This window comes from Aliiglaciecola lipolytica, from assembly GCF_018860635.1.
GTDB classification, from domain to species: domain Bacteria; phylum Pseudomonadota; class Gammaproteobacteria; order Enterobacterales; family Alteromonadaceae; genus Aliiglaciecola; species Aliiglaciecola lipolytica_A.
The window spans coordinates 1-115,343 of the sequence record NZ_JAHKPT010000009.1; the positions used below are offsets into that span (position 1 = coordinate 1).

The window sequence follows — 115,343 nt, forward strand, 5'->3', positions numbered from 1 at the left end:
GATCCCTCAGGCTTTAGCCCATAGATTCATTTCATTCAGGTTAACCTAATTGCGCGGAGCTAAAGCACCCGCCTACAAGATAAGTGTTCCCCCTTACCCTTGTAGCATGGGCTTTAGCCCATGAATTCATTTCACTCAGGTTACCCTAATCGCGCAGGACTAAAGCACCCGCCAGCAACAAAAAGCTCAATTGACACTCATCTATATCCATGCGTAAATCTGACTATAGATTACCCATTTAACCTAAGATTATGATTAGAAAGCTCTTTCGTGTTTCACGATTTCTACATAAATGGGCAGGATTATTCCTTGCCGTACAAATTCTATTGTGGATTTTAGGTGGTGTAGTGATGAGTGTTATACCTTTGGAAAAGGTGCACGGAGATCATCTCGCAATCAAAAATCTAAACTATGAAATCGACAATACACAGTATGCTTTCTCCCTAGATACCCTTCGCCTTAGAATTTCCGACTCTATTCATAGAATTTCCTATACCCAAGTTTTAGGTGAGCCTTATTACGCAGTTCAGACGGCGTCTGGTGAGCAATTATTCCATGGCTTAACTGGCGATTTGATGGGTATTATCAATGCTGAAAAAGCGGCAACAATAGCAAAACAACATTATCTTGGAAGCGGCGAACTTATCGAGCAAAATTTGTTAGCTAAAGCTCCAATGGAAGCCTCTCGCAACAAAGGAAAAGTGTGGCAGCTAAAATTTGATGATACTTGGAATACCACATTGTATGTGTCTCCGTTAAGCGGAAAGTTAACGACTATTAGAAGTGATTTGTGGCGTATTTTTGATTTTTTTTGGATGTTGCATATTATGGATTATGACGAGCGAGAAAATTTTAATAACCCGTTATTAATCACATTTTCTATCTCCGCTTTATTGTTTACCGTTACTGGTATTATTTTACTATTTAAGAGTTTTAACTTGGCTGCGATTAGACGATTAAAACGTCGGTGATGGGTTATCCCCCTCCCCTTGTAGTATGGGCTTTAGCTCATGGATTTATTTCATTCAGGTTAAACTAATCGCGCGAGGCTAAAGCACCCGCTTACAAACGAATCTTGAACAATCGCGATTAAAATCGATCTGCGTGCAGAAAAGGCGCCATGGCTAGGGTTAGAGCCTGTGTATAATTGCCACCACGGGTTTCAAGCCCATTGGTTAACAATCCAATCGCACCGCCTTTTTGTTTGATGTTGCTGGTACCAAAAAGCTTGTCCATCAACGGACCGAGTTCCTCACCTTGTTGTAAATGGCTAAAAACAGACTCAGGTATTGGCAAGTTAGCGCTTCTACCCACTTGCAATTTAGATTGAGCCGAAACCACCACATAAGCAAAAGTAGCTGGACCGTATTCAAAATTGTCAACTCCCCCTTCCATCGCCGCGTAAAAATCAGCGTTAAAATGAGACTGACAAAACTTAACTCGGTTAACTGCTCCTTGGTAAGTTTCCTTTTCTGACATTGGTTGCTCAGAGACCAACGAAGGCGCATCAACCCCTCGACAATCAATCTGTTGCTGTGGAAAAACTCTAGCCAATGTATCTTTAAATGCGCTAATTTTCACCGGGTTTTTTGAGCCAACAATGGCTACTACTGTATTGTTTTCAAATTCCATTAACTACGCCTAATCGTTAATCTGAATGCAGGGCTTCTATTGGATTAAGTTTCGAGGCTTTTATCGCCGGAAATACACCAAATCCAACCCCCACAATCATGCAAATAGACAAGGATAAAACAATTGCAGTTAAAGACCAACTCACTGCCCACCCCGAATAAAAGCCGATAATCTCGGATAGTACTAAGCCAAAAAATACCCCTAAAAGTCCACCTAACACAGAAATAGTGAAGCTTTCGGCTAAAAACTGCTGCTTAATATCAATTTGGCGGGCACCAACTGCGCGCAATAAACCAATTTCAGTGGTTCTTTCCATTACATTGGCTAACATTATATTCATAATGCCGATTCCACCTACCAACAAAGAAATTCCGGCAACACAGGCCATGACAATATTGAATATTTCTTGGGTTTGTTTTTGCTGCTCTAATAAAGCTGCGGGGATAATCAGTTCATAATCCTGCACGCCACCGTGGCGCATTTTCATCAATTCAGCCACGGCTTTTGATGCCACAACAGGATCGGTCGTTTTTGCAATGCTAAGTTTTATGCTATCTAACTCGCTCGCTAAATTTTCACTTTTTAACTTTTGTTCTGCGGTGGCGATGGGGATAAAAATTCGATAGCGATCACCGCCAATTTTTACCCCCTGGAATTCATTTTTGTTACCCTGTGGAGGCGCTAAAACGCCTACCACATGTAACCAAATATGGTTAACTTTGACGTATTTCCCAAGTGCTTCTTGCTGCGGAAATAGTTCTTTAGCGGCATCAACTCCCAGAACAGCCACTTGCGCCAAGTTATCGTTATCATGTTGGTCCGTGAAGCGACCTGTGGTTAAGCGCATGTTAGCGTGTTTATAATAACTGCTAGATACGCCCAATAGCTGTGCCCCAGATTTTCCATAATCACTGTAAATATCATGAACTCTAATATTTTTGCTTGCACTATAATCATCGACGAAAGGCAAGGTGCTCATGGCAGCCTGAACATCTCCCATGGTTAATCCCATGCTTTCTTCACGAATCTCAACCAGTTCGTTCTTATTGTAATCTAAACCTTGCACTATGATATTGTTGACACCCATAGAATCAATTAGCTTGAGCGCTTCGTTTTCTGCACCTTCACCAATGTTTAGCATCGCAATAACCGCTCCGACACCGAAAATCATGCCTAAAAGTGTTAAAAAGGTTCTTAGTTTTTGCGCGGACAATTCGGCTATTGCATCCGCTATCAAGGTCCAATATCGAGTCATGATGAAAGCTCCGGTAAACTCAACGCAATCTCATCCCCCGCAACTAAACCGCTCTCAACTTCCACAAAATACAAATTCTTTTGTTTGGTAGTGATCTGACGCTGTTCAAAGCCTTGGGCCGTTTTTAGATACACAAAATTTCGTCCCTGTTGATGATGAATAGCTTGTAAAGGCACTAACAGTGAGGGCTTGGCCGGTTGTACTAAGATTGATGCTTTGAGCTTACGTCCGGGCTGCATTAGGCTAATATCTTGTTGAGTTAGTTCAACTACTAATTCGTAATAGGTGACAGGATTTCCTCTTTCAATGGAGCGAGGATAACCTGATACACTGGCCACTTTGCCATCAAAGGTTCGATCAGGGAACGCATCTAGAGACACTTTAACGTCAATGCCAGATTTTAAACTGATGGCGTCTTTGGCTAATACAAACACGCGGGCTTGCATGTTATCTAAATTAGGAATTTTGGCAATCGGACGCCCCGGAAACACCGTTTGACCAACAGAAGGTTTTTCCCCCATACGGTCTTTTTCGTAGGTAAGTAGTCCATCATTAGGGGCAAAAACTTGTAATTGCGATAACGCTTGTTGATGGCGTAGATATTTGATTTCATGGCCTTTTCGTTTTATTTCCAACACCCCAACATTACTCTTATTTTGCTCGTCGACACTGTCCTTTTTCCAGTCCAAAAAGTTATCTTTAGCACCTAAAAAATCACGATTTTGGAAGGAATCAATAATTTCCAATTTGGAATAAACACGTAAATCATCTATCGCAAATTTATCTGCGAATTCAAACTCATAGTCTACGAATTCTTGCTCGGAGAGGATGTCATTTTGTTGTTGAAAACGTTCGGCTTCGCTTTGAATGATATCCTGACTGAATAACGCCATGCGTAATTCTTCTTCTTTGCTATCCACCAGCAGTTGCTCTGCGTCAAAACGGGCAATAATATCGCCTTTTTTCACTTTAGTGTTTTCATCAGCAAGCCAAGACAACACCATTGGACGTCTGCCTGGAGAAACAATTTTTTGGGCATGCACAGCTTCGATTTCACCAAAACCATTGAGGGTAATATCAAAGGGTCTGGCGTTCACTTCGAAGGTGGGAATCTTTGTCACCTCCTCTTCACAGCCGGTTAAAATAAGCATTGAGAGGGCGATAAAATAGTATGACAGTCTGTTCATGTGCGTTCCTCACTAAGTAATTGCACATTGGCTTTCATGCCCGGTCGCATTTTATCTAGATCTAGCTTATCGAGCTTCACCCAAGCATCAAAGACTACCTTGAGGTTATGCTGAGAACGGTTTCGATAGGCTTGACCAAGCGAGGTGATGGTGCCGGCGTAGGGCTTTTCAGGGTGGGCATCTAACACCACTTTGACCTGCTGTCCTACTTTCACGACAGATGAATCCGATTCATCAAATTCGACTTTCACGGCCAATTTATCCAACGACGGTAACGTTACCAAAGGACGTCCCATAGAGACGGTATCACCAACAGCAGGTTTATTGTCATCGTTATCGACTTGATAAACCACTAACCCATCTTTGGGTGCCTTTACGACTAGTTTGTCTAGACTGTCTTGTATATTTTTGACTCTTAGCGCTAATTTTTTAATTCGCCCATTTTGTACTTCTCCATTAATGATCATGCGCTCTTTGTTTTGTGCTAGTTTTTGTATGGCCTGTTGATATAAAACTTTATTTATTTCATATTCTGAGACTTGCTTTAAGCGCTCAACTTCAGAACGTGATGCATCGGTAATTGCGACTTTACGCTCAGAGATTTCCATATTCATTTTTGCTTCAGCCATGGCTAATTCAAGGTCTTTCTCGGTCGCTTGTTCTTTGAGTTTACGTTTCTCAGACTCTTTAATTGCGGCGTCTAAATCACTTTGTTTACTAACGAGATCCTCCATGAGTTTATCGCCATCAAATTTAACCACTAAGTCACCTTTTTTGAGCAAGGTGTTTTCTGGCGCTAAATATTCAATTTTAAACTGCCACATCCGACTAACACTCGGTGGCCCTATAGGTGCATCGTGCAGCGAAACCAATTCAGCAGGCGCTACTATGGGTTCGTTTACTCGCTCTTTTTCGCTTATTGCAACGCTGACTTTTGAACAGCTTGTCACAGTGACAACGGCGAACAAGATTAAAAACAATAAAGAATACTGAATTTGCATGCTAATTATCTCCGCGGGTTAGCGGTGGAACATCCACACGCACACTCATACCTGGCAATAAGGTTAATTCAGGGGTATCAACAAATTGAAAAATCACCGGGTAGTAAACACTATTGCTCCACTGTACTTTCTTTTCTGTTTGTGTAGACAAGAAGGTCAGTTTACCTTTGAATTTTTTGCTCGGATAAGCATCCAACACTAACTCAACATTTTTGTTCGCTTTTAAACGTTCCACATCAATTTCATGCACCCAGCTTTCAATTTGGAAATTGTCAGTGGCTTGAACATCGATAATATTCCATGCCGCACGCACGTTAATTCCAGCCGCCATTTTTTCACCCGACCAAGGATGAATAGCGTAACTAATAGGACCTTTAAAATTGGCAGTAACACTCATTTTTTCCATTTGACTGCGTTGATAACGAATTTCATCTTCAATTAATCGTATCTGAATTCGTTGCTTTTCAACGCCCGTAAGCAAGGCTTGTTCGGCTAACTTTAGGTTTTCTTCCGCTTTAATCAGCTCCATTTGCGTACGTTGTAAGGTCAGCTCAAATTTACCTTTATCTAACTGACTAACTTGGGATTCAGGCACGTTAGCCTCAATTTTGGCTTGTTCCACCCGCATTTGGGCAATAGTCAACGCACCTTGCGCTTCTAGATACTCTTGTTCCAAGTCCATTGTTATTTGGGTTAATTCGAGCTGCTCAGTCTCTAAGGTCTCTTCATTGGCTTCTAACTGGCTTTGGATTAAGGAACCATCGAAAACAGCAATTAAGTCACCGGCTTCCACCATTTTGCCTTCTTCTTCTAACCATTGAATCTGAATGTTCCAACTGCGTCCCCGCGGCGCGGTGACAACTTGTTTTTTGGCTGAACTGATTTTACCTGTCAGCAGTAATGATTCACCTTTTGCCAGAACAGGATGACTAAATATACTCACAGCAAGCACGGCAATGAAAAAAACCAAATTAATGTTCATCAATGATCTTCCCATCTTTCATTCTGATAACCCGTTGCGCATAAGTCGCAATTTCTTCTTCATGGGTGACCATTACGATGGTTTGGCCTGCTTGATGCAATTCTGTTAGCAATGCCATAATTTCAACCGAGGTTTTGCTGTCTAAGTTTCCGGTAGGCTCATCAGCCAAGATCACTTTGGGTTGGTTAATGAGCGCTCGAGCGATCGCCACACGCTGCCGTTGTCCTCCCGACATTTCAAAAGGCTTATGATGTTTTCGGTGACTTATTCCCACCCTATCTATTAACCCTAACGCCCGTTGCATCGCTTCCTCTTCGCTGGTATCGGCATAGCGCAAGGGCAAAAGTACGTTACCTAATGCATCAAGTTTCGGTAATAGGTGAAAGGTTTGAAATATAAAACCAATATGGGTATTGCGGATGCCAGAGAGGGTATCATCGTCTAATTTGGCGACGTCTTGACCTGCTAGTAAGTACTGACCTTGATTAGGCGTATCTAAACACCCCAGCACATTCATTAAAGTCGATTTTCCTGATCCCGAACTGCCCATTACCGCAACAAATTCATTTTCATGTATGTTGAGTGTAACGCCATCTAAGGCAGTGACGATTTCCTCACCATTTTGAAACTGTTTTTTAATATCAATGAGTTGTAGCATTTTAGATATGGGTTCCTAATAATATGCGGATGACTAGACCAGTCACCCTAAATCAACGTAAAAATTGGCGTATTTTTACAATGATATTATGCAGATTTAACCGTTTATAATATAACTACTCGTCAACTGACGAGTTGCAATTCGGCGAACTGTCGGTACACACTGTTGCCTTGCATTAATTCATGATGGCTTCCAATTGCGACTACTTCACCTTTGTCCATAACCACTATTCTATCGGCATTCACCACTGTAGATAATCGATGGGCAATAATCAGCGTGGTTTTTCCATCCATTAATTTATCTAGAGCTTGCTTGACCAGTTGTTCGTTGGTGGCGTCCAACGCACTTGTGGCCTCGTCGAGCAATAAAATTGGTCGATCAGCCAATATCGCTCTGGCAATCGCAATTCGTTGTTTCTGTCCACCTGATAATCTAACACCTCTTTCACCTAAATCGGTAAAATATCCGTCTTGTAATTCACCAATAAATTTATCCGCCCTAGCCGCTTTTGCAGCTTCAATTACCTCATCCATAGTCGCATCTGGTCGACCATAACGGATATTTTCAAGAGCATTGGTTGCGAAAATAACCGATTCTTGAGGTACTAGTGCAAATTGTTTACGCAGATCATCCGGCGACAACATGTGGCAATGAAAACCATCAATTTGAATACTGCCACTAGTGATATCGTAAAACCTTAATAGCAGTTGAAACAAGGTCGATTTGCCGGCACCGCTAGGACCCACTAAGGCTATCCGCTCACCAGGTTCTATTTGTAAGTTAAGATGTTTAAGAACCGCTACTTGCTCAGCGCTAGGATAAGCGAAATTAACGTCTAGAATATCTAAGCGTCCTGAAATAACCTCGGGTAACAATTGAGGTTTCGCCGGTGCTTCAATAAGCGGTCGAGTATTGAGTAATTCCAATAAGCGCTCACTTGCCCCTGCCGCCTTTTGAATTTCACCAATCACTTCACTTATTGTAGCCACAGCCCCGCCGGCCATTACCGCATAAAACATAAATGCAGTAAGCTCGCCGGCGCTAACCCCAGCACTTAGCACCTCTTTAGCGCCTAACCAAGCAACAATGGTAATAGCAGTAATACTGATCCCCATTACCAATGAAATCATTAGCGCGCGATATTTTATTCGATGACTAGCAGCCAACATCACTGCCTCAATACGGTCAGCAAATAAACGACGGTCGATACCTTCATGGGTATAGGCTTGTACAGTTTGAATTTCGTGCAAACTTTCATCCACATATGCGCCCATATCGGCAACACGATCCTGACTATTTCGAGCGTAAATACGTACTCTTGCGCCTAAGAACTTAATCGGTAGGAGCACTAAGGGCACAGCAATCAAAACGTATAAAGTAAGTAAAGGACTGGTAATAAACATCAACAACATCGAGCCAATAAAGGTGATTGACGCTCGCAATGCCATGGATAGGCCCATACCCACCACAGTTTGCAACACTGTTGTATCTGCGGTGAACCGCGAAATCACTTCACCGGTTCGGGTTGATTCAAAAAAGCCTGGGGAGAGATTCAAAAGATGGAAATATACTTGTTTTCGAATATCGGCACTGACCCGTTCGCCTAGCCATATCATTAAATAAAACCGAAAAAACGCTGCTAAACTACCAAGCAAAGCAATCCCCAAAACCACAAACACCATTTGATTTAGTTTGTCACTGTTATTGGCCAAAAAGCCTTCATCAACGACGACTTTGACACCTTGACCAAGCATCAGCCAAGACACTGCGCCCACAATTAACGCTAGAATAGCTAACACAACTCTACGGCGATAAGGTTTGAGTTGACTAAAAATCCAACTGATTAACTGACGGGTTTGAATTTTTTCGGACGACATGTGTACTCATTGCAAATAGGTTTTGTTTATCCTACTTAAACTTACCTTACTTGTAATGATAATTCAGCTCAATGCACCTTAAAAACAGTGGAGTGTATTTTTGTTGATTACTTCACCTAACCACAAAGAGTTGTTTTTTATTTATGCTGGCTATCCCAAGTTTATTTTATCTTGTATTTGTTGTTTTAGCGCAGCGGGGTCTTCTACCGAAAGATACACTTTATTAAAAGGCTCATTGAGCATGCCCATCATCGAAAAATAACTTATTTCATGATTAAAAGTGAGTAATATATTAGCGGTTTTACCTCGCCCTAAAATTAGCGATTCGGTCAATTCTTGTTTATTCCAACACCCAGTATCGACGGTTTTTATGGTTAATAACGGAATAACCATGATAGACAAAAACGATGAATTCAATACTAAATTGTTGTCTAAAAAATACACCGAGTGGTAACGACTTATTCGATAGTTTGCACAGATAGAAATAATTGAATAGCTAATAAAAGAAGCCACAATTAGTGCAACCAATTCACTGATAGTGGCAATTAGCATATAGGTAAGACCAGCAACTAGCGTTAAACCGCATAACATACAAATAAAATGCAAAGGATAACGGGATAATAATTTCAAATGCGTCACTGGGCGCGGATGATTGCGAGACAAAAATGGTAGGCAGTAATACCAACTAGCGGGCTCATAGGAGAGCGTGATGGAGAGTTGTTGCTTTTTCTCATCATCATCACTGTTAATGCTGTTGATCATATGCACTCTTGGATCACCTTTGAGTTTTCGTGCCTTCCAGAGCGATTTGATCACGTGGGCGATTAAGAAAAATTCGATGGCCAGCAAAATACCAATAATCGGAATTCGTAACCACATAACAAATTCAAAATAATCAGCGATCTGTGCAGCAAAACTAAAACGTGCGATACCTGCACTTAGCGAAAAAATTAAGATCATCTTCCAAGGCTTTTGATTGCCTGCCTTGATAATTAATAACCAATACAGAATGGGTAGAAGTAGAAAATAAACTATTGCAAAACCAGCACTTAAAATTGTGTCAGTTTCGCTATTAAGTTGTTCAGGAAGAAAGTAAAAACCGGCGCTATAGCAAATAACAGCGATAATCAAAAAAGCGAGACGAGACTTTACAGCTTTGCGCACATCAGGTTCCTACAACGCAACGATTTGAATAGAACTCGATTCTACTTGAGAATAGTTATAATCACTATGGCTTACAGAGTTTGCGCTAAAAATGAAAATTAACAAAAAATGCCACACTCAGTACTGCAAACTAATGGGGGATTCAGATACGTTAAGAAAGGATTCAAATTGTTGATCTATTTCGCGTCTCTTACCGGATTTCTCAATAAATGCCAAAGCTTCGTTAAAACGATCAATATGTTGCTGTGCATCTTTGAACTGACGAGAGACAATATAAAAAAGTGGAACATTAGCCACAGGGATTTGCAGCACATTGACGTTAGAAAGTTTTGTAAAAAGTGTAGCGTTATTTTCACTTTGTAGATAACCATTGATAAACCCCAAATCACTCCAACCTTTTGCCACTTGCATCACGCATCCACCAGCCGTCGATGCGTTTTGGATTATCAGTTGATGCTTGTCAATTAATGCAACTTGTTCGCGGCTCAGACTGTAACCATGGGGCAAACATAAACGGGCTTTTTTTAATTCCGCTAACGACATTACATTCTTATTTTTATTTGTATATATTCTGACAGGAATCAAGTTAATAGGTTTGGAATAGATAAAAGTCTTTGCTCTTTGTTCGGTAAAAACATACGGAAAAGTCCCTTCATATTGCCCTTCAGCGGTCCATTTATAACCCCGCTGCCAAGGCAGAATCTCAATATCGACCTGTTTCCCCATTTGCTCAAATACTGCTTTTATTATTGATACTGACCAACCGTCATCGATTGCTTTAGGGTCAACATATGGGTAGTAATTAGATCCTGTGGTTAATTCAACTTTATTGTTTTGATGAGAAGATAAACTATTTTGCTGACCTATACTTAAACTTGAATAGGTTAATAAAGACATAGTTATTAAACTAACGACCATACATCTACCCATTCGCAAAATCCCTGCAGTTGTCAATAAACGAAACACTGTTTTAGTCAATGAAGTGAATGACTTAGAATATAATAGAATCGATAAAAATTGAAATATTAGAAATAAAATTCCCTAAAGAAATATGCGTATTTTGAGAATAATTAGCCTAAAGCGCCCACCTACAACCCATCCCTGTAGCATGGCCTTTAGGCCATGGATTTAGGCCACGGAAATAACCCATGAATTTTGCTGGCCTATCCAAGCGGGGCTAAAGCACCCGCCTACAACCCTTCCCTGTAGCATGGCCTTTAGGCCATGGATTTAGGTCACGGAGATAACCCATGAATTTAGCTGGCCTATCTAAGCGGGGCTAAAGCCCCCACCTACAACCCAACCCTGTAGCATGGCCTTTAGGCCATGGAATTAGCCCGTGGAATTAGCCCATGGATTTAGCTGGCCTATCTAAGCGGGGCTAAAGCGCCCGCCTACAGGACTAACACATTTCAACCGCGATAGCGGTAGCTTCACCACCACCAATACATAGCGAGGCAACACCTTTTTTTAGACCTTTGTTTTGTAAAGCATGTAGGAGGGTAACGATAAGTCGAGCACCAGACGCGCCAATTGGATGGCCTAAAGCACAAGCGCCGCCGTTAATATTTACTTTGTTGCTGTCTAAACCCAGTTTAGTAATGGCTAACATGGTCACCATGGCAAAAGCTTCGTTGATTTCAAACAAATCAACATCCTCTTTGTCCCAACCAGTTTTAGCAAACAATTTTTCCATTGCACCAACTGGGGCGACCGTAAAGTCTTCAGGTTTAATGGAGTTGGTTGAGTGACCTACAATTTTAGCTAAAGGCGTTAATCCAAGTTCTTGTGCTTTAGCTTCTTTCATAATCAATAATGCAGCAGCACCATCAGAGATCGAGCTAGAATTAGCTGCAGTTACAGTGCCGTCTTTTTTAAATGCAGGACGCAGTTTAGGAATTTTATCCGGCATTGCATTACCTGGTCCTTCATCTGTGTCTACAACCACTTCTCCTTTACGAGTTTTAATCGTTAGTGGAGTAATTTCATTTTTAAACGCGCCACTTTCTATTGCATTCGACGCTTTGGTTAGAGAAGACAGAGCAAAGTCATCCATTTGTTCACGGGTGATAGACTCTGCGTCAGCAGTATCTTGAGCGAAACACCCCATTGCCTTTCCATCATACGCATTTTCGAGACCATCCATCATCATGTGATCGATGACTTGGCCGTGTCCCATTCGATAACCGCCGCGGGCTTTAGGCAAAATGTAAGGTGCATTACTCATGCTTTCCATACCGCCGGCAATAACCACTTGCGCAGATCCGGCAGTGACAAGATCGTTTGCCAACATAACCGCTTTCATGCCAGAGCCACAGACTTTATTGATCGTCAACGCTCCAGTGCTTAATGGTAATCCAGCTTTTAATGTCGCTTGTCGAGCAGGCGCTTGACCTAAACCAGCAGGTAGTACACAACCCATGATGACTTCGTCGATGATATTTTTATCTACATCACCCAAAACAGCTTTAACCGCTGTGGCACCTAATTCGGTTGCATCTACGGCTGATAAACTACCCATAAAGCCGCCCATCGCGGTGCGTTTAGCAGATACAATAACAATAGAATCATTACTCATTTTTATAACCTCTTATGCTGAATTAGCAGCTCAAAACGTCCTGAGAACAAGACTTTTGATGTCTGCCAATTGTTTGCCTTCAAAATTGTAGAAGCAAACTAGAGCAATATTATGCAGAGATCAATGATCATTGTCATATTAGAGAGTATAACTTTGGTACTATTTCACTTACTGCAACACAGAGTAAATTTGCTGTCTTAATTGATATCTAGATATACTCATTGCTTGAAGAAAGGACCTATTGAGTTTAAGCAAAACTGGATATCGATGAAACAACATGATGCAACACCATTAACTGATTATATTGAATACTCTGTCGACGAGATGCAAAAACGCGCGCAAGACTTCTACGAAAATATCAAACGCCGTCATAGTGTTCGCCAATTTAGTGATCGTAGCGTACCGCAATCGATTATAGAAAATTGCATAAAAGCAGCAGGCACAGCACCAAGTGGTGCCAATCATCAACCTTGGCATTTTGTGGCAATACATTCATCCGAAGTAAAAAAACAAGTTAGAGAGCAAGCCGAGCAGCATGAGCAAGGATTTTATGCTGGACGTGCAGGTGAAGAATGGCTTGATGCTCTTAAACCTTTGGGAACGGATGCGCAAAAACCCTATTTAGAGCACGCTCCTTGGTTAATCGCCGTATTTAGTCAGAAAAAAGGCGGTGTGGTGACAGGAGAAAAACACACTAATTATTATGTTCATGAATCTGTAGGTATCGCGACAGGTATGTTAATTACCGCTTTGCATCATGCAGGCTTAGTTACCTTAACCCATACACCTAAACCCATGTCATTTTTATCAAAAATTTGCAACCGACCAGACGATGAGCGACCTTACATGTTATTAATAGCAGGTTACCCAGACACCGATGCCACTGTGCCTAAACATGCACAGAGCAAAAAAGCGTTATCAGAGATCTGCACATTTTTATAACGATGCAAATTCAAGTACCTATAAGGACTAACAGAATGAAAAAATTGATTATCGTGCTACTCGCAACAGTGAGTATATCCGCATGTAGTGACAATGAAGTGGGCGATGTATCTTTAGGTGTATTTACCACAAAAGACATTAAATTAGATGCCTTACAAGATCCCATCGTAACCGGAGTGACTTGTCATATTTCAAGTATCGAAGCTAATTTGGATTTATCGGATCCCTCCGATAGTTCAATTGCTTGCCGTCAAACCGGAGAGATTACCGCGCAGATGATTAATCAAATTGATAAGTCTGATTCCGGTGAAGTGGTGTTTAAAAAATCGAAAAGCATCTTTTTCAAAAATATGAAAGTGAGACGGATTTTTGACCCAAAATCACAAACCCTGATGTATCTTTCATATTCAACTAAAGAAACCTCTGGCAGTTATAAACACAGTTTGTCTACGGTGCCTTTGTGGGGCACCGCAGCCTATCCTAAAAAACTAACTGTTAACTAACAAACAAATATCAACGTTCAGTTAGTTAAGGTTATCCCCCCAATTATTGAATAGCTCAATGATTGGGGGGTCACGTCATTGAGCTTTTGTCTTAACTCAGTGAAATGCTAATTCATCATCACAGAAATTAAGGTTTTCACGCTCAATACAAACAGTACCCAAGCTAAGATTCGCCAAAAAATGCCAGCCTTAGTGTATGTTTTGTTGTCTGTTGACTTTTCAGCGACTTGTTCGGTTGTATGACTATTTGCTGATTTTGTACTTTGAGACTGGATGGTTTGTAAATTTACATGATTTTCGCTGCTCAAACGCAGTGGTTTCCCGTCTAAGCTTTTCACCTTCATCAAAATGTCGCTACCTTGGCAATACACAGACACTTCAATTTTGGGAATCCCCTTTGTAGCTGGCGAAATATCACTGATATCAAAGGAACCTAAGAACACAGATTTACTCAATTTGTTGCTATTTCCCCGGTATAGATTAAGAGAAATTAGCTGCTGATTATCTTCTGAGGTAGAAAAAGTCTGCGATACAGGATTAGCTAAATTAGTGCCTTTAGTTACCAGAGGAGTCAAGGTGCTTCCCAAGGTTTCTATACCAATATTTTGTTGGGCGATCCCGTTAGTAATCGCTGGACTATTCTTTTCTAGTACGATAACAACTGCACCATCTTCGGTAACTGTCGTTTCGGTAGTTCCCGTGTCTGATGGCTCTAAGCTGAGGAAGAGGCTACCACGCAGCCGCGTTTCCGCGCCGAATGGCAGTCCGATTCCATTTAAGCGAATAGCTTGTCCGTTTTTATAGCCCTCGGGGACTTTTAATTTAAACTGTCGATCAAGGGCGGTAAAAGGTATTTGATTGCCGGCGATGAGTTGATCCTCAGACACCCTAATAGAGGCATGCAAATCTTGCCCTTGAATAGTAAATACCGAGTGAGGCTGGATCGCTATTACGATATATAAATCACCAGCGGTTCCAGCAAAGCTGGTCACATTGCCTTCACCCTTTAAACGAATGCGATCGGCGGTCATCACGCCTTGCGGAATTTTGACTCGCAATGCTTGATTCTGGGCGACTAAGCCTTTTCCTTTACAGACCGAACAAGAGGAGTTAACAGCTCCTTTGGCAACACAGGTTTGGCAAGATACGATTTTACTGAAATTGATATCTACGGTATTTTCCTGAACGGAATCTTCCAACGTGTACGCTAAAGTATGATTAATATCTTTGCCAGCAAGATCGCCGGCACCTTCATCACCTTGAGCTGTGTGCTTAGTTGAACGTCGTTTTGGGTCGTCCTGACCAGCGATTTCAAGCTTCCAGCCATTACGCGTCGCCTCTGCCACTACGTATTTACGCACGGCCGATTCGTCGGCGCCTAAGCTGATGCCTTTACTAACCAGCATCGCCATTTCTGTCTCACTAACCACACCATCAGAACCAGCTAATTCAAGCATATCATCCAATAATGAAAGCGGGTTTTGCTGCTGTGCCGCTTCACTTCCATCAATTTCAACACTGGCTAACAAACGCGCCTTAACTTCTAACATTGTTTGCGGACGTTCTAAGGGCTTAAATTTCAAACAGTCATCAATTAGGGTTAACAACTGAGTTGAATAGCCTAAATCGGTAAAACTGGTTGCAGATTTCAACGGATCTTCTCGGCCACTCACTATGGCCAATATGCGACTTTCAGCTTTGATACCTGCGGTACCCGAAACGATACGATACATTAGTGCACCAAAAGCATGAATATCCACTGTGGGCTTAGCTTCACCAGTGCCTTCAATCTGCTCCATAGGTGCATAAAAGTCTGAGTAAGGAGCTTGCGACTGAGATGCCAACGCAAAATTCTGTTTGGCCGCGCCAAAATCAATTAACACAGGTGAACCATCGGAACGACGGATAAACACATTCGCAGGTTTAATGTCGCGATGTAATACACCTTGCTGATGTACGTAAGCTAAACCATCGGCCATAGGTAATAAAAAATGCAGCAATTGCTCTTGTGAATACCGTTGACCTTGGGCTTCCAAACTGGTGATCAATTCATCTAGCGCTAACCCGTCTTCAAAATCCATCACCAAATAAGCAGTCCCATTGGCGGTAAACAGATCTCGACAACGCACAACATTTTGGTGCCGCAGCTTCACTAATGTGCGACCCTCTTCCATAAATCGACGCAAACAATCACTGTACACATCTTGTTTCAAAGTCCCATGGGGCACCACTGTTGTGCCCTGCCGACTTGCAAGTTCTACCGGTAAAAACTCTTTAATGACCACTTCTTCATTTAAATGGGCATGATGAGCTTTATACACCACGCCAAACCCACCTTGGCCAAGTACCGACTCAATAACATAGTGATTTAACGGGGTGCCTTGAGGCAGCGCTAAAATATTCTCATCCATCAATTATTACACCTTAACGTTCCGTTCTTCATTATATATTCCTGTTCGCGCAATCGTACTCTCGATAAAATCCCTCTGCCGCTTAAGGCATCTTTTGCGGAGGGATTTCCAGCTCGCGCCGCTTTTTTATGCCATTCCACGGCTTTATTGTAGCTAGCACTCATTTTACTGGAACATGCAAAAGGCAAGGACTCTTTAATCACCACCATTTGGCGCAGCAAAGCATGCTGTGCTTTGTACACAACGCCAAAACCACCCTGTCCCAACACAGATTCAATCACATAATGATTAAGCTCTGTCCCTGTAGGTAAAGCAAATACATGATCAGTCATTTAGCTATAAACAGCCCTTGGAATTATTACTATTTTTAATATTCAACATAATGGCTTTACCAAGTATATCCCTTGTCGGTTAACCTTTTTTGGGAATCCTCGTGGCCTTGCTTGGCTGCTTTTTTATACCATTCGATAGCCGTCGATAACGAGGTATTTACACCGCGACCAAACTCATAACTAAGACCTAAATCGTATTGTCCCCATTGATTGCCTTGTTCAGCTGCCTTGCGATACCAATAAACAGCATCGGTATTTGATACCGGGACGCCATCCCCTCTTTCGTATTGCAAACCTAAACTAACTTGTGCGCTGGCATTCCCTAGGTCTGCTGCTTTTCGATACCATTTAATCGCCTCAGTATGGGATTGTGTCACGCCTTTACCATCTCGATACAGATTACCTAAGTTATGCAGTGCGGGTGAGTGATCATGCTCCGCTGATTTACGCAACCAATAGAGTGCATTGGAGTAAGATTGCTTCACTCCATCCCCATCTCTGTATAATATTCCAAGGTTATTCTGTCCGTATTTACTGCCTAAATTAGCGGCTTTTGCGTACCATTTTGCAGCTTCAGTTAAAGACTTACTAACGCCATAGCCGTTTTCGTACATATAACCTAAGTTATTCGCAGAATTTGCGTGATCTTGGTCGGCCGAACGTTTATACCAATACACAGATTGCTCGTACGAAACAGGAATATCAGAGTCATTACCAGTACGATAATTGTTACCTAAATCAAATTGCTTCTCAGCATCTGCGGGGTTCAATCCTTCATTTGTCAATTTCCGTAAAGCTGCTTCAGCCAAAGATCGATAAATTCCAGATGGGTATGTGTTTAGATATCCATCATAATCCATCGCTGTATTAGCTTCTTTAGCCTTGTTCCAAGCGGTTTTATCGGCCGATTCGCTTTGACGTTGTTTCGCCACTCTTTCAAATTGGTCAATACGATTTTGAGCAGATGTGCGGTAGCGTCCTTCAGTTTGCACATCAAGATAATGTTGATAGGAGGAACGGGAGTTTAGTTTTACCGCTGCCGACCATGCTTGATCGTCCTCTTCCTTTTTATGCTGTTCGGCTTGTTGTTTTGCTAATATTTCAGCTTGCTGCTGTCTTTGATTATCGAGCTCACGTTGTTTTTGCTTTAAATAACGCTCTTGTTTAGCTAATTCTTGCTGCTTTTCTTCATAGAGTGAATAGCCATAGAAACTGCCACCTGAAACCAGAGCAAGTACAATAATCAAAGCCAACCATTTTAATCCTCCGGAAGATTCCACTTTTTCGTTGGCTGGCCAAACAGGATCTGCTGTTGGAGTCGGCTTAGGGGGAGCGGGTGCAGGCGGCGGAGGTGTTGGCGACGGCGTGGGAATTGGAGTAGCAGACGGTTGTTCCGTTGCTGTTTGCTCAACCCCGTTGGCAAATCGCCAACCGTGTTGCGTCGCTTTAGAGACTACATATTGTTGCGCCTCGACAGGATCAATGGTCAACATAACAGCCTTATCCAAGATCAGTTTCATTTCCGCTTCACTGATCTCACCATCGCTACCTGCAAGCGCAATTAAATCATCTAATTTTGCAAGCAAATTCAAAGGCTGGGCGCTATCGTCTTCGCTGTTATTAGCGCTTTTCAGTAATCGGTCTTTCACTTCTTGCATAGTTTGCGGACGATCATTTGCCCTAAACTGCAGACAATCATCTACAAGTTTGAGCAATGATTGACTAAACTCGCCTTTTTGCAGCTCAATCGCCGGAATTAAAGGATCGGGTTTTCCCATGGCAAACGCTAAAGTTCGACTTTCTGCTTTAGTTCCCTTTTCACCTGTTACAATACGATAAATCAAGGCGCCAAACGCATGGATGTCGATAGTAGGTTTGGCCTCACCACCGCCTTCAATTTGCTCCATAGGCGCATAAAATTCTGTGTATGGGGCTTGCGATTGCGAAGCTAAAGCAAAGTTTTGTTTGGCTGCACCGAAATCGATAAGAACTGGTGAACCGTCACTACGACGGATAAAAATGTTAGCAGGCTTAATATCGCGATGCAGCACACCTTGACTATGGATATAAGCCAGCCCATCAGCCAAGGGCAGCAAAAAATGCATCAATTGTTCTTGCGAATAATGCTGACCTTGGGACTCTAAGCTACTAATAAGTTCATCTAGCGCTAAACCATCTTCAAAGTCCATAACGAGATAAGCTGTACCATTGGACGTAAACAAATCACGGCAACGTACAACATTAGGATGGCGCAGTTTTACCAAAGTACGCCCCTCTTCCATGAAACGTCTTAAGCAATCTCCATATACATCTTGTTTCGAAGTGCCATGGGGCGTCACAGTTTCCCCTTGGCGACTAGCTAGCTCAACAGGCAGAAATTCTTTAATCACAACTTGCTCGTTTAAATGGGCGTGGTGAGCTTTATACACCACACCAAATCCACCTTGACCAAGCACTGATTCAATAACGTAGTGATTAATTTCAGTTCCGATAGGTAGCGCTAGTATATTTTCCATTTCAACACTCTTTTTCTAATTATTATTGCATTCACAACTAATTATTTCTGCCGCGTTACCAAGTTAGATTTCTGTTTTCTAACTCTTTTTGGGCTTTTTCATACCCTTGTTTGGCCGATAATCGATACCATTTTATCGCTTCAGATTCGGATTGAGGGACAGCATCACCATTTTCATACATGATCGCCACATTGTACTGCCCGACTCTGTTATTTTGATCCGCTGCCAATCGATAATATTTTAACGCTTCAGAATAAGATTGGGTTACACCATGGCCTTTGTAATATTGGTAACCATAGCTAACGTATGCAGAAGCTAATTCTTTTTCGACCGCTTTTTTGAACCATTTGTTAGCTTCTTGATGTGACTGAGTTACCCCAATACCATCTCTATACATTGCCCCTAAAATATTTGCCCCATAGGCATTCCCAAGCTCAGCACTTTTACGGAAAAACTTTACTGCTTCAGAATAAGACTGCTCAACACCTTGGCCTAACTTATACAGAAGCCCAGCATTATTCATCGCCCCAGTTTCGCCCTGATCCGCAGCTTTTTTATACCAGTATAATGCTTGTTCGTAAGACTGTTGGCGACCATCTTTACCGTAATCAAAGTTATAACCTAGGATAAATTGTTCATTAGAATCAGTAGGGTTCAATCCTTGCTTGGTTAATTCAGCTAAGGCATCTAATGCTTCTTGTCGATGGATTCGAATGGACCCTTTATCTAAATAACCTTGATAATGTAATGCAGAGTTGCCTTTTTTCGCTATCGCCCAGTCAGCTTCATCGCTTTTGATTCGAGCTTGCTGCTGTTCCTGTATGATTTTCAATTCGGCAATGGCGCTATTTGCGGCATTGCGATATTGACCAAATTGCTGGGTATCAAGATAGACCTGATAAGCCGCTGCGGTGTTGCTTGATTTCGCTTTGGCCCAAGCATTTTCATCTTCTGCCTTAAGCTTTAATGCAAGGCTTTCTTTTTGTTGTTGGTAGGACGCTGCTAATCGATTTCGTTCTTGTTCCTGTTGATAATCCACAATCGCTGGCAGAGCTACTAAAATGCCTACAAATACAAGACTCGCTAGAAGCTTGGCTTTAAAAGAGGATGTTTTTTTAGCTTTATTCTGCTCCTCTTGAAGAGCAACTTTGTTGGTTTTTTCAGGCTTTTTCTTGAACGGAGGCTCCGGCTTATCAGCGCTGCTTGTTGACGGTCTGCTGTCCTTCTCAGGAGCATTAGTCGTGCTATCGTCTATTTTCCAATGATTTGCTGCGGCTTTGGTTAATATATAACCTTTAGCTGCTTCGGCATCAATATTCAGTGTTTTAGCTTTACTCAGAATTAATCGCATTGCACTTTCCGAGATAATGCCATCACTACCGGCCATATCGATTAAATCATTGAGTAAATGAAACGGCTGAGGAGCAGGATCCGAGATAACCTCAATAAATGGCTCAGCAATAAGCTGTAACCTTTGTTTTACCTCAGCCATTGTCTGAGGCCGATCTTCGGCCTTAAACTTTAAACAATCATCAATCAGGGTTAGAAAAGATTCAGAATAATCCGCTTTGGCCAAACTCGCGGCTGGGGCAAGAGGATCATCTTTGCCTATCACCATGGCCAGCGCACGACTCTCGGCCTTAACCCCAACAGTGCCGGTTACGATACGATACATAAGTGCACCAAACGCATAAATATCAATGGTTGCTTTGGCTTCTCCACCACCTTCAATTTGTTCCATTGGCGCATAAAACTCAGTATAAGGAGCCTGTGATTGAGATGCTAAAGCGAAATTCTGTTTTGCCGCGCCAAAGTCAATAAGTACAGGTAAACCTGTGCTGCGACGAATGAAAATATTAGCGGGCTTAATATCACGATGTAATACTCCTTGGCTGTGGATGTATGCTAATCCATCAGCTAGAGGTATTAAAAAATGCATCAACTGTTGTTCGGAATAATGCTGTCCTTGGGACTCTAGGCTACTAATAAGTTCATCTAAGGCTAAACCATCTTCGAAATCCATCACCAAGTAAGCCGTACCGTTGGCGGTGAAAAGATCTCTACAACGGACAACATTTTTATGCTTAAGTCGAACTAAGGTGGCGCCTTCTCGCATAAAACGATTTAAGCAATCAGCATACAGGTCATATTTAGAAGAACTATGGGGAGACACAGTTTGACCTTGACGACTCGCTAACTCGACCGGTAAAAACTCTTTAATTACCGCTTCATCATCTAGGTGAGCATGATGCGTTTTGTACACCACACCAAAACCGCCTTGGCCTAAAACAGATTCAATAATGTAATGATTTAGCTTTGTACCTTGCGGCAATGCTAATATATTTTCATCCACTATGTTTCCCCCCTAATGCCTTAACTTATCGATAATTTAAAAAATGACTAGAGCCTAATTTTGCCGTCATCCTGCTCAACACCCACTGCAATTTTGAAATCAGCTAAATACAACACTGCACCATTTACAAGTTCTTGCTCTGAAAACTTTTCCAGCTGTTCAGCCTGGTTGTTGTTTTTCAAAAATGATCCGTAAGAAGAATCTAAATCTTGAAAACACCATGTATCATTTTTAAAGGTAAATTTGCCATGAGTCCCTGAAACCGAGTCATGGGGAATAACCAGCTGACAAGCAGTATCTCGGCCAATTGTAACTCCCTCATCTGACATTTTTTCACTGTGAATTTGAAACCGACCTTTGTCGGTTTGCAAGGTTAAAGTGGACGAGATATTCGCAGTTTGTTTAGCGTTTTTGGCCGCCGATTGTTTGCTATCAGTAATATGACACGGCAAATCAGCAAGCAGAATTTCATCACCTATATTTAGCCGTACCGCTTGATGTTTAGTCACTTTTTCAGCGTTTACGAAGGTCCCGTAAGTTGAGCCTAAATCCTCTACATACAAGAACTTGTCGTGCAAAAACAAACGTATATGAAAACTAGAAACAGAAGGATACTGAATAGAAATAGTTGCCGAATCAGAACGGCCAACGGTGATTCCTTTGCCACACAAGGCTGCATTCGACAACGAGTAATATTTGTCATCAACCAATAAAAACCCATAATTACCGGTTAGCTCAGCATTCAATTTGCCAGCTTTTCCAGACTGACCTTTATCGCCGTTAGTGTCTAAATTTAGATTATAGGGAGCGAATTCCGAATTGTCCGCTTTACCTGGGCGAGATTTTTTGAGCATAAAAAACAAAACAACGAACAATAAAAATAAGCAAAGGACAGTTAACAACAGCACTTGGTTACTTATTTCGGCAGTAGACTCTGGCTTTGTATCCGGTTTTGGAATTGCATCGGGTTTAGGATCTGGCTTAGGGTCAGGTTTAGGATCTGGCTTGGGAGCAGGTTTAGGATCTGGTTTAGGCGGTGGCTCGTTTTTAGTCCAACGACCTTTTACACCAATGGCGTCAAATGCCATGTGCACTGCTGTTCTTTCTTCACTGTATTTGCCAAAAATAATTTCAGCCGATTTAGCAAAGGCATAACGAGCATCTTGAAAATCCGAGGTTTGCGTTAAGATTTTTGTGGCACCATACTGCCAAATTAACAACGCTTTTTTCATCCCGATTTTAGGAACGTTGTCGCCCCCCAAACGCCGATGAACTCCCCCTTCGGCGAGCAAATAAAAAGCATGGTTAATAATAGATGAATTAATATGAACGCCACCGTAATCCTTGCTGCCAGTGTAGCGTTCACTGAAATGATCAGGCATATCTTGAATTCGGGTTGGGTAGCTGAAATCACGTATTACTTGGTTACCTAGCCTTAACTTCCAATCAGAAGAGGCTGGTGAGTTTAACCGCTTGTTCTGCCAACTGACGAAACCTACGCCAATAGCGTCACCAATAGCTTCGTTTAATGCGCCCGACTCTTGCTGATAAATCAGCCCTGCCCCATAAGCCACAATACCGTGGGTGAGTTCGTGCATGATAACTTCAGGATTTTGTAATAAGGGAGCATGTATCTGCATTAAACCAAGTGAGTCACTCAGTTCAGTCCAAAATGCGTTAGTGGTATTGTTACCAGCACAACTCAGACTTTCTTCATAAAATTTATTACCAACAAAAGCCAAAACTTGCACATTGTCATGTCTATCGATGCCAGAATGGCCAAACAGAGTTGTTAAATAGGAATTAGCATCATCTAGCATAGCGGCTAATTTTCGCTCACTGGTAGAACTTGCCATAGACTGGGATTCAGCTGGCGGATAAGCCTGAATGTAGCCACTATCAGCCATTATCAATAGTTCAACTATGGTCGTTGGGCGGTCATAACCAACCACAGCGCACATTTCATCGACATCAATCAAACCATAACTAAAATCAAGGCGATTGGGGATTTCTTTAAGTACAGAACCGTTACTAGAAATAACCAAAGTATATAAATAGTCCAATTGATTTTTTTTGAATTTGCCACGCACTACGGCTGCTGCGAGCAGTTCTTTGGCAACTTTGAAATATACAGGTTCAACCTCAGGTTGGTCTTGGTATTCAATTTTTAACTCAGCTAAAGTGGCCGTTACCGTTTGTTGTAAACTCGCCATACTTGGCGCAGCGGGTGCAGGCAAATCAGTCGTCATTAAGTGAGCACTAACAGGTTGCCCTTGTGACAAAACCAATACTGACTGATGGGTAAATACATCAATATTATTTAGTTTCTGTTGAATCCGATAGATGCTGTAGCCGTTATCTTCTTGGGTACTTTGCAGTATTTGTATTTGCGCAGCATCAGACATCCCTAAAAGCGCTTTATTCTCACTCACCCAGCCATTCAGATCTTGCTCTGACTGAATAGGCGTATCAACAGGCTCAAATGAGGTTTCTAGACGAGGGGCTTGCAGCGCTGTGGCACTTCCCCTCCCAGTTTCTTCAAACTGCTGAGCCGCAATATTAGTGAAGCTAATGAAAACAGCGATTAAGGCAAAGTATTTCACCACTTATGATCCTTAACGACTAACATGTTTAGGTACTAGGCGCAGTGATTCACAGCTAGCATCAAGCAAAAATAAATCAAACGTTTGCCCAGTCTCTTGCAGGATAATGTCGGTTAACCAAAAATAGCCTGAACTGGCAGGGTCAATATAAAGTACGGCGTCAGATTTACCTTTTTCAATTGTTTTTGCTTGTTGACTTTGAGCACTTTGATATTGCTTAAAACAGGTTGCAAAATCATGGCTTGGAGAGTCTGGCACTTGTGATAAATTACTGACTTTGCCAGAAATCACCTCAATCCCTGAACTGGTTTTTTGGTAACGCAATAAAGCGCCATACACTGGTGTATCTTTGACCTTTAATTGAACTGTGATAATTTCAGTATATTGATCTTTCATCATATCCGTTTTGCTTAATTTACTGCCCTTTGACAAACTACCATCTTGGGTTAAACGATCTTCAAGTTTAGCAATGGGATCTTCACCAGCAGCAATGTCTAATTCTAAACTTGGCGCTGAATCTAAATTGGCGTTCAAATCTGCAGGCCCAGATACATTGCCTTGCTCATCAGAACTAGCCACTACCGCTACATCAACATTTTTCACATAATTTTTTACAGCCGAAGATGGTGGTGATTGCTCCATCGAATCAACACTTTTGTCAACCTCACTCACCGACTCTTCAACAGCTTGTTTCGCATCATCAATGGAGTCAGTTACCTCATTGGCGACCTGTGAACCAACTTGATCAAGGGATTTTTCAACATCCTCAAGCACTTGTTCAGCTTGGTTTTCAATTTCCTCTGTTTCTAAGTCGCTCGCAATCTTAGCATCACTATCAGTGCCTACTTCCTTGAGCATATCTTCATGCACTTGCGCATCATTAGGCGAAGGCTCAAACTCATCTTCGGTTAATATTTGCGGCTCATCGGTGCAACATGGTTCGATGGAGGTACGGTAGGTAAAGTAAAGCAACACTAACAACATTAAGGCCACAAGCGCCAAAGCGATCACTTTCCAATTAACGACTGTCTTTATCTCGTTTTCACTAGGCGTGACTGTCTTATTCGTCACTGACGTCGGTGCGGTGTTGGAAACTGAAGTTTGTTGTTGTATCTGTGCCGCTGTCGCTGCCTCAACCTTGTTTTCAGATGTCAGCACAGCGGTGCTTTTATCCAATTCACACAATACAACGGTGGTATTATCTTGACTAGGCTTAACTTGCAATGTGTCATCCATGCGGTTAGCGAATATGTAATCTCTATTGTCATTTTTGACTAACTCTAAGATTTCATCATTGTCGAAGATTTCCCAGAAACCGTCAGTACACAATACAAAGTACTCACCGTCATTTAGCTGCCAGTGAGTGATTTCACAATGGGCACTGTCACTACCATCAAGACAGTTCAAAAGTTGGGTTTGGCTTGGGTGTGTGGCTAATTCATCTTCGCGTATTTCACCCATCAAGAACTTTGCATAAGCAAGGGAATGATCTTTGGTTTGTTTTACTTTGCCATTTTGATCAAATTGGTAAATTCGCGAATCACCAGCATGGGCAGTGACTAATTCTCCATTGAATTGCAATAATGCTGTTAGCGTAGCAGCGGTTGAAATACCTTGCTCACAGGTTTGTTTAATCGCTGCATTACACTGCTCTGCAAAAGCATTTAGAAAATCTTCAGCATGCATAAAATTATCGCGAGTTTGCCAGAACTCGCCACTTTTATTAGCGATAATTTCAGCTGCCAACTCGCCTTGCTTAGTGCCTCCCACGCCGTCCGCTACAACGATGAATATATCGTTATTCTGGTCACTCAAATGATAAGCATATCGGTCTTGATTGTAATCTCTGCCCGCTTGTTCAGATTTTTCAAAAATAATACGGTTATTAGACATTTATAATTCCCTTCCACGCGCTCTTATAATGGCAACGCTGCTTTAAATTCACTGATATCCTGATACCGGTGTTCAGGTTGCAGTTGAGTGGCATAAAATAATGCATTAGCAACAGTATCGCCGCAGCTATGAGACACCTGTTCCAACAACATTAAAATAGGGTCGCTACCATCGCTGTTTGATTGCGTATATCGGTCAAACGCTTTAATCGGCCGTTGCCCTGTTAAAAGTTCAATTATCATCACCCCTAAAGCGTGGATATCAGTCCAAGGACCTATAGGGAAAACATTATATTCTTGTTCCAATGCAGCATACGACTGAGTATTTTGGGCTTGTTGACTCACGTAGCCACCCGCTACTTTTACCGCCCCAAAATCGATTAAAATAGGATGCAGCACTGCACCTGAACGTAGAAACACGTTACTGGCTTTAACGTCTCTGTGTACTAAGTTTTGTTGGTGTAAATAATCCAGCCCTGCTAATACGCCAGGTAATACTGCACTAATTTGTTGCCACGAAAACGGCTGGTTATGAATTTCAACTTGTTGCACATAACTTTCCCATAAGGTATTACCGATCTCTTGATGCATAACCATATAGGCAGTACCCGCTTCGTAAAAACAATCGTATACATAAACAATGTTATCGTGATCTAAGGTGAGTAAAGTTTCACATTCATTTTTGAACTGCTGCAATGCTGTTTCATAAACTTGGGTCAAATCCGCCATGAAGGGTTTGACCATGCCGTCAACACGGTGAGCAATTTGATTCGGCAAATACTCTTTAATAACCACTCGATATTCAAGGGAAGCATGTTGGGCAAGATAAACAACACCGAAGCCGCCGCTACCCAGCACCTTTTCAATAACATATCGATGTATTCGATCGCCGGGTTGAAGTTCTCGTTCCACAATACTGTTCTTAACTTACTTGGGCATGAGCGCAATTAACAACGCTGCGGTTAACGACCCGTTGGAAATATCTAAATAATTACCCAAGCCAGCTTTTGCCAATCCTTGATAAAATTCTTTTTCGTGTTTTTCATCGCCAGAGTAACGCACAGATACGCTGTATTTTTCATTGGCGAAGCGTTGAACTTTGGTCATTAATGGTCGAGCTTCACCAGAGTGCGCTTCATCATCAGTAATGATAAAAATCACTCTACGTTGCGCCTCTGATCGCCATTTGGTGTCCAGCGCAGCTTCAAATCCTGCGTAAACCGATTCACCATTATCACCAGGGTTGAATCCTCTACCAATACCCAAGTTAAGATTGACTTGTTCTAAATAAGATTTTAAAACGGCGATATCTTTGGTGAGGGTAAGAGGGAATTCAGACACAGGCCGATCAAAGTTTTTATCTCCAAAGGCAACGATGCGCATGGCCGCTGAGTCAGATAACATTTCGATAATCCGTGCAATATTGCCAATTTCAGCACGTAAACCATTGATTTCTTGCCCCATACTGCCAGTCACATCTAATACCACCACTAAATCAAGGGTTTGCATTTTTTGGAACCCCGATGGCGTGGGTTTAGGCACTGGAACTGGATCAGGTTTTGGCACACTAGGCGGTGGACACACCTTCATTTCTGGACACGTTTGCGGCGCAGGTGCGGGAATTTTCGATACATTGCCAAAAAAAGGAAGTGAAATGACAGCGAGTAAAATAAACGCGCCCATTCCTGAAGCAAACAAATCTAAAGCTGACATGCTAAAGATATTGATTTCCCTACTTTTGAGCTTCATCTGTCGATTTCCCTTTTGATTACATCACCGGCAATGACTAACATTGCCGGTTAGGCAAATTTAAAGCACTGTGACTTTAAACGATATAGTGCTTAAGCGAAGAACCATGTCATTGCTCAATTCCATCGGTTGACCTGGGATAAGCTGGACTTCATTTAACCAACTGCCGTTTTGACTTCCCATATCTTCCACATAGATTTTATTTTCGTGCAATCGAATCATTAGATGCTTTCTGGAAATCTCGCTCTCTCCCAAAACATAATCTACTTGAGCACTTTCACGACCTATGATTTGACCTTCACTTTGCGCTAATGCTTTACCATTTATTTTAATTCTTACGGTGTCACCTTTGGTAGTCGAACCATCTAATAAGATATCGTTGAAGGACTTCTCCATTGCTGCGATTTTACCCGCTAGATTATCTTTTTCCTGAGCAAGGCCACTGGCTTCTTTAACTTTATTTTGAAGTTCGTCTGTTTGCGCTTGCATCGCTTCTTTTCGCTTACGCATAAGAATGACGAACAGCAACAACATAACCAATAGCAAAACGCCACCACCTAATAAAATGTAGGTTTTTTGCTGTTCAGACTTAGCCTGCTTTTGCGCTTCTAATTCGGCGGCTTGCTCTGCTTTGGCCTTAGCTTCTTCGAGCGCTAAACGTTCCTCTTCCGCTTTTTTGATAGCGTCTTCGGTTTTCTTTTGTTTTTCTAAATTTTCTGCAGCAATTTTAGCGGCTTCATCTTTCGCTTCTTGCAACAACCTGTCAGCTTCTTCTTTGGCTTCTTGCGCTTTCTTTTGAGCTTCTTCTAATTTGGTTTTCGCAGCCAAATCTGCATCTTCTTTGGCCTTTTTAGCAAGTTCAGCGAGTTTGCTTGCCTCTTCAGCGTCTTTTGCGGCTTGTTCTGCTTTGGCTTTTGCTTGCTCTACATCCGAAAGACAGACTTCATCAGCAACGCTAAAGGTAATATTATTTTCACTTAGAAAAGACTTTAGTGTTTGTGTAGATAATGCATAAGCGATGTTTTCTGGCGCTTTCATACCCGCAAAAATGGCCGTTTCAAAAACACTTACACCTACCAATTGTTTACAGTTATTCAGTAAAGGCGCTGCCCACTGTCCTTCTTGGTAGAGCGCAGTGTGAACATAAATATCGCCTTCGGAGAGATCTTTTACAGGCTCTAATCGCTGAACGATGGAAGGGGTTTCTTCAGAGTCGGTTTTTAAGATCAATTGTTCACCGACAGTTTGTGCCTCTTTTGCTAACAAAACAGGGTCACCAGTTACATTGCTTGCGGACAAAACCGCAAGGCGCTTGTCTTCGTCTTGGACTATCACTGTAGCCAGTATTTTAGCTGCTGGTGTCACTGAGTTATCGACAATAAAAAGTGATTTAGCACCATCTATCACCTCTGCATCAGTGACAAACTGGTTATCATTCACTTTAGTCGCTATCGCCGTTTGGGTTTTACCGTTTTTACGCTCAATTTGAACTTGATAAGCGTACGTTTCCGCCGTGGCGGAAAATATCGTCGAACTAAAAACCAGTGCCAGTAGTGCTATCAATCTAGGTGACAAAAACATGCCGATTTCCTTACGTCTATTATTCTGTTAATTCTTCCGAGTCAGTTTCCTGAGAAACTTTTAATACCATTACCGTTGCATTATCTTGATAATCTTGATCAAGACTATCCACATATCCCACAATATGTTCCGCCAATATTTGCGGATCAGATTGATTAAATCGATGACACATAGTGGCAATATCCTGTTCAGGAATACTCTCTATCCCATCACTGGCTAAAAGCACAATGTCGCCGACTTGCAGTTCAATGCTATTGATGTCCACCATGTCGACGTCATAACCCATCACCGCAGAAGTTAATTGATTGCGCTGGGGATGAACGGCAACGTCTTCGGCGGTCATCACGCCTTCTTCAACCAACTGCATTAATTCAGATTTTTTTGAATGGTCTTGATTTATGCGTTGCAGGGAATTGCCTCGACACAGCCATAAAGGGCTATCTCCAACACTCAGATAATCCAAATGTTCGCCTGTAAATGCCGCCGCGATTAGCGTCCCGCCCATGCCGTTGCATTCAGGATTTTCGATGATATATTCAGCTAAATGTTGATTTGTGGCGTTTAAACTTAGTTGCAAACGCGCGTCCATGTGCTCTTCTTCACTACTGCAAAAAGCGTCATTAAAGGCTCGTAAAATTTCCTGACTGGCAACTTCACCATGAACCGCACCGCCCATACCATCAGATAAAACAGTTAATGCAAACCCGTTGGGCCAAACCAATTTGGTAACACCATCTTGCTGATAGTCTCGCTTTCCGACGGTTTGAGCCCATCCTACGGAGATTTGTAGCATCATTATTCCCAATTAAAATTTTGGTCGCAAAACGCTACAAACCTTAAGGTCGTGGCGCCGACTTTTAATAGGCTTCCTGTCTGCAATACAGTCTGGCCTGCGACAATTTGTCCATTCACTCGATTCAAGCTCGAGCCATTACCGGGAGCCACTATAAACTCGCGATTTTCATCGTCATATATAACTAATAACTGCTGTTTAGAAGTAATAGAAGTGTCACCAAAGTTTAACGTAATGCGCTCAGTGGGTGAGCGAGATATGGCACTTTGGCCTGGGCCTACGACCACACTTTTACCTTTACCTGGACCATCAACCACTACCAACCAGCCGCATACAAAAGATTCAGCACTGGCCTGCGAAGCATTGCCACCGACACTTGCCCCTGCGCTGGCTCCCCCAAAGTTAATTGAGGTTTTAGGTTCCTCTACCACAGGTCTAGAAGCCGCTTGTTGTCCGCCTGGCGGAATAGCGTTTTCCGGCGAATTTCCAGCGGCGTTATCTTCCCCTGGCATATTAGGTGGTCGTGTAGGCGGTTCAGGTGGAACCGCCACTCCGCCTGGACGCATCGCAGGACCAGAGGATTTCATATGATTAAATAAATCGACATTGGGCGGTTGTGTCGCCCCTTCTTTTGGCTTACTGGCTTGGCCACCAAACTGACCTTGCGGCGGTTTAGTGCCGCCATCAGGTCCCGATTGGGTTGGTTTATTATCATTTTTAACAAAGCTTGATTCGATTTCGATTGGTTTCCCATCTGGACCACGTCTAAAGCTCATGGTTTTCACTCCTTAATTTTAATCTGCCGCGATTAAGCGGTTTACTAATCTGTCTAAACAATACTGGCCAACCAGATTTAACGCTTTTTCTTCTCGTCCTTGGGCCAGATGCATAAAAAATACTAACGCCGCAGACATAATTAGCGCTAATAATGTTGTATTGAAAGCTACGCCAAGCTTAATAGTGATGACGGCAACCCACCCTTTGATCGCATCAGAATCGGATAATGGTGGCATATCACCCGCACTGGACAATGCCATTGCGATACCTATCACGGTGCCAATAAAGCCTAATGTAGGAATAAGCCAAACTAAGTAACGCACCATGGTGTACTTTAAATCGACTTCGTGTTGCATTAACTCCAAAGAGGAATTCATAAGATTGTTAGCTTGTTCAGTGCTGCGGGAAAGTTGAAACTGTAAAATAATTCGTTTAATTAAGCGTTGCAGGTAAAAACGACTGCCAAGGTTATCAGCTTTAATAGCTTGATATATTGGACCTAAGTCTTTGGGTCGATAAAGAGCATCTTCATCATCACTGATTAAACCGCGGTTTATTTGATTTATTTCTTGGGTTGCCCTTTGCCAGCGTACCCAAATCTCGCCAGCACAAACAAAGAAAAACACCCACATTACATTCTGAATAGTAAAGGGATAAGAAGGACCACTGCGGTCAAAAAGAATATCAGCTAAGCGCATTTCTGTGCTGATTTCCGGCTGCTTATCGGTCAGTACAAAGCCGATAATAATGATTACTAAAGCAATGAAAGACATTGCCAGTAACACAACCAGACGATAGTAAGATTCTTCTTTCTCCAAACTGGTCATATACCACGGCTCCTGCTCTTAATTTGATATGCGATCATGATTTCCATTATGCGAAGTTTCGTCTCACCAACCACGATATAATCGTTGGCGCTTAACGTCACTGCGTCAAATTGAAGCCATTGACTCCCTTCCCAATAAAATGATCCATATGATGAGCCACAATCTCTGACTTCAATAAAGTCTAGACTATTGATTCTTAGTTGTAAGTGGTTACGAGAAACACTGGGATCATTAATATGAACGTCATTTGTTTGCGCGCAACGACCCACACTTATGACAGTGTCACTAGTAAACATACGAAAAATGCTGCATTTTTAAGCAATGAATATTGGGTTCCGAATTTAATACTAGCGGTAGTTGAAAAGTCGAACAAGCTTTAATTTTAAGGAAAACAACATTTAGTGATAGAAAGATGATTTAACTTATTTTCCTTATAAGACAAAGATATAAGAATTTAAGACAGCATAATATGAGGTTGGGAAAGAATTTTACGCTTAACATTAAGAGGTTAATTTGCGAGTTCAAGCAAACTAATTCTGGGCATAATTTAGATTAACCAGATGCCGATGAATTAGTCTGCCGTTCTGCCTTCCCACGAAATCCAGATAGAAAGGTAGCGATAATCACACTGACCAAGGAAATGTAAAAAGCAGTCGATAAAGTGTTCATTAAGGCAGGTGTTTGCTCAGCAACAATTTTATTATCCCCGAGATAATAGTGAACTAACAAATTAACCGAACTCATTCCCAAAAGGTTACCTATTGTTCGAGCAAGATTCAAAGATGCGGAGGCAACGCCTAACTCTCTATCTTGCACAGCGCCCATAATGGCATTGTTGTTGGGTGAGGAAAACAAACCGAAACCAATGCCAATTAATAATAAAGAACCTCCAATATAAGTTGTCCCCGTAGCCGTTGTCATTTGTGAAAGCACCAAAAAACCACAAGCGACTATTGCACATCCTATAGTCGCTAAAAATCGAGGTTGGATTTTGTCGGACAGTCGACCAGACATTGGCGCTAATATAGCCATTGCGAATGCTTGTAATAACAATATTTGACCGGCTTCTGCTGGACCGTAGCCTTGCACGACTTGTAAATACAGGCTCAGCAAAAACGCCAATGGAAAATTACTGCCGTACATCAATAATGACGTCGTCAGCGACATTGAGAAAACCCTGCTCTCTCGAAACATTTGAACGCGAATTAACGGTGTATGGTGTCGACTCTGGTGATAAACAAAAAAGATCATAGTGATGACCGACAAAATCAACAATAAAAAGCCATACAGTTTTGGAACAGAGCTAAAGCCGAAAACTAAAGAAGCTGAAGACACCGCAAAAATGAAACTTCCGCGCCAATCAAATGAAGCGACTTCGTCATTTTTCCACTCTCCTTTCAAGCCCCACTTAATTAACAACAACAAAAACAGGATTAACGGAACTTGAAATAAAAATACAGCCCGCCAACTCCAAATCTCGGTAAGCAAGCCGCCAATAGCTGGTGCTAGGGTTAGGCCAATATAAACACAGGCAGCGGCCAAACCAAGGGCCGCTCCGCGTTTATGAGAAGGGGTAACAGAGGTGAGAATCGCGACCCCAGTGCCAAAAATCATCGCCGAAGCAGCACCTTGAGCAAAGCGCCAAAATAACACCCATTCAATTTGTTGCCCCAGGGCGCACATTAGCGAAGTAAAGGCATTCAATGCTAAGCCAATGGTATAAATTCGCTTCCTACCGTAATTATCTGCCAACTTGCCAAACGGCAGCATAAAAACCACGCTGCTGAGTAGGAATAGGGTTGGCAACCAACTCACCATCTTAGCGTTTGCGTGCAAATCGGCGGCTAAATTGGGGATAGCGACATTCACAGATGCCATTCCTAATGGACCAATAAAAGAACCGAGACATACAACAATAAGGGCGACAGTGGTTACCGGAAGCTTTTTCAAAAAAGTAAAATACCTGCTAATAAAAATTGTAAAAAGATCATACTGATCAACCGTGAGTTGTACAGTGATTCTAAGATCCAATTGATATAATGCCTTAGTTTACAATATAGCCACGGCAATCTTCAGCATCTATTTAATTTCAATGTTAAAGAATTGCTCTGTGCACTATTTATCTAAACAACCAATATACGATGTCTAACGACATTCCCAGCCTGAGAATAAATGACGATAACAAGTTATCGGTTGTTGGCGCGGCCTTCTAATTGCAATATCATTGTCTGCAATACTTTTACAATTCGCTTTCGAATTACCGACCAGATGTAGAGATAAATTTCTTATGGACTATAACCATGAACATAAAGCAGACCGAATTGGTTGGATTAGGGCCGTTGTTTTAGGCGCAAATGATGGCATAGTCTCCACCGCAAGTTTGATCGTCGGCATAGCAGCTTCGCAAGTTGCACCAGAGCATTTGTTTATTGTCGGCTTGGCAGCGCTAGTGGCGGGGGCAATGTCTATGGCTGCAGGCGAATTTGTATCTGTGAGTTCACAAACGGATATTGAACATGCAGAAATTTCATTAGAGCAAAAACACATTGATAGAAACTGGGCAGCTGAAGAACAAGAATTGGCTAACATCTATATAGAACGTGGTTTAGAAGATGATTTGGCTATGCAAGTTGCCAAGCAACTCATGGCTAAAGACGCCATTGGAAGTCATGTTAGGGATGAGCTAGGGATTACCGAACAGTCTCAAGGTAACCCTTTTCAAGCCGCTTTGTTCTCGGCATTGTCTTTTACTGCCGGAGCGCTTTTACCACTAGTGACAGTGCTACTGGTGAGTGGTCCTTTGTTAATCCCTTCGATAGTGATTGTGTCGTTATTGTCTTTGGTATTGTTAGGCAGTTTGTCAGCTAATATTGGTGGAGCTTCCATATTAAAAGGTTCACTACGGGTATTAATCTGGGGTTCGTTAGCCATGGCTGTGTCTATTGGTGTTGGTTACGTCTTCCAAGTATCAGGATAATAACTATCAAACGAAACCGAGATAGTACTTGAGTAAAAAAACCATAAAACGCTATTGATTTGAAAATACGCGTGGCTAATTAAAACATATACAGCATGTTTAAATCGCAAAAGGTATTAAATGAAACAAGTCATATTAGTGGTATTTATTTGTGTGTTGATAAACGCCTGTTCAAATAATAGTTGGCGTACTGCAAGCAGAGAGTCTGCTGGAATTGCTCCGAACCCACAGCTCAATAAGAATGCCGTAATAGAAGTTTACGCAGCAGACGCATATAGCTGGAGAGGCTGGTTTGCGGTACATACTTGGATTGCCATTAAACCAGAAAATGCAGCAGATTATACGGTTTATGAAGTGGTGGGATGGCGTGTCAAAAGTGGGCTTCCTGCATTGCGAGAATACCAAACGCCTACCCCAGATCGATTTTGGTATGGAGCAAAACCGGAAAAGTTACTGTCAATTCAAGGTGAAAAGGCCAGTGCCTTGATCCCCCAAGTTTCTGCTGCTGTTAGCCGCTATCCTTGGGCAAATGAATACACGGTTTTTCCAGGTCCAAATAGTAACACCTTTCCTGCATGGGTTGCTTTGCAAGTACCTGAATTGGAACTGACCATGCCATTTAACGCCATTGGCAGTGGGTATGCTGATTAATCAACTAAATGGAAGGATTGTATTATACCTGTTCGCTGAGCATACTGGGTTGCATATATAGTTGAACAATTTCTAACAATGCCTGTCGAGAAAAGGGTTTTCCAAGATGGGCGGTAAAACCAATTTCTTTATAATAAGCCACTTCTTCAGCAAACACATTAGCAGTTAAAGCAATAACTGGTAAATCAACCCACTTTTCATTTTGACGCAAAATTTTGAGCGCGCTACAGCCGTCTAAAACCGGCATCTGCACATCCATTAAAACTAAATCAAAATCTTCTTCAAGCAATATGTCTAGTGATTCTTGACCGTTGTTTGCTACTGTCACCTGAGCCTCACTTTGCTCTAGAATACTTTTAGCAACTTCTTGATTAATCGCATTGTCTTCCACCAATAAAATACGTTTGTTGGCGAGGTTTTGTTTGAAGTTAGGTCTAGCAATATTGACCCGTCGTTCTTTCGCTAAAGGCAATTGCAACATAAAACTGAATTCGGTCCCCTTAGCTATCTCACTTCTTACGATTATGCTAGAGCCCATGGCTTCAACTAATTGTTTAACAATGGAAAGCCCTAGTCCTGTACCACCGTATTTCCTTGTGATGCTCTCATCCACTTGTGTAAACTTATTAAACAACTTGGGAATAGACTTGGTTTCAATTCCAACACCAGTATCAGTTACTAATATTTTCACTTTAGCTTGATCGTCACTGGTTACTATCTTGACTAACACATCAACTTTACCAATATGTGTAAACTTCACAGCATTAGAACTCAGGTTCATTAATATCTGCATGACACGAGTAGGATCGCCCATAAGGGTAACATTCTGTTTGCCTAATATTTGTGTATTAAACTTGATATTTTTTGATGTTGCCTGACTCGAAAATAAGTTCTCGACTTGCAATAGAATGTCTTCAAAACAAAAGTGATGATTTTCTAATTTAAAGTGGCCAGCTTCAATTTTAGATAAATCAAGTACGTCATTAACGATTTGTAACAACAGTTTTGCAGAAAAATTTGCACGGGATAAATATTCCGTTTGTTGTTTGTTCAAATCCGTATGTAAACACAAATCCAACAACCCTAAAACACCATTGATTGGGGTGCGAATTTCGTGTGACATATTAGCTAAAAATTGCGACTTAGTTTTGCTTGCCTTCTCAGCGATTTCCCTGGCCCGTTCAGCTTTAAGCTCTAAATTTTTACTTTCCGTAATATCATGGTAGGAAGTGAGTACCCCAATTAGGTCTTGTTTTTTAGACTGAAGCGCTAAATGAGTCACTTCTTTAAACTTGAATTTATTACCTCTACTGACTTCTTTTTCTTGGTACTGGATACTTTTTTCATTACCATAGATAATTCGTCTATCTAAATTTACGAGCTTTTTGGCTTGTTTTTCATCTGCGATATCAAAGTCTGTTTTTCCTTTCAATTGATTAATATGTTCAATCTTTGAGTCTTCCAAAAACGCTTGATTTGCTCCTAGATATCTTAGTTGTTTATCCTTCCATGATATGCCGTAAGGTAGGTGATTTATGACGGTTTGAAAGATAGCCTCTGAACGTTCAATTTTACTACTTTGAGAATCAATAGTGATCTGCTTATCTAGCAGCAAAGACTGTAAATAATGTAAAAAGTGTTGGATCAAAAACAACGTAATACTAATAATAAATGCATAAGTCAGTAATGATGTAACCCACGCAGAAACACTTAAACCGTAAACGCTTTGTTCTACACTAAACTCAAAAGCGTTTAGCCAAACCAGTTCCATATAATAAAATAACACCAAGCCGCCAGAAATTGCGATTGCGACAGCGGCTCCCATACTTAACATCAAACTACTAAAAATAGCGGCGGCAAAAATAAGATATATGCCGTTGCCTGACAAACCAAATGTATGGATCCCTACCACCCCCATAATAAAAAACAGGGACGTAATCAAACCAGCTTTAATAGTGTTTGAGAAGCGATGACGAAACAGATAAAAAGCCACTAACACACAGGTGCTGACAATATGAACCCACATAGCGGGGAGAAAACCAATTGTGGGAATGCGAGATAAGGAACCGGCCAAGGCAACGCCAGCGAAACCAATAGTAGCCACCAACACAGTATTTGTTAGTTTCTCGCGAATGTGTTCAAGCGAATTTTCTTGAGATTCTAAAGGCATGTAGATTCGTTAGTTTTTATAATAATGGGATAAAACCGTGTTGAATCGAATAAATCATTAAAACCCTGTCTGCAACTAAAGTGTATTAGACTTTTGTATAATAGCAAATAAGTCACTCCCTATCAGAAGTTCTTAATTGCTTGGAGGTAGGGATGTATAGCGCGGCGCAGTTAGAAGGGGGAACCTCACTCATACAACGAGGTCATAATTTATTATGAAGTTCCCTTCCCTGTCTTAACTCAAGATATTTATACATTCACCAGACACAAAGCGTACCCAACACTATAAGCAACCAATAAATGTACGATATATTTACTGTAGCTGACGAACGTTAGCTCTTTTACTCGACTCATGGCTACTATCCCTGCGGCGGAACCAATCACCAACATTGATCCTCCCACACCTACGGCATAAGTAAGCGATAACCATTGAATATTGGTTAATTCAGGCTGGGCTTTAAGTAAGGCTGCGGTCAAGGGCACGTTATCTAAAAAGGCTGATAAAATTCCAACCAAATAATTCGAATAATCAGGGTCCAACATAAAGTAGATATTTGTCATCCAGACTAACACGCCAATTTCTTTGAGCGACCCGACTATCAATAATATTCCTAGAAAGAACATTAAAGTATCAAACTGAATTTTGCGCACGTAGTCCAATAAATGAATTTCGTACTTAAATTTATTCACCATACCACCGATCATAAACATCACCGATAAGCCTAATAAAAAGGTCAAAACAGGGGGTATCGCAAACAGTAAATTAAATAGCATGGTGCAACATATAGTGCCAAAAAATAATCCGGCAATAACAAAGTCTAGCGACTTAAATTTTTCACTGCCGATAGTTGCTTCAACTCGGCGGTTTTTACCAAAACTCATCAGTAATGCAAGCACAACCACACCTGATATAGCAGGTAAAATCAAACCTAATAGTTCGACAATAGATACGTGTTTTTCACTGAATATCATCAGAGTTGTGACATCTCCGGTAATCAGTACCACTCCACCAGAATTCACCGCAAATATAATTAACACACAGAGTTTTACTTTTTCTGGCACTTCCAACTTAAACGCCAGAATAATGCTAATCGACACTAAGGTAGCGGTGATGTTGTCGCACAGCATGGATAAAACCAATGCAAAAAGTGCCACTAATAAGGTCAGCTTTCTTAATGACAATTCACCTGGCAATAGTCGATTAACCATAGCACCAATCAGGCCCCTGGCATTTAAATACGCAACAAAGGTCATGGTAGCCATTAAAAACAGCCACAATTTTGCTATCTCTAATAAATTCTCATTTAATGCACTTTCTATTTCAGCTTGGCCTGAACCATGGCCTCGAATGAACAACAAGCACCACACTAAACATCCTAAAAACAGGGTGGTTTTTGCTTTATTGATGTGAGTAATTTCTTCAAAAACGATGGTCAGTAAAGCCAAAATAGCCAAACCGATAATGGTGATTTCAAACATATCGAACATGATGTGCGTTCCAGAATACTAAAAGTAGAAAATGGATCCCGTTGCAGGACACAAATTTGAGGTCAGAATTATAGCCTAAAAAACGTTATTCCTGCCATATAAAGGTGCAACTGGTTTTTATTTTTTTGTGAAATTTTCAGCAATCAAGTCAACAAGAAAGATGATTTTGCTGTTTGAGAGCTGGCGGTAATCAAAATACGGGCACACAATTAAGCGTCTGTGCAGATCAATTGCAAATTCTGGATTAATCCATTCAAGGGTGTTGGGTAGGCTCAACGATTTAGCGTAAGTCCGACCCATTACAATGTGTAACTTATTGGTTTGTTGAAATTTGGGAGGTGAAAACCAGAGTGCGGTTTTGCTGCGGGACTGCAACAGTTCCTGATCACGATATTGCTGCCAGCTAGCATAAGCATCATTGAATTCAAAACATTTATTCGGTAAAGCGTATAGCAACTTAGCATACACGTTAAACACCTTGCGCCAACCGTTACCACAGGCTTGACCCAGGGCATAAATCTCGCCTTTTTTAAGGGGATAAACTGCTCGCTGATTATGTTCAAAACCAAAGGTTGGGCGATTCTGAATGTACACGTTAACATCCGCGTTTTCATCACCCAACCCGTTAATTTCGTTAAAATCTTTGTTTGTCATGAGACCTAATAGTGAAGCTAATAATCCAAGTAGATAGGGATGATTCTACTTCAATAATATAAAAGATAAATTAATTTCACCCGCTAACGATAATGATTCGTAATAGCATTTGCATCTTTTCACGAACAATGGGATACTTAAACAATCTTGTAGTAGGAGAATTATCTTTGCGAAATCTGGTTAAAGAGCAAGTGACCCACGTTCATCATTGGAACGACAGTTTATTTACGTTTAAAACAACCCGTCAGAAATCCTTAACCTTTGAAAACGGACAATTCATCATGATTGGCTTAGAGGTAGAAGGTAAACCCTTGATGCGCGCATATAGTATTGCCAGTGCAAATTATGAAGATGAGTTAGAGTTTTTCAGTATTAAAGTACCTGACGGTGCACTGACATCTAAACTGCAAATGATACAAACTGGTGACGAAGTAATGTTAAGTACAAGACCCACAGGCACCTTAGTCAGTGGTTATTTGATGCCTGGCAAACACCTTTATTTGCTCTGTACAGGCACAGGATTAGCGCCTTTTATGAGTATTATTCGAGATCCAGACATTTACGAACAATTTGATAAAATCATTTTGGTCCATGGTGTGCGCGAAGTTTCCGAGTTGGCCTATCAAACTGAAATTGAATATGACTTACCTAACAACCCGTATTTTGGTGATTTAGTGAAGCAAAAGTTACTTTACTACCCTACTGTTACCCGCGAAAAGTACCAATACAACAGTTTGAAAACTGAAGATGGGCTCAAACCACATCAGGGCAGAATTACCGATTTATTAGCGACCAATGAACTCACCCAAAACCTAAATATGCCTAACGTCAACCCAGACAATGATCGATTCATGATGTGCGGTAATGATGCTATGTTGCAGGACTTAATGCAGATGTTAAATCAACAAGGTTTTACAAAAGCCACGTCCCGCAAGCAAGGTCATTATGTTATTGAGCAAGCGTTTATTGAAAAATAAGCCTTGTTATTTTTACTTTCATGGGATCGCAAGACAATACAAGTAACCACCAGCACTAGACTTTTCTTGTCGTGCTGGCTTTTTACTATGATTCATTTTTGGTAAGTTTCATAGGATCAAGTAATTCGCTTAATTTGGCTCTTGGAATATCGGTATTTTCCGCTGCTACATCAATGATCGGCCGTTTTTCTTTGTATGCTTGCTTCGCTATTTCAGCGGCTTTTGAGTAGCCGATAATAGGGTTTAAAGCTGTGACTAAAATCGGGTTTTTGTGTAATGGCTTTTCTAGGTTCTCGTGATTCACTTCGAAATCACGAATCGCATTATCGGCCAGAGACATTGCCGCATTGGATAATAACTCTATGCTAGACAACAGATTTAGCGCAATCATAGGCAACATTACATTCAATTCAAAATTCCCTGATTGACCTCCAACCGTTATTGCTGCGTCATTGCCTATTACCTGTGCAGATACCATGGCAACAGCTTCAGGTATAACCGGATTGACTTTACCTGGCATAATTGAAGAGCCAGGTTGCAATGCAGGTAACGCAATCTCGCCAAGCCCAGCTAAAGGTCCGGAGTTCATCCAGCGTAAATCGTTAGCAATTTTCATAAAAGTAACGGCTATAGATTTGCTTAAACCCGACAAACTCACGGCGGTATCTTGAGCAGCTATACCAGCAAAAAAATTGTCTGTTTTAACAAAGGAAATTCCCGTATCTTGGCTTAAAATTTTCGAAAATTCGTCGGCGAAACCGGAATGGGAATTGATTCCAGTACCAACCGCAGTGCCACCTAGCACAAGGGATTGAATAGCATTTTGTAGACTATTTAAATGGCTAATTTGTTGCCTAATCTGCGCTGACCAAGCAGACATGCTCTGGTCCATTCGAATTGGCATCGCATCCATCAAATGGGTACGGCCTGTTTTACAATAACCGCTTAATGTTGCCGACTTTTCATCTATGCTTTTAGCTAAATGAATTAAAGAAGGTTTTAACTTTTTGTGAATCGCCAAAGAAGCGCTGACATGGATACAAGTAGGGATCACATCATTGCTGCTTTGACCAAAGTTAACGTGATCATTGGGATGAATCCGCAGGTCAGATTGCTTCGACGCTAGGTTGGCAATAACTTCATTGGCATTCATGTTAGTGCTGGTGCCTGATCCAGTTTGATACACATCAACAGGAAAATGCAGCATAAGATTGTTGTCTTTTAATAAGGTAGCGCATGCTTGCTTAATTGCATCCGCAGTCTCCTGCTCGATACCTTTAAGATTCGCGTTTGCAGTTGCTGCAGCTGATTTTATTTGGATAAGTGAGCGGATAAATGCTTCAGGCATAGGAGTGTGACTTATCTTAAAGTTATTAACCGCTCTTTGAGTTTGCGCGCCGTACAGGGCATTTTGAGGAACTTCAAGCTCGCCCATGCTATCTTTTTCGATTCGAAACTTAGTCATCTTAATCCCCTACTTCTATAAAAAATACGTTCCTAACAAAGACAGTTCATACTTGAAGTGTCGCGTTTGCGCTTTTTGTTGTTCATTATGATCATATCGCTCCACTTTATTCAGTGGTTGATAAATATTATCTAAACACAAATAACGCCATTGAAAACTTATATTAGTATCACAAATTGTATCTAATAAGGTGCGAAGAACCCGATTTAAAATAGCTCTCTTTATTGTATCATTTTGTTCATCTTCTAAACGCTGGTTGGCCATATCTAAATATTGATAAAGTGCATGAGGGTTATTCGGTTGTAAACCATGGCGAATGGTTAACTCAAGCGATCCGAATGCTAATGTTTGATTCACAGAGCCCCCTAAACAATGAAATTTCAATGTAACAACCCAAATGATAATAATTCCCATTATCATTATGCTATGAGTACTTGTCAACCTTGTTAAACGGTATGGTCAATTCAACCTGCAAAAGGATGTTTTGATACATGAGCGAATTAATCAGTAAATTAGAAAACTAAAAAAGCCCAAATGCTATTGATAATGATTTTCATTTGATATATTGTAGCTCTGCCTGGAATCGTTAAGTTTCACTGGTCCTGGCTTAACGCTACCACACGGGTAGGCATTTTCTCCAAGGTGCCTACCCACCTCCCTATAGCTCGTGAGCGCTATGAACTGCGCGGTCAGAACAGTTGAAACAGTTTGTTAGCGTCCAAATCGAATTAGCTGAATATTCCGAGAAAATCACGCCATTGTTTTACACGTTTATTTTTGAAAATAGATGGCCAAGCAAATATATCAATAAACGATGTAGAAGGTTTTAGAAGGCAATGCATGGAATCGGCTTAGTCAGAGGTGTAAATTGTGAGCAACCAAGCCTGTAGATTAAGCAATGTGTTCAGAGCATGAAGTTACAAAGCGCTCAGCCTTTTAATAATAAGTAGATAGACACACCTTTAACAATACATGCGACGATTGCGCTCGATTTCACGTAGGTATTGATGTTTTTCGAATATCAATGGTGCTAATCCAGAGTAGTTCCAGTATCCCCCTTTGTCGGCTTTATTTTTATCATCTCGATAGGGATTCACCCAGCGATGCCAGATAACATATTCCTGACCAACGTCCTGCTGACAAAAAATATCAACGGTTAAGAACCAGCACATAGGTTCTCCACATGTACAGACATAAGGCACCGCACTATCGGCGGAATCTAAATGATTGATTCCCAGCCCCGGTTGATAAGTACCAGCAATGCGCCCAGCAAAAGGTTTTTCAAAGTCAGTGATGGTTTCTAAATAAGAGTTACCATCAACAAGTAGATCAAAACTCGGGCTTCCGTAATCATTACCGAAATAAGCCAAACCAAAGGTATTTACTATTGCCATCGTTCTACACTGCTGAAAAGAGTAAACCGATTAAATACGCATTTAGAAACGAGGTCAAATCGCAGTCGACATAACCTTTTTAATCCATACTGGCCGGCTTTAATTTAGCTTTTCTCGTCAGCATTCTCGTCAACATTTTTGGTAAATTTTATGTCAGGGATATTATTAAACTTAGTGAACTACTCTTGCATTTATGGTTTAGATGGTTTGAATTTGTCAGCTAAAGTTTGATTGCCTTGACTTGCAGCAATGTCGCTTAAACTACGACTATTGCTATCCTTTAAGTCCACATTAGCACCTTGTGCTATGAGTTCTTCAATAATCTCTTGTCGGTCAAATAAGGTAGCAAACATCAATGCTGTTTGACCATTTTGATTGGCTTGATCAACTTCACAGTCCAGCCCCATCAAAGATTTAGCAATGCGAAAATTGCCCTTGAATATAGCGCCCATTAACGCAGTATTTCCTTTAATGTCTTCTTGGCATGGATTGATATCCTCTACACTGAGTAAATAGTTAACGGTTTCAGTTTGGCCATTGTAGGCAGATAAAATCAATGCAGTATAACCTTTTTCGTTAGCGATATTGACTGATAGACCGGCATTGTAAAAGGTCGATAGTAATTCAATATCACCGTTTCTAGCAGCATCAAAATAAAGCTTTTTAAGTTGACTGCTTCGTTCACTTTTATGGGCAAATGATGGATTAGACCCGAATACAACAAGCATAATCAAACAGACATGAATCAAGGTTTTCATAACTCTTTCCTTCAAAAGCCACTGCCTGGTTTAACAGGCAGTGGCGGGTTTTATGCAGCGAATCAATTAAAACAACTTGCTTAATTTAAGGGCAATCTTCTCACCTTCAGCAGCCAAGGCTTGTTGCTCGGCCATTAGCGCTTTAGCTCTGGCTTTCACTTTACTCAAGTTAGTACCTGAACGTTTCGCGATAGCGGTGCCGTAATCTTTATCTGCGTTGTACATAAATGCACTGATATTGATTCGAACTAGCTCTTTATCAGATGTTGCTAATGCGCCGCCTAATACTTCAATAAGCCTTGCTTGTTCGTCTTTAGTAAATGAACGATACAAATCACCAGCTTGTCTAAAGTTTAATTGCTTGTAAAAAGGTATTTGTTGATAGCTTCCTAACAAAGGCATGGTTGAATACTTGTATTTTGTATCTTCTGCTAAATCAATGTACTCACTTGGCTGATAATTAACCTCACGCTGGGTATTGGTAGGACGCAATTTACCGTGTTGCATGTGGTTGTTTATAGCCACATTTTTAGGTGCGTTAATCGGAATACGGTAAGAGTTCACGCCTAAACGGTAACGCTGGGTATCTGCATAGGCAAACACTCTACCTTGTAATAATCTATCTTCTGATGGCTCAATTCCAGGAATTACATTACTTGGTGCAAAAGCAGCTTGCTCAGTTTCTTCAAAAAAGTTATCAGGCACTCTATTTAGCACCATTCTGCCAACTTTACGCAGCGGCAATTTGTCTTCAGGCCAAATTTTAGTGGCATCAAGAGGGTTAAAGTCAAAGTTGTTGACATCTTTTGGCGACAATACTTGAATATATAGGTCCCAAGTAGCCGTTTCACCTTTTTCACCAATACGTGTATAAACATCTGTGGTATGAGGCTGCATATCTTGACCTTGTACGGTCGAAGCTTCTTTGTAAGTGAAGTTCTTTACACCTTGGTTGGTTTTCCAAGTAAATTTCACATAGTTCATTTCACCTTTAGCATTCACAAATTTATACGCATGAACACTAGAGCCGTCCATATTTAGGTAACTTTTTGGTGTGCCGTAGTCAGAAAACAACATGGTGAGCATTTGGGTTGATTCTGGTACATGAGAAAAGAAATCGAACACTCTTGATGCTTTTTGCACATTGTCATAGGGCGATGGTTTTAAACTGTGAACCATATCTGGAAACTTAATCGCATCGCGAATAAAGAAGATCGGGAAGTTGTTACCGACTAAATCCCAGTTACCTTGTTCTGTGTAAAATTTCACTGCGAATCCACGAGGATCGCGCAATGTTTCAGGAGATTGATGACCGTGAATTACCGCCGAAAAACGCGTAAATACTTCAGTATTTTTACCTTTTTCTTGAAATGGGGCAGCCATGGTTATGTCAGATAAATCGGCGTAATTTTCGTAGTAACCATGAATACCAGTACCACGTGCATGCACTACTCTTTCAGGAACACGCTCTCTATCAAAGGCTGCCAACTTTTCAATTAGGTGACTGTCTTGGAGTAATACGCCGCCCCAAGGTCCAGCTGTTTGAGAGTTTTGGTTGTCACCGATAGGCGCACCGTTTTGTCTTGTCATGGTTGTTTCAGCAAGCGCGCTAACCGATAACAAGATCAAACTTGATAGGGTTATTAATTTTTTCATTTTCATTTTACATCCTATTTATCTACAACATGGGAAGCCCCAATAGAGTGCTAGGATAAAAACTCGGTGAAAATTAGTACATTTGATAAAAACGAAGTCTAGATTCTATTTTTTAGAACCAAGCTTGAATGGCATCAATAACGTTATACTGCCCATCAACTATTAGTATTTTTCGCCATTTATCGAAGGTGGTACATGGGTGAGAAATGCCAACAGCAACCATATCTCCGGGCGCTAAACTGTCATCAATAGGTACCTTTAAAAAACAATGTTGATCATTAATTCGGGTTATTTGGTAATTTGTGTGATCAATAGGGGTTATCTTCGAAGATAATTTCGATTTGGCATACAAGGGTTTTGGCAATCCTTTGTCATAGGAAAAATCTCGTTTGCCTGCACCTAAAATAACGACTCCGGGTTCTGGTTGAGACAACACATAACACCAAACTTCAATTGCCGACTCAGAAGCAGGCAAAGTCAGTTGCGCGCTGCCTAACCTGTCATCAATAGCCATGGAGGCCTTTTCGTAGACGCCAGAGTCACTGAATAAGTAACACCCACTTCTAAGCACAATTTTTGCGTCATACTCGTGTTGCAAACGGGCAAATGTTAGCGCACACATATCGTAGTATTCAGAACCACCAATACTGATAATCAACGACTGCGCAGGCACTATGGTTTGCTGTTCTATAAATGCACAGATGGTGCTATCAAGTAAGCTCAAAAAGTCCTGAACGCTACTCTGTTTTTGCTCATCAGAGCCCTCAAAAACGGCTTCATACGCGCTGAAGCCGGCAATTTCCCATTGATTAGTGTAAATGGCCTCGATTAACGTTTTAGCCGTAGCGGCTTCTCGTACGCCGCACCGTCCACCATAAGCCCCTAATTCGATTAGTAATTTTAGCCGACCACGGTTTTTTATATTCGCCGCTTTTAACAATTCGAAAGCATCTAAAGAATCGATAAAAAGGTACATAATTAAATCAGGGTATTCTGCCAGTAGTAACTCAACCTCTTTGATATTTGCTCGGCCAACTAACTGATTGGCAAATATTATATGTTTGGCCCCCATCTGTGCAGCTAACCTTGAATTGGTCACGTTTGCCACCGTTAAACCCCATACACCATCGGCTAACTGCTCAAAAATCAACTCAGGACTCATGGTCGTTTTGATATGTGGAGCAAGCAACAAATCGTTGCGCTCAAGCCATTGATTCATCCGCAGACTATTTTGTAGCAACGCATGTTTTTTAATTATTGCACAAGGCAGAGGCAAATCTTCTTGCAGAATATTCCAGCCTGCATTGGCTATTTGTTCACGACTAAACTGTTGTGCGTGAAAAGGTATTCCCTTAAATAGCGGTTTCGGTTGGTAAGAGTCCATTAGCGTCCTTTGAATTTCAACGTTACTAAATGAATGTTAAGGGTGAGTAATTATTCTATGTTTAAGCTCTATAGATGTTAATCAAGGTCAGTTCAACTGGGAATTTAATAATTCAAATACAGCATCTGCCCCTTGAGGTTGATGGAATAGATACCCTTGGTATAGATCGCAGCCCATATTTTGCAGGGTGTTAAATTGAGAATAGGTTTCTACCCCTTCGGCAACCGTCATCAAATTTAGGCTTTTGGCTAAATTAATAATGGTAGCGCAAATCTCTGCGTCTTCGGTTTTAGAGTCACACTCATGGACAAAAGAGCGGTCTATTTTCAGAATATCTAGCGGCAATTTTTTGAGGTAGCTTAGGGAAGAATATCCTGTGCCAAAATCGTCAATGGAGACTTTAATGTGAAGGCCTTTTAATTCCTTCAAAATGGCGATGCAACTCTGTATATCTTGAATCAAGATACCTTCAGTAATTTCAAATTCGAGCAGTTCACCGGGTATTGAAAACTGCTTTAGCAGTTGTTTAATGTGACGAATAAAATCCTCAGCAACTAATTGGCGACCTGAGATATTGATCGCAACAGGCACCACATTCGAATTATGGTCGAGCCAATAACGCAGTTGTTCAAGGACTTTAGTCATCATAATTTCACCAATTTGCACAATCAAATTACTTTGTTCGGCAATCGGGATAAATTCGTTCGGGGATATTTCATCCGAACCTTTTTGCTGCCATCGAATCAAGGCTTCTAATGATAATATCTCACCATCTGCTTTAACTTTCGGCTGATAAACAACACTGAATTCATCTTGTTCGATGGCTTGTCCAATTTTTCTTTCAAAGCTCATCTCTTGTTGTGCTTTTTGTCCCATTTTTTCAGTGTACAACTTGAAATTATCACGGCCATAAAATTTTGCGTTGTACATGGCAATATCCGCTCTTTGGATTAATTCCTCAGTGCCTAGCTCGCCGTTGGTAGATACTGCAACACCAACACTAGTGGCAATTTGATAGTTTTTACCATTCAAGGTAATGGGTTCTCGCATGATAGACAGAATTCGCTGCGCTTTTTCAGTGATTAATTGTTGATTCAGCTCCCCGGTCATAACCACGATAAATTCGTCACCACCAAGGCGCGCAATAATATCTTCCTCACGACAAATTTCTTTTAAGCGATTGGCCACCTGACACAATAGGTAGTCACCGGCTTTGTGCCCCAAGGTATCGTTAATCTTTTTAAATTTATCCAAATCTAAAAAGAATAGCGCAATAACCCCCATGTGTTTTTTCGCTTTTGCCACTTGGTAATTTAATTCAGTGATCAAATGGGTGCGATTAGATAAATGGGTTAACGGGTCGTGATATGCCAAAAAATTTAATCTAGCTTGAATTTTTTGTTGTTTGGTGACGTCTCTTATATGCAGAGTAAATTCATTAATAAGACTATTATTTAATTTACTACTTGTAATAGTCACTTCAGCGGGAAACGTTTGCCCTGCGGCACGCTTTAACTCTATTTCACTGCGCCGGTTAAGTACTAAGCCATTCGCTGAGACAAACTGCAGTTTTAAGCTCTCACTAAACTCCACTATATCTTTATCTAGCGCAAAACTATTAATAAAACTTTGCCCCATGACTTCGGCTTTCAAGCAGCCAAATGTTCTCTCTGCTGCAGGGTTAAACTCAATAATGTTTCCCTGCCAGTCAATAGAGACAATACAATCCATTGATGAATCTAGAATGGCACTCTTACGCCTTTCACTTATTTTAAACTGATTTATTGCCTTTTCACGCTGGGTCATCTCTTTTGACACTTTACTGATGACTTCGTTATATTTGCGCGCTATTTGACCTACTTCAGTAAATGGCTCTTCTTTTACTTGAAGGGTGAAATCGCCTTTATTTTGATGATTTTGCATATCATCCAGCAAGTCTATTAATTCAGTGGAAGCTTTATGTTCACTGATATTCAGGCCACTAAGTTCATGTTCTCTGGTTACTCTTAATGGCGATATTTTATTCAAAATTAAGAGTATGAAATAACAGCTTAAAAAACTAAATAAGCCAATCACCACTACCCCCAAAAGTTGAATTGTGAGCTGCGACATAAATGATAAGCCAGTACCTAACTTAGCTTGTTCGCCAAAAAAGGCGACCGCCAGAGTTCCCCAAATGCCGGCAAATAGGTGAGTAGGAATAACGTTTAAGGCATCATCAACTTTAAGCAAGTCCATTAATTTAGAACCGTAATGCACGACTATACCTGCTACAACACCTATTATTGCGGCGTCCACAGGTGCTACCGCATGACAACTCGCCGTTATCGCGACTAAACCGGCAATAATGCCATTTAAGCTCGCCCCCATATCCACATATTTTTTGGTTCGCAAATGAATAAATGTGGCTGTTAACCCACCCCACATAGCAGCAAGACAGGTGTTCAGAATGATATAAGGAACTTGCTCATCAAATTTCAAAGTACTGCCGCCATTGAACCCAAACCATCCAAACCAAATAAGTAAGGTTCCCATGGCAGCCAAAGGTAAATTGCTACCTGAAGGAAATTTGCTATTTGCTTTAAACCTGTCGATTCTTGGCCCAACAATTAAGACGCTGGCCAAAGCGACCCACCCACCTACCGAATGCACCACCGTTGAGCCAGCAAAATCCACAAATCCCAAAGATTCAAGCCAGCCTCGATTATCAGGATTGTATACACCAGCCCAAGCCCAATGCCCTACAAAGGGGTAAATTAGCCCGCTTAAAATCAACGTGATATACATATAGCTGGAAAACCGAGCGCGCTCAGCAATAGCACCAGAAGTTAAAGTCGCTGCGGTGCTACAGAACATCATTTGAAATAAGAAGAAGGTGATTTGAAAAGAAGTATTCCCCTCGCCAAAAGCAAAGTCGCCAGTTCCAGCCCATCCCCCTAGACTTGGACCAAACATAATACCAAAGCCAAACAACCAAAAAATACTAGCGGATACAATGAAGTCACCAATATTTTTTGCAGCGACATTTATACTATTTTTGCTGCGCGTTCTGCCGCTTTCTAGACACAAAAATCCTGCTTGCATTAAAAACACAAACATCGCTGACAAGAGCAGCCAAAAATTATCAGACAACCGATGACCCTAAAAGTAGTATATTTCAGTTAGTAAACGGTCGCTTTTGCAAGAACTATTCCCGCTATATTCCCTTAGCAAAGTCCCATTTAATGCGGTTAAACTGCAATACACCACCAAAACTGTGCAACCAGTGTTCAAGTTTTGTGCATTACATCCAAATTAGTGCGCAACAAGATGCGAGAGAATTTCACGTATTTTAAGATTATCGAAAACTAACTGAACAGGTAATTTTTGAAAACTGCCAAGTTAGCCAATACTGTCACTTTTTGACGTAGACCGCATTGGCGAGTTTTTCAGCGACAATCTCTCTAAAAAATTGCCCAAGTTCGCGAAAGAATACTCGACCTGGCGCGGTATTTCGCCAAATCAAATGTTGCACACGAGTAATTGGCGTGTCTAACAACTCACACACATGAAGTTCATTTGGACGATGTAATTCAGAGTGCACATATAGCCCAGGTAAAAAAGCGACACCCACTCCCATCACGACCATTTGTCTGAGCGTATCTAAACTTGTGCCCTCGTAATCCCGATACATCTGTGCACCAATTTGAGCACAAATAGTTTGAACTTGATGATGGAAGTGATGGTGACCTTCTAACGTCAGCACCTTTTCACCTTGCACATCAGAGGGTTTTACAAACTCTTGACCTGCCAAAGGATGATCTCCAGGCATGACCAACTTTAGCGGTTCTGTAAATAGCTCAGAAACGATGAATTGCGTGGATTCATGAGTTGACGGTGATATAATTAGGTCGTATTGGCCGTTAAGTAAACCTTCTTCCAACTGTTGCGGAAACTCTTCTCGCACGTAGAATTTTAATTGACTAAAACGCCGATGTAATTCAGGCAATACAAATGGTAACAAATAGGGTCCCAACGTAGGCGGAACGCCCAAGCGATAGGTAGTTGAGGCTCCATCAATGAGTTCACGTGCAGTGTCGTTAAAACGTTGACCTGCGCGTAAAACCTCTTCTGCAAGCGCAAGTAAAGTATTCCCCTGAGGGGTCAGTAAAGTGCCGCTTCGATTGCGTTCAAATAAACTCAAGTTCATGTTTTTTTCAAGGGTTTGAACTTGTGTGGTTAAAGTAGGTTGACTGATTCCCAACGATTGTGCAGCGCGTCGAAAACTCAAACTTTTGGCGACTGCCACAAAGTATTTTAGTTGATTTATGGAGGGATATTTATTGTCTGTAGTCATTTTGTAACCTGTTGGTATTAATGAGTTCTCATGGAGTTCTCTTAGAGATCACTGATAGCAAAAAGCTATCGCGACAACAAGTATACTTCTATCTGTCTATCAGGTAAAACTAAAAACGTTGTTCAATTCGTAACAAGTATTTTTAAACATTTTATAGGAGTGACTTTCATGGACCACGTAATTTCTGGTGTTGCTAAATTTCAAAAAGAAGTCTTTCCTGATAAGAAAGCAACTTTTAAAAAGTTAGCGAATGGGCAAAACCCTGAAGTATTATTTATTACCTGCGCCGATTCGCGCATTGATCCAAATCTATTAACTCAAACTGAACCTGGTGAACTTTTCATTTGTCGTAATGCGGGCAACATTGTCCCTCCTCACAGCAATGTCACCGGCGGAATAACCGCATCCATTGAATTTGCAGTAGCAGCGTTAGGTGTTTCACATATTATCGTCTGTGGACACTCTGATTGTGGCGCAATGAAAGGTGCTTTGTACCCTGAAAAACTTGATGGATTACCCCACGTAAAAGAATGGTTATCCCATAGTCGCTGTGCGTCGGAAATAGTCAAAGAAAAATATGGCAGCCTATGTATGGACCATTTGGAAAAGTTAACTGAAGAGAATGTAGTACAACAATTACAACATCTTCGTACTCACCCATCTGTTGCGGCCAAGTTAGCCACCGGTCAAGTGAAACTGCACGGCTGGGTTTACAATATCGAAAGCGGTCAAGTCCTTAGTTATGATCCACAAAGCGCTAAGTTTACACCATTGGGCCAGACACAAACCGAAGCCAAATTGTCTATAGCGTAAAGACATACAGGGTACTTATATGAAACTAGATTTATCCAATTTGAAGGGTGATATTACCGGCGGTCTTACCGCTGGTATTGTTGCTCTTCCACTAGCTTTAGCCTTAGGTGTCGCCTCAGGTTTAGGGCCAATGGCAGGCCTTTATGGTGCTATTGCCTTAGGCTTTTTTGCCGCCCTGTTTGGTGGAACACCTTCACAAATATCAGGTCCAACGGGTCCGATGGTAGTAGTGTTAGCGGGTCTTTTTGCCAGTTTATCTGGTGATGCTGCGTTAATTTTTACGGCTGTTATGTTAGCTGGCCTTTTCCAAATTGTGTTTGGTTTATTAGGGGTCGGTCAATACATTCGATTGGTTCCCTACCCGGTAATTTCTGGTTTTATGACTGGAATTGGCGCAATTATTATTATTCTCCAGCTCGGTCGACTGTTGGGGCATGAGCCTCCAAGCGGGACTATTGGTGCATTAAGCTATATTCCGACAGCTTTGGCAGACATTAACATTGCCACTTTGATATTAGGTATAGGTACCTTACTCATCGCTTACAAATGGCCGCCAACTTTAGGTAAATACATACCTGGACCATTAGCGGCACTGGTAATTGGAACGCTAGCAAGCTTTGCTTTTTCCAACGTACCAGCACTAGGTAATATCCCTACCGGACTACCGAGTTTGCATCTGCCGGTTTACGAACAAAGCCAATTCTTTCTAATCTTAGAAGCCGCTTTCATACTTGCTATTTTGGGGGCCATAGACAGCTTGTTAACCTCTTTGGTGGCTGACAACATGACTCGTACTCGCCATGACAGTAAAAAAGAACTTATTGGTCAAGGTATAGGTAATACGGTTGCTGGCTTAATTGGTGGTATTGCTGGTGCTGGCGCAACAATGCGTACTGTTGTAAATATCAGAACCGGTGGTAAAACCCGAATCTCTGGGATGGTTCACTCCCTTGTATTACTTGCTGTAGTGCTAGGATTAAGCCCACTTGCCGCGAGTATCCCCCATGCAGTTTTAGCTGGGTTATTGGTGAAAGTAGGTCTGGATATTATTGATTGGAGTTACCTAAAACGAGCTCATAATGGTCCTCGTTGGGACTTTGCATTGATGATTCTTGTATTGGGCCTAACTGTATTTGTTGACCTTGTCACAGCTGTGGGTGTGGGTGTTGTATTGGCGGCATTGGCATTTGTTCGTCAAATCGCTCAAATACAGATCGAAGATTTAAAGAAAATCCCCGACACGCTGAACGACCCTAAAGAAAATGCGCTACTTAAACAAGCTGACGGTAGAGTAAGTATCTTTAGTTTCGGCGGACCGCTTAGCTTTGGTGCTGCGGCCGATGTTGGACACCATGTGCGTGACAAAGTAAAACCAGGTTCACAGGTATTAATCATGGACTTTACCCGAGTCCCCACAGTTGATGTATCCGCGGGGATGGCAGTTGAAACGGTTGCCACCGATGCTAAAAGTGCTGGTAGAAAGTTGATTATTTGTGGTGCTAATGATGCGATTAAAAAGGTGTTGAAAGGAATTAATGCCGCGCAAACAGACGTTGAGTCTTTTGATAATTTGCTGGGCGCATTGGAATATGCAGTCGAAATTATTAATAAAGACGCCAACTCACCTAAAGCGTTATCTAATTCTACAAAGTTAGCAGGAGCTCAATAGGCTGACAGCAGGATAATTAGACTTAACCTTAAAGGTAAATAATAGAAAAGCGCTGCATCCTTTGGATCCAGCGCTTTTTTTGTTTATCCGTATACCAGAAATTTAGCGGTAAGTTGAGCAACGTTAGCCTTAACTTTTTCGCTCATGCTAGCGTCTTCAGGATTATCTAATAAATCACATATCCAATTTGCCAAATCGGTTACGTGCTCAACTTTAAACCCTCTAGAGGTCACTGCCGGCGTACCAATGCGAATTCCACTGGTCACAAAAGGTGATTGTGGATCATTGGGCACGGTATTTTTGTTAACGGTAATGTTCACCGAACCAAGCAACGCGTCAGCTTCTTTTCCTGTCATTCCTCGGGCAATTAAATCCACTAAAAATAAATGATTGTCAGTGCCACCAGAAACCACACCATAACCACGTTTTAAGAAAACATCAGCCATCGCCCGCGCATTATCAATCACTTGTTGTTGGTAAGTCGTAAATTCAGGGGCTAATGCTTCTTTGAACGCCACAGCTTTTGCGGCAATTACGTGCATTAATGGGCCACCTTGAATACCGGGGAAAATTAAAGAGTTAAACTTCTTTTCCAGTTCAGGGTTTGACTTACACACTATTAAGCCACCACGGGGGCCACGAAGGGTTTTATGAGTAGTAGTAGTAACTACGTCTGCGATTGGCACAGGATTAGGATACAGACCCGCTGCAACCAAACCTGCCACATGGGCCATGTCTACAAACAAGTAGGCACCAACGCTTTGTGCGATATCTTTGAATTTCTGCCAGTCAACCACACGGGAATAAGCAGAAAATCCTGCAACAATCATTTTAGGTTGATGCTCTTGCGCCAATTCAGCCACTTGTTGATAGTCAATTTCACCGCTGTCAGTATTTAAACCATATTGGATCGCGTTATATAACTTTCCAGAAAAATTCGGTTTTGCACCGTGGGTCAAATGACCACCGTGATCCAGACTTAAACCTAAAATTGTATCGCCGGGCTTAAGTAGTGCCATGTAAACAGCGGCATTTGCTTGCGAACCAGAATGCGGTTGTACATTCGCGTAGTCTGCTGCAAATAGTTGTTTAGCACGCTCGATTGCTAACGTTTCCGCTTTGTCGGCAAATTCACATCCACCGTAATAACGTTTGCCAGGATAGCCTTCAGCATATTTATTGGTTAACACGCTACCTTGTGCTTCCATCACCGCTTTACTTGTATAGTTTTCTGAAGCTATCAATTCGATATGCGCTTCTTGTCGTTTTTCTTCATCTTCGATTACATCGAAAATCTCAGAGTCTACAGCTTTTAACGGGTTATTTAGTTGCATCATTATATGTCCATTGCCTTTCCAGAAACTCTATGCTAGAACTACACAGGCAATAAATAAAATTAATAATAAATATGAGCTCATAAGATTTTAATATGGCTTTAATAAGGCATAAACTAAAAAATGCCACCCCACTTTACAGGAGTGAAGCCATGAAAAATTTATCTATCGATTTTCTACGTTCATTTGTGACTATTGCGCAAACAGGCAGCTATACCATGTGCGCAGAGCGGCTTAAACGCACGCAACCTGCTATCAGTTTGCAGATAAAAAAACTTGAAGAAGTTGTTGGTGAAAAACTTTTTTTGCGTGAAGGGAATCGACTTACCCTAACGTTAGCCGGCAGTAAGCTATTAGAATTTGGCATGAAAATACTTATGCTAAATGATCAGGCAATGGCCGAATTTGGTAAACCTCAAGTCAGCGGAAACATCAAATTGGGAATTCCAAGTGAGTTCTCCACAACTTTGATGCCTAAGATAATTCGCCGATTTACCCACACTTACCCGGAAGTCTCCTTAGAAGTGCATTGTGCGCTAAGCAAAGACTTGGTTTGTGAGCCCCTTAAAAGTCAATTTGATCTAATATTATCCCTACAGGAACAACCCGATCCTGATCAGGAAGGTTTTATCATTACCGATCAGTTAGTTTGGGTGGGCAGCCAAAGATACGTTAATAAAGTGCCAAATAAACTTCCGCTTATTGCAGCCCCCGCCCCTTGCATTTATCGCAAACGGGCAACGAATGTTTTAGGCAAGTGCAAAAAACAGTGGCAAATTGTGTATACCATCTCCGATTTAAACGGTATTCAGGCGGCAATTAACGAAGATTTAGGCATCACTGTATTAGCAAGAAGCACAGTGCCACCCGGCCTTTTTGTGTTGCCACCGCAAGCCGATTTACCTGATTTAGGTTACATTGGCGTATGCTTGTTGAATCCACAGAAAGTGCGTTCCGAAGCCATTGAGTTACTGGCCAAAGATATGGTTGCACAACTGGCGATTTAAACAAACTGAGTATTTAGCTTGATGAAAGTTGATGATGATCGCAGATTAAAAGTAATTATCTAAAAAAACAGCACCTCAAGGTAAACCTTGGGTGCTGGAAATTGCTCTAGGGAGCACACACACGAACACAAATTGCTATTATTATTTATCTACCACACTTTCATATCAGACCTAACTAGGGTTTAGCTTTAACTGTTGGATATTTCACACCAAGCTGGTCCATATAAGTTTCATATTTATCCGCATCATAGTAATAAGCCCGCATTTTCGCTCGATAACGCTGCATAATCTCCTCGTTTAGCTGAGTTTGCGGTTTGTCATCTTTGCGCAATAGCGACTGGTATTTAACCTCTTTCGTTTGTACATCGGTAAAGTAGTCAGACACCTCTTTCATTAACTGCGGATCAGTAAATAGATCGATCATGGTCATCCCGTGGGCTTTCGCTCCCGCAATAATACCTTTATGAGCGATTGGCGTAGCCATCGACACGGCATTAGACCAATGATGACCTGGCAAATTAGGAATATTAGATGGATACAACATAAAGATTGTAGGTACACTCCAAGAGACATCACCTACATCATCAGATGGGCCACCGGTCGGTACTCTGGGTTTGATGGGCTCGCGAATCGGCATTATGTTGTTAGGCAACCCCACAGCATCGGCACCAATTTCAATCTGTACCGCTTTTGCTAAGGTAATGTCATCGGCAGACCATTGAGGCATGCCAACTGCTTTAATATTCTCATAAGCACGCAGTGCCATAGGTTTATTAAAATGACCTGGCCAAGCCGTTCCCATAACAACTGAATCCCAGCTGGTGTCAGTCATTTTTGCAGCACCCTCGGCTATCTGATCACCCACTTCCCACAATGCTTTTATGTGGTCATAATCCATTTCACGAAAATAGTACCAAGCTGAGGCTTTAGAAGGCACGACATTAGGCTGGTCTCCGCCATCTACCGTAATCCCATGAATTCGTTGTGCCAAACGTAAATGTTCTCGACGGTAATTCATACCAACACTCATCAGCTCTACTGCATCCAAAGCGCTTTTACCTCGCCAAGGAGCACTTGCGCTATGGGCCGATTCACCGTAAAAATTGTACTTAATAGATACCAAGCCAGACATGCCGACTTCACCATAAAAAGTTCCAAAACCACTGCCTACATGGGAGTAAAGCACCGCATCGACATCATCAAAATAACCGTCACGCACATAATAAGCTTTGGTAGCAAGTTGCTCTTCAGCGACCCCTGGCCAAAGCATAATAGTGCCTTCGATTGCATGTTCAGTCATATAATCTTTCAGCGCCAATGCAGCAATGATATTCACTACTTGGCCTGAATTATGGCCTTCACCATGACCAGGCGCCCCATCAACAATAGGTGCATGGTAAGCAACACCCGGCTTCTGAGAGCCTTTTGGGATGCCATCTAAATCAGTCCCCAAAGCAATGACCGGCTTCCCTGAACCCCACTTTGCTATCCATGCAGTAGGAATATCAGAAATGCCCGTTTCAACGGTAAAACCTTGTTCGCTTAGAAACTGAGTAAGGTAAGCCGAGGTTTCCACCTCTTGAAAACCCAACTCGCCAAAGGAATATAGCGTGTCATTCATAACTTGCGCTAACTTCCCTTGGCTATCGATTTTAGCCACAATTTGATCTTTAGCCGCTTGACGCTCGCTGTCACTTAAACTCGCCGCCGTACTTTGACTGATTCCAGCAATTAAAATTGCCATCACACTCAAGGTTGTCGGTGTTTTGCGGTTCAGAAATTTTGAGATAAAGCGACTTTTCATTATTTTTTCACCATTGGGTATTCAATACCTAATTGCTCTAGGTAAGTGTCATACTTTTCAGGATCGTAATAAAAAGGTCTCATCTGTTCACGAAACTCGCTCATGATCTCTTTATTCAAATGAATTTGCGGCACATCGGTATCACGTAAGAATGATTGATACTTAGTATCTTTGGTTTGTACATTATCGAAATAATCTTTCACTTCAGCCATTAACGCAGGGTCGGTGAATAAATCGATCATGGTCATTGCATGGGCTTTTGCTCCGGCAACTATGCCTTTGTGAGCAATAGGCGTTGCCATTGCTACCGCATTTGACCAATGATGTCCGGGCAAATTAGGAATGTTCGATGGATATGACAACCACATTGAAGGGGTTACCCAAGATATGTCACCCATATCATCAGAACCACCACCGGTCATAGTTTTAGGATCAGGTGGCGCAACGATTGGCATAACGTCTGACGGTAAACCAGTTTCTGGCGCGCCAATCTCTTTTTGCAGTGATTTGGCAAGGGTAATATCAGCTTCAGACCATTCAGGCATACCCACTTTTTGGATATTCTCAAACGCTCGCATTGCCATAGGTTTATTGTAATGACCTGGCCATGCTGTGCCCATCACCGTAGAATCCCACGTGGTGTTAGTCATCAACGCTGCGCCTTGGGCAATCTTATCACCCACTTCCCAAAGTGCTTTCACATGTGGATAGTCTAATTCTCTAAAATAGTACCAAGAAGTTGCTTTAGAAGGCACTACGTTTGGTTGATCGCCACCGTCTACAACAACAGAATGGGTGCGCTGTGCGATGCGTAGATGTTCTCGACGATAGTTAATACCAACGCTCATCAGCTCAACAGCATCTAATGCACTTCTGCCGCGCCAAGGCGCTCCAGCACTGTGGGCAGATTCGCCATAAAAATTGTATTGAATTGACACCATACCTGAGAAAAATGGATTGCCATAGAAGGTACCAAAACGGTTTCCAACGTGAGAGTAAAGAACCGCATCTACATCGTCGAAATAACCTTCACGCACATAATAGGCTTTAGTGGCAAGCTGCTCTTCAGCTACCCCAGGCCACAGCATAATAGTGCCTTCTATATTGTTTTCAGACATGTATTCTTTTAATGCCATGGCGGCAAGAATATTAACGACTTGGCCGGAATTGTGCCCCTCGCCATGGCCGGGTGCGCCTTTGACGATAGGATCATGATAAGCCACACCGGGTTTTTGTGATGCTTTAGGAATGCCATCCAAATCTGTCCCTAATGCAATAACGGGCTTACCAGACCCCCAGGTCGCGACCCATGCTGTTGGAATACCAGCAATACCCTTTTCTATTTTAAAACCTTGTTCAGCTAAGTGATTAGTGAGATAAGCGGATGTTTCAAACTCTTGAAAACCAAGTTCCCCGAATGAAAAAATCATGTCGTTCATGACTTGCGCAAGTTTTGCGTTTTTATCGACTGCAGCGACAACCTGCTCTTTTGCTGCTTCGCGCTGTGCTTCGGTGAAAGTGGTGGCGAATGCGCCTTGTGAAAAAATTAAGCCAAGCAATACTATGCCTGTCTTTTTGGTGAAATTCTTTGTACTGAAATTTAACATGTTGATGTGCTCCGAGACCTTTGCTAATAGTGATTAATGAAGATCACTACTGTTCGAACAAAATTTTCATTGGCAGCGTTACCACTGCCAATGAATGACTTGTTTTACGGCTTTTTAACGGTAGGATATTCGATACCTAATTGTTCGAGATAGGTATCGTATTTGTCAGGATCGTAGTAGTACTTTTCCAGTTCAGATTTGTACGTCGCCATAATTTCTTTGTTTAAATGAATGGCGGGCTTATCTTCTGGACGTAACAAAGGAGTATATTTGTCTTCTTTGGTCTGCACATTTTTATAGTAGTCCCACGCCTCATCCATCAATGCACTGTTAGTCAACAAATCGAATAAGTTTAGGGCTTGAGCTTTTGCCCCAGCCACTATTCCTTTATGCGCGATTGGGGTTGCCATAGCGACTGAGTTAGACCAGTTATGACCCGGCAAATTAGGGATGTTAGCTGGATAACGCAAGGTTATTGTTGGTACTTGCCAAGAAATATCACCAATGTCATCTGAGCCACCGCCTGTAAGTTTGGCAGGATCGGGTGGGTCTAATAACGGATTGAGTTCGGTTTTCAGACCTTCTGGCGCAACGCCAATTTCAGACTGTAAAGCTTTAGCCAGAGCAATATCATCAGCAGACCAATCAGGCATTCCCACCATTTTGATATTTTCGTAAGCATCTTCAGCTATGGCTTTGTTCATATGCTGTGGCCAGGCTGAACCTAACACAGTAGATGACCAAGAGGTATTACTCATAAGAGAAGCCCCTTCCGCCATTTTGTCACCAATCTCCCACAAGGATTTTATATGTGGAAAATCTGTCTCTCTAAAGAAGTACCAAATACTTGCTTTAGAGGGCACAACATTGGGTTGGTCACCACCGTCAACGATAATAGAATGTATACGTTGTGATAAACGTAAGTGCTCACGACGATAGTTCACCCCAACACTCATTAATTCTACAGCATCCAATGCACTGCGACCGCGCCAAGGAGAGCCAGCACTGTGCGCTGATTCACCAAAGAAGTCATATTGCACTGACACTAGACCGTTTCCACGACCGGCACCCCAACTCGTGCTGAAACTATTAGATACATGTGAAAACAATACTGCGTCAACATCTTTAAAGTAGCCGTCACGGACGTAATAAGCTTTAGTCCCTAACTGCTCTTCAGCCACACCAGGCCAAATTTTAATGGTGCCGTCGATGTCATTTTTTTCCATATACTCCTTCACCGTTAACGCCGCAAGGATGTTAACGACCTGGCCTGAGTTATGGCCTTCACCATGGCCAGGAGCACCTTCAATAATAGGATCGTGATAAGCCACCCCAGGCTTCTGAGAAGCCTTAGGAATGCCATCAATATCTGAACCTAGAGCGATGACAGGTCCGCCATCTCCCCAGGTTGCCATCCAAGCAGTTGGAATACCGGAAATACCGCGTTCGATAGTAAATCCATTGTCTTCCAATATTTTGGTCAGGTAAGCAGAGGTTTCAAATTCTTGAAACCCTAGCTCTCCGAAACTGAAGATCATGTCGTTCATGACCTGCGCTTGTTTAGCTTTAGCACCTACTGCATCAATCAGTGTCATTTTTGCTTCCATACGCTCAACCTGAGACATATCTTCGAAAGCAGCGGCAGACCCAACAATAGACGCCATGGTTAAACCAATTACGGTGTTTAAAACTGTGCGTTTAAACATGCTTTTGTCCTTTTTGATTAACTTTTTGTTCATTACATTTCGACTCTAAAGCCAACTTTGAACTGACGACCCAATACGTCATATAAACCACGGTTTGTTTCTAAATAACCTGGGCGGTTTTCTGAACCTTGGAAAGCGGGGTAAGCTACATCGGCAGGATCAGTATCAAACATGTTGCGAATCGATAGATAAAATTCAGCTTCTGCGTCATTACTAAAGGTAACGGTTTTAGCTGCATATAAATCAAAGTAAACTTCGCCATCAACGCTGTTGTCGTTGATAGTATAGTTTGGCGCGATACTCTCAGGGCAACTTGAAGTACATTCAATGTACGCATTACTCAATACGCCATCACTCACACCACGAGCAGTAAGATCAAAGGTCATATCTTCCAATGTGTAAGTAACTGATGCGCGGTATTTCCAATCAGGAGTGCTTGAAGCATTTGAACCAGCGGAATCAATCGCAGTTACGCCGTTATCAGTTATATTTTCTAGGTAGTTAGTGGCTAAGAAACGCAGTTTGACACTACCTGGGGCATCTGAGGACAAATCACCTAAATCAAAAGAATAGGTTAAGTCATAATCGATACCGCGAGCGGTCATAACGTTTAGGTTGTCGTATAAAAGGTTGATCGTTTGTAGTGTTCCTGATTCATCATAAATCATGTTGTCACAGTATTTTTGCACACCAAACTCAACACAGTATTCAGCCGTTGAATCAGCCGTTACGAAGCTGATAATACCGTCAATTTCCACATCATAATAATCAATTGCGGCAGAGAAGTTTTCTAAGAAACTAGGACGCAAAATCACCCCAACTCCCCAAGAATCAGCTTCTTCTGGCTTAACATCTGGGTTACCTTGAAGATTCTGGATCATAGGTACAGAAGCACCATCGATAGTGACAGAGTTACTACGGGCAGTACCTGCAGCGTATAACTCACTCAAGTTGGGCGCACGAATATCGCGAGACTTGGTTAAACGTATAGTTGCATCTTCAATTGGTTGATAGGTTAAACCTGCTTTCCAGGTGGTTACGCCACCAGAGGTACTATAATCGGTATAACGAACTGCACCGTTAAAATCCAAATCATCGGTAATTGGAACTAATGTTTCAACATAGGCTTCAACAACATCGTAATCGCCTTGAGTGACTTTATAGTTACCGTATTTCCAGCCAGTTTGATACTGTTCTTCAACATAACCATCCATTTCTTCTTTACGGTACTCAGCACCAAAAGCGACAGAGATTGGGCCTGCCCATCCCTCAAAGTCACCAGTACTAAAGTTAATCGCAGCAACATTTTGAATAAACTCTTGCTCACGACGAGGGCGACCTAAAACATAATCTAATGCTTCGTCACTCGCTACACCAACACCAAAGCGGTTCAATGGCACGCAACCATCGCTTGGATCAGTCAAGGTAGAACGACAAACAATTTCGCCAGTAGCAGAATCTACAACAGCATCTGTGGCTTGAGTTAAGCGCGCAGAATTGTAGGTTGGAGTCATGTGCTCATCAGTGTTGGTTTTACCGTATTGATAATAGGCATCCCAACTAAAGTATTTGCCGCCCATTTCAAATTCACCGTCGGCACCTAAAACGATTCGAGTGGTGTCACGTAAGTTGTTAGCACCCGATGCTGGCATATCAACGTTACTGGTATTTAAGCTGAAACTTTCTAGCCCTTGGTCGGCCATTTGACTTGCGACAGCACCTGGTAAAAATGCGTTGTCAGCATAAATAGTAACGCCTTTAGACGTGGGGTTAATGTAGTAAGCTAAACCTTCATATTCAGCATAAGAACCTTGCAGATAAACCTCAGTTTCACCCAGCATATAGCTTAAGCGGCCAAACAAGTTTTTACGCTCTTCATCGGCAGCTAAAGAATTGGTTCCGACCATACCTGAAGAAGTATATTGCCAATCACCGCCTTGCATCCACTGACCAGATACGTCACCGTAAGCCAATTGATTAACAGCGCCATCGACACCAAAATAAGTACCCGCAAGTGGGCCATCGGCAATTAAACCACCGGGGGTATAGTTAGAAATACCGATGTTTTCATCTACTAAGTAAAACGGAGCGCCTTCGCTAGTATCAGGATTGATCATCCCAACATAACCTCTTTCAGCCCAGTCGCGGGTGGTGTAATGAATACCGTTAGCAGAGAAATACTCACCACTTAATAACAAGTGCCCTGCCCCATCAGCTAATTCAGTACCGTAAGTCAGAACCACTTTACCGTTTTCACGATCTCCGTAAGTGGTTTCGCCGTACTCTACTTGAGATTTAAAACCTGTGTATTCTTTATCTAGAATAAAGTTCACAACCCCACTAATTGCATCAGAACCATAAACAGATGACGCACCACCGGTTACTACTTCAACATTTTTGATTAGGGATTGAGGGAATGTATTAGTATCAACTTCACCTGTTGATGCAGAAACAACGTTACGCTGACCGTCGAATAGTACCAAGGTACGACCCACACCTAAGGCTCTTAAGTTCAATGCGGCGATACCCGAAGCACCGTTACTCAGTGATCCTGAAGAAGTAGACGCCGTGCTACTACCAGTAACAGAAGGTAAAGTATTGACAAATTCCGCCACACTTCCTGGAGCGTAAGCATTAATGTCATCTTGGGTCATTATGGTCACTGGTGCCGGCGTATCATAACCGTCCCTTGCTACCCGTGATCCTGTAATTTGTATCGATTCCAACTTGGAATCCTCACTCAAACTGTCGTATTCACTAGCTGCTTCCTGAGCAAGAGCGGTGTTCACTGCCAACATGCTAGAAATCAATGTAGCCAGATAGGTGACTCTATGCGTTTTTGATTTAATGGGGCTTTTCATGTGTTCTTCTCCTGTACAAAGGATGTAATAGTTGTTTTTATTTGCTGATTTTTTTGCGACTCAAAACATAAATGCATTTTCACGTCGTTACAGTTGCGATGAGTTAAAAGCACAAGTCATACCTAAAACCTTGATTTAAAAAATTATTATTGAATTAATTTTGGGGAAGCTAAAAATTAAGTGAAAATGCACGTAAAAAAACCTAGTGATTACAAACACTTGCAAAACATAAAAACATCTTATTTACAGGCTGTAACATATAAGAAAATCTTATTAGAAATCTCCAGGTCAGATAAGAAAAATTAATATTTTTAAATTTTGATTAAAATAACTTATGCAAAAATAAACTTCATTTATGCAAATTTCGAACTCGCACTATTTCGATGCAATTAAATAGAATTACGGGTATTAATTAGGCATTTGCGGACTTTTCTACCCAATATCAAATTATAATCATCCTAATTTATGACATTTAATATGATGAATTTTTCTAAAAATGGTTTATTAGTAACAAAAAGCAATAAACAACTCACCATCCTAGATTCACTCCAAAACTAAACAAAATGCGCAGTAGAGCTAGTTTTAGGCGAGCTGATATGATTAATAACGCACCAAAAAGTGAATAGCTATTCGGCACCAATTGGGGTTGCACCAATTTGGAATATGTAACATTTAGCGAATTGAACAGTTGCCATTCAAATTTGAAATTGATTACCAACAGACTCGCCCATTCGATTTTCAATGTTGTTGGCATCAAGCATGATCACAAAGGTTGCTGGATGAATTGACTTTTTGCTATTCAAATAAATTCCCAGACAGTGATTCCTTGCCGATTTGCTAGATATCGTTAGTTAAAACAAGCAAAACATCTTTTTATCTATTTGAATGTTTTTTTTCTTCGATCCGTAACAAAACAATTTACAACGTAAAGTTTCTGTAAAGACGCCTCTTTGCGCTGAACTAAATGAAATTAAAATCAGTCCGAATCGCCATTGTGAGAAACATGACAGCTTTGATCAGTACCTCACTTTTCCTAACAATAATTAAAGTGGAGATTCCATGAAGTTCAGTAGTACACCCCTTAAATTAACGAATTACCCTTGGGTATGTTTGGGTTTAATGTTATTCGTTTTAGCAGGCTGTGGCAGTGACGACGAAAGTTCCGGTTACATTAAATTCTATAATGCATCGACTAATGCACCTGGGGTTTACCTCACTGTGGATGAAGATTTAGACAATGATGATGACGATGAAGTAGAGCTTACTTATAGCGCCGTAGAATTTGCTGAGGTAAGCGCAAACAATGAGTTGGACACTGGAAGCTACTACGTTGAATTAGCTTGGCAAGATGAGGAAAGTAGTGATCGAAGCGATCTGGAAATGGTCTATCAGGAGCAATTAAGTATCAATTCTGACAGCATCACTTTTCTTGCCATGACTGGTGATATTAGAGATCCCGAGGTGCTGAAGTTTGATATTGCGGTAGTCGATGACGATGATGACGACGACGATGACTTGTTTAACCTTAGGTTCTTAAATCTGCACCCTGACTACCAATATGTTGACGTATATATGTCTGCAGATAATGAAACTTTTAACGAAGCGGTATTTGTGACTAGCAGCAGTTATACCGAGTTGTCTGAAAATATAAAAATGGATCAAGATCAATATATTTTCTACATCACCGAAGCTGGCAGTGACGAGGTTATCTATACCTCTACGGATCAGTCGTATACCACCGTGAGCCAGTATGTCATTGTATTACGAGAAAATGTTGGGGTTGGCTCTTCACCTTTTGCTATCGATAGCATTGGCACCAACGGCGTGACCCTATTAAATGATGTGGACTCAGAAGCCTCCTTTGGATTTTATAACGGTGTTGATGAATCCGATTATTTACCTAACTATCGTGGATACATGAATATTGATGTCAAATTAAATGATGATTCAGAGGTATTGATAGAAGGTTTAGCCACTGGGGAATTCAGTACTTCAACAACCACTGCAAATGGCGATTACGGATTTGATGTATTGGACACTTATACCGAAGACACCTTTATTAGTGATGCCTTGTTAAGCCTTGAAGAAAATGCTGACAGTACTATCTTCATTTATAGCAAAGTTGATCCTATTGATGATGACGAAGATGATGACATCGATGAAAATAGTGATGGTGTTGTAGACGGTTACGAAGCCACCATAAAATCACTCACAATTACCAAAAGCAACAGCTCAAGTATCTATAGTCATGGTATCAAAGTGGTTAACTTGTCTGATTCTGATGACTTTAGCCGTGTGACTTTTTACTTTGTATTGAGCGACGAAATAATATCAACGGCTGAAAGTAAATTATCAGTTTTAGAAACCAGCAGTGGTTCAGTTTCATTGCTCAATAATACCTACGATATTTTCGCCATTGCCACTATAGACGGTACCGACGTCATAATGGACAGCTTAACGATGACATTAGATGAAGACAGTGTTGAGCAATTTCTGATATTCGCAGAAAATGAGTCTATGCCCTCAGGTTATGAGATGACCTTAGTTAACCAAAAATCTGACGAGTAATCTGACAACTCCTCGCAAGTAAAATTACCGTAATTCCTTTATAAGTGCAGGCACAATTTAATTGTGCCTGCCATAAGAGATGCGTGAAATCTGCATGTGAGCGTAGCTAAAAAGCAGTAAACAGGAAATTCAATGAAAACAATCCGACTTGTACTAGCGCTGTCTTGCTCCTTATTATTGGGTTTTAAGGTCTATGGGGCGCAATACAAAGTAGTAGAATTACCAGTAGCCGAATTAGGAGAGAATTCGTCTCCCACGGACATTAACAGTATTGGTGAGGTCACCGTCAATCTCGTGACTAAATATAATCCACCGATAGACATATCGCTACTCGACTTCGATTCATTGTCTAGTTATTTGACAGACGTAGAATCAGCAAAAGTAGGTGATTTCAATGATGATGACTACGCATTTCTATATAGCTATATTCAATCTTTCGCTGAGAACCAGTTATACCAACAAATTTCCACACAAAACGGCTTTATAGCCACCGAGTCAGACAGTCAAGAGTTACACGGATTTGACAGTGTTGATTCCTCCACTGATGACTATAGCAATAGTACCTTTGTCGATCTGCAAGGGATTAACGACTTTGGTTATGCCGTAGGATACGGTTTTGACGGATTTTACACCCTCGATTATATCAATGAAGATATTGACGATGTTACCTATGTACTAAATGACTTTTATGTCAGAGGTTTTGCCTATATTGATGGCGATACAGTTGCCCTGCCTCCTCCTGACACCACGGCTGGCGGTCTAAGTTACGCCTTCGACATAAATGATAGTAACCAAGTTGTTGGCTATGGAACCACTGAGTTGGTATCAGATGAGTTTGCGCAAAGTGTAGAAGACTGTGCAGATGATGAAGTACGTGCTGATGTGCCAGAAGAATCCTGTTTACGCAGCTTGAGCATTGAACTGAACAGCAGCGTCACCACAATATCACAACGCCGAGGAATTATATGGCAAGTAGATGAACGCGGGAGCGTAACTGACACTTATGTTTTACCCATGCTAATCGAACCCGATAGCAGTGATGAAACCGTATATAGCAGCACAGCGGTAGCAATCAATGATTATGGGGTTGCCGTGGGAGAATCCCCTGATTACTACTTAGATACCACAACCCTTATTACATCGGCGGCTATTTATATAGATGATGAAGTCACTACAATTAACCAAGATGAGAGCGTTTATTCCAGTTCTGCTACGGCAATTAATAATGACAACATAGTGGTAGGTTATGCTTCAAAGTTAGTTCAAGGCAGTTTAGTCAATAAGTTTTTTGTTCACGATGTGGATGCTGACGTCACCGAATACCCAGATGATTTTTATACGACTGCCAATAGCTATGCTACTGATATCAATAATCAAAATATGATTATCGGATACGGAGATTCGGAACTCACCACTTCGGGTACAAGTCGTACCGGCGCTTTTCTATACGATTATCGAAATGACCTTTTCAATGAGATAAATACTTTGCTTGAATGTAATAGCGAGTACAACATCGTAGAAGTTCACGGCATCAACGATGACAATACCATTGTTGCCACAGCCACAGTAACAGAGGCGAGTCGCAATCTATCTGGCGAGATTATCTATGATGATTATGGCGCTGAAATTGAAACCACCCATTATGTGGCGGTAAAATTAGAACCAATTTCAGGCGGCTCTATAGATAATTGTGATGCACTAGAAGCGGAAGTTGAGCGCCAAGGCGGCAGTTTATTCTGGTTATTAATCATTACTCCATTGGCAATAATTAGATTATTTCGTACAAAACAACTGTAAAACTTACCCTAGCCTGCAGGCTTAAATCCCTAAGCAGCAGGCTCTTTATAACCGTCAACAATCTGTTATTACTTGCGCAAAATCAACTCATCGTTAACAACATTAAAAGTGCTAACCAAGCTCCCAGTGCTAATTTATCCAGACCTGTGAGCTTCCCACCTCATTTCTCTTTAACTTTTTAATTACATCTTTTACTTTTTTTAATCTCGCCTTAGTGTTTTAAGTTGTTCGCTAGATAGGTACTGATTTACCTGTTACTTTCCATAGTTAAGCGGTAACTAAAAGAATTATAAAAATATGAATAATATCGACCTAACAGAAGACTCGTTAAACAAAGCACCTATTGCTGACAAATTATCGGTAGTAGAGAAAGTTGGATACAGCCTAGGTGACTTAGCTGCCAATCTGATATTTCAAACTTTTGTTACCTTTATTGCTTTTTTCTATACCGACGTTTACAAAATTCCAGCACAAACAGCAACCATGATCATTTTCACTGGCGGCATGATTGGCGCATTTTTCAGTCCGGTTATGGGAATTATTGCCGATAGAACCCAAACCCGCTGGGGCCGTTATCGACCTTGGATATTATGGACATCCATCCCTTTTGGAACCTTAGCCTTATTGGCTTTTACAACTCCTGACTTTGCGCCCGAAGGTAAGGTGTTATATGCGTTTATTACCTACATCGCCTTAGTACTAGTCTATTCCGCTAATAACTTGCCTTATTCTGCACTAAGTGGCGTCATTACTGGCAACATGAAACAGCGCAATAGTATGTCAGCTTATCGCTTTGTTGCAGTTATGATCGCGCAATTTATTATTCAGGTTTTGTTACTGCCTTTAGTACTTATTCTTGGTGATGGTGACAAAGCGGTGGGATTTGAAAATACCATGATGATATTTTCAATTGTGGGAATCGTGTTTTTCCTCATCACCTTTATCACCACAAAAGAAAGGGTCATCACCAAAGTCGAACAAAAATCATCGATAAAACAAGACATTGTTGATCTATTAAAAAACAAACCTTGGGTGATTATGTTGATACTCACTATTCTTGTTTTTATTACCCTTGCCCTTAAAGGCGGCATGTATATCTATTATTTCCAAAATTATGTTGACGAAGCCCACCTTGCTCAATTTCACCAGAATATCGGTTTTAACAATCTCATTGCAGGGCTAAACAGCTTATTAACCAATGCCGGATTGGCTGAGTTCCAATGGCCTAAGGACACGGCAATATCAGGCAACAGTATTTTTAACGCCTGTGGCATCATTTTTATGATAATTGGAATTGGTTTTTCTAAGCCACTAGCAGACAGATTTGGCAAACGCGATGTATTTGGTTGTGCATTGTTTTTATCCACGTTGTTCGTGCTGTTTTTCTATTTTTACTCGCCAGAATCTATCGCCTTGATGTTTGGCTCGCAAATTTTTCATGGTTTTTTCTACGGCATTACCACCCCAATTTTATGGGCAATGATTGCCGATGTGGCCGATTACTCTGAATGGAAAAATAATCGTCGAGCTACGGCAATTGTCTTTTCAGCTATGTTATTTGGTCTCAAGGCTGGGCTGGCAATAGGCGGTTCGTTAGTGGCAGGCATCTTGGCCTATTATCACTACAACGCAGACTTGGTGGTACAAGCTCCAGACACAATTAATGGAATTAAAACTGCAGTGAGTATCTATGCCGCCATACCTTTCTTACTCGGCTGTGGATGCCTATTTTTCTATGAGATAAACAAGAAGATGGAACAGCGTATCGAAGCTGATCTCAAACTATCCCGAGGCTAGTCAAATAGCCGGTTCGGGGTCATTCAACATACAATCGAAAACGAATATGTATCGCTATTTGGAGCCTTCATGAGCAACCACAATGAGCAGCCTCTCAGTCCACTCGAAATTGAATTGAGTGACGCGCAGAGCAAACAGCAACAAGATTTGGCTCGCGCACAATCTTTACAGCCGAAACACCGACCATTAGTAGAGCATATTTATACCGCAGATCCTTCTGCCCATGTATTCGATGGTAAAATTTATATCTATCCCTCCCACGACATTCAAACCGACGCTGAGATAAATGATAACGGTGAACAATTTGCTATGCGGGACTACCATGTATTGTCGTTAGATAGGGATACCTTTGAGGCGACAGATCATGGTGTTGCCTTGAGTGTTGAGGATGTGCCTTGGGCTCAAATGCAAATGTGGGCACCTGATGCAACCAGAAAAAATGGGCGCTATTATTTTTATTTTCCGGCTCGTGCGTACGACGGTATTTTTCGTATTGGTGTTGCCGTTAGTGACAGTCCAACAGGCCCTTTCACGGCGCAAGATAATTACATTGAAGGCACATACAGTATCGACCCTGCGGTGTTTGCAGATGACGATGGTAGTTACTATTTGTATTGGGGAGGAATTTGGGGAGGACAACTACAAAACTGGCGAGATGGTCAATTCCATCCAAGGGATATCTACCCTGCCGATGATCAACCTGCTTACGCTCCGTTAGTCGCCAAATTATCTGACGACATGTTATCCCTTGCTGAATCGCCCAAGGATATACTTATTTATGATGAAAACGGCAAACTACTGCGCGCAGGCGATAACCAACGACGTTTTTTTGAAGCATCATGGTTACACAAACATAATCAGCAGTATTACTTTTCTTATTCAACAGGCGACACCCATAAAATAGTTTATGCCACCGGAAAGAGCCCTTACGGCCCATTTACTTATCAAGGGGTCATTCTCAACCCTGTATTGGGTTGGACCAATCATCACTCCATAGTGCAATACAACAACAAGTGGTTTTTGTTTTATCATGACAGTACCTTATCAGGCGGCCAAACCCATTTACGCTGTGTAAAAATGTCAGAATTAATACACGATAGTGAAGGTAAAATTCTACCATTACAGGCCTATGAATAAACCTCTCAACAACAAAACAGTCGGCTATCGCAAGTAAATAATGTTGATTCGAATATACAAACGAAACGGCGTATGAGTTCCACCTTGTCGCCACATTTTGTGTAAAATCGGCAATAAATACATTCAACAACGAAAAAGCCAGAACATGTTTAAACATTGCCCTCAATGTAAAAGTACCGAGATTAGTTTTGTAAGTCAGCGATACTGGAAATGTGCCAACTGTGACTTTGTTTATTTTCATAACACCGCCGGTGGCGTTGGCGCAATTATAAGTTGCCACAACGAGTTACTTTTTACAGTTCGTGCTAAGCATCCCTGTAAAGGAAAACTCGATCTACCGGGTGGTTTTGTGGATTTCCATGAAACTTTAGAACAAGCATTAAGTAGAGAATTAATGGAGGAGTTAAATGTATCTATTGCTCCGTCACAGTGGCAGTATTTATGCTCTTTTCCGAATCAATATCTTTATAAAAATATCAATTACAACACCATAGATAGCGCGTTTGTTTGTGAGCTAAACGAAAAACCGAAGATACACTTAGAAAAAACTGAAATACTGGAAGCTAAATGGATAGCAATAGAAGATGTTGATGTCAGTGCAATCGCATTCCCATCGTTAGCCAATGCTGTTGCTAAATTTATAAGTGCAAGCTAAAAGCGTATTTTTTCCTGTCTCATGAGCTCATAAATTCTAAATCAAACATGGATTTATGAGCTTCAATGTAACTTAGGAACTCGGCGAGCTTATTGGGTTTGTTAAAACCTTGTCGATAAACCATATAAATGGGTAAACTGGGACTTACCCATGCAGGCAAAACCTGCCGTAATTCACCAGACTTAATCCCATCACGAACTAAAAACCAAGGCAACTGAGCAATCCCTAAGTGATTTTTCACACAGTTTAAAACCGCTACAAAATCAGCACATTGAAATGCCACAGGAACGGATGCATATTCAGTTTTTTCACCATTTTGCAGTGTCCATGTGTTTTGTGTTGGTTCAAAAAATTGAACACTTCTACACGACGTTAAGTCTTTAACGGTTTTGATTGCATGGTGTTTAAGATAATTAGGCGAGGCTACTAATACTCTATTTGCTTTACCGATTTGCCGTTGAATCAGGTTTTCATCTTGATTCTTGCCCATCCGAAATGCCAAATCTAAGCCTTCCTTAAATAAATTTTCATATTCGTAAGAAAGTTTAAGGCTTAGGCTAACTTGAGGCCAATCTTTCAAAAAGTTAGGAAAAAGACTATTGCTTAATACCCTTCCCAAAGCCGGAGGTGCAGCTAAACTTAGCTTTCCTGACACACTACTATTCAGTGTTTTGATATCATTTAACAGATGATTTGAGTCTTCTAACAGCACCAGAGCGCGGCTATAAAGAATTTTCCCAGTTTCAGATAAACGCACAACGCGAGAAGAGCGCTCAAACACTTTACTGCCCAACTCCCCTTCGAGTTTAGCAATATCCTTACTCAACTTAGACTTGGTTACGTTAAGTATATTAGCCGCTTCGGTGTAACTCAGCGTTTCCGCAGTTACCACAAAATGTCGTAACAGTTTTAAATCGATTACCTGATTATTCGTCATTTAGATATCTTCAAAGCTTAATCAACTGATTTAGGAATTTTATTTTCGAAGATTTTACAACATTGTTTCCATATTGGAAACTCAGAGTTTCTTTTCAATGGATTGTCACTTCTTAATAAATCCATAAAATAGCCTCATCGATGCCGTTTACTGGGCAATAACCACTTAAATGCGAGGAATTAAAATGATTAAAGCGTATGCAGCTAATGCCGCTGGAGACAAATTAGAAAAGTTTGAATACGATCCAGGTCCTTTGAAGCACGATGACGTGGATATTACCGTTGAGTCTTGCGGTATCTGCCACAGTGACCTAAGCATGTTAGACAATGAGTGGGGCTTTACCCAATATCCTTTCGTTCCTGGACACGAAGTTGTTGGAATTATTAACGCTGTAGGTGAAAACGTTAGCTCATTGAAAGTAGGTCAACGGGTTGGTCTAGGTTGGCAATCAGGTTATTGCAATACTTGCAGAACCTGTCAGTCTGGCGACCATAACCTATGTTCATCGGCTGAACTGACATTAGGTGGTCGACATGGCGGATTTGCTGATCGTGTGCGCGCTCAAGCAAGTGCAGTTGTGGCGCTGCCAGATAATATTAATCCAAAAAGCGCCGGGCCATTGTTTTGTGGTGGCATCACGGTATTTAATCCTTTATTACAATTCGATATCAAACCAACAGACAAAGTTGCGGTGATAGGCATTGGTGGACTGGGTCATTTAGCTTTGCAATTTCTGAATGCTTGGGGATGCGAAGTGACAGCCTTTACTCGCAATACTAAAGAACAAGACGAGCTAATAAAACTGGGCGCACACAAAGTGCTCAATAGCAGTTCACAAAAAGAGTTAAAAGCAGCAGCAGGCAGCTTTGACTTAATTATATCGACGGTAAATGTAAAACTTGACTGGAATGCTTATGTGGCAACGCTAGCGCCAAAGGGTCGTTTGCATTTTGTTGGAGCGACAACAGAACCACTAGATTTAAGCTTGTTCCCATTAATGGCCGGTCAGCGCTCAGTATCTTCATCGCCAGTTGGAAGCCCAGCGACAATCAAAACGATGTTAGATTTTGCAGCCCTGCATAAAGTTGAGCCAATAACTGAATATTTCCCATTCGACCAAGTCAATGAGGCCCTTGACAGATTACGCAATGGTAAACCTCATTACCGCATCGTATTGCAGCACTAATAGCAACCTTGATACCTTGGGTTAATCTACCGCCACGACAAAGTTGTGGTGGTAGATTGCTCAATATTCTAAATAAACACGCATTACTCAATTAATTAGTTTGCGCTAATTTACTGGCTTGTATTGCCAGCCCCTCACAGACTGAATTAAAAGCATCCCCTTCCATCACGGGCAGGTGAGGTAACATCACTTCTTGCAGTTCTTTTCTGACAATCGGTGACAAACTCATACCGCCTGTAATAAACAACATTTCAGGGGGCTCACTGCTATTGTCTAAACACTGAGTGACTAAACGTTTCACTCTGCGCATCCAAGTTTGCATCGAGCGATTCAAGTCAGTCAGAGTAATATTAACATCGTAATCTGGCTCAATGTAATGCAGTGGCAGAGTCACTTCATCTTTAGAAGATAGCAATTCTTTTGCTAAACGCGAGGAGTTGACAAGTCTAGCTGACAATTTTTGTTCTTGTACTATCAACAACCTTTCCAACAATCTCGGATCTTTGGTAATAGACATGGTTTGTGCGATTTCTAACCCATAATCTTCAGAGAAAAACCGATTAAGTTTCGCAATGTCATCAACCGCGCACATATCAGAAAAGTAAGTAGGTGGAATCGGTAAACCATTTTGCGTTAATAGCTCCTGACCCATAGTCGGTGCAATAGATTTCACAATCAGGTTTTTGTCACATTCCATCCCCCCTAAGCGGGTTCCTGTTACAGCCAATACATCTTGCTGACGATCTAAGTTTGCACGTTTTTCAGGGGATAATTTAATGCAACACACATCGGTCGTCCCACCGCCAATATCCACCACCAGCACATTGGTTGGTTTATCTAGGGTTCGTTCAATTTGATATGCCGCGGCAATGGGCTCTTCGAGAAATTCAACTTGATTAAAGCCTGCTTTTTGCGCCGCTTGGGTCATAATTTCAATGGCTTGATTGTTTCCAGCGTCGCCTCGAGTACCGTGAAACTTAACAGGTCTTCCAATAACCGCTGTATCCACAGAAGTTTGTAATTGTTTTTCAGCACTTAGGCGAAAGAATTCCAATTGTTTCGCTATAATGCCGACGAATGCTTGCTGCTGACCGGCAATCAAGGTGGCTCCCAAAAAGTTCTTGGGTGAATAAATAAGACGCCCCTTTTCCGGCATTTTTAAATAACGTTTAAAACCCTCTTCACCGAATGCGAATTTGCCTGTTTCAACGAGTTGCTGTAAGGATAAATCTTGCACGGTCATGTCTTTTAGCAACAGCTGAATAGCTTTGCGTTGCAAGGCTGGCAGGTTGTGTAATTCACCTCGCAAGTCGTCTATTTTTTCACTGTAAATTCGCTGTTCTCTTGGATCGACAGCCTCGTAATAACCTTGCTTGGCTTTTTCAATCTGGTCATTTACCGCACGTTTAATTTGCGCGACTTTTGCTTCAATAATTCCAATGGGTGGCAAGGGTAAATCGTCTTCATAATAAATAAAGACTGAGGATCGAATCTTATTAGCTGCATCAAGATCAGGGTCAAGTTTGATAAATTGGTGTTTCTTACCATCAAAAAAAACTACCTCGGAATTTGAGGTGCCATAATCTATACCAATCGCTGCCATTTGAGTCCAACACTAGTGAAAAATAAAGTCGCGGATTGTAATGTAAAATGCGTTATTGTTCATCTATTGTTTGTCACTTAAACGTTATCCAAATACAGAGATTTATTTAACCCCCTTCAACAAAGGTGACCTTATGGCGCTCACCAATGTCTGGCATTTTGTACAGATCATCAGGCATGGTTTTTACGCGATCGTTAATTTCCTGAAAGAACGAATGGGAATGACTGGGAGATTCAAACGTAATGAGCAACCCTTCTTCATCTGATAAACCAGTAAATCCATGCACGTGATTAGCCGGAACCAAGGCATAGTCACCAGGATTCATTCGCGTGATTGTGTCACCTAAACGCAGTTCAACTCGCCCTTGTAAAACATAGAAGCTTTCGTCCCAAGGATGTGAATGAGGAGGCGCGCCTAGCCCTTTAGGGACGGTATTGAGCATACTGGAGTAACGGCCGTTAGTTTCTTCAGCGGTGCATAAAAACTTTAGTCTCATCCCTAGAACAGCTAACCAGTTTTCGTCACTCGCATGTTTAATTATAGATCTCGACTCCATCTGATATGCTCCTATTCTAGATATTAGCCAGTATAAACTTTAATCAGTATAAATATTAGACAGATGTCAGTACCTATGTCAAGATTACATTATAAATGACAAACCACTTAGATCCGATGACGACTTTGCAGCAAAAAAAAATGGAATTTACCCGTAACCTAATCTTGGACGCGGCATGTGAATTAACACATGAACTAGATGTTGATGAAATTAGTTTTAAGAAAGTTGCTCAACATGCAAATATTTCTGAGCGCACAATATTTAGATACTTTGAGAGTCGAGATACTTTTTTAAATGAACTCACAGCACTGCTTTATCAGCAATTGGCGTTGCCCATGTTGCCAACAACAATAAATCAGCTGCCCGACTACATTTCGCATTTTTATACTAAACTGGACAGCCAACCTAGACAGGTTCTGGTTTTGTTAAAAGGTGAGATTTTTCAACGTATTTTGTCAACCACGGCAAAACAACGACTGACTGAATTAACCCAGCTGCTAACTGAAGCTTATCCCCATGCTGCGGAACAAGAAATTGTCAGGACTGCCGCCAATATTCGCTATAACTTAAGCGCATCTAGCTGGCGTTATTATCGCGTGTATTTTGAATTTGATCTAAAGACTTGTATTGAATGTACGCAGATGCTGGTTGCTCAATCCCTCCAGCATCTGCATAAAGTGAACCTTGATACTAATTAGATTTAATCAATATAAGTTCTTGTTGCACAGGAATTAAATACTCAGCTCCGTCTTTGGTAATTTGTACCATTTCCTCAACCGATATGGTTTTAGGTTGACCATCGTCTAATGACCAGCTATAAAATCCATCAAAAGCAAAGGTCATGCCTTCAGCTAAGGTTCGTAAAGAAGCGGGTCGCACGCTGACAGCCCTTGAACCACCCAGGTTAGGTCCAGTGTCGTGGGCAACATATCCCACTGGATGCCCGGTACTCCACATCAATGGTATAGAACCGGTGGCTTCCATCACTTTGCGCTGTGCGGTATCTACATCAATCCCTCTAACACCAGGTTTCATTGCAGTAAACGCGGCATTTTGTCCTTGTTTAGCATTTTTCCAATAGCGTTGTATATCAGCTGGCGCAGCACTTTCACCGTCTTTTAATACATAAGCAAAGCGTTGAATGTCAGTTACCCAGCGATCGTAAACACGAATACCAAAATCAGTTTGAATCACATCTCCAGGCTGAATAATTTTGTCGGTTGGGTGGGAGTGTCCACGATCTGAACCTGAATTGATATTCGGATTTTGCGCTGCCGCCCAACCGTCTGTTACACCCGCTTCTCGCATTTTCATTTTAAGAAAACGAGCAACATCGGCATCGGTGGTGACCCCAGGTATAACTTGCTGATAAGCCTCAACCTGCCATTGCGCAGTCAACACTGCAGCCTTGCGCATAATATCAATTTCCGCTGGTAGCTTGATGGACAACCATTGATAAATGACCTCTTCAGCTGAGGTTAAACGTTGCGTAAACTTCGCGCCTAAAGCTTTGGTTAATTGTTGATACTGGGTGAAACTTATTCCATCGGCTTGAGCATTTTTAGTCGACATATTAATTGCGATATTGGCAAAGTTCTTTTCGATAATAAAATTCGCAGCGGTTTGAATGGCCGATCCACTTCGTTCCACTGAAACCACTTCATCCAATAAATTGACATCTTTGAGGGCGGTAGATTCACCCGCCGGCGAGAACGCCATTGAATGGAATTGATTCTTGTGGTTATAGAATAAAAACACTGCAGTTTGACCCGCATTCTCACAACCCACATGGTCAGCCAGCGGGTCATTGTTATTCTCTCGACAAATCACCAACCAAGCATCAACCTCTGCTTTTGCCAGTGCTGATGGCAGCAATGTGGCAATTCGCTGTTTACGGATCTCTGGCCACGGAGATGGGTCTGAAAATTGAGCAAATGCAAAAAACGGCAACCACAATACAAATAACACACTAATTAATTTCACTTTTTTATTATTCCTTTTGGTTCAATTAGTTGTGACAAAATTAACCTGCAGAAGCATAAATATAATGACTGAACTATGCAACCAGCATCACGTGTATTGGAAATTTTCAAACAAGAGTAGATCCTCTGTGTCATTTGTCAGCTAAGGTTGCTTGATTATCATTAACTAACCCTGCCTGTTGCAAAGACTCCGCGAGTAAATCAATAAATGCAGGGACATCAAAATACGAGGTATGTATTAACTCCTGCCAATTGATACTATCACTCAATTCGGTGCGAATATCTGGTGTGGCATCGGCATTTTCAGACATGCCTAACACTAAGCGCACTTTATGTAGGGTTTTAATCGCATTTTTCTCGCTGTGCTGACGTAACGGATCTGCAATTGAATCACCAAGAAAATCACACTTGTGCTCAAATTCAGGAGGGTGCGAACTGATTGCATGGACATCTTCTTTCAATAAATCATCACCCCATGCGCGTTTTTGAATGGATGCCCACACAACTTTATTCAGTAGAAAAGCCAGTGGTCGACCAAACAAATGCGCGAATAAACTTAATAATTTGGTAAGAACCCAGGTTAACGGTATCCAAATAAGTAAAATTTCAAATGCAATTGAAAAAGTAATACCGCCAATACTAAAACCTTCAGAGCCATCCTCAGATGTGAGAAAATAATTGAGCATGTCACCGCTATTAAAAGCCAAATCAAAAGCAAAGATCAAACCAATCAAAATAACTAACCCAAATTGAAAGCTGGCAACAACGGGGAGTAGAAATGTACTTGGAATAATCGGTGCACTTATATTTTGCACGTTACTAAGTGCGCTAATCGCTTCGTCTTCTTTATGCCACAATCCACACCACAAATTACTGTACAGCGCTTCTACTCGTTTCTTCTGTTTTTTCGTAAACCAACTTTTTCTCCGACGTTCATATAACCACAGGCAAGCATAAGTAATCACTCCATAAAGTGTCATTGCATGACCTAGCGTTACTATATTTTGGTTAACTTCAGTTTTAAATAACGCCATAAGCATGATCCAGAACCCCAACACCAAAGACACAATACCCGTTGTGTAAATAGTTAATCCTATGCTTCTAAGGCGTTGAAATAGAAACGTATTTGGTCTGTAATCTAGAAAAGGAGTGCCAACGGTACACCACACTTTAAGCCGTTTAAAAGGGGTTTTATTGTCAACTGATTTCAACAAGGCATTATAAATAACCGAGCCCCCATGACTATGTCCAATTAGATAGTAATCTTGCTCAGCTTCGTCATAGGATGCTAACTGTTTTGCTAGTGCAGAGCCTGCATCTCGCCTTTTATCTTCGCTGTTAGGACCATTTTCCCATTGAAACGGTACTATTTCGACTTGATTAGGATCCAGGTCTAGTCGTTTTTGTAATTCGTCCATAAACACACTGCCAAGTTGCCACCACTTATCTCCTGAGCTAGTGATATCGCCCGCTCCAGTGCCATGGACAGTTACGAGCTTAATAGGTATGTGGTTGTGAAGTAACTCTCCACCGCTCTCTTTTGGGTTGTTTTTATTAAACACAAATCCATCCTTAATTCACTTCCATTAGCGACGACTAGCCACGAGGCTCATGCCAAATTGTATTATTTTCACTCTAAAACTAGCAGCTTTATACAAATTAGTCAGCTATATCCTCTGGGAATAGAGCCCCCTCCTTATCAAGACACCCATGTTAATGTCAGCGTCCGTTATTGAGACACCCATAGCAATTACATAGACACCCACGCTAACCAGAAATTTTACCCTCGTTTGACCTTGTCTATGTCAGTATGCGGTTTCGAAACAAATAACATTGATAAAAATTTGCCATATTTGCAGAATTATTGAAGTATTTACCTTAAGCAGATATGGCAAAGATATATCCTGTAGGATTGGTAATGGCAAAAAATAAAAGTAATTTGTCGGTATTATTGATAGAAGACAATTTAGCTATTGCGAAACAGGTTGCTGGCTTTTTAGAGGCGCAAAACTGGATTATTGATTGTGCTACCCTTGGCAAACAAGGGTTAGATTTAGCCCTGCAACATCACTTTGATTTAATTGTGTTGGATCTCAATCTTCCAGATATAGATGGTCTGGTTGTTTGCGATGAAATAAAACGCACAGCTGACCGAAACATTCCCATTTTAATGTTAACTGCCCGCGATGCATTCGAAGATAAAGCGAAAGGATTTGGTATTGGCGCTGATGATTATTTAACAAAACCTTTTGATTTAAGAGAACTCGTCCTTCGTTGTGAGGCATTGGCGCGAAGGCCTCAACTACATGGTGAAACTTTGCTGCAAAAAGGCATGTTGAGCATTGATAGTAGAGCCCATAAAGCCACCTTTAACAATTTAGAATTAACCACTACAGGTATTGGCTTTCGTATTTTACAAAAGTTAGTTGAGGAATACCCTTACCCCGTGAGTCGTTCCGAATTAATTCGTCATTTATGGGGCGATGAACCTCCTGAGAGCAATGCCTTAAAATCGCATATTTACGGCTTACGAAAATCCTTTGAAAAAGTCACAGACAAGCCGGTATTATGCACTATAAGCAATATAGGTTACCAATTGCAGGCTTTAGATGATTAAATTTAAATCTCTGAAACTACAGTTGTTTTGTGCATTTGGTGGATTGAGTTTAATCATTTGTCTTTTTTTTATTCGACTCAGTTTTTTATTTGCCGATATTATTCAACAGAACAGTGCAGAGACTATTTTGCGTAATGAAGGTCTGCATATCGCTTCCATCTACCAACAGTACAAGACTATCCCAGACACGAGTGTTAACTATATTTCAATATACTCCGACCTAAGTCAGCTTCCGCCAGAGATCCAACAGCAATTCGACCAAAATCAAGGGGTCAATAAAATTCACTATCAATCCAACGATAGCTTTCTGTTATCTCAGCCCTTGGCTAACAATGCCCAGGTGTTTTTATTACTTAATCGAACACAGTTAGAATCTGCCTCCCATATGTCGAGCGTCATGCCACTATTTTTGTTTAGCATTTCAATCGGCGTTAGTGTTTTAACCCTCCTCAGTTCTTGGTATCTGGCGACATTGATTTCCCGTCCTGTACAATCTCTTACCAACAGCGTAATCGCCCACAGATCAACTCAAGATTGTGAAATCCAAGGAAAAGAACGAGAAGATGAAATTGGCCATCTTGCAGTAGCATTTTCTGAAACCTTTGAACAGTTGCAAAGAGCACTAAAACGAGAACAAGATTTCACACGTGACGTAAGCCATGAATTACGAACCCCAATAACACTGATTAAAAACACATTGGAGCTGAGTAAAACATCGCCTTTAGATAAAGAAGAAGTTTTAATTTTAGAACAAGCTAGCAATGAATTAAAACAAACAGTAGAAGTTTTATTAGCGTTAGCCAGAGAAAAAAACCTTGAATTCAAGTCCCTAGCAATTTTACCCATTGTTGAAAAAACCGTGCTAGCTATCTACCGTATTTATCCGCACATCGGTTTTCAAGTCAATATTGCTATTCCTCCTTCTATGAAAGTCACTGGAAACCACTATTTAATTTCTCTCCTTTGCCAAAATCTAGTCAATAATGGTTTCTATCACGGCTATAAAGGCGGCATGAAAATTAGTGCAGAAGGCAACAAATTAATTTTTGAAAACGAGTTGAGTGAAATAGACGAAAGACCCTATTATCAAGGGTTAGGTCACGGCCAATATTTAGTTAATCGAATCGCCAATGTGATGGGCTGGGATTTATCCATAGAGCAGTTTGATGATTCATATCGAGTGACAGTTATCCCTCACTAATTGCCACAGGTTGATTTTGTTTAAACAGTAAAAGGCTTAAACATACAAACCAAACAACCTGTAGGGCACCAAAAAGTGCGCCGACTATACTTAAACTCGGTATCAAGGTTAATAAACCAAAGGCGGCAGTAATATAACCTAAACCATGAATTACCCTAGAGAAACGCCGTTGCTCAATGAGGGTTAAAGTCATGACTAACATCCAGATCCCGCCTACCCACTCTACGCCTTCACCTAAACCCATTTGAATGGCGTAAATATCTTGCCATATTTCCGAAATTTCCCCTTTAGCGGGTAACCAAGCATTGAATAAAAACTCAATAGAAAGGATTGCAATTAAACCGCTGGCAAAAATATATGAAGACCAAATATAGCTGACTAACATCGTTAGTTTATGCATTTTTGAATGTTCTAGTGTGCCTCTAGCCGTGATCTGCATGCTCAATAATAAAATGGCCACCGCGAAAACAATATATACAATAAAATACCAAAATTGCATTAACATTGGGTGCTCGGTAAACACCTGCAGACGCTGAGAAGGTCCGTCATTGAAGTCAGGCACCCACACCAATATTAGAGTCAATCCAAAGATAAATGATAGTGCGCAGGTTAAAGACGCAATTGCCGCTAAATTAATTTGAGTTTTCACTCGTCAGTTTCCACAATGCTGAGTTTATGATCATTATTGATGAAGCGAGAATATAGCACAAATAACCATCGGCCAAGTCTTGGGTAAGGTTAGTGGCTTACTAAAAAGTAATTCAAAATGTGTTTAAATTTACATATTCATTGATTACACAATTAGGCTTTTTATTGTTATCTGCTATATGACTGGTGAATGCCTGTTTCAGTTATTATCAAATTTTGTTAGCTTGATTTTTTAGGTGCTGCAGTGGCACCGGCCAAAATACCGCCATCCACTGTCAATTCGATACCAGTCACATACTTAGCCTCATCAGACGCTAGGTAAAGTACCGCATAAGCAACGTCTTCCGGCGTGCCCATGGTTTGCAATGGAATATCTTGTGCGACCATATCTATAGCGGCCTTGCGCTGCTCTCCTTCGCCTAGCATTGCATTCCACATGGGGGTTAATATTGCCCCAGGATGTACCGAATTACAGCGAATAGGGTAACCTTGTTGCGCACAATACAGGGCAACTGTTTTACTATGGTTTCTCACTGCAGCTTTACTACTGGCATAGGCCGCTGCGCCAGGAATGCCAACCATGCCAGAACGAGAAGAAATATTCACAATACTCGCTGACTTGGCATTTTTTAACATGGCAATGGCATATTTGCAGCCCAAACTAACACCGTCTAAATTGGTTTTATGCACACTGTGCCAAGCCGCTAGCTCAAAATGTTCCGGATCCTGAGGCGTGGAGGTCTCTGTAAACCCAGTGACTCCCGCATTATTGACAACAATATCAAGACATTCATGCTTTTGTAAAAGTAAAGCTGTAGTCTCTTTCCATTGGGTCTCCTCACCAACATCCAGAGATAAGTATTCCGCGTTGGTGCCAAGCATCTCAGCCGCCTTTCGGCCGATATCATCCTCAATATCGGCAATATAGACCCTAGCGCCAGCGTCGACGAAAGCCTGAGCAGTGGCTAATCCAATACCTTGGGCTCCTCCGGTTATCAGGGCAACTTTATCTTTTAGTCGACTCATATCTTTTCCTTAATCACGCTTACATGTGGGAAGAATAACCTAAAATATGTTGACTGACATAGGAAATACAATCTCGGTTTCTAACACACATCTGTCTGCTTCCGGGGGTTGCATTGAGTTCAATCCATTGCTGTTCTGAAATCTGTGTCGCTGGTATTTGATTGATACTGATAATTTCATCCCCGGCTTGTAATCCAGAAACTTCAGCGGGAAGTCCTGCTGTGACATAGCGTACTACGAAATTTCCGTTTTGTAATTTTCGCAACTCCACGCCAGCTAAATTATATCGTGAAGCGAAAACATGCTGAGGATAAGCTCGCATAATGAATTGATGATTGTGATAGTCAATCACGGTAATAAATTGATTCATTAGTGCGCTACCAATCACCCACCAGTCGTCTTCATCATCGCTTGGGATTAGATTGGTTTTTACTCCGTTTATCTGTAATGACTGAAAATGTATTGCAGGAATCGTAACCCTTTGATGTTCGGTCATGCCACTCATTCCAAAATCGGCAGCCATGATTTTTTTAGTGGGTAGCGCAATATCATTTTCAATTGGGAAGGCCGCACTCATTTTAAAATAATGCCTGCTCCCCGTATCTATCAATACTTCTCGTTGCAATTTTGTGCTTTGATTAAACTCCACAGTGGCATCAATGCTTAACTTGCTAAATGACACGGAAATCGGCATAGCAGCATCGCCTTTATGTACGGTTTGCGGCTCAGCAGATGCGGTTATTAAGGCTTTTTGTTTATCCAAGGTCCAGGCAAAATGTCGGAGTATGTCGTGACCTAAAACACCATCAAAAATCGCCTCATCTTCGCGCAAATAGTAAGGGCTTAATGAAATAGGAATGTAAGCAACTTTGACGTTTTCAAACTCAACTTCGCCAATATGTAAACTAGCTAGTTCAGATTGATAAGCCTGGGTATCTTGGCCTTCACCCCAGCCTGCTATTTTCAGTTCAAAACCTTTTTTAGTGAGTAGAGATTTCCCTTTTGGTGTATCAAAAACCATGCTGAAAGAAGCCCCTGTGTCAATTAAAAACAGCAGCTCTGTTGAGTCATTTACTAACAAACGCACATAGGGTTTTTCACCAATATAGATTGCAGGTAAAACTTGATCGTTTTTTGGGCACGGCCAATTAGGCTCAATATCGTCATTGGCATGCATCATTCGAAGACTATTCACTAAGGAACAGCCGCTCAACAACAAGCCAAACACGACTAGCAAAATGATTATATTGATGTGGTACTTCATAATACCTCCTAGATTAAAATATGCGACCTAATGCTAGCAACTTCCTGCTTATCAAAGATGCGCGATACGGCGCTAGCGCCGCCAAAAAATGTCCACGATGTTTAGCAAGTCCATCACCGATCGCGACGGGAACGGCATCGATGATAAACTTGCGTTAAACAACCTTTTAGTTAGAAGCGATAGATGACTTTAAGGCCATATTGACGTTTAAAATGCGCGTCAATGTCATAACCGTTTTGCAACGAATCGAAATCCGTGTAGGTAAAATAAAGGATTACATCCATTTGTTTGGATGGGTTCCAAATTAGTCCCGTCGATAGGGCGTAAGCATTATCTTGGGCAAAGTCTTTGAGCTCTCGATACATACCACTGCCATACAATGTCAGGTCACTGTTTACCCGCCACATTGCTGACAACTCGCCTCTGAACTCAGTTTTATTATCACGCTTATCTTCATTCCAATGTAAATAGTGGGCCGATGCACCAATGGAAAAGTCTTTAGATATGACGTATTTACTGCTTAGTCCTCCCCCGAGTGCATAACTATCATCATATTCTGCAGACTCATATAGCCCCATCAAGCCACCATCAATGGTAATTTCCCAACCGGTATTCGCTTCAGGGCGTTGCCAAACAGCATACCTTACTCCTGCTGGGCCAATGGTTAAATTGTCAGTAACACCGTAGGCAAGTGAGAACAAGGGTTGAACATCATTTTCCCCATAACCTGTACCGTAGGATGCCCCTAATCCAATCAGTATTTCGTTGTCATTCAGGGTTAAATTGCGCATTACCGGGTTTGCATCGCTTAAGGTATTTGCGAATAGGTGGGTGGGTATAAAAAGTAACGCTAATATTGAGAGTTGTTTTTTCATCTGTTAATGCCTGTTTATAGTTGATTCAGTGGGGGCATTTTTACAACGGCAAGGTAAAAGCAGGGTGAAATTAATCAAAACAATGTCGGCTGTTTGCAGAGCGGCTTATTAAACTAGTTTGCAAGGAATAAACGTTGCCTTAGTACATAATTCCGTCTTAATTTCACTTCTAGTTCACCTCCCACCCGTTACTTTTAAGCTCACTTTCAGACAACGCATAAAGGTACTAACAATGACTACATTTCGAAAAATCAACTATTTATTGACTAGCGCGACTGCCATATTGCTATTAGGCGCATGTGGCTCTAGCAGCAATGACAACACAACTATTTCACCACCTGTTGCCCAAGAGGTGGATTACCAGGAATTTCTAGACGATGCCGTCGAACAGGGTATCCCAGGCGTAATAATGTCCATTGAAGGACCAGAAATAGACTTCATCGGCAGCGCTGGCTTAGCCGACATACAACAGCAAACCCCCATGCAAATAGATCATGTCATGCCCAATGGCAGCGCGGGTAAAAAAGCCACAGCGTTGCTCGTAGCGATGTTACATAACGACGGAGTTTTAAATATTGACGATACTATCGATACTTGGCTGCCCGATGAAATTCTAGATCGAATCGAAAATAGTCGCAGTATGACGTTGCGTCAGTTGTTGAACCACAGCGCTGGTGTTTATGACTATTTAGACTCTGCGACTCAAGCACATTGGTACTCGACAATAATGAGCGACCCTAGCTCACTCAAAACCGATATCTATGCATTGCAATTTGCACTAGATCAGCCGGCTTATTTTATGCCAGGCACTGATTTTCATTATTCGAATACTGGCTATTTGCTTGCAGGGCTTATTTTAGATGAAGTATTGGGCGAACATCATTATACCGAAATGCGCAATCGGGTTATTCTTCCCCTTGGATTAAATAGTACCTACTACAATGGTTTAGAAAAAAATTTGGGCACTATTATATCTGGATACGTCAACATTGACGGCGTATTGGAAAATGCCAAACCCGTGTACGAAAACATTGGGGTTTCTGATGCGCCATTAGTGAGTTCAGTCAGCGATATTTCTTTATTACTGAAATCCATAGTAGATGAGGACTCTGTTGTCGCCAGCGATGTGAGAGCGTTAATCACCTCACCTGAAAGTATGGTACAAGCTTCGAACACCCTAGAGTATGGTTTGGGTATTTTCAAAGAAATGTCCAACGCTAAAACTGTATACCACCACGGCGGAGACGAACCTGGTTATAAAACAGAAACCTTTTATATATTGGAAGACGATATTGCTTTCACCGTCTTTTTTAATTGCAATGGTTATGATGTCTGTGCTGAACAAAGCAACATAGTTGTTCAAAAAGTATTGCAAACTATTCTGTAAACACGATGAAAAAAGCCAGAGAGAAAGTACAGCTTCTCTCTGGCCCACTTGTTTTCAGCAATTAGAAGTACGTTTAAATCCTTGTACCCTAAGTCTCTTAGGATGTCACAACGCCTCTTTTTTATTTTCCTATTAAGCTAGCTTCTTTAAACTCTCCACTAATTGTTGAATTTCATCAGCACTGGTAAATACTTGGGGCGTAATACGGACACATGCACCAGAATCTAAGCCCTTTCGGATAACCGTAAAAATACCAAAATCGTTTTCCAAGCGTTGTTGCAGTTGATTCGCATCATCGACTGTGGTTTTTCCTTTCATCCGAAATGAACTCATGCCTGTGGATGACATACTGTCTTTTCCACCTAACACCTCGATATGGCTCATTGACTGGGCTTCTGAAAACCACAAATCTCGCAAATATTTGAGTCGTGCTTGTTTATTTTCGCCGCCAATGGCCTGATGAAAATCCAGTGCGGCAGGTACTGCCAAGAAAGCCGCAAAGTTCGCAGTGGCCGTATGCACGCGGGTGTAAGCTCGATTGTTATTCGGATCGGACTCGCCAGGATAAGGCGCAATTTTATCCAGCGCTCCTTTTCGCATGTACAAAGCCCCTACTCCTACCGGAGAACCTATCCACTTATGTAAATTAAATCCTGCCCAATTGACGTTTAGATCAGAGATTTTATAATCAATTAACCCCCACGATTGTGCACAATCACAAATAACATCAATTCCCCGCTTTTTAGCTTCTTCGACAATTTCAACCACAGGAAAGACTAATCCATGTTGATTACTCACATGGGTGAGTAACATCAGTTTAATATTAGGGTGCTTATCGAAAGCGGCAATATAGGCTTGCAATAATTGTTGTTGGTCAGCCAGACTCGGTGTGATTACCTCTATGCTTTCCACCCCTTGATCCTGCTCCAACCATTTCATGGTTGTTTTAAAACTAGGATAATCACTGTCTGCAAACAACACCCCGTCTCCAACATTTAATCCTTGATATTGACGAATCAGATTATGGATAGCCTCAGTGGCATTGCGGGTCAAAACGATTTCACCATCTTGGGCACCAAGGGCATGAGCCACTCGACTCATGGCATGGCGGATATCACCAGGAAAATCTTTGCGGGCGTAAAACGAGTTTTGATCGTTGACCATCTTAGTGGCGCGTTGGTAAGCCTCAATGACTGGCTTAGCCATTTTTCCCCAATAACCGTGCTCTAGATTAACGATTCCCTGTGTTCGATCATAATAAGTGGCGACCTCAGCCCAGAACCCTTCGTCAGCGGCTAAACTTTGCGCAGAACCATGAGTTGCTTTAGGCAATATTAACCTCGAAGATTCTTTTTCAGCAGCAACGCCAAATGAGGAAAGAGCAGCCGTTGTGGCAACTCCAGTTAATAAATTACGACGAGTTAAGGAAAATTTAGAGTGGTTCATATGAGGGCTGCTTATTCATTTCAATTCGAAAATTAGGGTAAAGGTAATTTATGACATTTTAATAAAATAAGGAATCTGTAATCGATATTTGATCTGCGAGAGTTTATTTTACCGAAAGATAAAACCTAATAAAATCAAATGGAAAGGATAAATAAAACTGCCATTTTTCCTTAACCGCTTTGTCATTTTAACGTGCAACAGTAGCGCCCTTCATCATTCACATTTAAATAATTCTAGGGTTTAATTTATGTTTGCGTTATCAAAGGTTTCTCGTTCTGTATGTTTTGTTTGCAGTGTTAGTGCCATTCTTCCCTCTTTAAGTCAGGCTCAACAAACGCCCGATGATGCTGCGAGTAACAACTTAGAGAGTATCATTGTTACTGGAACTCGTTCTTCCGAAAAAACCGTATTTGATTCTAGTGCTCCTATCGATCTAATTGCTGCAGATGAGCTTATGGGAACAGTATCAGAAGACTTGTCAGATACCCTAGCCCAGTTAGTGCCTTCTTATAAAGTTCAAAGGTTACCAATGGCCGATGGTCAGGTATTTGTTCGCCCAGCCTCCTTGCGTGGATTATCAGCGGATCACACCTTAGTCTTGATCAATGGTAAACGCCGCCACCGTTCAGCCCTTTTAGGCGGTAATGGCGCTCAGGCTCCCGACCTATCGCAGATACCTGCTTCAGCAATTAAACGCATTGAGGTTTTACGCGACGGTGCATCGGCCCAATACGGCTCTGATGCGATTGCAGGGGTAATTAACATCATATTGGATGATAGCCTAGGACTTGAAGGTTTTGTGCAATATTCAGAATATGCCGAAGGAGACGGTGAAAATATCAGGACTGGTATCAAAGGCGGAATGGAATTAGGCGACGACGGTTTTGTTACAGTAAGTTTTGAATATGCAGATGCTCAAAAAACCTCTCGAAGTCGACAGCGACCTGATGCCATTCAGTTTGCAGCCGACCATCCTGAAGTTGACGTACCTAATCCCGTGCAAAACTGGGGACAGCCAGAAACAGAAACCCTAAGAATTGCATTGAATTCAGGTTTAGATACCCAAATCGGCATGGCCTATTTGTTTGCTACTTTCGGCCAAGGAGAAGGCCTAACTGATTTTAACTGGCGTAATCCAGACAGCACCAGCGCTTTTAATTTAACTGATGTCTTTCCTGACTTTGATCTAAGGGAAACCTATCCTGCCGGCTTTTCTCCCCAGTTTGGTCATGAAGATAGCGACCACTCAGTTAATCTTGGAATCAAGGGCACTTTATCTAACGATATTGATTGGGATCTTAGTGTCGGTTTTGGACAAAACCGTATCGAATATAACATGTCCAATAGTATTAATGCCTCGCTAGGCCCAGCAAGTCCAACCGATTTCTATATTGGTGAATTAAATCAAACCGAAACCAACGTTAATGCCGATTTTAATTATCTATGGGCTTCATCCATGTTAAATGACGCAGCGAATATTGCATTTGGCGCAGAATATCGTAAAGAAACTTATGAAATAAAACCCGGTGATTTGGCCTCTTATGAAATAGGCCCAGGAGCAGTTGTGGGTTTGCCGTCTGGATCAAATGGTTTCCCAGGATTTTCGCCAAATCAATCAGGAGAATCCAGTCAAAATAGCCAATCAGTTTATGTGGATATAGATTTACCAATAAGCGAACTATTAACGATTGGCTTAGCCACACGCTATGAAAAATATTCAGAATATGGCAACGGTAAATTGACCGGTAAACTCTCTGCGCGCTATGAAATCAATAGTGACTTAGCGCTTAGAGGAACTGTATCCACAGGATTCAAAGCGCCTACACCAGGGCAACTATTTAGTGAGCGTACTTCCCAAGGACTAGACACCAATACCCTAAATATTTTCACAACCGGACGTTTTTCACCTGAAGGTGATGTGGCAGCGGTATTGTCACAACGTGAAGACGTGACAATCAACCCCCTTGAAGCGGAAGAATCAAACAATCTGAGCGCAGGAATAGTTTATCGTCATGACAGCGGCTTTCACTCATCATTAGATTTCTATCGAGTAGATGTAGATAATCGCTTGAGCACCTCTTCTACTTACACGGTAAGCGATGAGGAAAGAATACAATTTGCATCTTTAGGTGTACCGGGTGGCGAGAGTATTACCCGCGTTAACTTTTATCAAAATGACTTTGATACGCGCACCACAGGGATAGATGTAGTAATAGGTTATACCACTGATCTAAACCAAGGTGTTTTATCGGTAACCTCAGCGCTGAATCACAACAAAACTGAAGTACTTAATGGAAGTCTAGTTGGCAACGACACCACCCGTAACCGTTTCGAAAATATCCTGCCGCAAAATACCGCGAACCTTAGCCTAAATTATCAAATGGACGTCGTTAGTGTGATGGCGCGAGTTCGCTACTACGGCTCTTGGACTGACTATTCAGGGAACAGTGATGGAGACGTTTTCCAAGATTTTGATGGCGAGTTTTTCACTGATCTATCGGCCTCTTATAATGTGAGTGAAAAACTGACGTTAAACTTTGGGGCAGAGAATATTTTTGACTCATATCCACAAGAAGCGGTTTATCAAGCAAACCGAGGCTTAATATATTCCCGTAACGCTCCATACGATACCGATGGGCGCAATCTATACATTCGTGCATCGTTTCAACTTTAAAGCTAGTAGGTTTTTGTAAACTTTGTATACATATAAACCAGTGTTCTTGCAGCACTGGTTTTTTGTTTGCGGCTAGCAGTATTAACAATAAAAGGTATTAAACAAATCAGCATAGCAGATGACTAATCTGGCTCTTCTTGGTGTTTGATGGGCAGTTTCGCTTCTATCGGTTTTTTAGGTTCTTTATCCAAACCCAAAAAATAATCAGCAAACCTTGCCATATCACAAGGTGAAGAACTAACATCAACTGCATCTTCCACCTTTTGTATGCTTTTTTTCTGCTTTTTTATTTGTCTCAGATTCATAGTCACACTCACATTAGAGTAAGTTAATTACTCACAACATTGTGCTTAATAGTATAAGACAATCTAGGATTTTTTCTGTTCAGCAAAGACGATAACGTTAACAAACTCAATGCTCTCGAGTTGAGTTAACTCTGCATATTTTTATTCCCTAACGCTCCTATAAACTGTCAAAAAAATTAACATTTAAATAACAAATTAAAATTAAGCTACTGAATATTAATAATATTTTATTTTGGCTTGGAATATGCACAAACCAGAGTGCAAATTTAAAAATTTGTGAAAATCTAAATTAAAAAGGAAGTATTATGAATTTTTCTAAATTAATGAAATTAGCAGTTTTAGGTTCGGCGTTTATGACAATGTCTAGTCAAGCAACATTGGTCACTAAAACTTTTGATAATGGCGACTCATTGGCAGATTTTTCTGTAGACCGTGCTGCGCCAGCGGGATTCCAAATTATAAATAATGAACTTGTGATGAGTATTGATGGTTCAACTTTTGGTACTGGACCCAGTGCATTTTACGATACTCAAGGTATGAAAATCGACACTACTGGCTCAAACTTCGTATCAGTTGATATGTACATTGATTCGGCGTGGTCTAATAGCGAGCGTTTCGCTGGTATGTGGGGAGTTGGCAAAAATAATGCGAATGATATATCTAGCTACCCCATTTTAGAATTTCAAGGACCCGGAGTTACCGATCCTAGCGCTGGTTTAGCAATATGGGATAACGCGTGGGTTGACCTATCAACGCTTTTTAATCTAGATGAATTCAACACGATTGCGTACAAAGCTGCGAATAACGGAGTGCAGTATTTTGTTAATGGCACTATGGTGTACTCAGAAACAGCATCTGGTACAAGCTCATTTGGTGATATTATTTTGAACGCTAAGAATGATGGAAATTCATTTGATGTGCGTTATGACAACCTAACTTATGGTGTGGTATCTGAACCAGGCGCAATTGCACTGCTTGGTTTAGGCATGTTCGCTATGGGTTTGCGTCGCCGCAAATCTTAAATAGCTAAAAACAAAAAGGGTCAGTGTGAAACCCATACTGACCCTTTTTATTATATTGAATGAACAGAAATAAAGTTTAACGTGGTTGATTGTGATAATGCCCAATAAGTGCCGCGCCTAAAAATATAAACATAACGCACATTACACCTAACATCCAAAAATGAGTGATTTCGAATTCTTGCATGATATTACCCTCGTTTATTTTTAATCGGTTATTACCACTTACCCGCATAAAAAATTCGGTAAAAAGCATAACCTATTAACATGATTGTTATTATGATGATAAATACTTGTAAAAAAATATGCCAGAACATGTTACTTCCTTTTTCAATTTGTTTTACTATTTGCAACAACTTGCGCGTTATATTCCACTGAATTGAAATACTTATCTTTACCAGGGCACAGTAAGTTAGTAGTAACACCCACAAATACCGTCAAAATCAGCATAATGTAAGAGTTAGGAATATCTGCCATTCCTAGCACCTGTGGCAGGTTGGTAAAAGACCAGACGGTATTAACGCACCACACACAAGCTAATGTAATTGCCGCACCTATGCTTGAACGCTTCCAAAATAAGCCGCTTACGATCAACCACAATACCGGCATTAACCACGCAAGAACCCAACCAACAGACGCCAATATTTGCGGTAAGAACGAGCCCACCATAATGGCAATAATGGATAACACAACAATTACGATTCGTGTCACCTTGGCGATTTCTTTTTCTGTCGCGTCTTGACGGTAAAATCGACGATAAATATCGTTACTAAAAATGGTAGCTGGTGCCAAGGCAGTCATCGCAAAAGACGAAAGTATTGCCGCCATAAATGAACCCAGTAATAGAATCACCAACCAACCAGGAAGCATATTAACCAACATGGTCGTGGCCGCTGTCTTCGGACCCAAGGCTGCAAATTCTGGAATTGATTTAGCCGTTAGGCCTATCACGCAAATGAAAACCCCAAACATGCCGTTAATAGGCGCAGCAATCCAAAGTGCTTTAACGATGGTTTTTTCATCTTTTGCACTCATGCAAACTTGCAATAGGGGCTGATTGGCCGGTTGGCTAAATACCAACGCAACAACCAAACCAAACGCGAATGTCCATAATAAATGTGGATTTCCAAACACCGACAAGGCTTCTTCGTTACCGCTGCTGACATAAAAATCGGCAACCGAACTAAAATCGTTGTTTGGAAGTTGGAAGGCAATAAATAAGGTAGCCAGAATAACAGCTATATACATGAGGATGGCGTTTACCACATTTATCCAACCCACCTCTTTTATACCCGCTAACACCACGTAGAGTATCCCTAATACTCCACCAGCGATTGCGCTGTATTGCACATTCCACCCAGTCATAGCCGAGAGCAAAATCGCCAGACCTTGGGTTTCTAAGGTTAATACGCCAAAAATGGAGCCAGCCATCACGCAGCCCACCACCACTCGAATCCCTGGGTTATACAAATCTTCGAGCAATTGAGGTACAGAATTCACCCCAGTGCGACGCATCCACAGGCCGGTACTCAAACAAACTATCACCAACAAAATGACGTGTGCTATTGAGAACCACAACGAGGTCGCTCCCATATCCCATGACAGTTCGAAAATGCCCATAATATGCGGCGTACCTAGCACAGTAAGAGCCAAAGTGGCGGCAATCACAGTGACGCCTAACTGGCGTCCGCCATGAGTAAACTCGGCATCATGGGCAACAGTGCTCTTTTTAGATTGCCTTGATACGTAATAACCGACTCCACCAATTAGAATCAGTTCATAAGCAAGCACACAGATAATTAGGGTTATATTCACGGATTTACTCTCCTAAATGCGCGACAGGATCGCTGTGACAAAGCGCAGAGTCACTACTTGCAGTAGGTTTGATAGTTTGTGTCGGTTTAGTGTTTTTGGGCGGATAAATAACAGCACTAACAGAACCAATTCCAATGCGTAATCCATTTTCTGATTCGCAATAACCGGAAATTTCAATCTCATCCCCATCTTCAAGAAAAAAACGTTTCTCACCGCTGGGTAAATGGATTGGATGTTGCCCGCCTTGGGTTATTTCAAGTAAAGAGCCGGCCTCACTTTCGGTGGGCCCAGATTGCGTTCCCGACCCAAGAAGATCACCAGAATTAAGGTTGCAACCAGTCTGCGTATGATGGGTTATCATCTGCGCTATAGTCCAAAATGCATGTTTAAACGTGGTTTGACTTAACTTGAATGCTGGAATTCCTTGATGTCGCATTTGTTCGGTTCTAATGTGACATGTCATTTGAATATCGAATCCCCCTAAAAGGCTATTCTCATTGCTTTGTAAATTTACAACTTCAGGCCTATCTTGGTAATTCGTTGGCGGCACTCTAAATGGTGCCAAGGCTTCAGCGGTAATAATCCAAGGCGAAATACTGCTTATAAAATTCTTCGACAAAAACGGACCTAAAGGCTGATATTCCCAAGCTTGAATATCCCGCGCTGACCAATCATTTAGCATACTAACGCCAAAGAAGTGAGCATCGGCCTGCTGAATGCAAACCGGCTCAAAGGACTCCGTAGATTGACCGATGAAAATTCCCAGTTCAACTTCATAGTCGAGTTTCGCAGTGGCTGTTAATTCTGGTTGTTGAGTATCGGCATTTAAGGTTTGCCCGATGGGACGAAAAACCGGTATACCAGAAGGGTGAATACTTGATGCTCTGCCATGATAACCAATGGGCAGCCACTTATAATTTGGAAGCAAAGGGTTATTTGGTCTAAATAATTTCCCTACCGAAGTCGCATGATGAATTGACGTATAAAAGTCAGTGTAGTCACTGATTTGACAAGGCAGACAAAAACTTACGTCAGCGCTTGGAATTAACGCCTTCCTAACGGCCATTTCATGCTGAGACCCATCCGTTAAGGCATTAGATAACGCTTGTCGAAACGCCACAGAGAAATCTTTCCCTAAAGACATAAAACGTTGCAAACAGGTTTCCCTTAGCGCTTCGAGTCCAATTTGCGCTTTACCACTGAAAATCCGCTGCAATCCGAGGGTGTGAAGGTTAATCACAAAGTCACCAATAGCGACGCCACAGCGTGGTATCTGTTCGGCGTCAATAAAGACCCCAAACGGCAAATTTTGAATTGGGAAACTCGGGTGCCCGTTGGCACTTTTCAGCCAACTTATTAGTGACGGATTATGAGTTTCATCTACAAAAGGATTGTGTTGCGCGAGTTTAATATCTGATTCCACGTTTCATCATCTCCGTGCCGATAACAGCGGCTTTCTTTTTTAATTTACTGATTAACGACGGCTCTAGTTTTTGGCTAAAGCGAGAAGACGGTGTTAACACCACAATGGCAGCAATTGGCTGACGGATACTATTAAAGATTGGCACCGCCACTGCACATATTCCTAAATGCAACTCTTCCTCATCTGTGGCATACCCTTGTTTGTTGTAATCAATCAGGCGTTGGCGTAATTGTTGTTTATCCGTAATGGTATTGGGTGTTATTTTCTCAAGCTCCCCCTTCAACAACATATCTACCCGCTCGTCGTGAATGTATGAAAGTATTGCTTTGGCACCGGCTGCGGTGTGTAATGGCAGGACTTCGCCCGGTGGAAGCACCACTTTTAACGGCAGGTTAGAAGGAGCGGAGTAAGTAGGTACAGTAGAGTTACCTAACCATATTTCCAAAGTAACCGTTTCTTGTAATGAGTCTCTAAGCTCGTCTATATGAGGTCTTGCTAAATGCAGAATTTCATCAAAATTGACATCTGCCATGGTCATTGCAAGCTGATAGATAGCCGGTCCTAGCCAATATTTGCCTGTTTCTTTGTTTTTATATACAAATTCATGCTCGGCCAACTTCATTAACAACCGAGACACGGTTGCTTTATGAATGTCCAATTTCCTGCCTAGACTCGTAGTGCCAACTTCTTGATTTTCTTTGGCCAGTTCGATGAGAATACGAATGGCTTTGTCTACGGTAGACGATGAGTCACATTCTTTCATAGCGCCCCCTAATATTGGTTAAACAGATATTACTGCCGACGCTAAATTCCGCAATAAAGGTGTCTCACTATTTGAGACAAAAAGTTTATATAGTGTATTTAATTTGTGAACACTTTGTAAGAAGGGAGGTTTGAAAATTAATCATTAACAGCAAAAAGCCCATAGCAGGGTGCATTCTGCTACAGGCAAAAAACAGCGTATTACTCGGGTGAACCGACCTGAGAGCGCAGGATACCGATACCTTCAACTTCCAGTTCAATGTTATCTCCCGGTTCTATCCATCGCTCAAGTTCGTCACCACAACCAAAGGCGATGGTACCAGAACCAATAAAGTCCCCCGGATAGAGTGTCTCAGACTTTGATACATGCTCTATGATTTGGGCAAAGCTCCAATACATGTCAGATGTATTGCCCGACGACCAAGTTTCTCCATTTATTCGTGCTTCCATTTTCAGGTTTGCAGGATCAATTTCATCGGGTGTAACCAGACAAGGTCCCATTACGTTCCCCATATCCATATCTTTTCCCTTCGCAGGCCCTAAAAGCATAGTGATTTCCTGCTGAAGAACGTCTCTTGCACTAATATCATTAAATATGGTGTAACCGGCAATATAAGACGCTGCATCTTCAGCACTTATATTGCGTCCCGTTTTGCCTATATAAATACCGAATTCCAATTCAAAATCGAGCTTTTTAGTATACTTTGGCCATGGGATGATGCTGTTATTACCGCAAACCGTGCTTGTATTACCTTTGTAATAAAGCGGCTGTTGATACCAAAGCTCTGGAATCGGTTTACCCGTTCGTTTTTCAAAATTCTTGGCGTGGGTTTCGAAGCTGATAGTATCGCGTATGGAATTTGGACGTAACACAGGGGCGAGCAAAGTAACATGCGACATCAAAAATTGTAAAGGCTGGTTGTCAGGTCCAAACATGGGTTGATTATTTGTGTAGCGAGATTTAACAAAATTCAATCCTTTTTTCGCCTCTTCCATGCTGTAGCTGCCGCCTTGTAACAGCAACAACATATCAGCGGGAACAATTGCATCGGCTATTTGCTGACAACGTTCAGTATCAGTGTGCTGTTTCAAATAAAATGCGTAAGCGAAATTAAGATCGACAACATACTCGTGCAATTGCGCACCTATACGGTTGATCGGTCCAAAGGGAGAGTCGACAGAAAAAGAAATAAGTTTCATAGGTGTAATCCTTGCCAAATAATATTTGTCGTTAATAAAAACGAGTTTTAGTTTCGATAAGCTGGGTTAATTGTTTGCAATGAAAAGCTTTAGTTGACGCAGCAAACGTTCGTTATTTATTGCCACTTTTTTGTCACCGCGCCCGTCGTGATACTGATACCACCCCTCACCGGATTTTAATCCTAATTCCCCACGCTCAACTTTATCGATAAGTTGTTGCGAGGGTAAATCGGCTTTGCTTAACGTTGGGAAAATGTTGGCTGATGCCCTAGCTGCGGTATCTAAGCCAATCATATCCTCGGCTTCCATTGGTCCAAGGCACGCAAGCCTGAAACCATAACTGGCCTTTACAGCAGTATCTAAGTCTTCAGGTGAGACTACCCCTTGCTCCAACAAATAATCGATTTCCCGCTCCATAGCACCGGTTAGACGGTTAATGATAAATCCCGGAATTTCTTTTCTAACCAAAACCGGCTGTTTGCCAATTGATTTCATTAGTTCAAGGGTTAAATCAATAGTCTGTTGTGAGGTCTGCGCACATTTATGCACTTCTACTGCTGGAATAATATGTGCAGGATTAAAGTAATGCAGGCCAATCAAACGATGCTGCGTGGCCATTTTGGCGCCGACTTCAGACACAGTCATACTGCTGGTATTAGTGGCTAGAATAATATTTTCAGGTAACTTATCTAGGCGCTCGAACAATGATTGTTTAAGCTCAATAAGCTCAGGTAGCACCTCAATCACCACATCCGTCGATGAGAGATACTCAGCGACATCGGTGGTTGCTGTGTAGCTAATTCGCTGAAGTATATCTTCTCGGTTTTCGGTGATTAATTGATGTTTTTTAAACTGCTCTAAATTACGCGCGATGCCATTTTCACATCGCACTAAGGCTTCTTCCGAAATATCATATACATCGACTTGTAAACCGGCTTGCGCAAAACCTTGCGCAATTCCTTCACCCATTACGCCCGCGCCAATTACCGCGACGCGCTTAATTTGCTTTATTTGTTGAGAAACCATGACTAATCACCCGATTTTTGCATTTAATTTGTTAAACTTTCGTTAACAATAGTAAGGGTGATAAGTATTCATCAGCAAGATAGGCGTTTCACCATATGAGACAATCTGCAGTATATGCGCAAATAATGCCACAACAGGACTCACAGTTTACTTTCAAAGCGTTTCAACATGTGAAACACATACATTGACCGGAGAATCGACCATTCGTAACCTAGATTTAACAAATTTATTACATTGATCGTTTCACGAAAATGCATTGGCGCATTGAGGAGTACTTATGAGTAATGTTGTACAAAGACGTTTTAAAAGAAACCCACTGGCACTAGCGGTTTGTACGCTTTTGCTAAACCCCATGGTTGGTAATAGTCAGCTATTTGCACAAGAACAACCCAACATCGCTGAAGAAGAAGCGGTAGAACAAATTCTTGTTTATGCGCGTAAACGCGGTGAACAGGAAAAAGATGTTCCCGTTTCTCTCACCGCAATGACTGGTGATGAGTTGACCCAAGCTGGTGTTTCTGACATTACCAGTTTATTTGCACTGATGCCTGGTGTGGAAAATAATGCAGATGGCAGTCGTATCGCTAACAAGCCTGCCATTCGCGGTGTAGGCTCCACTGAAAACTCATCTATCAGAGCTAAGGTCACCACTTTTATTGACGGCATTCCCATTGTCGGTGCTCAAGGGATGAGTTCTTTTGCAGGTTTACAGCAAGTAGAAGTACTTCGTGGCCCACAAAGTTCCGCTTTTGGTCGCTCTACATTTGGTGGTGCGATTAATTATGTTACCCGCGATCCGGATCCTTCTGGTGATTTAGAGTTTGATGTTAGAGGCAGACTTGGAACAGATGAAACCCGAGATGTTAGCCTGTCATTAATTACCCCGTTAATAGAAGATAAGTTGGCCGTGGCAGTCACCTTAGAGTCAAATAACTATGGTGGTCCAAGTGAATGGGTAACCACATCGGGTGATCAATTAGGCGCGAGAAAAGACAGCCTAGGTTCTGTGAAACTAGTGTATACACCCACCGATAATATTAAAGCTGAATTGATGTACCTCAACCAAGAAATTGATGACGGTCACACGGCTGTATTGTTTGCTAACCTTGACCAACTTGAGCCCTACGCCCTTGATAGTGACGGTTTATGTGTCATCAATGGCGGCAGTAACGCCTGTGTGATAAACGGCGAAATCGATCATATAGAGCCTTATTTTGACTACAACTTTGATCACGCGGTTAACCCCGTCGTTAATCCTGGTACACGGGTTGATCGTGAACGGATTCAAGGCTCAGTTGAGATTGAGTTTGATAACGGCATGGCGTTAACAGTCTTAGGCGCTGTCACTGACGAAGTGGGTGATACCTCTTTTGATCGTGATGCCTACAATGATGTGACCACCATACATGTGGCCTCTTCACCAGAAAGCGATGAAACTTATGCTGAAGTGCGTTTGGCCTCATCAGACGAAGGTGATTTCAACTGGTTGGTCGGTGCTTCTTTATATGAGTACGACTATTTGAATACGGTATATGCGAATAAATCTACCGGTGCGGTGATGGACTTATATTCTGAAGGCGCAAGAAATATCGGCGTATTTTTCAACCTTGGTTATCAATTTACCGACCGTTTAACTGGCTCGATTGAAGGACGTTACCAATCTGATGAGATAGACAGTGTTTATCCAGAAAATGCAGCCAGAGGAGTTGACAGTGATATTCAATCCAGCAGCGATACTAAATCGTTCCAGCCTCGTATTGCCCTAAGTTATGAATTAGACAACAACAATAATGTTTATGCTCAGTTAGCTCGAGGTACTAACCCTGCAGGCTTCAATGCCAATGCCCTTGATCCAATTTTGCTGCAAACTGCCGCAGAAGAAGGCTTCGATTTAGATGCATTTCAAACCTATGAAGAAGAAGTGATTGTGAGTTATGAGCTAGGCGTAAAAGGGTATTTGCCAGACCACGACTTCCGCTATTCTTTAGCCCTCTACTATTTAGATTGGGAAGGCTACGTTCAGCCAGCTACAGCTAACTGGACTCCCTCTGATGGCGAGCTATCTGAAGGCACGACTGCAGATGATTACTACTCTCGATTATTTCTAAATACCGGAGATTTAAGTGGTGCGGGAATCGAATTTGAAGGTGAATGGCAACCAATCGACTATCTTGACATAGGTACTGCTATCTCTTACACCGGACTGGAATTTAAAGATGATGCATGTTCCCCCATTCCGTTAGATTATGGTGTTGCTGCAACTTCTACTGAGCCTTATAACTGTGCTGCAACTATTGGTGGCAATGCGCCGCCTATGTTATCGCGGTTCACTTGGTCTTTAAATGCTACCTACACGGTGGAACTAAACAGCGATTTAGTGTCTTATAGCCGAGTTGACTACCAATATCGTTCCAAACGTTATGTTGAGCAAATCAATACCGACTACTTACCTGCATATTCTATGGTTAATCTGCGCAGTGGTATTCGCGCCGATAACTGGTCAATCGAATTGTACGTCAATAATTTGTTTGATGAAGACTCTCCTGCAGGCGCAGTGCGCTTTTTTGATGGACGCATCTCAGGTATGTCTTACAACACTAGTGTTCGCTTACGTGAACCAAGAACCGCTGGAATTAATCTAGCCTACAGTTTCTTTTGATTAGTGCTTTAAGAGGTATTAAGTATTATGAATATAACTAAGTCTGTTTTGCACCTTATTGGTGTGTTGGTTTTAAGCGTTTGTATTAATGGTTGTGTTAAAACGGAAGCTGAAACTCAAATAGCGTCACAAACTAATGCTAAGCCGAATATTATTTTTATTCTGCTAGACGATTTAGGCTACGGTGATGTGGGTTATTTAGGGTCTGAGATTAAAACGCCTAATATAGACGCGTTGGCCAATCAAGGCGTGGTTATAAGTCATAGTTATGCTTATCCCATATGCAGCCCCACTCGGGCTGCTTTAATGACCGGAAAAAACCCTCTAGGGTTTGGCATTGATGGGCCAATGGAAAACGATGCTATGCTGCCTGAGAGCCTGACAACTATGCCTGAGATGTTTCGGGATGCAGGTTACCAAACCTGGATGGTAGGGAAATGGCATTTAGGCATGGCTAAGAAGTCTGCAATGCCCCACAACCGAGGATTTGATGATTTTTATGGTTTCCTAGGTGGTTTTGTTGATTTCTATACTCATGTGTATTTTGGTGGTCTTGATTGGCAACACAATGACACCTCACTGCGAGAAGAAGGACATGCCACTGATTTGTTAGCCCACAAGGCAATCGAAAAAATCCAAAATTATAACAACGATGCCCCCTTTTTCATGTATTTATCATTAAATGCACCACATACGCCTTTGCAATATGTGCCTGAGCCAATTTACGACTATAGCGCGATACCATCGGCTGACCGTCGTGTATTTGCTGACATGACATCTCATGTTGATCAGCGTATTGGTGAAGTACTTCAAGCACTTGAAGACAAAGGTATTGCCGACAACACCTTAGTGGTATTTATGAGTGATAATGGAGGTAACTTGGAAGCGGGAGCGAACAACGGCCAACTGTTAAAAGGCAAAGCTAGCGCCTACGAAGGCGGGGTTCGTGTACCTACCATTGTGCGCTGGCCAGCAGGTTTGAGTAAGAAGAATATTGCAGAATCACCACTTTTTACGCAAGACTGGCTGCCCACTTTACTAGACGCCGCGGACATCCAATATGATCCAGCTAATTTTGATGGTCAGAGTATGTTTACGCTGTTAAAAACAGGAACCACAGACAATACTCAAAGGACAGTTTTACTTGGTACGGCAAAATCAAAAGCCGTGTATCAGTGGCCGTTTAAACTGATAAAAGAAGGTACTGATACTTTGTTGTTTAATCTGCTAGAGGACGAATTTGAACAACATAATTTAGCCGCAATGCACCCAGATTTAGTAGCTGCCTTGTCAAAACAGTTAACCTCAAGAACAGCGCTCCCTTCAAAAGCGGCGAAAGGTCCTCCTCCAGAATCGCTTTTTTATGGACCTGACGGTAACTTTATCTACGATATACGTAAACCCGAAACCCGTGCTCCTTGGGTGGAAACAGCAGAATAATAATTAGCTAACAGGTGCAGTAATGAATTCAGAATACACTCAAGACGTCGCGTTTAATTCAGATTTTGGTGCATTACAAACACCTGTTCACATCACTACTGCAGCCCTACTATCGGGTTGGCCTGCACATAAATTTGCAGGCCATTTTCGGTATTTAGATTTAGCTTGCGGGAATGGACATACCTTAACGCTATTAGCGGATGCCTACCCCGAAGCTGAGTTTGTTGGGTTAGACATCAATCCCACACACATTGAACAAGGGCAAACACTCGCCCGCCAAGCAAATTTAAAAAATCTACAATTTTTCTGCAGCGATATAGCCGATGCTGGGCAATTAAACCTGAAGGAGTTTGATTATTGCACGGCCAGTGGCGTATTTTCGTGGCTCGATGAAAAACGCCAAACAGATTTATTCGATGTTGCGACCCGTGCACTTGTACAAGGAGGCTTATTCTTTTTAGATTACTGTGCCTTACCGGGTATTACTCAAAACGCGACTTTGTATGGCATGTTGCAACAACTCTCCACCGAGTATTCAGGATCTAGTGCTGAGAAGCTCAAAGGTGCGAGTCAGTTACTGGCTGAAGTCAGAGGAAATAACGGCCAATTCTTCCAACAAAATGGTCAAGCAAACGAGCGTTTTTCCCGATTGCTTGCAAATGCCCCAGAGGATGAAGCCCACGAAGTGCTCAACCTGCAACCTCGCAGCGTTTGGAGTCGCGACATTATTGCAAAAGCACAAAGTGTTGGGCTTGAGTTTGTCGGCAGTGCGGGCCTACATCATAATATAGCCGAATTTTCTGCACACTTGGGACTACCAGCTAATAGCGAACAGTTTTCAGTGGCAACACAGCAAATGTTGCAAGATATAGCTTGGAATATTGCACAACGTAAAGATATTTATTGTAAAGGGGCCAAACCTTCAACCTCGTCATTGTTACAAAGAATTGGAGAATGTCATTTTTATTTTGCGCCAGGCGCCCTTAGCGATAACATGATTGGCCACATTACGACTCAATTTCCAGCCGCCAACCTACTCACCCCGACTATTGTATCTTTGCTTAGAGATCATGCAGATTGCAGTACGATAAACGCGTTGATCAATAAATTATGTGAGCGTTACCAAGCGAAACTAGCCAGTCCTTTTTTAGAAGCTGAAAAGCTAGTGACTCAATTGCTGGCTACTCGGGTTATGTCATTGGCGAAACCAATTGCCCCATCTTCGCCACAAGGTACTTTATGTATGCCTTCTTTATTGAATCAAACCTTGCTAAAACAAGATATTCATCTTGAGCATGGAAGACCCCTTGCTTCGCCGTTGATTGGTACACGTTTGCTGTTACCTATCAAAGATAGATTGTATTTATGGGCGTTGGTATTCGGTGACGTTGGTGCGGCATGGGATAAATTAGGCGACTTGCAGAATGCGTTTCATGATGCAAATGGTCAACCGATAACGAAACAAACCTTTGCAGCAATTATTGCTCAAAGCCAACCCGCTTTTAATCAACGGGTTGTGCCCGAGCTGTTACGCTTGGGCATTCTTCAATACCGTTAATTGCAAGGTCTTTAATTGCAAGGCCTTTAATTGCAAGAGAAGCCACCATCGATATTAATCACTTCGCCAGTCACTAAGTTTGAAGCAGCGGATGCTAAAAACATAAAGATTCCATTAAAATCTTCAGGCTCTCCTAGGCGTCCTAACGGGATTCGACTTAGCACATCGGCGCGTTTGTCGGCAGCTTCTGGCTCAAACAACCAACTCGTTAATGCCGAGCGAAATACTGTAGGCGCGATGGCGTTAACACAAATATTATGTGGTCCAAGTTCCACGGCTAAAGAACGAGTAAGCATATTGACTGCAGCCTTAGATGTACCATAGGCTGACGTACCGGCAGCGGTAGCAAACTGAGCACGCACCGAGGAAACTAAGATGATTTTTCCGCCACGACCTTGCTCGATCATCACTTTACTGGCTTCCCTTGATACCAGCCAGCTTTGTTTTACATTGGCGTCCATGACTCTATCAAATTCTTCTGGGCTCATTTGTGCGATAGGTTTTACAACAGCCGTACCTGAGGCACAGACTAAAATATCGAGTGGATGTTTATGCGTTGCATGTTTGAGCATGCGCTCTACCACTTCTTCGTTTTCCGGTCTGCCCACAAAATAGGAAACCTCTACCCCGTAAGACTGAATTTCCTGTGCAAGGGCCGATAATGTCTCACTATTCGAGCCTGTTAATGTAATGTTTGCACCTGCTGCGGCCAACGCTTTTGCTGCTGCCGATCCTAACGCACCCGTAGCACCAACTACGAGGGCTGACTTGCCATCAAGGCTAAATAAAGATGCTGGTGAAGTTTGTTGCATAATTGTAACTCCCTTAAGTTTCAAACTGACAATAAATTGCCTCCAACCCAAGTATTCTGCAGTCTAAGCCTAAAAACCATTTAAATTTAAATAGTGTTTCAATAGTTAAGACAACCCTGTCGAAGCGTCCCTTTTCCCGTGCAATACTCTTTTCACACCTTGCAACTGTGGATAACAAAATGACCGTTAGAACAGAACCAAACACTGGCCTTCAATTTGTAGAGTTGAGCCACCCATGGCATCACAATCAACCCGTTTTGCCTGGACACGATGAACTTATTCTATACCGTTCAGTGAATCACGCGAAACATGGTGTGATGAGCCAGAAATTTAAAACGACTTTTCATACTTCAACACATGTTAATGCGCCTATTCATTTAGTCTCTGGTGCCAAAGGCATCGGCGAATTGCCGCTAGAAACATTCTGGGGTACAGGCGTCGTAATTTCTATACCCAAACAAAAATGGCAGCAAGTTAGCGCCGCTGATTTAGCTTCATTTGATCAATATATTAATGCCGGTGATATCGTTTTGATCAACACCGGATGGCATCACCTTTATGCTGATAGCCAAGCCTATTTTGGCCACTCTCCAGGCATCACAGAAGATGCAGCTCAATGGTTCGTGGATAAAAAAATCAAAATGTTGGGAGTAGACACTCCGCAAGTCGACCATCCTCTTGCTACCTCGTTAGGGTTGCACAGAAATGGCCCAACAATGAAACGACTAGCCCCAGAATATGAAGCTGAAACCGGCCGAAGTGCAAGTGAAGACTTTCCTGATTGGATACCAGCTCACAAATTATTGTTACAGAACGGCATTCCAACTATCGAGAATGTAGGCGGCGACCTTGACTCTGTCACCGGCAAACGCACTACCTTCCATGCCATGCCTTGGCGTTGGAATGAAGGAGATGCTTGCGTAATTCGATTAATGGCAATTTCAGATCCAAATGGGCAATACCGTATCGAACCCGGTACGAATCAGGAATAAGGAGAGCGTAATGTCACAAACAACACAAGGTTTACAGTTTTTTGATTTAAGTAATCGTTGGGGACATGGTATGCCTCAATGGCCATCTAGCCCTAAAGGTATTGCCATTAGCACCCAACAATTTCATGCCATGAATGGCTGCCAAGTACTTGAATGGGAAGGCATTATGCACCGCGGAACCCATATGGATGCACCTATTCATGTAACCGAAAACGCGCCACATTTAGATGACTTTGAGCCTTGGCGCTTTTTTGGCACCGGCGTAGTAGTGTCGATACCGAAAGGAAAATGGGGCGTTGTAACACCCGAAGATTTAGAGAAAGCCAGACCACAAATCCGCGAAAACGACATTGTGATAATCAATACTGGCAGCCACAAAAACTTGGGGGATAACGATGAATATTATCAATATTCCCCGGGACTTTATAAAGAAGGCGCTGAGTGGCTGGTTGAGCACAAAATAAAATTATTGGGCATTGATGTACAAGCCTTAGACCACCCTCTTGGGACTAAATTGGTAGATCATGGTCCTGGCCCTACTCACCACCACTTATTTAAAGAATACAAAGAAGAAACAGGTCGCGATGTGATGAAGGACTTCCCACATTGGGAACCATCTCATAAAGCACTACTTGCAGCGGGGATCCCCGGTATCGAAAACGTTGGTGGAGACATCGATAAAGTCACCGGAAAACGCTGTACTTTTATGGGCTTCCCATGGCGCTGGCCTGGTGGCGATGGCTGCGGTATTCGACTTGTGGCGATTATTGACCCAGAACAATCTTATGTGATCGATAAAGGAGACGATTATGCAAGTAACTAAATTGAAAGACGCCAAAACCTATGAAGCTAGACAACATTGGGATATGGCAGGTTTACGACTACAAGGCGCAGATGCCACCAATATCGACGCATTTAGCTGTTGTTTATCTTACTTCCTCCCCGGTGGCGGTGCGGAATGGGCTTCTTCTCCAAACGAGAAAGCTTATATCGTACTCGACGGCGAAGTGACTATTCTTACCAAGGAAAATGGAACTCAAAAAGAAACGGTTTTAGGTCCACTAGACTCTTGCGTCATTGAATTTAATGAAGAACGCGCAGTTGAAAATCGCAGTAATAAAGTTGTCACTATGCTTGTAGTGATATCCAACTAGGAGGATCAGATTATGATATCTGAAACGTTGAAAAATCCATTATCTTTGTTTGACGTGAGTAACAAATCAGCATTGATTACAGGTGCATCCGGGGCCTTTGGTCGCGCTGTGGCCATCACCTTAGCATCACTTGGCGCAAAGTTGACTTTAGTGGCTGGCAACAAACAAGAATTAGAAGCAGTTGCAGAGGAATGTCGCGGAGTGGGCGGCACTGTACAAACTCTAAATTTGCGTCCAGATACATTAGAAGACGCCAATGCGATGGTGAATGCAGCGGTAGAAGCCTATGGCGATATTGAATTGATGTTTATCGGTTCAGGTTACAACAAGGCAGGTTTTATTCACGAACAAGATTATGAAGATTGGCAAGCTGTTATGGATGCTAATGTGCGTGGTAACTGGTTCATGGCTAAAGCTTATGGCACCTATCGCATCAACAATAACTTAACTGGCGGTAAAGTAGTTATGGTGTCGTCTGTGCGCGGTCGCCACGGCAATATTTCAGGCTACACAGGTTATTGCACCAGTAAAGGTGCTACCGATATGTTGACCAAAGTACTCGCTACTGAGTGGGGACAACATGGTATCAATGTCAACTCAATTGCGCCTACGGTATTCCGCTCAAAACTCACCGCTTGGATGTTTGACGAAGACAATGAATTAGGACAAGCAACTAAGCAGCGTTCTTTGTCTCGTTTACCTTTGGGACGCCTCGGCGAACCAGAAGATTTAGTCGGTATGGCGTTGTATTTATTGTCACCTGCTTCAAATTTTTGTACAGGTCAGATTATGTACGTTGATGGCGGCTTTACAGCGGGGTAATGACAATGGCAGATCAACCTAAGGTCACCGTAATAGGTGCAGGCTTAATGGGACACGGTATTGCTCAGCGCTTTTTAGCTGCTGGTCACCCAGTCAATTTAGTTGACCCCAATTTGCAAGTGCTTGAGCAAGCTGAGCAGCAAATCAGTGACATTTTTACACTGCTTGAACAACCTTATGATAAGGGAGATCTTTTAAGCCTATACACAGAGATACAACCTGCGGTGGAAGACGCTGAGTTTGTCATTGAAGCAGGACCAGAAATACTAGATGTAAAAAGAGACATCTTTAGCCAACTAGCCCGCTTTAGCAGCCCAAAATGCATATTAGCGAGTAACACCTCGGCCATCCCGATTTCTGAGATAGCCAAAGGTATTTTGCATCCACAACGTATTGTGGGTGCCCATTTCTGGAATCCACCTCACTTAGTGAGATTGGTTGAAGTGGTGCAAGGGGATGAGACTAGCGTAACAACGGTGGAACAGACCATTGCATTACTTGATGCGGTAGGCATGAAATCAGTTCACGTTAAACGGGATATTCCAGGTTTTATTGGCAACCGTTTACAGCATGCAATGAAACGCGAAGCCATTGCGATGCTTGAAGCTGGGGTCTGCGATGCAGAAACCATTGATGACGTGGTGAAGTACGGATTTGGCCAACGCCTAGCGGTGCTCGGTCCACTGGAGCAATCTGATTTAGTGGGACTGGATCTCACCCTGCGTATTTTAACCACAATTTATCCATCACTAGATACCAGTTCATCACCGCAAGCCGCATTGGTTGAGCGAGTCGAAACTGGACAATTAGGCATGAAGACGGGTGGCGGTTTTCGCCAATGGACGCCTGAAGCCGCAGACGACGTGCGCACTCGCGTACGTGAACACTTAGTCGCGAAAGCGAAACAAACAACAACTAATTGAGCGAAAATCGCAACCTAAAGAGGACAACATAATGGCTATTAATCAATATTATCAAGTACCTAAATTGGAAGAATACAGCGAAAAGTTTAAGGACTTTTTCAAGTTCAAACGTGAAAATGGCATTCTCGAAGTGAAAATGCACACCAAAAACGGTCCAGTAAAGTGGAGTTATCAGTTCCACCACGCACTTGCTGAATTATGGACAGTCATAGGTCACGATAAAGAAAATGAAGTACTTATCCTCACCTCAACTGACGATAAGTGGATCAACGAATGGGATGTTGAGTCATTCAAAGAAGTTGAGCAATCACCAGATGACGACAAACGTTTTGATGTGCAAATCTACGACACTCTCAAAATTGTAGAGAACTTTATTAATGATCTAGAAATTCCCACAATAGCTGTAATTAACGGCAAAGGGATTCATTGGGAAATGTGTATGATGAGTGACATCACCCTTTGTACTCCTGATTTCGTGTTGCAGGATGACCACTACGGCATGGATAGCGGCCATGTACCTGGTGACGGTATGGGTCTTTGTCTACAGGAAATCTTAGGTGTGAAACGCGGTAACTATATGATGCTGACATGCGAAGCTATGGATGCTCAAACCTGTTTGGAGCTTGGCGCAGTAAACGAAGTAGTAGAGCGCGAGAACATTGTAGATCGTGCTTGGGAAATAGCCCGCAACATTATGACTAAAAGTCGTTCATGCCGCCGCCTGACCCATTACATTTGTGTTCGTCCATGGAAAGCCGTGGTTGAAAGAGACTTTAGAATCCATGTTTTATCTGAAATGTATTCATTTAATATGTCCAAGTCAGAGCACGATTTTGAATATATAAAATACGATGAAGAAAAATAGAGTGAGTAAATAACCACAGTGAAAAAAGATGCTTCGGCATCTTTTTTATTGTCGCTTCATTTTTCAGCTTGGCTCCTAATGATAGGCCGTTGCTAGAAAAGTAGAATGGCTAAAACCTGCACTTAGCACAACGTTGTTTACAGTGTTTTTTTGATGTTTATACCTAAACGTTTAGCAAGCCTAACTAAGTTCGCCCTATCTAGGTCAAGTGCGCGAGCAACCGCTGCCCAATTGTAATTGTGCAGTTTTAACTGTTCAGTGATTAAGTTGTACTGCAATGACTCAACGGTTTTTTTCAACGATTGATTGGCTGCATAATCGACAATGTTTTGCTCTGCAGTCGTCACATTTTGCTGTATCTGTGGCATTAAGTCACAATGTTCACGAGTAATCGTAACTATCGGGTTTTGCCACTGACTCTGCATTGCTTTTAATGCGCTGCGACTAATCACATGTTCCAGCTCCCGAACATTACCAGGCCAACCATATTGATTGAGTAGCAACTGTGCTTCAGTGCTTAGTTTAAGTTGTTTTATGCCTAATTTACGGGCTGTTTGCTCGATAAAATAACCGGCTAATAAAGTCACATCATGTTCGCGTTTTCGCAGTGGTGGCACTTTGATAGGATAGACACTCAGCCGATGATATAAATCAGCCCTGAAACGCCCTTGTGCCACTTCTTTTTTCAAATCCCGATTGGTCGCAGCCACTACCCTTACATCCACATACTTCAGGGTGTCTTCACCAACAGTTTGTATTTCACCGCTTTGCAAAACGCGAAGTAACTTACTTTGCATTGCCAAAGGAAGCTCGCCAATTTCGTCTAAGAATATGGTTCCACCATCGGCTAATTGAAACTTGCCTTGACGTGCGTTCTGCGCGCCGGTAAATGCCCCTTTAGCATGTCCAAAGAACTCACTTTCCGCAAGATTTTCTGGTAATGAAGCACAGTTGAGATGAATAAGAGGTTGATCGTTTCGCGCAGAATGCAAGTGGATATTACGTGCAACTAATTCTTTTCCAACGCCTGTTTCACCTAAAATAAGTACACTAAAATTAGACCCAGCGACCAATTGAATATCATTTTTAAGGGTTTGTATTGCCGGACTTTGACCAATAATTTCGCCACCATCACGGGTTAACGCTTCGCGGTTGAGCTCTTGTACCAGAGCAGTAGACTGTTGCGCATGATGTTTGTATTGCGCAAGCTGCAAGGCAATTTTGAAGTGGGCGCTACAAAGTGCTTGTAACTTATTTAAGGTTTCACTGCTGATATTATTAAAGGCGCTGGCATTCAAACTATCAAATGTAAGCACCCCCAATAACAAATCCCCATCTAATAATGGTAAACCTAAACAGGCATGAACTGGAATATCTCCCTCTTTTGCTAAAAGTAAACCGTCATATGGATCAGGTAAGGGACAATCGTGAGCAAACTGCAAAGCCTGTTTAGCACTGCATATGGCTTCTAATCTAGGGTGTTCTGATATGTTAAAGCGCCGTCCCAAACTGTCTGGCATCAAACCTTTGATAGCAAGCGGTTTTAGTTGCTCACCTTGGAACTGTAACAACGCGCTAGCATCACAGGGAACAACTTGTTGAACGGTGTTGAGTAACAGATCATAAACTTTCTGGTGCAAAGTTGCTTGTGCCAGTTGCAATGCTACCTTTGAAAAATCAACTTGCCCTACCATGTCAAAAAGACCTATTCGAGTTATATAAACACGTTAAACAATAGGTCATTTCGACTCTAAATGTAAAGCACAAATACCTAACCAATTGAATTTTATCAATAAAATTTATTGGCACGAAACCTGTAAAGTCATTATTGAAGTAAGTGTAATCAATACCTGCAATATTCCAACCAAGGTAAGTGTTTAATAGGAAGTTATGAACACAGTAAATAGACAATTAACCTTTGATACACAGTTTAAATCATTATTGCTAGGCGCTAATTTAGTACTGATTATTAGTGTTATTTTAATCGTTCTGAGTATTTTAATTAGTTACCCCTTTGCCGAGCATTTTTCAATGTTGACGCAAACATTTTCCCACATTAGTACGATTATTATGGCTGCCATTTTGAAAGTTGGCTACGTCGTTCGCTGTATAGCACAGCACGGCTTAGGTCAGGAGGTACGTTAATGCGCCCTATCAATTTACAGGAGCCAGAAACACCGAAAAAAGGTATTCTAGCGTTTTCCAAAAGTCCTGTTTGGATGCTTGCCTTTAGACCATTCTTTTTGATGGGAGCGATGCTCGCACTGGTATCTGTGGGTTATTGGCTGCTGATTTTAACTGGATACACTGCGTGGCAATTAACAATTCCCGCAACGCTTTGGCACGCTCACGAAATGTTATTTGGTTTCGCTGGGGTAGTCGCGGTAGGATTTTTACTGACAGCAGCACAAACTTGGACAGGAGTTCCAAGTATCAGTGGAACGCCTTTAATCTGGCTCACCTTTATATGGTTAGCTGCGCGATTTTGTTTTTTTATCCTTGTACCAGACTTTGCCAACCTGAATTTATATTTAGTCATGATACTGCAGTTAATTTGGTGGTTAGGCGCGATAGCGACTCTGGCTAACATGTTGTTCAAAGTAAAAAATAAAAATAACTATCCCTTGTTAGCCGTTTTGGTTGTGCTTTGCGCATTAAACACCTTCTATTTGGCGTTAATATTGAACCATGATGTGCAGTATGCTTTGGCCACCGTCGATACTGCGGTATTAATTATGACCTTGTTAATTGGCATTGTTGCTGGCCGAGTTATCCCCTTTTTTACCGCCAAAGGATTGCAGCTCGCCAAGCAAGTAAGCACGCCTAAAATCGATATCGCGCTTTTGTATTCTTCAATACTTGCCATTGCTTTATTTTTTATCAGTAAGTTATTTCTTAACGATATTAATCCAGCTTTAGGATTCACCTTGGTTGCCGTGCTGCATCTGATTCGATCGTATTTTTGGTGGAATAAAGGTGTGTTAAACGTGCCTTTATTATGGTCGTTACACATTTCTTACTTCACATTGAGTGTGGGATTATTTTTAGTCGCTTTAAGTTTAAGTAGCGAGCTAATTGAGTTCCAAGATGCGCTGCACCTTATCACCATCGGTACTATTGGAATGATGATTTTAGCCATGATGACCCGTGTATCCCACGGTCATACAGGAAGACCCTTAGTGATCCCACATTTTATGGCAGTCGCATTTGCGCTCGTGATGGTCGCAGGAATTATTCGCTCGCTTTTTCCCCTATTTATTGAGTCATACCTTGCGTGGCAATTGAGTGCTGTGTTGTGGTTAGTGGCCTTTTTATTATTTTTGATTCATTGCATACCGATTTTAACTCGGCCTCGCATTGATGGTCGTCGTGGATAATAGTCACAACACTTTAGGATACAAATATGCTAACTGATAACACTATAAAAATAGTTAAAAGCACAGTTCCGCTATTAGCGGAAGCTGGCACAGTCATAACTGAACATTTCTATAAACGTATGTTTAGTCACAACCCAGAACTTAAAAATATTTTCAATATGACAAACCAAGCAAAAGGAAAACAACAATTTGCATTATTTAACGCCTTAGCTGCTTACGCGCAAAATATTGATAAATTGGCTGTACTAAAAGATGCACTGGAACGGATTAATCATAAGCATGCCAGTCTTAATATTTTACCGGAACACTATCCAATTGTAGGTGGACACTTAATTGCTACCCTCAAAGAGCTCATTCCTGACCAATTTACCCCCGAGGTGGAGTATGCCTGGCGCGAAGCTTACGCAGTGTTAAGTGATATATGCATCACTGAAGAGGCAGCTTTGTACGCCCATAACAAAAATACCCAAGGTGGTTGGTCTGGCACACGTCAATTCGAAATTACGAATAAACAGCAAGAGTCAGAGTTAGTGACAAGCTTTGAACTTACCCCCGTAGATGGTAAGGAAGTAATTTCCCATAAACCTGGCCAATATTTAGGGATCAAAATCAAACCTGATAATTGTCAGTATGAACAAATTAGGCAGTATTCTATTTCGCAAAAAGCTAACGGCAAAAATTATCGTATTAGCGTTAAAAAAGAGTTATTCCCCAAACCTGGCGTAGTCTCTAATTATTTGCATTCTTTACCTCAAGGCAGTGTTGTAGAGCTATACCCGCCTGCCGGAGACTTTTATTTACGTGATAATGCAACGCCAACAGTGCTTGTGTCTGCAGGCGTCGGTCAAACTCCCATGATGGCCATGCTACAAAGTTTGTTGAGTGATAAAAACACCGAAAACATTATCTATTTACACGCATGCGAAACCCCAGAGCAACACTCATTTGCCAATGATTTAAATGAGCTTAGTCGCCTTTACAATCGCTTACAAACCGCGACTTGGTTTAATCAAGGTGGAGAAGGATGTAACTATACCGGCTTAATGAATCTTCGCGATTTAGATACGGAGTTGCCGATAAATAATGGTGAATTCTATCTTTGTGGTCCGGTTAATTTTATGGCTTTTATTAAAACTCAACTACTAGATTTAGGCGTTGATAACAGCCGTATTCATTATGAACTATTTGGTCCTCATCAAGATTTATAATCGTTAACACTGATCATTTTATTGCGCCCATTGGGTTGGGCGCATCTGCGTATAGCAGCTCAAAGCTCATTCTCAATCAAGCACTAAAATAAACTAGAAATATACACTGTATCTCTATTATTTCCCCCACGAGTAAACAATCCGTATTTAATAAGTTAAGCTAGCGCCTCTTTTGTAAAATGTGTTCAAGTTAGATGGCTTTATTAAATATAAAAATAATGCTGCCCAAAGCTGCTGCATTCACTATGCATCAGCTAGCTGACTGTGAGTTTTTGAGCAAAGTATTTGCTACAAAAATCATTGA

The 115,343-nt window shown here is 41.6% G+C and carries 92 protein-coding genes (1 of these 92 running past the window's edge); 34 read left to right on the plus strand and 58 right to left on the minus strand.

Annotated elements, in window-relative coordinates; translation table 11 throughout:
* Positions 1 to 350: 350 nt before the first annotated feature.
* Entirely contained in the window at positions 351 to 971 is a 621-nt protein-coding gene (locus KO530_RS03760; protein WP_216047065.1) for a hypothetical protein, read from the plus strand.
* A gap of 118 nt (positions 972 to 1,089) precedes the next feature.
* On the opposite strand, the gene yjjX is transcribed toward KO530_RS03760, so the two are convergent.
* The 10 genes from yjjX to KO530_RS03810 all read right to left on the minus strand — a co-directional run bounded on the left by yjjX (position 1,090) and on the right by KO530_RS03810 (position 12,334).
* Positions 1,090 to 1,632: an inosine/xanthosine triphosphatase gene (yjjX, locus tag KO530_RS03765; RefSeq protein ID WP_216047066.1), complete on the minus strand. Its 543-nt coding sequence runs from the start codon at positions 1,630 to 1,632 to the stop codon at positions 1,090 to 1,092.
* Positions 1,633 to 1,648: 16 nt separating this feature from the next.
* Positions 1,649 to 2,887, minus strand: a complete 1,239-nt coding sequence (locus KO530_RS03770) for an ABC transporter permease (RefSeq protein WP_216047067.1) — start codon at positions 2,885 to 2,887, stop codon at positions 1,649 to 1,651.
* Positions 2,884 to 4,074, minus strand: coding sequence for an efflux RND transporter periplasmic adaptor subunit (locus KO530_RS03775; protein ID WP_216047068.1), 1,191 nt, complete (start codon positions 4,072 to 4,074; stop codon positions 2,884 to 2,886). The genes KO530_RS03770 and KO530_RS03775 overlap by 4 nt, the downstream gene beginning before the upstream one ends.
* Positions 4,071 to 5,075, minus strand: coding sequence for an HlyD family secretion protein (locus KO530_RS03780; protein ID WP_252728817.1), 1,005 nt, complete (start codon positions 5,073 to 5,075; stop codon positions 4,071 to 4,073). The genes KO530_RS03775 and KO530_RS03780 overlap by 4 nt, the downstream gene beginning before the upstream one ends.
* 1 nt (position 5,076) lies before the next feature.
* Positions 5,077 to 6,057, minus strand: coding sequence for an HlyD family secretion protein (locus tag KO530_RS03785; protein WP_216047069.1), 981 nt, complete (start codon positions 6,055 to 6,057; stop codon positions 5,077 to 5,079).
* Positions 6,047 to 6,715 carry an ABC transporter ATP-binding protein gene (locus KO530_RS03790; RefSeq protein WP_216047070.1) on the minus strand — a complete coding sequence of 223 codons (669 nt, stop codon included), beginning with the start codon at positions 6,713 to 6,715 and terminating at the stop codon, positions 6,047 to 6,049. Before KO530_RS03790 ends, KO530_RS03785 begins: the two co-directional genes overlap by 11 nt.
* A 122-nt stretch (positions 6,716 to 6,837) precedes the next feature.
* On the minus strand, positions 6,838 to 8,592 hold the full coding sequence (locus KO530_RS03795; RefSeq protein ID WP_216047071.1) for an ABC transporter transmembrane domain-containing protein: 1,755 nt from the start codon (positions 8,590 to 8,592) through the stop codon (positions 6,838 to 6,840).
* A gap of 150 nt (positions 8,593 to 8,742) precedes the next feature.
* Positions 8,743 to 9,756 (minus strand): hypothetical protein, encoded by a 1,014-nt coding sequence (locus tag KO530_RS03800; protein WP_354667858.1) that lies wholly within the window; start codon positions 9,754 to 9,756, stop codon positions 8,743 to 8,745.
* Positions 9,757 to 9,873: 117 nt separating this feature from the next.
* Positions 9,874 to 10,674: a substrate-binding periplasmic protein gene (locus KO530_RS03805; protein WP_252728818.1), complete on the minus strand. Its 801-nt coding sequence runs from the start codon at positions 10,672 to 10,674 to the stop codon at positions 9,874 to 9,876.
* Between the two features lie 484 nt (positions 10,675 to 11,158).
* The gene (locus KO530_RS03810) at positions 11,159 to 12,334 is read right to left on the minus strand and encodes a thiolase family protein (RefSeq protein ID WP_216047073.1); all 1,176 of its coding nucleotides are present in this window, start codon (positions 12,332 to 12,334) and stop codon (positions 11,159 to 11,161) included.
* Between the two features lie 267 nt (positions 12,335 to 12,601).
* Between KO530_RS03810 and KO530_RS03815 the strand changes: the two genes are divergently transcribed.
* Positions 12,602 to 13,276 (plus strand): nitroreductase family protein, encoded by a 675-nt coding sequence (locus KO530_RS03815; RefSeq protein WP_216047074.1) that lies wholly within the window; start codon positions 12,602 to 12,604, stop codon positions 13,274 to 13,276.
* 35 nt (positions 13,277 to 13,311) lie between these two features.
* Positions 13,312 to 13,779, plus strand: a complete 468-nt coding sequence (locus KO530_RS03820; protein WP_216047075.1) for a CreA family protein — start codon at positions 13,312 to 13,314, stop codon at positions 13,777 to 13,779.
* A gap of 107 nt (positions 13,780 to 13,886) precedes the next feature.
* Here KO530_RS03820 and KO530_RS03825 read toward each other — a convergent pair whose 3' ends face one another.
* The 14 genes from KO530_RS03825 to KO530_RS03890 all read right to left on the minus strand — a co-directional run bounded on the left by KO530_RS03825 (position 13,887) and on the right by KO530_RS03890 (position 33,563).
* Positions 13,887 to 16,190, minus strand: a complete 2,304-nt coding sequence (locus KO530_RS03825; RefSeq protein WP_216047076.1) for a protein kinase domain-containing protein — start codon at positions 16,188 to 16,190, stop codon at positions 13,887 to 13,889.
* Positions 16,190 to 16,522 carry a hypothetical protein gene (locus tag KO530_RS03830; protein WP_216047077.1) on the minus strand — a complete coding sequence of 111 codons (333 nt, stop codon included), beginning with the start codon at positions 16,520 to 16,522 and terminating at the stop codon, positions 16,190 to 16,192. Before KO530_RS03830 ends, KO530_RS03825 begins: the two co-directional genes overlap by 1 nt.
* Before the next feature lie 56 nt (positions 16,523 to 16,578).
* A complete protein-coding gene (locus tag KO530_RS03835; RefSeq protein ID WP_216047078.1) occupies positions 16,579 to 19,038 on the minus strand; it encodes a serine/threonine-protein kinase in 2,460 nt (819 codons plus the stop codon).
* Positions 19,039 to 19,093: 55 nt separating this feature from the next.
* Positions 19,094 to 21,391 (minus strand): protein kinase domain-containing protein, encoded by a 2,298-nt coding sequence (locus KO530_RS03840; protein WP_216047079.1) that lies wholly within the window; start codon positions 21,389 to 21,391, stop codon positions 19,094 to 19,096.
* Between the two features lie 47 nt (positions 21,392 to 21,438).
* Complete coding sequence (locus KO530_RS22195; protein ID WP_216047080.1) at positions 21,439 to 23,994, minus strand: M4 family metallopeptidase; 2,556 nt, start codon at positions 23,992 to 23,994, stop codon at positions 21,439 to 21,441.
* 12 nt (positions 23,995 to 24,006) lie between these two features.
* Positions 24,007 to 25,887, minus strand: a complete 1,881-nt coding sequence (locus KO530_RS03850; RefSeq protein ID WP_216047081.1) for a PP2C family protein-serine/threonine phosphatase — start codon at positions 25,885 to 25,887, stop codon at positions 24,007 to 24,009.
* Between the two features lie 23 nt (positions 25,888 to 25,910).
* Positions 25,911 to 26,798 carry a serine/threonine protein kinase gene (locus KO530_RS03855; protein WP_216047082.1) on the minus strand — a complete coding sequence of 296 codons (888 nt, stop codon included), beginning with the start codon at positions 26,796 to 26,798 and terminating at the stop codon, positions 25,911 to 25,913.
* Between the two features lie 15 nt (positions 26,799 to 26,813).
* On the minus strand, positions 26,814 to 27,635 hold the full coding sequence (locus tag KO530_RS03860) for a vWA domain-containing protein (RefSeq protein ID WP_216047083.1): 822 nt from the start codon (positions 27,633 to 27,635) through the stop codon (positions 26,814 to 26,816).
* 60 nt (positions 27,636 to 27,695) lie between these two features.
* On the minus strand, positions 27,696 to 29,216 hold the full coding sequence (locus tag KO530_RS03865; RefSeq protein WP_216047084.1) for an FHA domain-containing protein: 1,521 nt from the start codon (positions 29,214 to 29,216) through the stop codon (positions 27,696 to 27,698).
* 19 nt (positions 29,217 to 29,235) lie between these two features.
* Entirely contained in the window at positions 29,236 to 30,009 is a 774-nt protein-coding gene (locus tag KO530_RS03870; protein ID WP_216047085.1) for a PP2C family protein-serine/threonine phosphatase, read from the minus strand.
* A 2-nt stretch (positions 30,010 to 30,011) separates the two neighbouring features.
* Positions 30,012 to 30,785 (minus strand): FHA domain-containing protein, encoded by a 774-nt coding sequence (locus tag KO530_RS03875; RefSeq protein ID WP_216047086.1) that lies wholly within the window; start codon positions 30,783 to 30,785, stop codon positions 30,012 to 30,014.
* A gap of 18 nt (positions 30,786 to 30,803) precedes the next feature.
* The gene (locus KO530_RS03880) at positions 30,804 to 31,613 is read right to left on the minus strand and encodes a MotA/TolQ/ExbB proton channel family protein (RefSeq protein WP_216047087.1); all 810 of its coding nucleotides are present in this window, start codon (positions 31,611 to 31,613) and stop codon (positions 30,804 to 30,806) included.
* On the minus strand, positions 31,610 to 31,909 hold the full coding sequence (locus tag KO530_RS03885) for an FHA domain-containing protein (RefSeq protein WP_216047088.1): 300 nt from the start codon (positions 31,907 to 31,909) through the stop codon (positions 31,610 to 31,612). Before KO530_RS03885 ends, KO530_RS03880 begins: the two co-directional genes overlap by 4 nt.
* 256 nt (positions 31,910 to 32,165) lie before the next feature.
* On the minus strand, positions 32,166 to 33,563 hold the full coding sequence (locus KO530_RS03890) for an MFS transporter (RefSeq protein WP_216047089.1): 1,398 nt from the start codon (positions 33,561 to 33,563) through the stop codon (positions 32,166 to 32,168).
* Between the two features lie 337 nt (positions 33,564 to 33,900).
* Between KO530_RS03890 and KO530_RS03895 the strand changes: the two genes are divergently transcribed.
* Complete coding sequence (locus KO530_RS03895) at positions 33,901 to 34,590, plus strand: VIT1/CCC1 transporter family protein (protein ID WP_216047090.1); 690 nt, start codon at positions 33,901 to 33,903, stop codon at positions 34,588 to 34,590.
* A gap of 120 nt (positions 34,591 to 34,710) precedes the next feature.
* Positions 34,711 to 35,241 (plus strand): DUF3750 domain-containing protein, encoded by a 531-nt coding sequence (locus tag KO530_RS03900; protein WP_216047091.1) that lies wholly within the window; start codon positions 34,711 to 34,713, stop codon positions 35,239 to 35,241.
* Positions 35,242 to 35,263: 22 nt separating this feature from the next.
* On the opposite strand, the gene KO530_RS03905 is transcribed toward KO530_RS03900, so the two are convergent.
* The 3 genes from KO530_RS03905 to KO530_RS03915 all read right to left on the minus strand — a co-directional run bounded on the left by KO530_RS03905 (position 35,264) and on the right by KO530_RS03915 (position 39,552).
* Positions 35,264 to 37,411: an ATP-binding protein gene (locus tag KO530_RS03905; RefSeq protein ID WP_216047092.1), complete on the minus strand. Its 2,148-nt coding sequence runs from the start codon at positions 37,409 to 37,411 to the stop codon at positions 35,264 to 35,266.
* Between the two features lie 248 nt (positions 37,412 to 37,659).
* Positions 37,660 to 38,889, minus strand: coding sequence for a sodium:proton antiporter NhaD (nhaD, locus tag KO530_RS03910; RefSeq protein ID WP_216047250.1), 1,230 nt, complete (start codon positions 38,887 to 38,889; stop codon positions 37,660 to 37,662).
* 126 nt (positions 38,890 to 39,015) lie between these two features.
* Entirely contained in the window at positions 39,016 to 39,552 is a 537-nt protein-coding gene (locus KO530_RS03915) for a DUF6942 family protein (protein ID WP_216047093.1), read from the minus strand.
* 167 nt (positions 39,553 to 39,719) lie between these two features.
* Here KO530_RS03915 and KO530_RS03920 point away from each other — a divergent pair, with 167 nt between their 5' ends.
* Positions 39,720 to 40,529 carry a ferredoxin--NADP reductase gene (locus KO530_RS03920; RefSeq protein ID WP_216047094.1) on the plus strand — a complete coding sequence of 270 codons (810 nt, stop codon included), beginning with the start codon at positions 39,720 to 39,722 and terminating at the stop codon, positions 40,527 to 40,529.
* Positions 40,530 to 40,614: 85 nt separating this feature from the next.
* On the opposite strand, the gene KO530_RS03925 is transcribed toward KO530_RS03920, so the two are convergent.
* From KO530_RS03925 to KO530_RS03960, 8 genes are all read right to left on the minus strand, one after another.
* Entirely contained in the window at positions 40,615 to 41,994 is a 1,380-nt protein-coding gene (locus KO530_RS03925; protein ID WP_216047095.1) for a class II fumarate hydratase, read from the minus strand.
* 15 nt (positions 41,995 to 42,009) lie between these two features.
* On the minus strand, positions 42,010 to 42,351 hold the full coding sequence (locus KO530_RS03930) for a hypothetical protein (protein ID WP_216047096.1): 342 nt from the start codon (positions 42,349 to 42,351) through the stop codon (positions 42,010 to 42,012).
* 605 nt (positions 42,352 to 42,956) lie between these two features.
* Positions 42,957 to 43,388 carry a hypothetical protein gene (locus KO530_RS03935; protein WP_216047097.1) on the minus strand — a complete coding sequence of 144 codons (432 nt, stop codon included), beginning with the start codon at positions 43,386 to 43,388 and terminating at the stop codon, positions 42,957 to 42,959.
* Between the two features lie 191 nt (positions 43,389 to 43,579).
* Positions 43,580 to 44,146: an ankyrin repeat domain-containing protein gene (locus tag KO530_RS03940; protein WP_216047098.1), complete on the minus strand. Its 567-nt coding sequence runs from the start codon at positions 44,144 to 44,146 to the stop codon at positions 43,580 to 43,582.
* A gap of 66 nt (positions 44,147 to 44,212) precedes the next feature.
* Positions 44,213 to 45,808, minus strand: a complete 1,596-nt coding sequence (locus tag KO530_RS03945) for a catalase (protein ID WP_216047099.1) — start codon at positions 45,806 to 45,808, stop codon at positions 44,213 to 44,215.
* Between the two features lie 106 nt (positions 45,809 to 45,914).
* The gene (locus tag KO530_RS03950; protein ID WP_216047100.1) at positions 45,915 to 47,186 is read right to left on the minus strand and encodes an alanine racemase; all 1,272 of its coding nucleotides are present in this window, start codon (positions 47,184 to 47,186) and stop codon (positions 45,915 to 45,917) included.
* Positions 47,187 to 47,273: 87 nt separating this feature from the next.
* A complete protein-coding gene (gene amt / locus KO530_RS03955; RefSeq protein ID WP_216047101.1) occupies positions 47,274 to 50,318 on the minus strand; it encodes an ammonium transporter in 3,045 nt (1,014 codons plus the stop codon).
* 262 nt (positions 50,319 to 50,580) lie between these two features.
* Positions 50,581 to 51,522, minus strand: a complete 942-nt coding sequence (locus tag KO530_RS03960) for a hydrogen peroxide-inducible genes activator (protein WP_216047102.1) — start codon at positions 51,520 to 51,522, stop codon at positions 50,581 to 50,583.
* 168 nt (positions 51,523 to 51,690) lie between these two features.
* On the opposite strand from KO530_RS03960, the gene KO530_RS03965 reads away from it, so the two are divergent.
* Positions 51,691 to 52,335 carry a carbonic anhydrase gene (locus KO530_RS03965; protein ID WP_216047103.1) on the plus strand — a complete coding sequence of 215 codons (645 nt, stop codon included), beginning with the start codon at positions 51,691 to 51,693 and terminating at the stop codon, positions 52,333 to 52,335.
* 19 nt (positions 52,336 to 52,354) lie between these two features.
* The gene (locus tag KO530_RS03970; RefSeq protein ID WP_216047104.1) at positions 52,355 to 54,004 is read left to right on the plus strand and encodes a SulP family inorganic anion transporter; all 1,650 of its coding nucleotides are present in this window, start codon (positions 52,355 to 52,357) and stop codon (positions 54,002 to 54,004) included.
* An 83-nt stretch (positions 54,005 to 54,087) separates the two neighbouring features.
* Here the strand turns inward: KO530_RS03970 and glyA are convergent, their stop codons facing one another.
* Positions 54,088 to 55,341 (minus strand): serine hydroxymethyltransferase, encoded by a 1,254-nt coding sequence (gene glyA, locus KO530_RS03975; protein WP_216047105.1) that lies wholly within the window; start codon positions 55,339 to 55,341, stop codon positions 54,088 to 54,090.
* A gap of 149 nt (positions 55,342 to 55,490) precedes the next feature.
* On the opposite strand from glyA, the gene KO530_RS03980 reads away from it, so the two are divergent.
* The gene (locus tag KO530_RS03980; protein WP_216047106.1) at positions 55,491 to 56,345 is read left to right on the plus strand and encodes a LysR family transcriptional regulator; all 855 of its coding nucleotides are present in this window, start codon (positions 55,491 to 55,493) and stop codon (positions 56,343 to 56,345) included.
* 175 nt (positions 56,346 to 56,520) lie between these two features.
* On the opposite strand, the gene KO530_RS03985 is transcribed toward KO530_RS03980, so the two are convergent.
* The 4 genes from KO530_RS03985 to KO530_RS04000 all read right to left on the minus strand — a co-directional run bounded on the left by KO530_RS03985 (position 56,521) and on the right by KO530_RS04000 (position 64,323).
* Complete coding sequence (locus KO530_RS03985) at positions 56,521 to 58,149, minus strand: amidohydrolase (protein WP_252728819.1); 1,629 nt, start codon at positions 58,147 to 58,149, stop codon at positions 56,521 to 56,523.
* A complete protein-coding gene (locus KO530_RS03990; RefSeq protein ID WP_216047107.1) occupies positions 58,149 to 59,756 on the minus strand; it encodes an amidohydrolase in 1,608 nt (535 codons plus the stop codon). The genes KO530_RS03985 and KO530_RS03990 overlap by 1 nt, the downstream gene beginning before the upstream one ends.
* A gap of 104 nt (positions 59,757 to 59,860) precedes the next feature.
* The gene (locus KO530_RS03995; RefSeq protein ID WP_216047108.1) at positions 59,861 to 61,462 is read right to left on the minus strand and encodes a peptidase dimerization domain-containing protein; all 1,602 of its coding nucleotides are present in this window, start codon (positions 61,460 to 61,462) and stop codon (positions 59,861 to 59,863) included.
* A 32-nt stretch (positions 61,463 to 61,494) separates the two neighbouring features.
* Positions 61,495 to 64,323, minus strand: coding sequence for a TonB-dependent receptor plug domain-containing protein (locus KO530_RS04000; protein ID WP_216047109.1), 2,829 nt, complete (start codon positions 64,321 to 64,323; stop codon positions 61,495 to 61,497).
* 1,059 nt (positions 64,324 to 65,382) lie between these two features.
* Between KO530_RS04000 and KO530_RS04005 the strand changes: the two genes are divergently transcribed.
* From KO530_RS04005 to KO530_RS04025, 5 genes are all read left to right on the plus strand, one after another.
* A complete protein-coding gene (locus KO530_RS04005; RefSeq protein ID WP_216047110.1) occupies positions 65,383 to 66,891 on the plus strand; it encodes a DUF4397 domain-containing protein in 1,509 nt (502 codons plus the stop codon).
* A 132-nt stretch (positions 66,892 to 67,023) separates the two neighbouring features.
* Positions 67,024 to 68,688 carry a DUF3466 family protein gene (locus tag KO530_RS04010; protein ID WP_216047111.1) on the plus strand — a complete coding sequence of 555 codons (1,665 nt, stop codon included), beginning with the start codon at positions 67,024 to 67,026 and terminating at the stop codon, positions 68,686 to 68,688.
* 297 nt (positions 68,689 to 68,985) lie between these two features.
* The gene (locus KO530_RS04015) at positions 68,986 to 70,485 is read left to right on the plus strand and encodes an MFS transporter (RefSeq protein WP_216047112.1); all 1,500 of its coding nucleotides are present in this window, start codon (positions 68,986 to 68,988) and stop codon (positions 70,483 to 70,485) included.
* Positions 70,486 to 70,554: 69 nt separating this feature from the next.
* Positions 70,555 to 71,622 carry a glycoside hydrolase family 43 protein gene (locus KO530_RS04020; RefSeq protein WP_216047113.1) on the plus strand — a complete coding sequence of 356 codons (1,068 nt, stop codon included), beginning with the start codon at positions 70,555 to 70,557 and terminating at the stop codon, positions 71,620 to 71,622.
* A gap of 145 nt (positions 71,623 to 71,767) precedes the next feature.
* Positions 71,768 to 72,277, plus strand: a complete 510-nt coding sequence (locus KO530_RS04025; RefSeq protein ID WP_216047114.1) for an NUDIX hydrolase — start codon at positions 71,768 to 71,770, stop codon at positions 72,275 to 72,277.
* Positions 72,278 to 72,296: 19 nt separating this feature from the next.
* Here KO530_RS04025 and KO530_RS04030 read toward each other — a convergent pair whose 3' ends face one another.
* Positions 72,297 to 73,214: a LysR family transcriptional regulator gene (locus KO530_RS04030; protein ID WP_216047115.1), complete on the minus strand. Its 918-nt coding sequence runs from the start codon at positions 73,212 to 73,214 to the stop codon at positions 72,297 to 72,299.
* Positions 73,215 to 73,398: 184 nt separating this feature from the next.
* Between KO530_RS04030 and ahr the strand changes: the two genes are divergently transcribed.
* The gene (gene ahr, locus KO530_RS04035; protein ID WP_216047116.1) at positions 73,399 to 74,400 is read left to right on the plus strand and encodes an NADPH-dependent aldehyde reductase Ahr; all 1,002 of its coding nucleotides are present in this window, start codon (positions 73,399 to 73,401) and stop codon (positions 74,398 to 74,400) included.
* Positions 74,401 to 74,491: 91 nt separating this feature from the next.
* Here the strand turns inward: ahr and KO530_RS04040 are convergent, their stop codons facing one another.
* Positions 74,492 to 76,003, minus strand: coding sequence for an Hsp70 family protein (locus KO530_RS04040; protein ID WP_216047117.1), 1,512 nt, complete (start codon positions 76,001 to 76,003; stop codon positions 74,492 to 74,494).
* 106 nt (positions 76,004 to 76,109) lie between these two features.
* Complete coding sequence (locus tag KO530_RS04045) at positions 76,110 to 76,559, minus strand: cupin domain-containing protein (RefSeq protein WP_216047118.1); 450 nt, start codon at positions 76,557 to 76,559, stop codon at positions 76,110 to 76,112.
* 95 nt (positions 76,560 to 76,654) lie between these two features.
* Here KO530_RS04045 and KO530_RS04050 point away from each other — a divergent pair, with 95 nt between their 5' ends.
* On the plus strand, positions 76,655 to 77,257 hold the full coding sequence (locus tag KO530_RS04050) for a TetR/AcrR family transcriptional regulator (protein WP_252728821.1): 603 nt from the start codon (positions 76,655 to 76,657) through the stop codon (positions 77,255 to 77,257).
* On the opposite strand, the gene KO530_RS04055 is transcribed toward KO530_RS04050, so the two are convergent.
* Positions 77,250 to 78,542 (minus strand): M24 family metallopeptidase, encoded by a 1,293-nt coding sequence (locus KO530_RS04055; protein ID WP_216047119.1) that lies wholly within the window; start codon positions 78,540 to 78,542, stop codon positions 77,250 to 77,252. The two genes, KO530_RS04050 and KO530_RS04055, sit on opposite strands and share 8 nt — an antisense overlap.
* 130 nt (positions 78,543 to 78,672) lie before the next feature.
* A complete protein-coding gene (locus KO530_RS04060) occupies positions 78,673 to 80,103 on the minus strand; it encodes a hypothetical protein (RefSeq protein ID WP_216047120.1) in 1,431 nt (476 codons plus the stop codon).
* Positions 80,104 to 80,459: 356 nt separating this feature from the next.
* On the opposite strand from KO530_RS04060, the gene KO530_RS04065 reads away from it, so the two are divergent.
* Positions 80,460 to 81,158 (plus strand): response regulator transcription factor, encoded by a 699-nt coding sequence (locus KO530_RS04065; RefSeq protein WP_216047121.1) that lies wholly within the window; start codon positions 80,460 to 80,462, stop codon positions 81,156 to 81,158.
* The gene (locus KO530_RS22090; RefSeq protein WP_216047122.1) at positions 81,151 to 82,359 is read left to right on the plus strand and encodes a histidine kinase dimerization/phospho-acceptor domain-containing protein; all 1,209 of its coding nucleotides are present in this window, start codon (positions 81,151 to 81,153) and stop codon (positions 82,357 to 82,359) included. Before KO530_RS04065 ends, KO530_RS22090 begins: the two co-directional genes overlap by 8 nt.
* On the opposite strand, the gene KO530_RS04075 is transcribed toward KO530_RS22090, so the two are convergent.
* The 4 genes from KO530_RS04075 to KO530_RS04090 form a co-directional block, all read right to left on the minus strand.
* Positions 82,346 to 83,008, minus strand: coding sequence for a hypothetical protein (locus KO530_RS04075; RefSeq protein WP_216047123.1), 663 nt, complete (start codon positions 83,006 to 83,008; stop codon positions 82,346 to 82,348). The two genes, KO530_RS22090 and KO530_RS04075, sit on opposite strands and share 14 nt — an antisense overlap.
* Positions 83,009 to 83,226: 218 nt before the next feature.
* Positions 83,227 to 84,033, minus strand: a complete 807-nt coding sequence (locus KO530_RS04080; RefSeq protein ID WP_216047124.1) for an SDR family oxidoreductase — start codon at positions 84,031 to 84,033, stop codon at positions 83,227 to 83,229.
* A gap of 19 nt (positions 84,034 to 84,052) precedes the next feature.
* Positions 84,053 to 85,297: an aspartyl protease family protein gene (locus tag KO530_RS04085; protein ID WP_216047125.1), complete on the minus strand. Its 1,245-nt coding sequence runs from the start codon at positions 85,295 to 85,297 to the stop codon at positions 84,053 to 84,055.
* 170 nt (positions 85,298 to 85,467) lie between these two features.
* Positions 85,468 to 86,172, minus strand: coding sequence for a hypothetical protein (locus KO530_RS04090; RefSeq protein ID WP_216047126.1), 705 nt, complete (start codon positions 86,170 to 86,172; stop codon positions 85,468 to 85,470).
* Between the two features lie 232 nt (positions 86,173 to 86,404).
* Here KO530_RS04090 and KO530_RS04095 point away from each other — a divergent pair, with 232 nt between their 5' ends.
* Positions 86,405 to 87,559: a serine hydrolase domain-containing protein gene (locus KO530_RS04095; protein ID WP_216047127.1), complete on the plus strand. Its 1,155-nt coding sequence runs from the start codon at positions 86,405 to 86,407 to the stop codon at positions 87,557 to 87,559.
* Between the two features lie 132 nt (positions 87,560 to 87,691).
* On the opposite strand, the gene KO530_RS04100 is transcribed toward KO530_RS04095, so the two are convergent.
* Positions 87,692 to 89,005: an aminotransferase class V-fold PLP-dependent enzyme gene (locus tag KO530_RS04100; protein WP_216047128.1), complete on the minus strand. Its 1,314-nt coding sequence runs from the start codon at positions 89,003 to 89,005 to the stop codon at positions 87,692 to 87,694.
* A gap of 247 nt (positions 89,006 to 89,252) precedes the next feature.
* On the opposite strand from KO530_RS04100, the gene KO530_RS04105 reads away from it, so the two are divergent.
* Positions 89,253 to 91,679 carry a TonB-dependent receptor plug domain-containing protein gene (locus KO530_RS04105; RefSeq protein WP_216047129.1) on the plus strand — a complete coding sequence of 809 codons (2,427 nt, stop codon included), beginning with the start codon at positions 89,253 to 89,255 and terminating at the stop codon, positions 91,677 to 91,679.
* A 122-nt stretch (positions 91,680 to 91,801) separates the two neighbouring features.
* On the opposite strand, the gene KO530_RS04110 is transcribed toward KO530_RS04105, so the two are convergent.
* On the minus strand, positions 91,802 to 91,984 hold the full coding sequence (locus KO530_RS04110) for a hypothetical protein (protein ID WP_216047130.1): 183 nt from the start codon (positions 91,982 to 91,984) through the stop codon (positions 91,802 to 91,804).
* 305 nt (positions 91,985 to 92,289) lie between these two features.
* On the opposite strand from KO530_RS04110, the gene KO530_RS04115 reads away from it, so the two are divergent.
* A complete protein-coding gene (locus KO530_RS04115) occupies positions 92,290 to 93,006 on the plus strand; it encodes a PEP-CTERM sorting domain-containing protein (RefSeq protein ID WP_216047131.1) in 717 nt (238 codons plus the stop codon).
* Between the two features lie 327 nt (positions 93,007 to 93,333).
* Here the strand turns inward: KO530_RS04115 and KO530_RS04120 are convergent, their stop codons facing one another.
* The 5 genes from KO530_RS04120 to KO530_RS04140 all read right to left on the minus strand — a co-directional run bounded on the left by KO530_RS04120 (position 93,334) and on the right by KO530_RS04140 (position 99,229).
* Complete coding sequence (locus KO530_RS04120) at positions 93,334 to 94,818, minus strand: sodium:solute symporter family protein (protein ID WP_216047132.1); 1,485 nt, start codon at positions 94,816 to 94,818, stop codon at positions 93,334 to 93,336.
* Between the two features lie 4 nt (positions 94,819 to 94,822).
* The gene (gene fahA, locus KO530_RS04125; RefSeq protein ID WP_354667860.1) at positions 94,823 to 96,241 is read right to left on the minus strand and encodes a fumarylacetoacetase; all 1,419 of its coding nucleotides are present in this window, start codon (positions 96,239 to 96,241) and stop codon (positions 94,823 to 94,825) included.
* On the minus strand, positions 96,225 to 97,004 hold the full coding sequence (locus tag KO530_RS04130; protein ID WP_216047133.1) for an IclR family transcriptional regulator: 780 nt from the start codon (positions 97,002 to 97,004) through the stop codon (positions 96,225 to 96,227). The genes fahA and KO530_RS04130 overlap by 17 nt, the downstream gene beginning before the upstream one ends.
* A gap of 200 nt (positions 97,005 to 97,204) precedes the next feature.
* Positions 97,205 to 98,203, minus strand: coding sequence for a fumarylacetoacetate hydrolase family protein (locus KO530_RS04135; protein ID WP_216047134.1), 999 nt, complete (start codon positions 98,201 to 98,203; stop codon positions 97,205 to 97,207).
* Between the two features lie 66 nt (positions 98,204 to 98,269).
* Positions 98,270 to 99,229, minus strand: coding sequence for a 3-hydroxyacyl-CoA dehydrogenase family protein (locus KO530_RS04140; RefSeq protein WP_216047135.1), 960 nt, complete (start codon positions 99,227 to 99,229; stop codon positions 98,270 to 98,272).
* Between the two features lie 277 nt (positions 99,230 to 99,506).
* Between KO530_RS04140 and KO530_RS04145 the strand changes: the two genes are divergently transcribed.
* The 3 genes from KO530_RS04145 to KO530_RS04155 are packed head-to-tail and all read left to right on the plus strand — an operon-like array spanning position 99,507 to position 104,886.
* Entirely contained in the window at positions 99,507 to 101,888 is a 2,382-nt protein-coding gene (locus KO530_RS04145) for a TonB-dependent receptor (RefSeq protein WP_216047136.1), read from the plus strand.
* A 27-nt stretch (positions 101,889 to 101,915) separates the two neighbouring features.
* Positions 101,916 to 103,328: an arylsulfatase B gene (locus KO530_RS04150; protein ID WP_216047137.1), complete on the plus strand. Its 1,413-nt coding sequence runs from the start codon at positions 101,916 to 101,918 to the stop codon at positions 103,326 to 103,328.
* A gap of 22 nt (positions 103,329 to 103,350) precedes the next feature.
* Entirely contained in the window at positions 103,351 to 104,886 is a 1,536-nt protein-coding gene (locus tag KO530_RS04155) for a class I SAM-dependent methyltransferase (protein WP_216047138.1), read from the plus strand.
* Positions 104,887 to 104,912: 26 nt separating this feature from the next.
* On the opposite strand, the gene KO530_RS04160 is transcribed toward KO530_RS04155, so the two are convergent.
* On the minus strand, positions 104,913 to 105,698 hold the full coding sequence (locus tag KO530_RS04160) for an SDR family NAD(P)-dependent oxidoreductase (protein WP_216047139.1): 786 nt from the start codon (positions 105,696 to 105,698) through the stop codon (positions 104,913 to 104,915).
* 179 nt (positions 105,699 to 105,877) lie between these two features.
* Here KO530_RS04160 and KO530_RS04165 point away from each other — a divergent pair, with 179 nt between their 5' ends.
* Genes KO530_RS04165 through KO530_RS04190 form a run of 6 tightly spaced genes read left to right on the plus strand, consistent with a single transcriptional unit; the run spans position 105,878 to position 110,454 of the window.
* Positions 105,878 to 106,690, plus strand: coding sequence for a cyclase family protein (locus KO530_RS04165; RefSeq protein WP_216047140.1), 813 nt, complete (start codon positions 105,878 to 105,880; stop codon positions 106,688 to 106,690).
* 10 nt (positions 106,691 to 106,700) lie between these two features.
* Positions 106,701 to 107,513, plus strand: a complete 813-nt coding sequence (locus KO530_RS04170; protein WP_216047141.1) for a cyclase family protein — start codon at positions 106,701 to 106,703, stop codon at positions 107,511 to 107,513.
* The gene (locus KO530_RS04175) at positions 107,500 to 107,844 is read left to right on the plus strand and encodes a cupin domain-containing protein (protein WP_216047142.1); all 345 of its coding nucleotides are present in this window, start codon (positions 107,500 to 107,502) and stop codon (positions 107,842 to 107,844) included. Before KO530_RS04170 ends, KO530_RS04175 begins: the two co-directional genes overlap by 14 nt.
* Positions 107,845 to 107,856: 12 nt before the next feature.
* A complete protein-coding gene (locus KO530_RS04180; protein WP_216047143.1) occupies positions 107,857 to 108,666 on the plus strand; it encodes an SDR family NAD(P)-dependent oxidoreductase in 810 nt (269 codons plus the stop codon).
* A 5-nt stretch (positions 108,667 to 108,671) separates the two neighbouring features.
* Positions 108,672 to 109,589 (plus strand): 3-hydroxyacyl-CoA dehydrogenase family protein, encoded by a 918-nt coding sequence (locus KO530_RS04185; RefSeq protein ID WP_252728823.1) that lies wholly within the window; start codon positions 108,672 to 108,674, stop codon positions 109,587 to 109,589.
* Positions 109,590 to 109,620: 31 nt separating this feature from the next.
* Positions 109,621 to 110,454: an enoyl-CoA hydratase/isomerase family protein gene (locus tag KO530_RS04190; RefSeq protein ID WP_216047145.1), complete on the plus strand. Its 834-nt coding sequence runs from the start codon at positions 109,621 to 109,623 to the stop codon at positions 110,452 to 110,454.
* 137 nt (positions 110,455 to 110,591) lie between these two features.
* On the opposite strand, the gene norR is transcribed toward KO530_RS04190, so the two are convergent.
* Entirely contained in the window at positions 110,592 to 112,148 is a 1,557-nt protein-coding gene (norR, locus tag KO530_RS04195; RefSeq protein WP_216047146.1) for a nitric oxide reductase transcriptional regulator NorR, read from the minus strand.
* A gap of 196 nt (positions 112,149 to 112,344) precedes the next feature.
* On the opposite strand from norR, the gene KO530_RS04200 reads away from it, so the two are divergent.
* From KO530_RS04200 to KO530_RS04215, 4 genes are all read left to right on the plus strand, one after another.
* Positions 112,345 to 112,599, plus strand: coding sequence for a hypothetical protein (locus KO530_RS04200; protein WP_216047147.1), 255 nt, complete (start codon positions 112,345 to 112,347; stop codon positions 112,597 to 112,599).
* Positions 112,599 to 113,831, plus strand: coding sequence for an NnrS family protein (locus KO530_RS04205; protein ID WP_216047148.1), 1,233 nt, complete (start codon positions 112,599 to 112,601; stop codon positions 113,829 to 113,831). Before KO530_RS04200 ends, KO530_RS04205 begins: the two co-directional genes overlap by 1 nt.
* Positions 113,832 to 113,857: 26 nt before the next feature.
* On the plus strand, positions 113,858 to 115,039 hold the full coding sequence (gene hmpA / locus KO530_RS04210; protein ID WP_216047149.1) for an NO-inducible flavohemoprotein: 1,182 nt from the start codon (positions 113,858 to 113,860) through the stop codon (positions 115,037 to 115,039).
* Between the two features lie 194 nt (positions 115,040 to 115,233).
* Positions 115,234 to 115,343, plus strand: partial view of a hypothetical protein gene (locus KO530_RS04215; protein WP_216047150.1) — the start only. 298 nt of this gene lie beyond the right edge of the window; the window shows 110 of its 408 coding nt (coding positions 1-110); the start codon lies at positions 115,234 to 115,236; its stop codon lies beyond the right edge, outside the window.

Coding starts and splice junctions, on each gene's coding strand:
- KO530_RS03760 (WP_216047065.1), top strand. CDS start 351: ATGAGTGTTATACCTTTGGAAAAGGTGCACGGAGATCATCTCGCAATC.
- yjjX (WP_216047066.1), bottom strand. CDS start 1,632: ATGGAATTTGAAAACAATACAGTAGTAGCCATTGTTGGCTCAAAAAAC.
- KO530_RS03770 (WP_216047067.1), bottom strand. CDS start 2,887: ATGACTCGATATTGGACCTTGATAGCGGATGCAATAGCCGAATTGTCC.
- KO530_RS03775 (WP_216047068.1), bottom strand. CDS start 4,074: ATGAACAGACTGTCATACTATTTTATCGCCCTCTCAATGCTTATTTTA.
- KO530_RS03780 (WP_252728817.1), bottom strand. CDS start 5,075: ATGCAAATTCAGTATTCTTTATTGTTTTTAATCTTGTTCGCCGTTGTC.
- KO530_RS03785 (WP_216047069.1), bottom strand. CDS start 6,057: ATGAACATTAATTTGGTTTTTTTCATTGCCGTGCTTGCTGTGAGTATA.
- KO530_RS03790 (WP_216047070.1), bottom strand. CDS start 6,715: ATGCTACAACTCATTGATATTAAAAAACAGTTTCAAAATGGTGAGGAA.
- KO530_RS03795 (WP_216047071.1), bottom strand. CDS start 8,592: ATGTCGTCCGAAAAAATTCAAACCCGTCAGTTAATCAGTTGGATTTTT.
- KO530_RS03805 (WP_252728818.1), bottom strand. CDS start 10,674: ATGGTCGTTAGTTTAATAACTATGTCTTTATTAACCTATTCAAGTTTA.
- KO530_RS03810 (WP_216047073.1), bottom strand. CDS start 12,334: ATGAGTAATGATTCTATTGTTATTGTATCTGCTAAACGCACCGCGATG.
- KO530_RS03815 (WP_216047074.1), top strand. CDS start 12,602: ATGAAACAACATGATGCAACACCATTAACTGATTATATTGAATACTCT.
- KO530_RS03820 (WP_216047075.1), top strand. CDS start 13,312: ATGAAAAAATTGATTATCGTGCTACTCGCAACAGTGAGTATATCCGCA.
- KO530_RS03825 (WP_216047076.1), bottom strand. CDS start 16,190: ATGGATGAGAATATTTTAGCGCTGCCTCAAGGCACCCCGTTAAATCAC.
- KO530_RS03830 (WP_216047077.1), bottom strand. CDS start 16,522: ATGACTGATCATGTATTTGCTTTACCTACAGGGACAGAGCTTAATCAT.
- KO530_RS03835 (WP_216047078.1), bottom strand. CDS start 19,038: ATGGAAAATATACTAGCGCTACCTATCGGAACTGAAATTAATCACTAC.
- KO530_RS03850 (WP_216047081.1), bottom strand. CDS start 25,887: ATGTCTAATAACCGTATTATTTTTGAAAAATCTGAACAAGCGGGCAGA.
- KO530_RS03860 (WP_216047083.1), bottom strand. CDS start 27,635: ATGAAGCTCAAAAGTAGGGAAATCAATATCTTTAGCATGTCAGCTTTA.
- KO530_RS03865 (WP_216047084.1), bottom strand. CDS start 29,216: ATGTTTTTGTCACCTAGATTGATAGCACTACTGGCACTGGTTTTTAGT.
- KO530_RS03870 (WP_216047085.1), bottom strand. CDS start 30,009: ATGCTACAAATCTCCGTAGGATGGGCTCAAACCGTCGGAAAGCGAGAC.
- KO530_RS03875 (WP_216047086.1), bottom strand. CDS start 30,785: ATGAGCTTTAGACGTGGTCCAGATGGGAAACCAATCGAAATCGAATCA.
- KO530_RS03880 (WP_216047087.1), bottom strand. CDS start 31,613: ATGACCAGTTTGGAGAAAGAAGAATCTTACTATCGTCTGGTTGTGTTA.
- KO530_RS03885 (WP_216047088.1), bottom strand. CDS start 31,909: ATGTTTACTAGTGACACTGTCATAAGTGTGGGTCGTTGCGCGCAAACA.
- KO530_RS03895 (WP_216047090.1), top strand. CDS start 33,901: ATGGACTATAACCATGAACATAAAGCAGACCGAATTGGTTGGATTAGG.
- KO530_RS03900 (WP_216047091.1), top strand. CDS start 34,711: ATGAAACAAGTCATATTAGTGGTATTTATTTGTGTGTTGATAAACGCC.
- KO530_RS03905 (WP_216047092.1), bottom strand. CDS start 37,411: ATGCCTTTAGAATCTCAAGAAAATTCGCTTGAACACATTCGCGAGAAA.
- nhaD (WP_216047250.1), bottom strand. CDS start 38,889: ATGTTTGAAATCACCATTATCGGTTTGGCTATTTTGGCTTTACTGACC.
- KO530_RS03915 (WP_216047093.1), bottom strand. CDS start 39,552: ATGACAAACAAAGATTTTAACGAAATTAACGGGTTGGGTGATGAAAAC.
- KO530_RS03925 (WP_216047095.1), bottom strand. CDS start 41,994: ATGACTAAGTTTCGAATCGAAAAAGATAGCATGGGCGAGCTTGAAGTT.
- KO530_RS03935 (WP_216047097.1), bottom strand. CDS start 43,388: ATGGCAATAGTAAATACCTTTGGTTTGGCTTATTTCGGTAATGATTAC.
- KO530_RS03940 (WP_216047098.1), bottom strand. CDS start 44,146: ATGAAAACCTTGATTCATGTCTGTTTGATTATGCTTGTTGTATTCGGG.
- KO530_RS03945 (WP_216047099.1), bottom strand. CDS start 45,808: ATGAAAATGAAAAAATTAATAACCCTATCAAGTTTGATCTTGTTATCG.
- KO530_RS03950 (WP_216047100.1), bottom strand. CDS start 47,186: ATGGACTCTTACCAACCGAAACCGCTATTTAAGGGAATACCTTTTCAC.
- KO530_RS03960 (WP_216047102.1), bottom strand. CDS start 51,522: ATGACTACAGACAATAAATATCCCTCCATAAATCAACTAAAATACTTT.
- KO530_RS03965 (WP_216047103.1), top strand. CDS start 51,691: ATGGACCACGTAATTTCTGGTGTTGCTAAATTTCAAAAAGAAGTCTTT.
- KO530_RS03970 (WP_216047104.1), top strand. CDS start 52,355: ATGAAACTAGATTTATCCAATTTGAAGGGTGATATTACCGGCGGTCTT.
- glyA (WP_216047105.1), bottom strand. CDS start 55,341: ATGATGCAACTAAATAACCCGTTAAAAGCTGTAGACTCTGAGATTTTC.
- KO530_RS03980 (WP_216047106.1), top strand. CDS start 55,491: ATGAAAAATTTATCTATCGATTTTCTACGTTCATTTGTGACTATTGCG.
- KO530_RS03985 (WP_252728819.1), bottom strand. CDS start 58,149: ATGAAAAGTCGCTTTATCTCAAAATTTCTGAACCGCAAAACACCGACA.
- KO530_RS03990 (WP_216047107.1), bottom strand. CDS start 59,756: ATGTTAAATTTCAGTACAAAGAATTTCACCAAAAAGACAGGCATAGTA.
- KO530_RS03995 (WP_216047108.1), bottom strand. CDS start 61,462: ATGTTTAAACGCACAGTTTTAAACACCGTAATTGGTTTAACCATGGCG.
- KO530_RS04000 (WP_216047109.1), bottom strand. CDS start 64,323: ATGAAAAGCCCCATTAAATCAAAAACGCATAGAGTCACCTATCTGGCT.
- KO530_RS04005 (WP_216047110.1), top strand. CDS start 65,383: ATGAAGTTCAGTAGTACACCCCTTAAATTAACGAATTACCCTTGGGTA.
- KO530_RS04010 (WP_216047111.1), top strand. CDS start 67,024: ATGAAAACAATCCGACTTGTACTAGCGCTGTCTTGCTCCTTATTATTG.
- KO530_RS04015 (WP_216047112.1), top strand. CDS start 68,986: ATGAATAATATCGACCTAACAGAAGACTCGTTAAACAAAGCACCTATT.
- KO530_RS04020 (WP_216047113.1), top strand. CDS start 70,555: ATGAGCAACCACAATGAGCAGCCTCTCAGTCCACTCGAAATTGAATTG.
- KO530_RS04025 (WP_216047114.1), top strand. CDS start 71,768: ATGTTTAAACATTGCCCTCAATGTAAAAGTACCGAGATTAGTTTTGTA.
- KO530_RS04030 (WP_216047115.1), bottom strand. CDS start 73,214: ATGACGAATAATCAGGTAATCGATTTAAAACTGTTACGACATTTTGTG.
- ahr (WP_216047116.1), top strand. CDS start 73,399: ATGATTAAAGCGTATGCAGCTAATGCCGCTGGAGACAAATTAGAAAAG.
- KO530_RS04040 (WP_216047117.1), bottom strand. CDS start 76,003: ATGGCAGCGATTGGTATAGATTATGGCACCTCAAATTCCGAGGTAGTT.
- KO530_RS04045 (WP_216047118.1), bottom strand. CDS start 76,559: ATGGAGTCGAGATCTATAATTAAACATGCGAGTGACGAAAACTGGTTA.
- KO530_RS04050 (WP_252728821.1), top strand. CDS start 76,655: ATGACAAACCACTTAGATCCGATGACGACTTTGCAGCAAAAAAAAATG.
- KO530_RS04065 (WP_216047121.1), top strand. CDS start 80,460: ATGGCAAAAAATAAAAGTAATTTGTCGGTATTATTGATAGAAGACAAT.
- KO530_RS22090 (WP_216047122.1), top strand. CDS start 81,151: ATGATTAAATTTAAATCTCTGAAACTACAGTTGTTTTGTGCATTTGGT.
- KO530_RS04080 (WP_216047124.1), bottom strand. CDS start 84,033: ATGAGTCGACTAAAAGATAAAGTTGCCCTGATAACCGGAGGAGCCCAA.
- KO530_RS04085 (WP_216047125.1), bottom strand. CDS start 85,297: ATGAAGTACCACATCAATATAATCATTTTGCTAGTCGTGTTTGGCTTG.
- KO530_RS04090 (WP_216047126.1), bottom strand. CDS start 86,172: ATGAAAAAACAACTCTCAATATTAGCGTTACTTTTTATACCCACCCAC.
- KO530_RS04095 (WP_216047127.1), top strand. CDS start 86,405: ATGACTACATTTCGAAAAATCAACTATTTATTGACTAGCGCGACTGCC.
- KO530_RS04100 (WP_216047128.1), bottom strand. CDS start 89,005: ATGAACCACTCTAAATTTTCCTTAACTCGTCGTAATTTATTAACTGGA.
- KO530_RS04105 (WP_216047129.1), top strand. CDS start 89,253: ATGTTTGCGTTATCAAAGGTTTCTCGTTCTGTATGTTTTGTTTGCAGT.
- KO530_RS04110 (WP_216047130.1), bottom strand. CDS start 91,984: ATGAATCTGAGACAAATAAAAAAGCAGAAAAAAAGCATACAAAAGGTG.
- KO530_RS04115 (WP_216047131.1), top strand. CDS start 92,290: ATGAATTTTTCTAAATTAATGAAATTAGCAGTTTTAGGTTCGGCGTTT.
- KO530_RS04130 (WP_216047133.1), bottom strand. CDS start 97,004: ATGAAAGAATGTGACTCATCGTCTACCGTAGACAAAGCCATTCGTATT.
- KO530_RS04135 (WP_216047134.1), bottom strand. CDS start 98,203: ATGAAACTTATTTCTTTTTCTGTCGACTCTCCCTTTGGACCGATCAAC.
- KO530_RS04140 (WP_216047135.1), bottom strand. CDS start 99,229: ATGGTTTCTCAACAAATAAAGCAAATTAAGCGCGTCGCGGTAATTGGC.
- KO530_RS04145 (WP_216047136.1), top strand. CDS start 99,507: ATGAGTAATGTTGTACAAAGACGTTTTAAAAGAAACCCACTGGCACTA.
- KO530_RS04150 (WP_216047137.1), top strand. CDS start 101,916: ATGAATATAACTAAGTCTGTTTTGCACCTTATTGGTGTGTTGGTTTTA.
- KO530_RS04155 (WP_216047138.1), top strand. CDS start 103,351: ATGAATTCAGAATACACTCAAGACGTCGCGTTTAATTCAGATTTTGGT.
- KO530_RS04160 (WP_216047139.1), bottom strand. CDS start 105,698: ATGCAACAAACTTCACCAGCATCTTTATTTAGCCTTGATGGCAAGTCA.
- KO530_RS04165 (WP_216047140.1), top strand. CDS start 105,878: ATGACCGTTAGAACAGAACCAAACACTGGCCTTCAATTTGTAGAGTTG.
- KO530_RS04170 (WP_216047141.1), top strand. CDS start 106,701: ATGTCACAAACAACACAAGGTTTACAGTTTTTTGATTTAAGTAATCGT.
- KO530_RS04175 (WP_216047142.1), top strand. CDS start 107,500: ATGCAAGTAACTAAATTGAAAGACGCCAAAACCTATGAAGCTAGACAA.
- KO530_RS04180 (WP_216047143.1), top strand. CDS start 107,857: ATGATATCTGAAACGTTGAAAAATCCATTATCTTTGTTTGACGTGAGT.
- KO530_RS04185 (WP_252728823.1), top strand. CDS start 108,672: ATGGCAGATCAACCTAAGGTCACCGTAATAGGTGCAGGCTTAATGGGA.
- KO530_RS04190 (WP_216047145.1), top strand. CDS start 109,621: ATGGCTATTAATCAATATTATCAAGTACCTAAATTGGAAGAATACAGC.
- norR (WP_216047146.1), bottom strand. CDS start 112,148: ATGGTAGGGCAAGTTGATTTTTCAAAGGTAGCATTGCAACTGGCACAA.
- KO530_RS04200 (WP_216047147.1), top strand. CDS start 112,345: ATGAACACAGTAAATAGACAATTAACCTTTGATACACAGTTTAAATCA.
- KO530_RS04205 (WP_216047148.1), top strand. CDS start 112,599: ATGCGCCCTATCAATTTACAGGAGCCAGAAACACCGAAAAAAGGTATT.
- hmpA (WP_216047149.1), top strand. CDS start 113,858: ATGCTAACTGATAACACTATAAAAATAGTTAAAAGCACAGTTCCGCTA.